The 115,343-nt window shown below is 69.7% G+C and carries 100 protein-coding genes, 1 tRNA gene and 3 pseudogenes (2 of these 104 running past the window's edge); 66 read left to right on the top strand and 38 right to left on the bottom strand.

Annotated features, from left to right (window positions below):
* A protein-coding gene (locus AB0C62_RS00955) for a helix-turn-helix transcriptional regulator (protein WP_081218466.1) crosses the window boundary here: on the bottom strand, positions 1-894 show its 5' portion. The gene continues 117 nt to the left of window position 1, outside the view; 894 of the gene's 1,011 nt are visible here — the first part of the coding sequence; it begins with the start codon at positions 892-894; the stop codon falls past the left edge of the window.
* Between the two features lie 178 nt (positions 895-1,072).
* Between AB0C62_RS00955 and AB0C62_RS00950 the strand changes: the two genes are divergently transcribed.
* The gene (locus AB0C62_RS00950) at positions 1,073-1,423 is read left to right on the top strand and encodes a hypothetical protein (RefSeq protein ID WP_362968968.1); all 351 of its coding nucleotides are present in this window, start codon (positions 1,073-1,075) and stop codon (positions 1,421-1,423) included.
* Positions 1,420-1,755 carry a hypothetical protein gene (locus tag AB0C62_RS00945; protein WP_362968967.1) on the top strand — a complete coding sequence of 112 codons (336 nt, stop codon included), beginning with the start codon at positions 1,420-1,422 and terminating at the stop codon, positions 1,753-1,755. The genes AB0C62_RS00950 and AB0C62_RS00945 overlap by 4 nt, the downstream gene beginning before the upstream one ends.
* A gap of 179 nt (positions 1,756-1,934) precedes the next feature.
* Here the strand turns inward: AB0C62_RS00945 and AB0C62_RS00940 are convergent, their stop codons facing one another.
* Positions 1,935-2,348: a TIGR03618 family F420-dependent PPOX class oxidoreductase gene (locus AB0C62_RS00940; protein ID WP_362968966.1), complete on the bottom strand. Its 414-nt coding sequence runs from the start codon at positions 2,346-2,348 to the stop codon at positions 1,935-1,937.
* A gap of 129 nt (positions 2,349-2,477) precedes the next feature.
* On the opposite strand from AB0C62_RS00940, the gene clpB reads away from it, so the two are divergent.
* Both clpB and AB0C62_RS00930 read left to right on the top strand, forming a co-directional pair.
* Complete coding sequence (gene clpB / locus AB0C62_RS00935) at positions 2,478-5,090, top strand: ATP-dependent chaperone ClpB (RefSeq protein WP_362969114.1); 2,613 nt, start codon at positions 2,478-2,480, stop codon at positions 5,088-5,090.
* A gap of 310 nt (positions 5,091-5,400) precedes the next feature.
* Positions 5,401-5,931, top strand: coding sequence for a YbjN domain-containing protein (locus tag AB0C62_RS00930; protein WP_355880211.1), 531 nt, complete (start codon positions 5,401-5,403; stop codon positions 5,929-5,931).
* A 40-nt stretch (positions 5,932-5,971) separates the two neighbouring features.
* On the opposite strand, the gene AB0C62_RS00925 is transcribed toward AB0C62_RS00930, so the two are convergent.
* The 3 genes from AB0C62_RS00925 to AB0C62_RS00915 form a co-directional block, all read right to left on the bottom strand.
* Positions 5,972-7,072: a mannosyltransferase family protein gene (locus AB0C62_RS00925; RefSeq protein WP_362969113.1), complete on the bottom strand. Its 1,101-nt coding sequence runs from the start codon at positions 7,070-7,072 to the stop codon at positions 5,972-5,974.
* Between the two features lie 251 nt (positions 7,073-7,323).
* Complete coding sequence (locus AB0C62_RS00920) at positions 7,324-8,547, bottom strand: pyridoxal phosphate-dependent aminotransferase (RefSeq protein ID WP_362968965.1); 1,224 nt, start codon at positions 8,545-8,547, stop codon at positions 7,324-7,326.
* Between the two features lie 111 nt (positions 8,548-8,658).
* Positions 8,659-9,087: a VOC family protein gene (locus AB0C62_RS00915; protein WP_362968964.1), complete on the bottom strand. Its 429-nt coding sequence runs from the start codon at positions 9,085-9,087 to the stop codon at positions 8,659-8,661.
* An 892-nt stretch (positions 9,088-9,979) separates the two neighbouring features.
* Here AB0C62_RS00915 and AB0C62_RS00910 point away from each other — a divergent pair.
* The 10 genes from AB0C62_RS00910 to kynU all read left to right on the top strand — a co-directional run bounded on the left by AB0C62_RS00910 (position 9,980) and on the right by kynU (position 20,575).
* Complete coding sequence (locus AB0C62_RS00910; RefSeq protein ID WP_362968963.1) at positions 9,980-10,510, top strand: DUF2617 family protein; 531 nt, start codon at positions 9,980-9,982, stop codon at positions 10,508-10,510.
* Positions 10,511-10,648: 138 nt separating this feature from the next.
* Positions 10,649-12,298 carry a polyamine aminopropyltransferase gene (locus tag AB0C62_RS00905; protein ID WP_362968962.1) on the top strand — a complete coding sequence of 550 codons (1,650 nt, stop codon included), beginning with the start codon at positions 10,649-10,651 and terminating at the stop codon, positions 12,296-12,298.
* A 67-nt stretch (positions 12,299-12,365) separates the two neighbouring features.
* The gene (locus AB0C62_RS00900) at positions 12,366-13,427 is read left to right on the top strand and encodes a carbon monoxide dehydrogenase (RefSeq protein WP_362968961.1); all 1,062 of its coding nucleotides are present in this window, start codon (positions 12,366-12,368) and stop codon (positions 13,425-13,427) included.
* Positions 13,428-13,529: 102 nt separating this feature from the next.
* Positions 13,530-14,324: an aldose 1-epimerase gene (locus AB0C62_RS00895; RefSeq protein ID WP_362968960.1), complete on the top strand. Its 795-nt coding sequence runs from the start codon at positions 13,530-13,532 to the stop codon at positions 14,322-14,324.
* Between the two features lie 9 nt (positions 14,325-14,333).
* Positions 14,334-14,906 carry an orotate phosphoribosyltransferase gene (gene pyrE / locus AB0C62_RS00890; protein ID WP_362968959.1) on the top strand — a complete coding sequence of 191 codons (573 nt, stop codon included), beginning with the start codon at positions 14,334-14,336 and terminating at the stop codon, positions 14,904-14,906.
* Between the two features lie 185 nt (positions 14,907-15,091).
* Positions 15,092-16,114: a class II fructose-bisphosphate aldolase gene (gene fbaA / locus AB0C62_RS00885; RefSeq protein WP_362968958.1), complete on the top strand. Its 1,023-nt coding sequence runs from the start codon at positions 15,092-15,094 to the stop codon at positions 16,112-16,114.
* Between the two features lie 113 nt (positions 16,115-16,227).
* Positions 16,228-17,820 carry an MFS transporter gene (locus AB0C62_RS00880; protein WP_362968957.1) on the top strand — a complete coding sequence of 531 codons (1,593 nt, stop codon included), beginning with the start codon at positions 16,228-16,230 and terminating at the stop codon, positions 17,818-17,820.
* A 108-nt stretch (positions 17,821-17,928) separates the two neighbouring features.
* Entirely contained in the window at positions 17,929-18,342 is a 414-nt protein-coding gene (locus AB0C62_RS00875) for a DUF3151 domain-containing protein (protein ID WP_164372831.1), read from the top strand.
* Positions 18,343-18,510: 168 nt separating this feature from the next.
* Positions 18,511-19,356: a tryptophan 2,3-dioxygenase family protein gene (locus tag AB0C62_RS00870; RefSeq protein WP_362968956.1), complete on the top strand. Its 846-nt coding sequence runs from the start codon at positions 18,511-18,513 to the stop codon at positions 19,354-19,356.
* Entirely contained in the window at positions 19,349-20,575 is a 1,227-nt protein-coding gene (kynU, locus tag AB0C62_RS00865; protein ID WP_362968955.1) for a kynureninase, read from the top strand. Before AB0C62_RS00870 ends, kynU begins: the two co-directional genes overlap by 8 nt.
* Positions 20,576-20,715: 140 nt before the next feature.
* Here kynU and AB0C62_RS00860 read toward each other — a convergent pair whose 3' ends face one another.
* Positions 20,716-21,333 (bottom strand): TetR/AcrR family transcriptional regulator, encoded by a 618-nt coding sequence (locus tag AB0C62_RS00860; RefSeq protein ID WP_362968954.1) that lies wholly within the window; start codon positions 21,331-21,333, stop codon positions 20,716-20,718.
* Between the two features lie 195 nt (positions 21,334-21,528).
* Here AB0C62_RS00860 and AB0C62_RS00855 point away from each other — a divergent pair, with 195 nt between their 5' ends.
* The 4 genes from AB0C62_RS00855 (at position 21,529) to AB0C62_RS00840 (ending at position 26,046) form a co-directional block, all read left to right on the top strand.
* Positions 21,529-22,446 carry an alpha/beta hydrolase gene (locus AB0C62_RS00855; RefSeq protein WP_362968953.1) on the top strand — a complete coding sequence of 306 codons (918 nt, stop codon included), beginning with the start codon at positions 21,529-21,531 and terminating at the stop codon, positions 22,444-22,446.
* A 308-nt stretch (positions 22,447-22,754) separates the two neighbouring features.
* Positions 22,755-23,993: a histidine kinase gene (locus AB0C62_RS00850; RefSeq protein ID WP_362969112.1), complete on the top strand. Its 1,239-nt coding sequence runs from the start codon at positions 22,755-22,757 to the stop codon at positions 23,991-23,993.
* 68 nt (positions 23,994-24,061) lie between these two features.
* The gene (locus AB0C62_RS00845; RefSeq protein WP_362969111.1) at positions 24,062-24,715 is read left to right on the top strand and encodes a response regulator transcription factor; all 654 of its coding nucleotides are present in this window, start codon (positions 24,062-24,064) and stop codon (positions 24,713-24,715) included.
* 92 nt (positions 24,716-24,807) lie between these two features.
* Positions 24,808-26,046: a cytochrome P450 gene (locus AB0C62_RS00840; protein WP_362968952.1), complete on the top strand. Its 1,239-nt coding sequence runs from the start codon at positions 24,808-24,810 to the stop codon at positions 26,044-26,046.
* A 95-nt stretch (positions 26,047-26,141) separates the two neighbouring features.
* On the opposite strand, the gene AB0C62_RS00835 is transcribed toward AB0C62_RS00840, so the two are convergent.
* Both AB0C62_RS00835 and AB0C62_RS00830 read right to left on the bottom strand, forming a co-directional pair.
* Entirely contained in the window at positions 26,142-27,755 is a 1,614-nt protein-coding gene (locus AB0C62_RS00835; protein WP_362968951.1) for an ABC transporter permease, read from the bottom strand.
* On the bottom strand, positions 27,752-28,747 hold the full coding sequence (locus AB0C62_RS00830; protein WP_362968950.1) for an ABC transporter ATP-binding protein: 996 nt from the start codon (positions 28,745-28,747) through the stop codon (positions 27,752-27,754). The genes AB0C62_RS00835 and AB0C62_RS00830 overlap by 4 nt, the downstream gene beginning before the upstream one ends.
* Positions 28,748-28,850: 103 nt before the next feature.
* On the opposite strand from AB0C62_RS00830, the gene AB0C62_RS00825 reads away from it, so the two are divergent.
* Positions 28,851-29,348, top strand: coding sequence for a helix-turn-helix domain-containing protein (locus tag AB0C62_RS00825; protein WP_362968949.1), 498 nt, complete (start codon positions 28,851-28,853; stop codon positions 29,346-29,348).
* 58 nt (positions 29,349-29,406) lie between these two features.
* On the opposite strand, the gene AB0C62_RS00820 is transcribed toward AB0C62_RS00825, so the two are convergent.
* Complete coding sequence (locus AB0C62_RS00820; RefSeq protein WP_362968948.1) at positions 29,407-30,267, bottom strand: diacylglycerol kinase family protein; 861 nt, start codon at positions 30,265-30,267, stop codon at positions 29,407-29,409.
* A 200-nt stretch (positions 30,268-30,467) separates the two neighbouring features.
* On the opposite strand from AB0C62_RS00820, the gene AB0C62_RS00815 reads away from it, so the two are divergent.
* The 5 genes from AB0C62_RS00815 to AB0C62_RS00795 all read left to right on the top strand — a co-directional run bounded on the left by AB0C62_RS00815 (position 30,468) and on the right by AB0C62_RS00795 (position 37,553).
* Complete coding sequence (locus tag AB0C62_RS00815) at positions 30,468-31,751, top strand: adenylosuccinate synthase (protein WP_164372841.1); 1,284 nt, start codon at positions 30,468-30,470, stop codon at positions 31,749-31,751.
* Between the two features lie 286 nt (positions 31,752-32,037).
* Entirely contained in the window at positions 32,038-33,855 is a 1,818-nt protein-coding gene (locus AB0C62_RS00810; RefSeq protein WP_362968946.1) for a 5'-nucleotidase C-terminal domain-containing protein, read from the top strand.
* Between the two features lie 245 nt (positions 33,856-34,100).
* Positions 34,101-36,320: a glycoside hydrolase domain-containing protein gene (locus AB0C62_RS00805; protein ID WP_362968944.1), complete on the top strand. Its 2,220-nt coding sequence runs from the start codon at positions 34,101-34,103 to the stop codon at positions 36,318-36,320.
* A 19-nt stretch (positions 36,321-36,339) separates the two neighbouring features.
* On the top strand, positions 36,340-36,798 hold the full coding sequence (locus AB0C62_RS00800) for a hypothetical protein (protein ID WP_362969110.1): 459 nt from the start codon (positions 36,340-36,342) through the stop codon (positions 36,796-36,798).
* Positions 36,795-37,553, top strand: coding sequence for a hypothetical protein (locus tag AB0C62_RS00795; RefSeq protein ID WP_362968942.1), 759 nt, complete (start codon positions 36,795-36,797; stop codon positions 37,551-37,553). The genes AB0C62_RS00800 and AB0C62_RS00795 overlap by 4 nt, the downstream gene beginning before the upstream one ends.
* Before the next feature lie 80 nt (positions 37,554-37,633).
* Here AB0C62_RS00795 and AB0C62_RS00790 read toward each other — a convergent pair whose 3' ends face one another.
* From AB0C62_RS00790 to AB0C62_RS00780, 3 genes are all read right to left on the bottom strand, one after another.
* Positions 37,634-38,284, bottom strand: a complete 651-nt coding sequence (locus AB0C62_RS00790) for a hypothetical protein (protein ID WP_355880277.1) — start codon at positions 38,282-38,284, stop codon at positions 37,634-37,636.
* 111 nt (positions 38,285-38,395) lie between these two features.
* Entirely contained in the window at positions 38,396-39,091 is a 696-nt protein-coding gene (locus tag AB0C62_RS00785; RefSeq protein WP_362968940.1) for a GntR family transcriptional regulator, read from the bottom strand.
* Positions 39,092-39,295: 204 nt separating this feature from the next.
* Positions 39,296-40,651: an aspartate aminotransferase family protein gene (locus AB0C62_RS00780; protein WP_362968938.1), complete on the bottom strand. Its 1,356-nt coding sequence runs from the start codon at positions 40,649-40,651 to the stop codon at positions 39,296-39,298.
* A gap of 198 nt (positions 40,652-40,849) precedes the next feature.
* Between AB0C62_RS00780 and AB0C62_RS00775 the strand changes: the two genes are divergently transcribed.
* The 4 genes from AB0C62_RS00775 (at position 40,850) to AB0C62_RS00760 (ending at position 45,810) form a co-directional block, all read left to right on the top strand.
* Entirely contained in the window at positions 40,850-41,485 is a 636-nt protein-coding gene (locus AB0C62_RS00775; RefSeq protein ID WP_362968936.1) for a DJ-1/PfpI family protein, read from the top strand.
* Positions 41,482-41,985 carry a MarR family transcriptional regulator gene (locus AB0C62_RS00770; protein ID WP_362968935.1) on the top strand — a complete coding sequence of 168 codons (504 nt, stop codon included), beginning with the start codon at positions 41,482-41,484 and terminating at the stop codon, positions 41,983-41,985. Before AB0C62_RS00775 ends, AB0C62_RS00770 begins: the two co-directional genes overlap by 4 nt.
* A 79-nt stretch (positions 41,986-42,064) precedes the next feature.
* Positions 42,065-44,125, top strand: coding sequence for a serine/threonine-protein kinase (locus AB0C62_RS00765; protein ID WP_362968933.1), 2,061 nt, complete (start codon positions 42,065-42,067; stop codon positions 44,123-44,125).
* A 152-nt stretch (positions 44,126-44,277) separates the two neighbouring features.
* On the top strand, positions 44,278-45,810 hold the full coding sequence (locus AB0C62_RS00760) for a substrate-binding domain-containing protein (protein ID WP_362968931.1): 1,533 nt from the start codon (positions 44,278-44,280) through the stop codon (positions 45,808-45,810).
* A gap of 46 nt (positions 45,811-45,856) precedes the next feature.
* Here the strand turns inward: AB0C62_RS00760 and AB0C62_RS00755 are convergent, their stop codons facing one another.
* Positions 45,857-46,597, bottom strand: a complete 741-nt coding sequence (locus tag AB0C62_RS00755; RefSeq protein ID WP_362968929.1) for an SLATT domain-containing protein — start codon at positions 46,595-46,597, stop codon at positions 45,857-45,859.
* A gap of 360 nt (positions 46,598-46,957) precedes the next feature.
* Here AB0C62_RS00755 and AB0C62_RS00750 point away from each other — a divergent pair, with 360 nt between their 5' ends.
* From AB0C62_RS00750 to AB0C62_RS00720, 7 genes are all read left to right on the top strand, one after another.
* On the top strand, positions 46,958-47,302 hold the full coding sequence (locus AB0C62_RS00750; protein ID WP_081218502.1) for a YbaB/EbfC family nucleoid-associated protein: 345 nt from the start codon (positions 46,958-46,960) through the stop codon (positions 47,300-47,302).
* A gap of 86 nt (positions 47,303-47,388) precedes the next feature.
* Positions 47,389-47,988: a recombination mediator RecR gene (recR, locus tag AB0C62_RS00745; protein WP_266400725.1), complete on the top strand. Its 600-nt coding sequence runs from the start codon at positions 47,389-47,391 to the stop codon at positions 47,986-47,988.
* Positions 47,981-48,640, top strand: a complete 660-nt coding sequence (locus AB0C62_RS00740) for a DUF5063 domain-containing protein (protein ID WP_362968927.1) — start codon at positions 47,981-47,983, stop codon at positions 48,638-48,640. Before recR ends, AB0C62_RS00740 begins: the two co-directional genes overlap by 8 nt.
* Before the next feature lie 248 nt (positions 48,641-48,888).
* Positions 48,889-50,166 (top strand): aspartate kinase, encoded by a 1,278-nt coding sequence (locus AB0C62_RS00735; protein ID WP_362968926.1) that lies wholly within the window; start codon positions 48,889-48,891, stop codon positions 50,164-50,166.
* Positions 50,163-51,221, top strand: a complete 1,059-nt coding sequence (locus AB0C62_RS00730) for an aspartate-semialdehyde dehydrogenase (protein WP_362968924.1) — start codon at positions 50,163-50,165, stop codon at positions 51,219-51,221. Before AB0C62_RS00735 ends, AB0C62_RS00730 begins: the two co-directional genes overlap by 4 nt.
* Positions 51,222-51,657: 436 nt before the next feature.
* Positions 51,658-52,326 (top strand): SigE family RNA polymerase sigma factor, encoded by a 669-nt coding sequence (locus AB0C62_RS00725; protein WP_362968923.1) that lies wholly within the window; start codon positions 51,658-51,660, stop codon positions 52,324-52,326.
* Between the two features lie 83 nt (positions 52,327-52,409).
* Complete coding sequence (locus AB0C62_RS00720; RefSeq protein WP_362968921.1) at positions 52,410-53,447, top strand: hypothetical protein; 1,038 nt, start codon at positions 52,410-52,412, stop codon at positions 53,445-53,447.
* Positions 53,448-53,635: 188 nt separating this feature from the next.
* Here the strand turns inward: AB0C62_RS00720 and AB0C62_RS00715 are convergent, their stop codons facing one another.
* A complete protein-coding gene (locus AB0C62_RS00715; RefSeq protein WP_362968920.1) occupies positions 53,636-54,514 on the bottom strand; it encodes an SURF1 family protein in 879 nt (292 codons plus the stop codon).
* A gap of 49 nt (positions 54,515-54,563) precedes the next feature.
* Complete coding sequence (locus AB0C62_RS00710; RefSeq protein ID WP_362968919.1) at positions 54,564-54,938, bottom strand: nuclear transport factor 2 family protein; 375 nt, start codon at positions 54,936-54,938, stop codon at positions 54,564-54,566.
* A gap of 172 nt (positions 54,939-55,110) precedes the next feature.
* Between AB0C62_RS00710 and AB0C62_RS00705 the strand changes: the two genes are divergently transcribed.
* On the top strand, positions 55,111-56,940 hold the full coding sequence (locus AB0C62_RS00705; RefSeq protein WP_362968917.1) for a prolyl oligopeptidase family serine peptidase: 1,830 nt from the start codon (positions 55,111-55,113) through the stop codon (positions 56,938-56,940).
* 225 nt (positions 56,941-57,165) lie between these two features.
* Here the strand turns inward: AB0C62_RS00705 and AB0C62_RS00700 are convergent, their stop codons facing one another.
* Positions 57,166-59,148, bottom strand: coding sequence for an NAD-binding protein (locus AB0C62_RS00700; RefSeq protein WP_362969109.1), 1,983 nt, complete (start codon positions 59,146-59,148; stop codon positions 57,166-57,168).
* 241 nt (positions 59,149-59,389) lie between these two features.
* Between AB0C62_RS00700 and AB0C62_RS00695 the strand changes: the two genes are divergently transcribed.
* From AB0C62_RS00695 to AB0C62_RS00680, 4 genes are all read left to right on the top strand, one after another.
* Positions 59,390-59,863: a carboxymuconolactone decarboxylase family protein gene (locus AB0C62_RS00695; RefSeq protein WP_362968916.1), complete on the top strand. Its 474-nt coding sequence runs from the start codon at positions 59,390-59,392 to the stop codon at positions 59,861-59,863.
* 183 nt (positions 59,864-60,046) lie between these two features.
* Positions 60,047-61,075 carry an NERD domain-containing protein gene (locus AB0C62_RS00690; RefSeq protein ID WP_362968915.1) on the top strand — a complete coding sequence of 343 codons (1,029 nt, stop codon included), beginning with the start codon at positions 60,047-60,049 and terminating at the stop codon, positions 61,073-61,075.
* Between the two features lie 1,353 nt (positions 61,076-62,428).
* Entirely contained in the window at positions 62,429-62,995 is a 567-nt protein-coding gene (locus AB0C62_RS00685) for a hypothetical protein (protein WP_362968914.1), read from the top strand.
* Positions 62,996-63,297: 302 nt separating this feature from the next.
* Positions 63,298-65,826, top strand: coding sequence for a VCBS repeat-containing protein (locus tag AB0C62_RS00680; RefSeq protein WP_362968912.1), 2,529 nt, complete (start codon positions 63,298-63,300; stop codon positions 65,824-65,826).
* A 432-nt stretch (positions 65,827-66,258) separates the two neighbouring features.
* On the opposite strand, the gene AB0C62_RS00675 is transcribed toward AB0C62_RS00680, so the two are convergent.
* The 9 genes from AB0C62_RS00675 to AB0C62_RS00635 all read right to left on the bottom strand — a co-directional run bounded on the left by AB0C62_RS00675 (position 66,259) and on the right by AB0C62_RS00635 (position 78,566).
* Positions 66,259-67,599: a sigma factor-like helix-turn-helix DNA-binding protein gene (locus AB0C62_RS00675; RefSeq protein WP_362968910.1), complete on the bottom strand. Its 1,341-nt coding sequence runs from the start codon at positions 67,597-67,599 to the stop codon at positions 66,259-66,261.
* Positions 67,600-67,612: 13 nt separating this feature from the next.
* Complete coding sequence (locus AB0C62_RS00670) at positions 67,613-68,212, bottom strand: hypothetical protein (protein WP_362968909.1); 600 nt, start codon at positions 68,210-68,212, stop codon at positions 67,613-67,615.
* The gene (locus AB0C62_RS00665) at positions 68,209-69,879 is read right to left on the bottom strand and encodes a DEAD/DEAH box helicase family protein (protein WP_362968908.1); all 1,671 of its coding nucleotides are present in this window, start codon (positions 69,877-69,879) and stop codon (positions 68,209-68,211) included. Before AB0C62_RS00665 ends, AB0C62_RS00670 begins: the two co-directional genes overlap by 4 nt.
* Positions 69,876-72,248, bottom strand: a complete 2,373-nt coding sequence (locus AB0C62_RS00660) for an ATP-binding protein (protein ID WP_362968907.1) — start codon at positions 72,246-72,248, stop codon at positions 69,876-69,878. Before AB0C62_RS00660 ends, AB0C62_RS00665 begins: the two co-directional genes overlap by 4 nt.
* Positions 72,249-72,695: 447 nt before the next feature.
* The gene (locus AB0C62_RS00655) at positions 72,696-73,493 is read right to left on the bottom strand and encodes a very short patch repair endonuclease (protein ID WP_362968906.1); all 798 of its coding nucleotides are present in this window, start codon (positions 73,491-73,493) and stop codon (positions 72,696-72,698) included.
* Positions 73,490-74,839, bottom strand: a complete 1,350-nt coding sequence (locus AB0C62_RS00650) for a DNA cytosine methyltransferase (protein WP_362968905.1) — start codon at positions 74,837-74,839, stop codon at positions 73,490-73,492. The genes AB0C62_RS00655 and AB0C62_RS00650 overlap by 4 nt, the downstream gene beginning before the upstream one ends.
* A 269-nt stretch (positions 74,840-75,108) precedes the next feature.
* Positions 75,109-75,834, bottom strand: a complete 726-nt coding sequence (locus AB0C62_RS00645; protein WP_362968904.1) for a DUF3883 domain-containing protein — start codon at positions 75,832-75,834, stop codon at positions 75,109-75,111.
* Positions 75,765-76,268: a DUF3578 domain-containing protein gene (locus AB0C62_RS00640; protein ID WP_362969108.1), complete on the bottom strand. Its 504-nt coding sequence runs from the start codon at positions 76,266-76,268 to the stop codon at positions 75,765-75,767. The genes AB0C62_RS00645 and AB0C62_RS00640 overlap by 70 nt, the downstream gene beginning before the upstream one ends.
* A gap of 369 nt (positions 76,269-76,637) precedes the next feature.
* A complete protein-coding gene (locus AB0C62_RS00635) occupies positions 76,638-78,566 on the bottom strand; it encodes a hypothetical protein (RefSeq protein ID WP_362968902.1) in 1,929 nt (642 codons plus the stop codon).
* Between the two features lie 267 nt (positions 78,567-78,833).
* On the opposite strand from AB0C62_RS00635, the gene AB0C62_RS00630 reads away from it, so the two are divergent.
* Both AB0C62_RS00630 and AB0C62_RS00625 read left to right on the top strand, forming a co-directional pair.
* Entirely contained in the window at positions 78,834-79,295 is a 462-nt protein-coding gene (locus AB0C62_RS00630; protein WP_362968901.1) for a GntR family transcriptional regulator, read from the top strand.
* 1 nt (position 79,296) lies between these two features.
* Complete coding sequence (locus AB0C62_RS00625) at positions 79,297-79,863, top strand: HD domain-containing protein (protein ID WP_362968900.1); 567 nt, start codon at positions 79,297-79,299, stop codon at positions 79,861-79,863.
* On the opposite strand, the gene AB0C62_RS00620 is transcribed toward AB0C62_RS00625, so the two are convergent.
* Both AB0C62_RS00620 and AB0C62_RS00615 read right to left on the bottom strand, forming a co-directional pair.
* A complete protein-coding gene (locus tag AB0C62_RS00620) occupies positions 79,851-80,324 on the bottom strand; it encodes an NUDIX domain-containing protein (protein ID WP_362968899.1) in 474 nt (157 codons plus the stop codon). The genes AB0C62_RS00625 and AB0C62_RS00620 overlap by 13 nt on opposite strands.
* Positions 80,325-80,326: 2 nt before the next feature.
* Positions 80,327-81,084: pseudogene (locus AB0C62_RS00615) on the bottom strand (helix-turn-helix transcriptional regulator).
* 477 nt (positions 81,085-81,561) lie between these two features.
* Here AB0C62_RS00615 and AB0C62_RS00610 point away from each other — a divergent pair.
* The 17 genes and pseudogenes from AB0C62_RS00610 to AB0C62_RS00530 all read left to right on the top strand — a co-directional run bounded on the left by AB0C62_RS00610 (position 81,562) and on the right by AB0C62_RS00530 (position 94,807).
* Complete coding sequence (locus AB0C62_RS00610; protein ID WP_362968898.1) at positions 81,562-81,744, top strand: hypothetical protein; 183 nt, start codon at positions 81,562-81,564, stop codon at positions 81,742-81,744.
* Positions 81,745-81,844: 100 nt separating this feature from the next.
* On the top strand, positions 81,845-82,108 hold the full coding sequence (locus AB0C62_RS00605; protein WP_362968897.1) for a DUF6284 family protein: 264 nt from the start codon (positions 81,845-81,847) through the stop codon (positions 82,106-82,108).
* Complete coding sequence (locus tag AB0C62_RS00600; protein WP_362968896.1) at positions 82,105-83,229, top strand: conjugal transfer protein; 1,125 nt, start codon at positions 82,105-82,107, stop codon at positions 83,227-83,229. Before AB0C62_RS00605 ends, AB0C62_RS00600 begins: the two co-directional genes overlap by 4 nt.
* Before the next feature lie 26 nt (positions 83,230-83,255).
* Positions 83,256-83,846, top strand: coding sequence for a GGDEF domain-containing protein (locus AB0C62_RS00595; protein WP_362968895.1), 591 nt, complete (start codon positions 83,256-83,258; stop codon positions 83,844-83,846).
* The gene (locus tag AB0C62_RS00590; RefSeq protein WP_362968894.1) at positions 83,843-84,184 is read left to right on the top strand and encodes an RRQRL motif-containing zinc-binding protein; all 342 of its coding nucleotides are present in this window, start codon (positions 83,843-83,845) and stop codon (positions 84,182-84,184) included. The genes AB0C62_RS00595 and AB0C62_RS00590 overlap by 4 nt, the downstream gene beginning before the upstream one ends.
* A gap of 29 nt (positions 84,185-84,213) precedes the next feature.
* Positions 84,214-84,429 (top strand): hypothetical protein, encoded by a 216-nt coding sequence (locus tag AB0C62_RS00585; protein ID WP_362968893.1) that lies wholly within the window; start codon positions 84,214-84,216, stop codon positions 84,427-84,429.
* A gap of 96 nt (positions 84,430-84,525) precedes the next feature.
* Positions 84,526-86,730 carry a cell division protein FtsK gene (locus AB0C62_RS00580; RefSeq protein ID WP_362968891.1) on the top strand — a complete coding sequence of 735 codons (2,205 nt, stop codon included), beginning with the start codon at positions 84,526-84,528 and terminating at the stop codon, positions 86,728-86,730.
* A 141-nt stretch (positions 86,731-86,871) separates the two neighbouring features.
* On the top strand, positions 86,872-87,126 hold the full coding sequence (locus AB0C62_RS00575) for a hypothetical protein (protein WP_362968889.1): 255 nt from the start codon (positions 86,872-86,874) through the stop codon (positions 87,124-87,126).
* 16 nt (positions 87,127-87,142) lie between these two features.
* A complete protein-coding gene (locus AB0C62_RS00570) occupies positions 87,143-87,331 on the top strand; it encodes a hypothetical protein (protein ID WP_362968888.1) in 189 nt (62 codons plus the stop codon).
* Positions 87,328-87,522 (top strand): hypothetical protein, encoded by a 195-nt coding sequence (locus AB0C62_RS00565; RefSeq protein WP_362968887.1) that lies wholly within the window; start codon positions 87,328-87,330, stop codon positions 87,520-87,522. The genes AB0C62_RS00570 and AB0C62_RS00565 overlap by 4 nt, the downstream gene beginning before the upstream one ends.
* 12 nt (positions 87,523-87,534) lie before the next feature.
* The gene (locus AB0C62_RS00560; RefSeq protein ID WP_362968886.1) at positions 87,535-88,008 is read left to right on the top strand and encodes a hypothetical protein; all 474 of its coding nucleotides are present in this window, start codon (positions 87,535-87,537) and stop codon (positions 88,006-88,008) included.
* 19 nt (positions 88,009-88,027) lie between these two features.
* The gene (locus AB0C62_RS00555) at positions 88,028-88,513 is read left to right on the top strand and encodes a hypothetical protein (protein WP_362968885.1); all 486 of its coding nucleotides are present in this window, start codon (positions 88,028-88,030) and stop codon (positions 88,511-88,513) included.
* A gap of 86 nt (positions 88,514-88,599) precedes the next feature.
* Positions 88,600-89,818 (top strand): annotated as a pseudogene (locus AB0C62_RS00550) (DNA cytosine methyltransferase).
* Positions 89,815-90,708: a bifunctional DNA primase/polymerase gene (locus AB0C62_RS00545; protein ID WP_362968884.1), complete on the top strand. Its 894-nt coding sequence runs from the start codon at positions 89,815-89,817 to the stop codon at positions 90,706-90,708. The pseudogene AB0C62_RS00550 and the gene AB0C62_RS00545 overlap by 4 nt, the downstream one beginning before the upstream one ends.
* Positions 90,709-90,776: 68 nt before the next feature.
* Positions 90,777-91,064, top strand: a complete 288-nt coding sequence (locus AB0C62_RS00540; RefSeq protein ID WP_362968883.1) for a hypothetical protein — start codon at positions 90,777-90,779, stop codon at positions 91,062-91,064.
* Positions 91,061-92,608 carry a YfjI family protein gene (locus AB0C62_RS00535; protein WP_362968882.1) on the top strand — a complete coding sequence of 516 codons (1,548 nt, stop codon included), beginning with the start codon at positions 91,061-91,063 and terminating at the stop codon, positions 92,606-92,608. Before AB0C62_RS00540 ends, AB0C62_RS00535 begins: the two co-directional genes overlap by 4 nt.
* Positions 92,609-93,300: 692 nt before the next feature.
* Positions 93,301-94,807, top strand: a pseudogene (locus AB0C62_RS00530) (LacI family DNA-binding transcriptional regulator).
* Between the two features lie 121 nt (positions 94,808-94,928).
* Here the strand turns inward: AB0C62_RS00530 and AB0C62_RS00525 are convergent.
* The 3 genes from AB0C62_RS00525 to AB0C62_RS00515 all read right to left on the bottom strand — a co-directional run bounded on the left by AB0C62_RS00525 (position 94,929) and on the right by AB0C62_RS00515 (position 96,949).
* A tRNA-Pro gene (locus AB0C62_RS00525) sits at positions 94,929-95,002 on the bottom strand.
* A gap of 28 nt (positions 95,003-95,030) precedes the next feature.
* Entirely contained in the window at positions 95,031-95,831 is an 801-nt protein-coding gene (locus AB0C62_RS00520) for a Pr6Pr family membrane protein (protein ID WP_362968880.1), read from the bottom strand.
* 191 nt (positions 95,832-96,022) lie between these two features.
* A complete protein-coding gene (locus tag AB0C62_RS00515; protein ID WP_362968879.1) occupies positions 96,023-96,949 on the bottom strand; it encodes a metallophosphoesterase in 927 nt (308 codons plus the stop codon).
* A 157-nt stretch (positions 96,950-97,106) separates the two neighbouring features.
* Here AB0C62_RS00515 and AB0C62_RS00510 point away from each other — a divergent pair, with 157 nt between their 5' ends.
* Positions 97,107-97,571: a GatB/YqeY domain-containing protein gene (locus AB0C62_RS00510; protein ID WP_362968877.1), complete on the top strand. Its 465-nt coding sequence runs from the start codon at positions 97,107-97,109 to the stop codon at positions 97,569-97,571.
* Positions 97,572-97,772: 201 nt separating this feature from the next.
* Here the strand turns inward: AB0C62_RS00510 and AB0C62_RS00505 are convergent, their stop codons facing one another.
* A complete protein-coding gene (locus AB0C62_RS00505) occupies positions 97,773-100,097 on the bottom strand; it encodes a transglycosylase domain-containing protein (RefSeq protein WP_362968876.1) in 2,325 nt (774 codons plus the stop codon).
* A 406-nt stretch (positions 100,098-100,503) separates the two neighbouring features.
* Between AB0C62_RS00505 and wblA the strand changes: the two genes are divergently transcribed.
* Positions 100,504-100,842, top strand: a complete 339-nt coding sequence (gene wblA, locus AB0C62_RS00500; RefSeq protein ID WP_028799159.1) for a transcriptional regulator WblA — start codon at positions 100,504-100,506, stop codon at positions 100,840-100,842.
* A 376-nt stretch (positions 100,843-101,218) separates the two neighbouring features.
* Here the strand turns inward: wblA and AB0C62_RS00495 are convergent, their stop codons facing one another.
* Together AB0C62_RS00495 and AB0C62_RS00490 are read right to left on the bottom strand one after the other, a co-directional pair.
* Positions 101,219-102,607, bottom strand: a complete 1,389-nt coding sequence (locus AB0C62_RS00495) for an ArsA-related P-loop ATPase (RefSeq protein WP_362968875.1) — start codon at positions 102,605-102,607, stop codon at positions 101,219-101,221.
* Positions 102,604-103,581 carry an ArsA-related P-loop ATPase gene (locus tag AB0C62_RS00490; RefSeq protein WP_362968874.1) on the bottom strand — a complete coding sequence of 326 codons (978 nt, stop codon included), beginning with the start codon at positions 103,579-103,581 and terminating at the stop codon, positions 102,604-102,606. Before AB0C62_RS00490 ends, AB0C62_RS00495 begins: the two co-directional genes overlap by 4 nt.
* Before the next feature lie 737 nt (positions 103,582-104,318).
* Between AB0C62_RS00490 and AB0C62_RS00485 the strand changes: the two genes are divergently transcribed.
* The gene (locus tag AB0C62_RS00485; protein WP_362968872.1) at positions 104,319-105,536 is read left to right on the top strand and encodes a helix-turn-helix transcriptional regulator; all 1,218 of its coding nucleotides are present in this window, start codon (positions 104,319-104,321) and stop codon (positions 105,534-105,536) included.
* 1,668 nt (positions 105,537-107,204) lie between these two features.
* Here AB0C62_RS00485 and AB0C62_RS00480 read toward each other — a convergent pair.
* From AB0C62_RS00480 to AB0C62_RS00460, 5 genes are all read right to left on the bottom strand, one after another.
* Complete coding sequence (locus tag AB0C62_RS00480; RefSeq protein WP_362968870.1) at positions 107,205-107,996, bottom strand: hypothetical protein; 792 nt, start codon at positions 107,994-107,996, stop codon at positions 107,205-107,207.
* A gap of 74 nt (positions 107,997-108,070) precedes the next feature.
* Positions 108,071-108,307, bottom strand: coding sequence for a hypothetical protein (locus AB0C62_RS00475; protein WP_362968868.1), 237 nt, complete (start codon positions 108,305-108,307; stop codon positions 108,071-108,073).
* On the bottom strand, positions 108,304-108,510 hold the full coding sequence (locus AB0C62_RS00470) for a hypothetical protein (protein WP_362968866.1): 207 nt from the start codon (positions 108,508-108,510) through the stop codon (positions 108,304-108,306). Before AB0C62_RS00470 ends, AB0C62_RS00475 begins: the two co-directional genes overlap by 4 nt.
* Positions 108,511-108,810: 300 nt before the next feature.
* Entirely contained in the window at positions 108,811-110,211 is a 1,401-nt protein-coding gene (locus tag AB0C62_RS00465; protein ID WP_362968864.1) for a phage/plasmid primase, P4 family, read from the bottom strand.
* A gap of 1,029 nt (positions 110,212-111,240) precedes the next feature.
* Positions 111,241-112,941 (bottom strand): recombinase family protein, encoded by a 1,701-nt coding sequence (locus AB0C62_RS00460; protein ID WP_362968862.1) that lies wholly within the window; start codon positions 112,939-112,941, stop codon positions 111,241-111,243.
* On the opposite strand from AB0C62_RS00460, the gene AB0C62_RS00455 reads away from it, so the two are divergent.
* The 4 genes from AB0C62_RS00455 to AB0C62_RS00440 all read left to right on the top strand — a co-directional run.
* Entirely contained in the window at positions 112,940-113,116 is a 177-nt protein-coding gene (locus AB0C62_RS00455) for a DUF4177 domain-containing protein (RefSeq protein ID WP_362968860.1), read from the top strand. The genes AB0C62_RS00460 and AB0C62_RS00455 overlap by 2 nt on opposite strands.
* Complete coding sequence (locus tag AB0C62_RS00450; RefSeq protein WP_081218518.1) at positions 113,113-113,583, top strand: RidA family protein; 471 nt, start codon at positions 113,113-113,115, stop codon at positions 113,581-113,583. The genes AB0C62_RS00455 and AB0C62_RS00450 overlap by 4 nt, the downstream gene beginning before the upstream one ends.
* 390 nt (positions 113,584-113,973) lie before the next feature.
* On the top strand, positions 113,974-114,843 hold the full coding sequence (locus AB0C62_RS00445; RefSeq protein WP_362968857.1) for an NUDIX hydrolase: 870 nt from the start codon (positions 113,974-113,976) through the stop codon (positions 114,841-114,843).
* A protein-coding gene (locus tag AB0C62_RS00440; RefSeq protein WP_362968855.1) for an MBL fold metallo-hydrolase crosses the window boundary here: on the top strand, positions 114,840-115,343 show its 5' portion. It continues 327 nt past the right edge of the window; the window shows 504 of its 831 coding nt (coding positions 1-504); the start codon lies at positions 114,840-114,842; the stop codon falls past the right edge of the window. Before AB0C62_RS00445 ends, AB0C62_RS00440 begins: the two co-directional genes overlap by 4 nt.

Here is a 115,343-nt window from a genome sequence, read left to right as displayed (position 1 = left end):
CATCCCGAGCCGGCGGGCGATGGCCTCGTCCACGTGCCCCTCGATGAGCAGCTTGGCTATGGAGCGCTGGACGCCCGTGATGCCGTCCGGGGTGGACTCGTAGGTGACTTCCTCGCGCAGCGGGGTGGCGCGCCGCCAGAGCTGTTCGAAGACCCTGGTCAGATAGCGGACGAGGCCGGGATGGCGCAGTTCGAGAGCGAACTGGTTGTCGTCGCTCGCCGGGATGAAGGCGACGGTGCCGTCGCAGATGATGAGCCGCTCGATCAGCTCCTCCAGCGTCCGGATCTCGATCTTTCCGCTGGCTATGCGGTCCATGTAGGCGGCGGTGCCCTGGCTGTAGCGGACCGTGTGCTGGTAGAGCGTGCGGATGCGGACGCCGCGGTCGGTGAGCGGGCGGTCCCGTTCGAGGGCCTGGTTCAGGATGTGCTCGCTGCGGCGGCCGCCGGGCTGGATGGTGAGCATCTCCGTGTGGCACTCGGAGGTGGCGATGTCGAGCGCGGCGTTGATCCGGTCGATGCCCTCCAGCACGGTGATGGCGTGGGTGGGGGCGGGCGCCATCGCGCTGACCATCATGAACGGCTCGAATGATTCGGTCAGTTCGATGGTGCGGCGCCTGCGCTCCTGGATCTCGCGCTCAATAGGGTGGAGGCGCTGGGTGAGCGCGACGGACGGCGGCACCGGGCGCAGCCAGTTGGAGTCGTCGGGATCCGGGCGCAGCAGGGCGAACTCCAGCAGGCATGGCGCTGCCGTCGCTTCGGCCCGGGCGATCCGTCCGGTGCTCAAAGCGCTCGTGTACAAGCGCGCCCCTTCGTCACAAAGTTCCGTGACGGGATGGGGATGTGTCTGGTTTGTGCGTTCTATGGGCAAATCGCCACCCCCCAGGGTCCTGAACATGCAGGAACATGATGCATCGTGTCGGTGGTGGTGACGTGCCTGAATGAGACATCGTCTTCATTACCGGGGGAGAGGATCCGATCAAGTGAGGACGAAGCCGACTATGTACAGGAGAATGCTTCGCTCGGTACTTGCCACCGCTTTCTCCGCGGTTGTGGCTGTCGGGGCCCTGAGTGGTGTGGGTCTCGCGGCGGGGGGTTCGTCGACCACCTCGGCGCCACCGGACAGCGGCTGGGGCAGTGCACCCGCGGTTCTCTCCCTGGACAGTGGCTGGGGCAACGGGCCTGCGGCCCTCGCTCTGGACAGTGGCTGGGGCAACGCGGCGAAGGCGCTGCCCGCGGACAGTGGCTGGGGCAACGCGGCGAAGGCGCTGCCCGGCGACAGCGGCTGGGGCAACGTACGGACGGACCTGGCCGACAGTGGCTGGGGCAACGTGAAGGCGATCGTGCTGGCTGACAGCGGCTGGGGTTTCGTGGCTCCGGCCGGCAGTGCTTCGAGTGACGTCACGAAGGCTTCAGTGGACTCATGACTACACCACCCGACGACCGTTCGTTCCGGCGCGAGATGGCCACCGCGTACCGCTCCGGCTGGCATTTCATCGACCTGGTCACCGCCATCCCCCACAGCGGTGACTCGCTGATGGTGACCGTCTTCGGTGAGCCCGTCGTCGTCACCCGCGACGACGACGAGGACGTACGGGCCTATCGGTGTCTGCGGCGGCCTCGGGGGGCGCCGCAGCCAGTACGGTGCGCCATCCGGTACGGAATGATCTTCGTGAACCTCGATCAGCGCGACCACCGCCTGACCGGACCCGACATCCCCGACATCGAGACCATCGCAGCCACCCCCCGCAGTGCCTGACGCGATTCCCCCGTCGTAGTAGATCGCGCAGGTACTTCCCCCCGCAGCGGCGTCACCGTGACCTGAACACGGTGACGCCGCTGCAGTTTTCCCGGAAATCTCCGGGTTTCCGCCGATCCTGGCAAGGGCTGAAACCAGCCGTAGGCGACGCGGTGCGCGGCCTTCCGTGCCGCCCGTTCTCAGCCGTGCCCCAGTGCCCTCGTCAGCTCGATCTCGATCACCACGCGGGCCGGGTTCGGGGACGGCACCCGCTCGTAGCGCTCCGTGTAGCGCCGGACCGCGTCCGCGACGCGCTCCGGGTCCGTGGACACCCGGGCCAGCCCCTCCAGCGTCGCCCAGCGCCGGCCGTCCACCTGGCAGACCGCCACCCGCGCCCCGTCCGGCCCCGCCGCCCGCACGTGGGCCGCCTTCGCGGTGGCCCCGCCGGTGATGATCCGGGCGAGACCGGCCTCGGGGTCGTAGGTGACGCCGACGGGCACCACGTGCGGGGTGCCGTCGCGGCGCAGGGTCGTCAGGGTGCAGAGGTGGCGCTCGCGCCAGAAGCGCAGGTAGGCGGCGTCGGGCCGCCGCGGGTCCACCGGAAGGGAAGCCATGAGGCCTGAATCTACGCCCCGCCCCGCCCGTTCCTGCCCCGCACCAGCCTTGAGTGGAATAGACTCAAGTTTGTGTACGTTGCCCGTGTCAGGCAACGGTCGGGACACCAGGAGGAGGAGAACGCGAACGTGGACGCCGAGCTGACCAACAGGAGCCGGGACGCGATCAACGCGGCCAGCAGCCGTGCCGTGACGGAGGGGCACCCGGACCTCACCCCCGCCCACCTGCTGCTCGCTCTGCTGGAGGGGCAGGACAACGAGAACATCATCGACCTGCTGGCCGCGGTGGAGGCCGACCAGGCCTCGGTACGGGCCGGCGCCGAGCGCGTGCTCGCCGACCTGCCCAGCGTGGCCGGTTCCACCGTCGCGCCCCCGCAGCCCAACCGCGAACTGCTCGCCGTCATCGCGGACGCCGCCGAGCGCGCCAAGGAGCTGGGTGACGAGTTCATCTCCACCGAGCACCTGCTCGTCGGGATCGCCGCGAAGGGCGGCCGGTGTGGCGACGTACTCTCCCAGCAGGGCGCCAGTGCGAAGAAGCTGCTGGAGGCGTTCCAGAAGACCAGGGGAGGGCGCAGGGTGACGACCCCGGATCCCGAGGGCCAGTACAAGGCACTCGAAAAGTTCGGTACGGACTTCACCGCCGCCGCGCGTGAGGGCAAGCTCGACCCGGTCATCGGCCGGGACCAGGAGATCCGCCGGGTGGTGCAGGTCCTGTCCCGCCGTACCAAGAACAACCCGGTCCTCATCGGCGAGCCCGGCGTCGGCAAGACCGCCGTCGTCGAGGGGCTGGCCCAGCGGATCGTGAAGGGCGACGTGCCCGAGTCGCTCAAGAACAAGCGCCTCGTCTCCCTCGACCTCGGCGCCATGGTCGCCGGCGCGAAGTACCGCGGCGAGTTCGAGGAGCGGCTGAAGACCGTGCTCGCGGAGATCAAGGACTCCGACGGGCAGGTCATCACCTTCATCGACGAGCTGCACACGGTCGTCGGGGCCGGCGCGGGCGGCGACTCCGCCATGGACGCCGGCAACATGCTGAAGCCCATGCTCGCCCGAGGTGAGCTGCGCATGGTCGGCGCCACCACCCTCGACGAGTACCGCGAGCGGATCGAGAAGGACCCGGCGCTGGAGCGGCGCTTCCAGCAGGTGCTGGTCGCCGAGCCGAGCGTCGAGGACACCATCGCGATCCTGCGCGGACTCAAGGGCCGCTACGAGGCCCACCACAAGGTCCAGATCGCCGACCGCGCGCTGGTGGCCGCCGCGACCCTCTCCGACCGCTACATCACCTCCCGCTTCCTGCCCGACAAGGCCATCGACCTCGTCGACGAGGCCGCCTCACGGCTGCGCATGGAGATCGACTCGTCGCCCGTCGAGATCGACGAGCTCCAGCGGGTCGTCGACCGGCTGAAGATGGAGGAGCTCGCGATCGGCAAGGAGACCGACGCGGCCAGCAGGGAGCGGCTGGACAAGCTGCGCCGCGACCTCGCCGACAAGGAGGAGGAGCTGCGCGGGCTCACCGCCCGCTGGGAGAAGGAGAAGCAGTCCCTCAACCGCGTCGGTGAGCTGAAGGAGAAGCTCGACGAGTTGCGCGGCCAGGCCGAACGCGCCCAGCGCGACGGCGACTTCGACACCGCCTCCAAACTGCTCTACGGCGAGATCCCCACCCTGGAAAGGGACTTGGAGGAGGCATCGGAGGCCGAGGAGGAGGCCGGCCGGGACACCATGGTCAAGGAGGAGGTCGGCCCCGACGACATCGCCGACGTCGTGGGCTCCTGGACCGGCATCCCCGCCGGACGCCTGCTGGAGGGCGAGACCCAGAAACTCCTGCGCATGGAGGAGGAGTTGGGCCGCCGGCTGATCGGCCAGGCCGAGGCGGTGGGCGCCGTCTCCGACGCCGTGCGCCGCACCCGCGCCGGCATCGCCGACCCGGACCGCCCCACCGGTTCCTTCCTGTTCCTCGGCCCGACGGGCGTCGGCAAGACCGAACTCGCCAAGGCCCTCGCCGACTTCCTCTTCGACGACGAGCGGGCGATGGTCCGCATCGACATGTCGGAGTACGGCGAGAAGCACAGCGTGGCCCGGTTGGTCGGAGCCCCGCCCGGCTACGTGGGGTACGAGGAGGGCGGCCAGCTCACCGAGGCGGTACGCCGCCGCCCGTACAGCGTGATCCTGCTCGACGAGGTGGAGAAGGCGCACCCCGAGGTCTTCGACGTGCTGCTCCAGGTGCTGGACGACGGGCGGCTGACGGACGGTCAGGGCCGGACGGTCGACTTCCGCAACACCATCCTGATCCTCACCTCGAACCTGGGGAGCCAGTTCCTCGGCGGGCAGAGTCTCGCCGATCCGACGAGCTCCGAGGAGGACAGGAAGCGTCAGGTCCTGGAGGTCGTCCGTGCCTCGTTCAAGCCGGAGTTCCTGAACCGGCTGGACGACCTGGTGGTCTTCTCCGCGCTCGACCGGGCGGAGCTGGAGCGCATCGCCCGCCTCCAGATCGACCGGCTGGCCAAGCGGCTCGCCGAGCGCCGGCTCACCCTGGAGGTCAGCGACGCGGCCCTGGCCTGGCTCGCCGAGGAGGGCAACGACCCGGCGTACGGGGCGCGCCCGCTGCGGCGCCTCGTCCAGACCGCCATCGGCGACCGGCTGGCCAAGGAGATCCTGGCCGGTGAGGTCAAGGACGGCGACACGGTCCGCGTGGACGCCTTCGGCGACGGCCTGATCGTGGGGCCGGCCACCGGCAAGACGCTGTAACCGGAGCACGTGTTCCGGCCAGGGCCCGCGGCTCCGTGCCGCGGGCCCTCGGCGTGTCCGGAACCGGCCGGCTCCTCGGCCGCCCGGAACGGAGCGGAGGCCTCGGCCCGCTCCGGGACCGACATGTGCATGTTCATCCCGCCGTCGCCGTCACGACGCCCCGCATACCCCCGTGGCCCATCCCCACCTGGCCCGATGTCCCCGGATGACCGGATCTTGTCAGCCCCCGGCGGACAGGCCCGGCCAGGGGTTGCCACCCCCCGCCCCGCATGGGGGAGGATGGCAGGATCCGTACGAAGGGAAATACACGGTGAGCATCGACCCGTCCTCGATTCCGAACTTCGGGGGCCAGCCCGAGCCGCAGCCCGGCGGCCCCGCGGGCCCCGTGGTCCCGGATCAGGACCTCGTGAAGCAGCTCCTGGAGCAGATGGAGCTGAAGTACGTCGTCGACGACGAGGGTGACCTCGCGGCGCCGTGGGAGGAGTTCCGTACGTACTTCATGTTCCGCGGCGAGGGTGACCAGCAGGTCTTCTCGGTGCGGACGTTCTACGACCGGCCGCACCAGCTCGAGGAGAAGCCCGCGCTCCTGGAGTCGATCGACGACTGGAACCGCCGCACCCTGTGGCCGAAGGTCTACAGCCACACGCACGACGACGGCACCGTCCGCCTGATCGGCGAGGCGCAGATGCTGATCGGCACCGGCGTCAGCCTGGAGCACTTCGTGTCCTCCACGGTCAGCTGGGTCCGCGCCGCCATCGAGTTCGACAAGTGGCTCGTCGAGCAGCTCGGCCTGGAGCAGGAGATCAACGAGGCGGAGAAGCCCGAGGACGACGAGGAGTAGGTCTCCTCCTCGCGGCGGCGCACCCCCTCGCGGACACGCTCTAGAGCGGGGTGTGCGCGACCACGACGAGATACGCGCCGTAGGCGAACGAGAGCCCGGCCAGGGCACCGACCACCAGGGTCGCGTGCCAGGGGCGGGCTCTCGCCGTCCTGACCAGGGCCGAGGCGAGCGGCAGCAGCAGCGGGAACGCGGGCAGCAGGAAGCGCGGCTTCGACGCGAAGAACCCCGAACCGCCCAGCGCGATCAGCAGCAGGACCCCGCTGTGCACCAGCAGCGGCAGCGGCGCCCGCTCCGCGATCAGCAGCGCGTACAGCAGCACGGCCGCCGCGACGATCACCATCGCCATGGGGAACACGAACCGGCCGCCGTGCAGCAGCAGGTGCCGGACGAAGTGAAGGGCCCCCGCGCCGAGGTCGAAGCGCGAGCCCCAGCTCCGCTGCACCGCGAAGTAGCCGTCGGGCAGGTCGCCCCTGCGGTGGCCGACCCACAGCACGTAGCCCGCCCAGCCGAGCGGCGCGAGCGCGGCGCCCGTCCACAGCCTGTGGGAAACCCTGCCGCGGCGGCGCACGAGCTCGCACACGGCCGCCGCGAGGACCGCCGCTGCCACCGCGAGGCCGTTCGGCCGGGTCAGCCCCGCGAGCGCGGCCAGCGCGCCCGCCCACACCCAGCGTCCGTCGAGCACCGCGTACAGCGACCAGGCGGCGAACGCGGTCAGCAGGGGTTCGGTGTACGCCATCGACAGCACCACCGAGTGCGGCAGCAGCCCCCACAGCAGCACCAGGGCCGTACCGACCGCCCGGCCGCGCAGCCGCGCGCCGACCGCGTAGACCCCGCACGCCGCGACCGCCGCCGCGAGCCAGGAGACCAGCAGGGCCGCGGTGCTCGCGTTCAGCGGCGTCAGCGTGGTCACGGCGCGCACGAGGCCCGGGTACAGCGGGAAGAACGCCAGGTCGCTGTAGACGACCCCGGGGCGCAGGTGCAGGGTGTGGCCGTAGCCGTGCGCCGCGATCCTCAGGTACCAGAGCGAGTCCCAGGACCGCGCGAGCAGCGTCGCCGGATGCCTGCCGGTGGCCCACGCGGTCGCGGCGAGCACGAGGACGCCCGTCACGCGCGCGGCGGTGAACAGCCCGAGCGCGGTCAGCAGGGGGGACCATCGTGCGCGCGCGCCGCTGGAGGGGCCGACGGCACGGCCGGCGGGCTGCGCAACGGCGGGGCGGGCGAGGGTGTCCGGGTGGGTCACACCCGAACTCTCCGATCCCTACGAGGTGTTCGCGAGCCGGGAGCACCCGTGCGGGTACGGATCCCCGCCCCCCGGCGTGCCGCGCGGACGGCGGCGTCCGCCGATGCTAGGGAGGACACGACCCAGGGGAGTGTCCTCCCGCCCGGGCCGGGCTACCAGGCCGCCTTCAGCCGTCGCGAGGCCTCCTCCAGGACGTCCGTCCGCTTGCAGAACGCGAACCGCACGAACGGCGCGCCCGCCTCCCGGTGGTCGTAGAAGACCGCGTTCGGGATGGCGACGACCCCGGCGCGTTCGGGCAGCGCGCGGCAGAACGCGAAGCCGTCGGACTCGCCGAGCGGCCGGATGTCGGTGGTGATGAAGTACGTGCCCTGCGGCCGGAAGACCGAGAAGCCCGCGTCGGTCAGACCCGCCGCCAGCACGTCCCGCTTGCGCAGCATGTCCGCGCGGAACCCGTCGAAGTAGTCGTCCGGCAGCGCGAGCGCCTCCGCGACGGCGTACTGGAAGGGCCCCGACGCCACATACGTCAGGAACTGCTTCGCCGACCGTACGGCGCCGACCAGGGCCGGCGGCGCGGTCACCCAGCCGACCTTCCAGCCGGTGAAGGAGAACGTCTTGCCCGCGCTGCCGATGGTGACCGTCCGCTCGCGCATGCCGGGCAGGGTGGCCAGCGGGATGTGCTCGGCGTCGTCGAATACCAGGTGTTCGTAGACCTCGTCGGTCACCACGAGCAGGTCCCGCTCGACGGCGAGCCGGGCGATCTCCGTCAGCTCCGCGCGGGTCAGGACGGTGCCCGTCGGGTTGTGCGGGGTGTTGAGCAGCAGCAGCCGGGTCCGGTCGGTGACCGCGTCGCGCAGCTCGTCGAGGTCGAGCCGGAAGCGGCGGTGCGAGGCCCCGGCCGCGGTGTCGGCGGACGCCGCGTCGTCAGGACGCAGTGTCACGGGCACGCGCGTGCCGCCCGCCATGGCGATGGAGGCCGCGTACGAGTCGTAATACGGCTCCAGGGCGATCACCTCGTCGCCCGGTTCCAGCAGCGCGAGCAGGGCGGCGGCGATGGCCTCGGTGGCGCCCGCCGTCACCAGCACCTCGGTGTCGGGGTCGTAGGACAGGCCGTAGCGGCGCTCCTGGTGAGCGGCGACGGCGGCGCGCAGTTCGGGGACGCCCGGCCCCGGCGGGTACTGGTTGCCGCGGCCGTCCCGCAGCGCGCGGACCGCCGCCTCCCGAATCTCCTCGGGACCGTCCGTGTCGGGGAAACCCTGGCCGAGGTTGATCGATCCGGTGCTCGTCGCGAGGGCGGACATCTCGGCGAAGATCGTCGTCCCGAACTCGGCGAGCCGGCGGTTCAACAGGGGTCGCGCGCTGGAGGTCATGCGCGCCATCCTCCGCCCAAGCCCCGGAGTCCTCAACTCACCTGCCCCGCCGGGCGCCCGCACCGGTCAGGACCCGCGTCCCCTTCAACCGATCCCCCGGTCGATCCCACAGCCGATCACTCAGTCGATACAGAACTCGTTGCCCTCGATGTCCAGCATCGGGATGCACGCGTCGTTGCCGTCGTACAGCGTGCGCACGTGAACGGCCCCGAGCGGTTCCAGCCGGGCGCGCTCGGCCTCCAGGGCGGCGAGGCGCTCCTCGCCCACGAGTCCGGTGCCGACCCGCACGTCGAGATGCACCCGGTTCTTGACGGCCTTCCCTTCGGGGACGCGCTGGAAGTACAGCCGGGGGCCGACACCCGACGGGTCGACGCAGGCGAACCACGCGTCCCGCTCCTCCGGGGACTGCGCGTCCTTGAAAGCGTCCCAGGTGGCGAACCCCTCCGGCGGCGGCGGGACGACGTATCCCAGCACCTCGCACCAGAAGCGGGCCAGCCGCTCGGGTTCCGCGCAGTCGAAGGTGACCTGGAACTTCTTGATCGACGTCATCGGGCAACCGTAGGGGCGAGCGGCGCCCGGAGGCATCCCGGTTTTCGGATGCTCAGGAGTTGCTCAACTCTGCTTTGGGGTGTGACGCGTGAGGGCATCCCCCTGTCACGCAAGACCGGAATCGAGAAGCACGCCCACGGGGGGCCGCTTCGGGGGAACGAAAGGAGGGTGGCGCCATGATCTTCGGCATCATCCTGGCGGTCGTCCTGCTCGTCGTGTTCGTGAAGGCAGTGAGCGGGGGCAGCAAGCGGAAGCGCCGGCCCGGGGGCCGGTCGGGAAGTGGCTCCGGGAGCAGCGACAGCAGTTGGTGGGCCGGCGGCGGGGCCGCGGCGGGCGGCAGCAGCGCGTCCTGTTCGTCGGGCGGTTCGTCCGGCGGTCACCACGGAGGCCACGGAGGCCACGGGGGTCACTCCTGCGGGGGTCACTCGTCGTGCGGAGGCTCGTCCTGCGGGGGCGGGTCCTCGTGCGGAGGCGGCGGCGGATGCGGCGGAGGCAGCTGACACGGGGCAGCTGAGCTCCCCGCGGGGAACGCGCGTCCGGCGCACGGAAGTGCCCGTCGGCAGTCCTCTGCCGGCGGGCACTTCCGTACCCCCGGGCGTACGCCGTAGTTGAACAGTTGAGCTGGGCAGCCCTCGGGGGGATGGAAACCCTACGAAGTTGGGTAAAAACGCTGTGGCGGCGCCACCGTTCATGATTCCCTCTAAACCACCACAGCAGCCCTGGTAAATCACCGAAGCAGCCCTGGGCCGACAGGCCTCGGAAGTCCATCGGATGGTCCTATCGGAACCGTCCTCCGGATGTCCTTCCGGCCGGGCTGACCGGGCCGTTCCCCCGGTGTTGACCGGCTGCGCCGGAACCCCACCTCACCTTTGCGTGCTAGCGGAGCCGACCCATGCTCACGACCCTGAACACCTCGTACACCGACACGCGCGCGGCCGATCTCGCCTGGGCACTGGGCCGCGAACCGCTGCCGGCCCTCGCCACTCTCGATCTCGAACTGAACGGGGCGAAACTGCAGTTGAGACTGCTCGGCGCGTCCCACCAGGTGCTCCTCGAAGAGGAGCGGGGCAGCTGTTCGGAGACCGTCGCGTGCATCCCGGGCAGCAGCACGCCCCTGCCGCTCGGCGTGGCCAAGCAGTTCGGCGACTGGGAGTACGAGTTCGCGGCCCGCGTCGAGGTCCTGTCGCCCGGCTCCTTCGCGGGCCGCGCCCAGGAGTTGCTCGCGCTGGTCTCGGACCACCCCCAGGGCCTCGCCGGCGTCTTCCCCGGCAGTCCGCACGCCTTCACCGCCATGCTCGCCCAGCGCCACGACGGCCAGGTCCATTGGCGTACGTGGCACGCGTACCCGCAGGACGGGCAGTTGGTCGCGACGCGTACGCGGGTCGGCGTGCGCGCGGACGCGCTCAGCGCGTCCGGGGTCTGAGGAAGCGGGCCGCGGGCCGCGCATGGGTGCCGGGTCCGGGGGGAAGATGCCCGCGCCGGCCCGTCTGCCATGAAGCGCAACGCTTTCCACACGTGTGGGTGACGAAGCGCAGTGGTGCCGTGACGTAGCGTTCGCAGCGTGATCGAACCGCACGCGCCTGCCCCACCCGGCGCGCCGCCGCCCTGGAGTGTCCAGGGCCAGGCGCGGCTGCCCGTCCGCCCGGGCGTCGGCCGGTTCCTCGTCCTGGCCGGCGTGTTCGTCTGCGCGGCCTGCGGACTGGTGTACGAACTGGAACTCGTCGCCCTCGCCTCCTACTTGATCGGCGACTCCGTCACCCAGGCCTCCGTGGTGCTGTCCGTCATGGTCTTCGCCATGGGGGTCGGCTCCCTCGCCGCGAAACGGCTGCGCCCGCGCGCCGCGGCCGGCTTCGGCGCGGTCGAGGCGGCTCTCGCGCTGGTCGGCGGATGCAGCGCGATGGCCCTGTACGCGGTGTTCGCCTGGACCGGCGGCTGGGGCGGCCTGTGGGCGGACGGGTCCCGCTGGCTGCTGGTGGCCTTCTCGCTCGCCATCGGCCTGCTCATCGGCGCCGAGGTCCCCCTCCTCATGGAGCTGATACAACGCATCCGCCGCCAGGACCCGGGCGGCGCGGTCGCCGACCTGTTCGCCGCCGACTACGTGGGCGCCCTCGTCGGCGGCCTCGCCTTCCCCTTCCTGCTGCTGCCCCTGCTCGGCCAGCTCACCGGCGCACTGCTCACCGGCACGGTCAACGCGGTCGCGGGCGGCGCCCTCGTGCTCGGCCTGTTCCGCAAGGACCTGACCCGCCGGGCGCGCTGGACCCTGCTCGTCGCCAACGTCGTCGTCCTCGGCCTCCTCGCCTCCGCCGCGGTACTGGTCGACGACTTCGAGCGGGCCGCGCGGCACGCCGTGTACGGAGGGGACGTCCGGGTGGCGCTGCGCAGCGGTGTCCAGGAGGTCGTCCTCGCGGGCGGCACCCGCGGGCGCCCGCTGCACCTCTTCCTCGACGGCCGCCTGCGGTTCAGCGGCCGCGACGAGCACCGTTACCACGAGGCCCTCGTACATCCGGCGATGAACGGACCGCACGCGCGCGTGCTCATCCTCGGCGGCGGTGACGGGCTCGCCGCCCGCGAGGTGCTGCGGCACCCCGGGGTGCGCCGGGTCGACGTCGTCGAGATCGACGCGGACGTCGTCCGGCTCGCCCGCCGCGACGCCGCGCTCACCGCCCTCAACCACCACGCGTACGACGACCCCCGCGTGCACGAGGTGACGGCGGACGCCTTCACCTGGCTGCGCGGGGCTGCCTCGACGTACGACGTGGTCGTCTCGGACCTCCCCGACCCGGGCATCACCGCGAGCACCAAGCTGTACTCGCAGGAGTTCTACGGCCTCGCCCGCCGTGTCCTCGCCCCCGGAGGGCGTCTCGTCGTCCACGCCGGGCCGCTCGCCGGGCGGCAGCGGGCGTTCTGGACGGTGGACGCGACGCTCCGCGCGGCGGGCCTGCGCACCACGCCCTACCGGGTCGCCGGACGGGACTCCGGGTTCGCCGCCGGACCCGACCGCACCATCGGCGGCTCCGTGGGCGCCCCGGGCGACTGGGGCTTCGTGCTCGCGGCCCGCTCGCCCGAGCCGCTGCGGCTGCCGGCCTCCGGACCGCGGCTGCGCACCCTCACCCGGGCGGCCCTGGCCGCCGACGCCCTGGCCGCCGATCGCAGCCGCCCGCACCGGCCCCTCGCGCCCTCCACGCTGGTGCACCCGCGGTACTCCGAGTGAGCAGGAGGTGCGGGAATCCCGGGATACCCGGGTGCGGTCCGGGGCGTGCTGGGTAGGCTCGGCTGACATGGAGCATGAGGTGTTCGTTCCGTTTCCGGCCGGGCCGCTCAGGGAGGCACTGGCCGACCCCGTCCGGGTCGCCCGCGCCGTCCCGGGGCTCCAACAGGACGCGTCGGCCGGCCCCGACGCCGAGCGGGACCCCGCCGGGACCGCGCACCCCCGGCCGGTACGGGTCGCCGGGCGCCTGAAGGTCCGCGTCGCCGGTCACACGATCACCTACCGCGGGGCCCTTCGGCTCACCGCCCGGGAGGACGGTTCCTACGCCGTCGAGGGCGACGGCACGGAGGTGCGCGGCAGGGGCGTGGTGAAACTGGCGCTCACCCTGCGTCTGGCGCCCGCCGAGGACGGTACGACGCTCACCTACGGCGGCACGGCGTCCGCCGACGGGCGCGTCACCGAACTCCCCGAGGACTCGGTCGGCGCGGCGGCCCGCCGCCTGCTGAGCCGCTTCACGGAGTCCCTGACGACGAGCCTCACGCCGGAGAACGGGGAGCCGGAGCCCCGGCCCCACAGCGGGACCGAGCCGCGCGCCGCCGCCGGGGAACCCGCGCACGAGCGCGAGCCCGGGGACTCCACGCCGACCGGGACGGACGCGGCGCCCGAGACGGCCGAGAGCGGACCCGAGGACGAGCACGCCGAGCCCGCCTCCGGCCCGGACGCCGGAACGGGACCCGCGGAGGGGGCGGAAGCGGCGGCCTCCGGCGACGGGACCGAGCCGGTGCCGGGTGCCGAGGCGTCCGGCCTCTTCGAGACCGACGTACCGCCTTCGTCCCTCGAACCGGGGGCCGAGGACGAGGACTTCGGGGACTTCGGGGGAGAGGCCTTCGTCGTGGAGGACGGGGAGCCGGGGGCCGAGGACGCGATGGCCGAGGCGGCCCACGCGCGGCGGACGATGATCGGACGCAGCGCCGAGGAGGTGGACCACGCCCCGCCGCGCGGCCGCTACGCCCCCGTCCCGCCCCCGGAGGCGACCGCCGCCCGTGCCACCCTGCGCTGGGCGGCCCCCGCCGCGGCCATCGCCGTGGCCTCGGCGATCGCCGTGACCCGCGCCCTGCGCAGGCGCAGGTAGCCACCGGAGGCCGACACCGGGCGCAGGGCGCCGGTGCGGGGCGGGTCCGCTGTGCGTGCGGGTGGGGCTCGGGAACGGGGAACGGACCAGTAGGGTCGCTGTGTGAGTGACGAAGACATCACGCTGACCGCGGGTGACGCGGAGGTGACCGTGACGCCGGGCAACGGCGGACGGATCGGGAGTCTGCGGGTCGGTGGCGTCGAACTGCTGCGGCAGGGCGCGAAGTTCGGGTGCTTCCCGATGGTCCCGTGGTGCGGGCGCACCCGGGACGGCCGGTTCCTCGACGGCGCGACCGTCCGGCAGATGCCGCTGAACTCCCCGCCGCACGCCATCCACGGCACCGCCCGCGACGGCGCCTGGAAGACGGCCCGCGCCACCGCCGACGAGGCCGTGATCACGTACGACCTGGTGGAGCCCTGGCCGCACCCCGGCCGCGTCACGCAGGCGTTCGCCCTCACCGGGGACGCGCTGACGGTCACCATGTCCGTGGAGACGTACGGGGACTCGTTCCCCGCCCAGATCGGCTGGCACCCCTGGTTCCACCGGAACCTCGGCGACGGCGGCGCGGACGTCCGGGTCGACTTCCTGCCCGCGTGGCAGGAGGAGCGCGGCGACGACCACCTGCCCACCGGCCGCCGCCTCGACCCGCAGCCCGGCCCCTGGGACGACTGCTTCGGCATGCCGGACGGCGTCGACGTCACCCTCACCTGGCCGGAGCGGCTGGAGCTGAAGGTCACCAGCCGCGAGGAGTGGGCCGTCGTCTACGACGAGCAGGAGGCAGCCGTGTGCGTGGAGCCGCAGACCGGTCCGCCGAACGGCCTCAACACCCACCCCCGCCTGGTCACCCCCATCGAGCCCCTCGAAGCCACCATGACCTGGAGCTGGCGGCGCCTCTAAGCTGGCGGCATGAGTGACGTCAACGCAGTAATGCCGGCAGGCACACGCGGCGAGCTGCTGCAGCAGATCAAGGACAAGGCCGTGGTGCACGGCAAGGTGACCCTCTCCTCGGGTCTGGAAGCCGACTACTACGTGGACCTGCGCCGCATCACGCTGGACGGCGAGGCCGCCCCGCTCGTCGGTCAGGTCCTGCTCGACCTGACCGAGGGGCTGGACTACGACGCGGTGGGCGGCCTGACCATGGGCGCCGACCCGGTCGGCACGGCCATGCTGCACGCCGCCGCGGCGCGCGGGCGCAAGCTCGACTCGTTCGTCGTCCGCAAGGCCGCGAAGGCGCACGGCCTCCAGCGTCGCGTCGAGGGTCCCGAGATCAAGGGCCGGCGCGTGCTCGTCGTCGAGGACACCTCGACCACGGGCGGCTCCCCGCTCGAAGCGGTCCAGGCGGTCCGGGAGGCGGGTGCCGAGGTCGTCGGCGTCGCCACGATCGTCGACCGGGCCACCGGAGCCGCCGAGAAGATCGAGGCGGGCACCGGCGTGCCGTACCTCTTCGCCTACTCCAAGGACGAGTTGGGCCTCGACTGACGACGCTCCCGCGGGACCCCGCCCGGCGCGGGGTCCCGTATGCCGGACACGGGGTGCGGACCATCCGGGCACGTCTGGAAAGATGGGGCCGACGATGACGTCGCCCCCCTAGGTCAGGGCCATAGCACCAGTCCCGTCGTACGGCAGCAGCAGTACGCAGACCCGCACATACAAGGAGCGGACAGATGCCCATCGCAACCCCCGAGGTCTACGCCGAGATGCTCGACCGGGCGAAGGCAGGCAAGTTCGCCTACCCGGCCATCAACGTGACCTCGTCCCAGACCCTGCACGCTGCGCTGCGCGGCTTCGCGGAGGCGGAGAGCGACGGCATCATCCAGATCTCCACCGGTGGTGCGGAGTTCCTGGGCGGCCAGCACAACAAGGACATGGTGACCGGCGCCGTCGCCCTCGCCGAGTTCGCGCACATCGTGGCCGCCAAGTACGACATCACGGTCGCGCTGCACACCGACCACTGCCCCAAGGACAAGCTGGACGCCTACGTGCGCCCGCTGATCGAGGTGTCCGCCGAGCGCGTCGCCCAGGGCCGGAACCCGCTGTTCCAGTCGCACATGTGGGACGGCTCCGCCGAGACCCTCGCCGACAACCTGGCCATCGGCCAGGAGCTGCTCGCGAAGGCCGTCGCCGCGAAGATCATCCTCGAGGTGGAGATCACCCCCACCGGCGGCGAGGAGGACGGCGTCAGCCACGAGATCAACGACTCGCTGTACACGACCGTCGACGACGCGCTGCGCACCGCCGAGGCCCTCGGCCTGGGCGAGAAGGGCCGCTACCTGCTGGCCGCGTCCTTCGGCAACGTCCACGGCGTGTACAAGCCGGGCAACGTCGTGCTCCGCCCCGAGCTCCTCAAGGACCTCCAGGAGGGTGTCGGCGCCAAGTACGGCAAGGCGAGCCCGTTCGACTTCGTCTTCCACGGCGGCTCCGGCTCCACCGCCGAGGAGATCGCCACCGCGCTGGAGAACGGCGTCGTGAAGATGAACCTCGACACCGACACCCAGTACGCCTTCACCCGCCCGGTCGTGGACCACATGTTCCGCAACTACGACGCCGTCCTGAAGGTCGACGGCGAGGTCGGCACCAAGTCGAAGTACGACCCGCGCACCTGGGGCAAGCTCGCCGAGGCCGGCATGGCCACGCGCGTGACCGAGGCCTGCGCCGCCCTGCGCTCCACGGGCACCCGCCTCAAGTAGGCGCGCACCCGCCCGCCCGGCCATGGCCGGGCCGACGCGGTCGCGCCCGCTCGTCACTTCCGGTAGGGCCCGGCACCCCACGCGGTGCCGGGCCCTTCCGTATGCTCCGGGGTATGGCTGTGCCCGAGCGGGACGCATCGGACGACGGACCCGACACCGCGGTCGGACCTGCCCTACGGATCGCCTCCCCGGCGGGGAAGTGGGTCCTGCTGACCACGGTCCTCGGCTCCAGCATGGCCCTGCTGGACTCGACGGTCGTCAACGTCGCCCTGCCGGCCATCGGCCGCGACCTGGACGCGAGCCTTGCCGCGCTCCAGTGGACCGTCAACGGCTACATGCTCTCGCTGGCCGGGCTGATCCTGCTCGGCGGCTCGCTCGGCGACCGCTTCGGGCGCCGGAGGATCTTCGTCGTCGGCGTGGTGTGGTTCGCCGCCGCGTCGCTGATGTGCGGGCTCGCGCCGAACGTCGGCATCCTCATCGCGGCCCGCGTGCTCCAGGGCGTCGGCGGGGCGCTGCTCACGCCCGGTTCGCTGGCGATCATCCAGGCCTCCTTCCACCCCGCCGACCGGGCCCGGGCCGTCGGCCTGTGGTCGGGCTTCGGCGGCGTCGGGGCCGCCGTCGGACCGTTCCTCGGCGGCTGGCTGGTGGACGGGCCGGGCTGGCGCTGGGTCTTCCTGCTGAACATTCCCGCCGCGCTGGTCTGCGTGCCCGTCGCCCTGCGGCACGTCCCGGAGTCCTCCGGCACCTTCGACGCGGGGAAGGCCGACAGCGGGGGAGCCGCGCCGCACCGCCGCTTCGACGTCCTCGGGGCGGTCCTCGGCGCGGCCGCCCTCGCCCTGGTGACGTACGCCCTGATCGAGGCCCGGAGCGGCTCCGTGCTCGTGCCGGTGACGGCCGTCGCGGGTGTGGCGGCGGCCGTGGCCTTCGTGCGGGTCGAACGGCGGCGGCCCGATCCGATGATGCCGCCGGACATCTTCGCGTCGCGCCAGTTCACGGCCGTGAACCTGGTGACGCTGTGCGTCTACGCGGCCTTCGGCGGCTTCTTCTTCCTGACCGCGCTCCAGCTCCAGGTGGTGGCGGGCTACTCCGCGCTCGAAGCCGGTACGGCCCTGCTGCCGACCACGGCCCTGATGCTGCTGTTCTCCGCCCGTTCCGGCGAACTCGCCCAGCGGATCGGGCCGCGCATCCCGCTCACGGTCGGCCCCCTGCTGTGCGCGACCGCCATGCTGCTCATGCTGCGGGTCGGCGAGGACGCCTCGTACGTCGCCGACGTGCTGCCCGCGCTGGTGGTGATGGGCCTCGGCATGGTCACCCTGGTCGCGCCGCTGACCGCGACCGTGCTGGCCTCGGTGGACACCGGGCGGGCGGGGCTGGCGAGCGGTATCAACAACGCGGCGGCCCGCGCCGCCGGTCTCGTCGCCGTGGCCGCGCTGCCCGTGCTCACCGGGATGGGTTCGGAGGCGTACCGCTCGGCGGACGCCTTCGACGCCGCGTTCCGGCGGGCGATGCCGCTGTGCGCGGGCGTGCTGGTGGTCGGCGCGGTGCTGGCCTTCACGATGGTGCGCCGTCCCGCCCCGGACTGCCGGCGCCCCGAGTGCCGCACCCACGGCTCGATCCTGGCGCCGCCGCTGGAGCCCCGCCGCACCGCCCACGGCACCCTGGGTCCCGCAGGCCCGGACACCCCCGGCCCGGGCCCGACACCCTGACCGCGCCCGGGCCCACGCGGGGCCCCTGACCGTGCCCCGCCCGGAAAGGTGCCGTCGCCGCTCCGCCGGGCGGTGGACCGAGTGCGGGCATGCGCCAGACTGGAACCCATGACGATTCACGAGAACCTCCTCGGGGGACCGCCCCCGACCCATCTCCCCGACGACCCGGAGCCGCGTGAGCTCCTCGCGAACGGCACGGCCCCCGCCGACGTCGCCGCCAAGTACCCCACCTCCTCACTCGCCTGGGCGCAGCTCGCCGACGAGGCGTTCGAGCGGGGCAGCGTCGTCGAGTCGTACGCCTACGCCCGTACGGGCTACCACCGCGGTCTGGACTCCCTGCGCCGCAGCGGCTGGAAGGGCCACGGCCCGGTGCCGTGGGACCACGAGCCGAACCGCGGCTTCCTGCGTGCCCTGCACGCCCTCGCCCGCGCCGCCGGAGCGATCGGCGAGCAGGAGGAGTACGAGCGCTGCAGCCAGTTCCTGAAGGACTCCTCGCCGACGGCGGCCCAGACGCTGGGCTAGTACCGGACCCCGTCCGCTCGGGGCCCTGATGCAGGTCCGCCTGGTGTGACCAGGCGGACCTTGCGGTTTCGGGGGACGATTGTGGAGGATGCCCGGTGGGGACCGGGGCCCCCGTGTCGGTAACGGCAGGGGCGGACCGCTACCCGGAGCACAACGCAGGAGACAGCGATGTCCCACCAGGCTCAGCCCACGCAGGCTCAGGAGCCCGAGACTCCGCATCTCGACTTCCAGGGCACGACGCCGTACGAGGACTACGTACAGGCCGACGTGCTCACCCACCTCCAGCACACCCTCTCCGACGACCCCGGAGAGATGGTCTTCCTGGTGACGACCCAGGTCATGGAGCTGTGGTTCACGGTCATCGTCCACGAGTGGGAGACGGCGGCGCGGGCCCTGCGCTCGGACGACATCCCCGTCGCGGTGGCCGCGCTGAAGCGTTCCGTACGCGAGCTGGAGGCGCTCAACGCCTCGTGGCGGCCGCTCGGACAGCTCACCCCCGCCCAGTTCAACTCCTACCGTTCGGCCCTCGGCGAGGGCTCGGGCTTCCAGTCCGCGATGTACCGGCGCATGGAGTTCCTGCTCGGCGAGAAGTCCGCGTCGATGCTCGTCCCGCACCGGGGCGCGCCGCGCGTGCACGCCGAGCTGGAGAAGGCCCTGCACGAGCCGAGCCTGTACGACGAGGTTCTGCGGCTCCTCGCGCGCCGCGGGCACGCGATCCCGGCCGCCGTGCTGGAGCGCGACGTGTCGAAGCGGTACGAGCCCGCCCGCGAGGTCGAGGCCGTCTGGACGGCGCTCTACGCCGGTGACGACAGCGACGAACTCGCCCGTCTGGGCGAGGCGTTGACCGACGTCGCCGAGCTGGTGTGGCGATGGCGCAACGACCATCTCGTCGCCACCCGAAGGGCGATGGGCTCGAAGACCGGCACGGGCGGCTCCGCCGGGGTGGCCTGGCTGGAGAAGCGCGCGCAGAAGAACGTGTTCCCCGAGCTGTGGACAGCGAGGTCCCATGTCTGAGCGAGCCCCCGAGTCCCTGGCCGAGCGGGCGGCGGAGCTGGACGCCGCCGACGAACTCGGCAAGCTGCGCGAGCGGTTCGTGCTCGACGACGTGGTGTACCTGGACGGGAACTCGCTCGGCGCGCTGCCGGTCGACGTCCCCGGCCGGGTCGAGGACGTCGTCCGCCGTCAGTGGGGCGAACTCCGCATCCGTTCCTGGGAGGAGAGCGGGTGGTGGACCGCGCCCGAGCGGATCGGCGACCTGATCGCCCCGCTCCTGGGCGCCGCCCCCGGCCAGATCGTGGTCGGCGACTCGACCAGCGTCAACGTCTTCAAGGCCCTGGTGGGAGCGGTACGGCTCGCCCCCGAGGGACGGGACGAGATCCTGGTCGACGCGACCACGTTTCCCACCGACGGCTACATCGCGGCGTCCGCCGCCCGCCTGACCGGGTGTGAACTGCGCCCGGTCGACCCGGCCGAGGTGCCCTCCGCGCTCGGTCCGCGCACGGCGGCCGTCCTGCTCAACCAGGTCGACTACCGCACGGGCCGGCAGTACGACCTGCCCGCCCTGACCGCCGCGATCCACGCGGCGGGCGCGCTCGCGGTGTGGGACCTGTGCCACAGCGCGGGCGCCCTGCCCGTCGGGCTCGACGAACACGGCGTGGACCTGGCGATCGGCTGCACCTACAAGTACCTGAACGGCGGCCCCGGTTCGCCCGCGTACCTGTATGTGCGCTCCGATCTCCAGGACCGCTTCGACTCCCCGCTGCCCGGTTGGAACTCGCACGCGGAACCCTTCGGCATGAGCCCGACGTACGCGCCCGCGCCGGGTGCGCTGCGCGGCCGGGTCGGCACGCCGGACATCCTCTCGATGCTGGCTCTCGAAGCGGCCCTGGAGGTCTGGGACGGTGTCTCGATCGACTCCGTCCGCGCGAAGTCCCTCGCCCTGACGGACTTCTTCCTGGAGTGCGTCGCCGCCTACGCCCCCGAGGGCCGCGTCGAGTCGGTGACTCCGGCCGCCCACGCGGAACGGGGCAGCCAGGTGGCGCTGCGCTGCGCGGACGCGGGCCCCGTCATGAAGCAGCTGATCGACCGGGGCGTCGTGGGCGACTTCCGCCACCCGGACATCCTTCGCTTCGGCTTCACCCCGCTGTACGTCGGCTTCAAGGAGACGGAACGAGCGGCACGCGTGCTGGCGGAGGTCCTGGGCCAGGAAAGTTTCAGCCCCTCCGGCGTTTGAGGAGCGGGGTCCGGGGCGGAGCCCCGGGGACGGGAAGGGCAGGGGCGGAGGGGGCGAAAACCCGTCCGCCCCACCGGCCCGCGGGACCGTTCGCGCCCACGGTCACCGGGGTCACCCCGGCCACCCAGGGGTCACCGGGGTCACCCGGCGACGACGAACACGCCCGCCACCGCGGCGGCCACCGCGGCGGAGGCGGCCAGCTCGGCATCGGCGGCACTCGGCACGGCACCGCCGGTGAGCAACCCGTAGTACAACGGCGCCGAAACAGCCCGCACGACCGCCCCCGCATCCGTCCCCACCGGCAACTCCCCCCGGGAGACGCCCTGTTCGACGCAGGGCGCCCACTCGGCGACCCGCACCTCGTAGAACCGGCGCAACGCCTCCGCCGTCCGCGCGTCACACGCCCCCGCGGCGATCACCGCCCGGAACAACGCCCCCTGCCGGGGATCGGCGAGCGTCCGCCGTACGAGCTCGGCGTTGGCGCGCAGGTCGCCGAGCACGCTGCCGGTGTCCGCGCGGGGGAGCGACTGCTCGGCCATGTCGCCGAGCAGGTCGGCGACCAGGGCCGTCACGGAGCCCCACCGGCGGTAGACGGTCGTCTTGCCGACCTCGGCCCGCCGGGCGACGTCGGCGAGGTCGAGGTGGGCGAAACCCTCCTCGGCGAGCACGTCGCCGGCGGCCCGCAGGACGGCGGCGCGGACACGTGCGGTGCGCCCGCCGGGACGTACGGTGCCGGGCTCGGCGGACTCGGCGGACATGTCGGTCTCCTTCGTGGATCACGTGCGGGCGGCGGGGGTGCCGACCGCCAGCGTAACGAAACAGCAGAACCGTTTAACCCTCACCGAGCGTGACAACCCCGTGTCGACGCACGTCACCGGCCTGATACCGTCCCGGCCAACGGCCGAATTCTTCCCTGGTCCGCCAAATCCGTTTCACCGCTGAGAGGTTGGAGCATGCAGGACGACGCCGCACCCCAGGACGGCTCCGACGCCGAAGAGGCGTCGGCCTTCTCCCACCCGGCCGTGGACCCCGACGTCACGGTGGCGTACGGCGACCACCCCGACCAGGTGATCGACTTCTACGCCCCGCGCGACCCCGACCCGGCGATCCCCACGCCCCTCGTGGTCCTCCTGCACGGCGGTGCGTGGCGGGCCCCGTACGACCGCCGGCACGTCACCCCGTTCGCGGACTTCCTGACCCGGCGGGGCTTCGCCGTGGCGAACGTCGAGTACCGCCGCGGGGAGGCTCCGGCGCCCGCGTCCGGCGGCCCGATCCCCGCGCAGGGCGGGCCGGTGAACCCCGGCCCGGTCGCCGGACGCTGGCCCGACACCTTCGACGACGTGGCAACAGCGCTCGACGCGCTGCCCACGCTGGTGCGCGAGGCGGTGCCGGGGGCCGATCCCCGCCGCATGGTGGTCGTCGGGCACTCGGCGGGCGGGCACCTCGCCCTGTGGGCCGCGGCGCGTCACCTGCTGCCCGCCGACGCCCCCTGGCGCACCGAGCGGTCCCCGCAGTTGCGCGGGGTCGTGGCGCTCGCTCCGATCGCGGATTTCGAGGTCGCGGAGAAGCTGGGTGTCTGTGGTGGGGCCGCCCGGCAGTTGCTGGGTGGGGAGGCCGGCTTCGACGAGCGTCTGCCGTACGCCGACCCCGTCCGGCTGCTGCCCACCGGGATCGCCACCACCCTGGTCCAGGGGCGGAACGACGTCGTGGTGCCGCAGGCTGTCGCCGAGGCGTATGCCGATGCGGCGGCGAAGGCGGGTGAGGTGGTCGGCCTGACGCTCCTGGAGGACGTCGGTCACTTCCCCCTCATCGACCCGGCGGCCGACGCCTGCGCGGTCGTGGCCGAGGAGATCGCCCAACTCGCCTGGTAGCCGGCCCGGTTGCCCGGCCCTCTCTGCCTCCACCGGGCCGGGCACACCCCTTCTTCGCCCCCTCCGCCCCTACCCGACCCGTACCCGGGGCTCCGCCCCGGACCCCGCTCCTCAAACGCCGGAGGGGCTGAAGAATCAGCCCGCACCCCGCCTCGACGCAACCACACCGGGTAGTACCTGAGACGGACCCCGAAGGACCCTCCTCGGAGGTGACGACCGCGGGGCGGGCGCGGCCTACCGTTTTGAGCGTGACCGACACCAGCCACCCCAGCCCGGAGTACCGCCTCGTCGCGGACCTGCGGCAGGACATGTTCCGCGACGTCTTCGCCTACCGCCCGCTGCCCCCCATGCGCACGGACGGCCCCCTCACCCGCCGTCTCTCCGGCACCCTGCGCGCATACGCCGCCTGGACCCCGCACGCGACGGTGGTGGCGGCCGGCCTGATCGCGATGGCCGCGGGCTACACCGCCGCCGACGGCGACGACGGCTTCGGGCCCCTGCTGTGCGGCCTCCTCGCCCTGCTCCCGGTGCTGGCCACGCTGATCCGCCCGATCGGCGCGTTCTGGTTCTCGATCGCGGCGGCCCCGGTCGTCGCCGTGTTCGGCGGCGCCTCGGGCGACTGGCCGTGGGCGCCGGGGAGCTTCATCGCGCAGGTGACGGTGATGACCGTCGTGGCGCTGCGCAGCCGCCCCCGCGTCGCGGCGTGGATGTGGCTGCTGACGGCGGCGTTCAGCATGTTCTCCGAGGCCCTGTTCGGTGGTGGCTACTACGGCTCCAACACGTTCCCGCTGCTGTTCGTCTCCGCGCTGGCCCTGCTGGTCGTCACGGTCCGCACCATCCGCCGGGCGGCGGAGCAGGAGGTGACCGCGCACCAGTCGGAGACGGCGCAGGAGCGTTCCCGGCGCACGCTGCTGGAGGAGCGCACGACGATCGCGCGCGAGCTGCACGACGTCGTCGCACACCACATGTCGGTCGTGGCCATCCAGGCGGAGGCGGCCCCTTACCGGGTGCAGAACCCGCCTCCGGAGCTGGAGCAGGCCTTCGTCACGATCCGCGAGAACGCGGTCGCCGCGCTCACCGAACTGCGCCGGGTGCTGGGCGTGGTGCGGGCCGAGGACTACGAGGCCCCGGACGCCCCGCAGCCCACGCTCGGCGACCTGGACGCGCTCCTCGCCAACGTCCGTGAGGCGGGCCTGACCGTGGAGAAGGTGGTCACCGGAGCGGTGCGCGAGCTGCCGCAGGGGGTCGAGTTGTCGGCGTACCGGATCGTCCAGGAGGCGCTGAGCAACGCCCTGCGGCACGCGCCGGGCGCGCCGGCCCGGGTGGAGATCGGTTACGTGCTCGGCGGGCTCGGCCTGCGGATAGTCAACGGCCCCGCGCCGGTGACGTCGCTGGAGAAGTCCTCGCACGGCGCGGGGCACGGCATCACCGGCATGCGCGAGCGGGTCACGATGCTGGACGGCGAGATGACGGCGGGGGTGACGGACGACGGGGGCTACGAGGTGGCGGTGTTCCTGCCGGTGCCGTCGGCGGAGGAGACGGGATGACACGGGACACGCTCGGCGGGGGCACGTACGGCGGCACGGACGGCGGGACGGAAGCCGGCAGGATCCGGGTGCTGATCGCCGACGACCAGATGATGGTCCGCGAGGGCTTCTCGGTGCTGCTCGGCGCGATGCCGGACATCGAGGTGGTCGGCGAGGCGGTCAACGGCCGCGAGGCGGTGGACCGGGTCCGCGAACTGGCCCCGGACGTCGTCCTGATGGACATCCGGATGCCGGAGATGAACGGCATCGAGGCGACCCGGGAGATCGTCGCGGCGGACGGCGCCGCGAAGGTGCTGGTGCTGACGACGTTCGACCTCGACGAGTACGTGTACCAGGCGCTGCGCGCGGGAGCGTCCGGCTTCCTGCTGAAGGACGCGTCGGCGCGCCAACTGGCGGACGGGGTAAGGGTGGTGGCGGCCGGTGAGGCGCTGCTCGCCCCCTCGGTCACCCGGCGCCTGATCACGGAGTTCTCCAAGCTCGCGGACACGCCCCGGATGACGGCGACGGCACACGCGGCGTACGGGGACCTGACCGACCGGGAGACGGAGGTCCTGGTGCTGATCGCGCAGGGCCTGTCGAACGCGGAGATCGCCGGGCGGCTCGTCGTGGCGGAGTCGACGATCAAGACCCATGTGAGCCGCATCCTGGTGAAGCTGGGCCTGCGGGACCGTACGCAGGCCGCGGTGTTCGCGTACGAGGCCCGCCTGGTCACCCCGCGCTGACGCCCTCCGGCCCGGCCCTGCCCCGCCCACCTCGGGCACCTCGCCCCGGTCACCCCTGTTCAGCGGGGGTCTCCTCGGGCTAGCGTCCGGTCATGGCAGCTTTGGAGACGTCCGCCCGGACACCGGCCCCGGGGGCCTTCGACCCGTGGGACCCGGCGTTCGTGGCGGATCCCTACCCGGCGTACGAGGAACTGCGGGCACGGGGCCGGGTGCACCACTACGAGCCGACGGACCAGTGGCTGGTGCCGCATCACGCGGACGTGTCGGCGCTCCTGCGGGACCGCAGGCTCGGCCGGACCTACCAGCACCGGTTCACGCACGAGGACTTCGGCCGGACGGCGCCGCCGCCGGAGCACGAGCCGTTCCATGTGCTCAACGACCACGGGATGCTGGACCTGGAGCCCCCGGACCACACGCGGATCCGCCGGCTGGTGTCCAAGGCGTTCACCCCGCGCACGGTGGAGCGGCTGAAGCCGTACGTGGAGGGGCTGGCCGGTGAGCTGGTCGGCCGGCTGGTGGAGGCGGGCGGCGGCGATCTGCTGACCGACGTGGCGGAGCCGCTGCCGGTGGCCGTGATCGCGGAGATGCTGGGCATCCCGGAGTCCGACCGCGCGCCGCTGCGGCCCTGGTCGGCGGACATCTGCGGGATGTACGAGCTGAACCCGTCCGAGGAGGTCGCGGCGCGGGCGGTCCGGGCGTCGGTGGAGTTCACCGAGTACCTGCGGGTGCTGATCGAGGCGCGGCGCAAGAAGCCGGCGGACGACCTGATCTCGGGGCTGATCGCGGCGCACGACGCGGGCGACCGGCTCACCGAGCAGGAGATGATCTCCACCTGCGTCCTGCTGCTGAACGCCGGGCACGAGGCGACGGTCAACTCCACGGTCACCGGCTGGTGGAACCTGTTCCGGCACCCCGCGCAGCTGGCCGATCTGCGGGCCGATCACACGCTGATCCCGTCGGCGGTCGAGGAGCTGCTGCGCTACGACACCCCGCTCCAGCTCTTCGAGCGCTGGGTGCTCGACGACATCGAGATCGACGGGACGACGGTGCCGCGGGGCGCGGAGATCGCGATGCTCTTCGGTTCGGCGAACCGTGACGCCGAGGTGTTCGCGTCCCCGGACGCCCTGGACCTGTCCAGGGCGGAGAACCCGCACATCTCCTTCAGCGCGGGCATCCACTACTGCATCGGCGCTCCACTGGCCCGCATCGAGTTGGCCGCGTCCATGAGCGCGCTGCTGACCAGGGCTCCCGGGCTCCGGCTCACCGAGGAGCCGGTCCGCAAGCCGGGCTTCGTGATCCGCGGCCTGGAGGGTCTGAAGGTCGAGGTCTGAGACGGGCCCGAGGTCGAGGTCCTGGCACGGTCGAGGTCCGGGCACGGTCGGGGGCCGCCCACGGTCGCGACCCGCGTCACCGCCTCACCGCGTCGTCACGTCGTCAGGTCCCTCCGCCGCAGGGCCACCAGTCCCGTAGCCGTGAGGGTCGCCGCGAGCCCGGTGAGGGCGAGGACCGGGGGCCAGGCCATGGCGTCGCCCGGCAGCTTCGGGAGGTGGCCGAAGGGGGAGACGTCCAGGACGGCCTGGGGCACGTTGAGGGCGGGGCCGATCCAGCCGAGCAGGAGGGCGAGGCCGGCCGCGGCCCAGGCGCCGGGCGCGAGCCGGGGGGAGAGGCCGTACAGGAGGACGGCGAGGCCGCCGAGCGTCCAGACGGCCGGGACCTGGACCAGGCAGGCACCGAGGACCGGGCCGAGCTCCGATCCGTGGCCGAGGCCCAGGCCGAGCCCCCCGAGCAGCATGACGAGGACCGTGCCGCCGAAGGCGAGGACCAGGTGGCCGGACGCCCAGCGCAGTCGGCCCACCGCGGCCGCGAGCAGGGGTTCGGCGCGCTGCGAGGTCTCCTCGCCGTGCAGCCGGAGCACGGAGGAGACGACGTACAGGGCGGCGACCATGCCCAGCAGGTTCACCATGGTGGCGAGGAAGGCGTCGGTGAGGCCGTTCCTGCCGCCCATCCGCTCGATGATGTCGCGGGTCGCGGCGTTGTCGCCTACCAGGTCGGCGGCGCCCCGGGTGATGGCTCCGAAGGCGGCGCCCGCGGCGAGGAAGCCGAGGCTCCAGCCGAGTACGGCGCCGCGTTGCAGCCGCCAGGCCAGTGCGCCGGCCGTGCCGAGGCGGCCGGTCGCGGGACCGGGCCGGCCGGGCAGGAAGCCCATGCCGAGGTCACGGCGTCCGGCGAGCGCGTAGGCGACGGCGCCCTGTGCGGCGACGGCGGCGGCGAACAGCACGAGCACCCACCACCGTTCGTCCGCGAAGGCGCGGATGTTCTCCAGCCAGCCGATGGGGGAGATCCAGGTCAGCACGGACGAGCCGTCGTCGCTCGCCGCGTCGCCCGCCGCCCTGAGGACGAACGCGGCGCCGAGCAGGGCGCCGGTCAGTCCCCTGGCGAGCCGGGCGCTCTCGGTGAACTGGGCGACGACGGCCGCCACGGTCGCGAAGACCATGCCGACCCCGCCGACGGCCAGTCCGAGCGCCAGGGCACCGGTGCCGCCCTGGCCGGCGAGGCCGGCGGCGACGAGCAGCGCGAGGGCACCGTTCGCGACGAGTGCCGCGAGCAGGGCCGCGGTCAGCGGGGCGCGCCGCCCGACCATCGCGGCCGAGACGAGTTCCTGCCGCCCGCTCTCCTCCTCGTCGCGGGTGTGCCGGACGACGATGATCAGGCTCATGACGGCGGCGAGCACGCCCGCGAAGCCGCCGACGCGCCAGGCGGTGAGCCCGCCGAGCGAGTCGGCGAACACCGGTCCGTAGGTGGCGCGCAGGGAACTGTTGGTGAGCATCTGCCGGGCCACGTCGGCCCGTTCGGCCGGCGTCGCGTAGACGCTCTTCAGCGAGCCCGGCAGCGAGAGAACCAACAGGCCGGTGACACCGACCCACAGGGGCATGGTCACGCGGTCGCGGCGCAGCGCGAGCCGCAGCAGCGTGCCGGTGGCGGCCAGCGGGCGCGCACCGCCGCCGCGGACGGCGAAGGCGTCGGCGGTCGTGGCGGTCATCGGGCCGCCCCTTCGGACGCGCCCCGGAACGCGGCCTGTCGGCGCCCGCCGTCCGAGCCGCCGTCCGATCCCTCGTCCTGGTAGTGCCGAAGGAACAGCTCCTCCAGGGTGGGCGGGGCGGAGGTCAGCGACCGGACGCCGGAGTCGGTGAGTGAGCGCAGGACGGCGTTCAGCCGCTGGGTGTCGACCTGGAGCCTGACCCGGCTGTGGACACCGTCGGGCAGGGGCCCGGTGTCCTGGACGTCGAGGCCGTGCACCCCGGACAGCTCGGCCAACGCGCCCGGTGGGCCGGTGAGTTCGGCGGTGACGCTGGTGCGGGTCAGGTGGCGCAGCTCCGCCAGGGAGCCGCTCTCCACGGTCCTGCCCGCCCGGATGATGCTGACGCGGTCGCAGAGTTCCTCCACCTCGCTGAGGATGTGCGAGGACAGCAGGACGGTGCGGCCCCGCGCGCGCTCCTCCTGGACGCACCGCCGGAAGACCTCCTCCATCAGCGGGTCGAGGCCCGAGGTGGGTTCGTCGAGGATCAGCACGTCGACGTCGGAGGCGAACGCGGCGACGAGCGCGACCTTCTGGCGGTTGCCCTTCGAGTAGGTGCGGCCCTTCTTGGTGGGGTCCAGCTCGAAGCGCTCGACGAGGTCGGCCCGCCGCGCCGGGTCGAGGCCGCCGCGCCGGCCCCCGTGCAGCCGTCCGTACAGGTCGATGACCTCGCCGCCGGACAGGTTGCGCCACAGCGTCACGTCGCCCGGGACGTAGGCGACCCGGCGGTGCAGCTCGACCGCGTCGGCCCAGGGGTCCATGCCGAGCATCTGGGCCGCCCCCGAGTCGGCGCGCAGCAGACCGAGCAGGACCCGGATGGTGGTGGACTTCCCGGAGCCGTTCGGACCGAGGAAGCCGTGCACCTCACCGGCCTCGACCTCCAGGTCGAGCCCCTCCAGCGCGTGTGTCCTGCCGAACGCCTTGTGGAGCCCGGAGACGCTGATTGCCTTCGTCATGTTTCAGAACGTACGCTTACTTCAGAAATTTGTGAAGTTAAGGAAACGTATGAACCCCGGATACACTCGACGATGACGCGCGAGCAGGGGAGATGATCGACCGATGGCGGAACCGACCACGGCGGACCGGGATCCGGAGGCGGTCTCGCAGTTCGTCGAGGGATTCGCGGCGCAGCTCGTCGAGGCCGGGATGCAGCGGATGCCCGCGCGGGTCTTCGCGGCCCTGCTGGCCTCCGACGCGGGCGCGATGACCTCCGCCGAGCTCGGTGATCAGCTCCAGGTCAGCCCGGCCGCCGTCTCCGGGGCGGTGCGCTACCTCGCCCAGCAGCACATGGTCTCGCGCGAGCGGGAACCCGGCTCACGCCGCGAGCGCTACCGCGTGCACAGCAACCAGTGGTACGAGGCGCTGACCAACCGGGACGCGGTGCTCAAGCGCTGGGAGCAGGCCCTGCGCTCCGGCGTCGACAGCCTCGGCCCGGCCACCCCCGCCGGGCACCGGCTCTCCGAGACCCTCGCGTTCTTCGAGTTCGTCGACGGTGAGATCGCCGCGATGATGGAACGCTGGCGCGCCCACCGCGAGAAGCTCTACGGCGACTCCTGACCCTTCCGGCCCCCGTCCGGCCCCGGTCCGGGAGGCCGGCCCGGAAGGCGTGGCCTTCTCACCGCACCGTGGGCAGCGTCAGCCCCCAGGCCGACTCCCGCACCGTCCACGTCCGGGTCCGCACCGGGCCGCTCACCACGGAGTCCGCGCGGTAGCGGAAGTCGGCGCCGGAGACCGTGACCCGGTGTCCGGTCAGCCGGAGCGGGGCGGCCTCGGCGCCCACGGACACCGGACGGACCTCGATCTCGGCGCCGGCCCCCGACATCCCGGGGGTCACCGACACCGTCTCCACGGGCTGGTCCAGGTCCACCACGCACACGCCGTCGACCTCGATCCGCAGCCGGGAGGGACCGTGCGCGGGGCCCGCGGCCGGTCGGGCGGGGCGGGAGGCGAGCGTGCGCACCAGGGACTGGCAGGTGCGCAGCCAGGGATGCGCGCCGTGTTCCCCCGCCTCTCCGGGGACCGTGCCCAGCGCGGCGGCCGGCCGGGCGGGCAGGGACGGGATGCGCAGCGCGCCGAGCACCACGCCGTCGCTGTCGTCCACGAGCAGGTCGAGGCGGCGCTCGGCGCCGTCGAGGACCGTCCGGGCCGCCGCCACGGCGCCCGTCGGCACCCCGAGCGCCCGGGACAGCGACAGAACGCCGCCCACGGGCACGAGGGACAGGCCGCATCCGGCCAGCTCCCGCTGCCGGTGGAGCAGGCCCACCGCCCGCAGCAGGGCGCCGTCGTCGCCGATGACGACGGGTCGCCGCGCACCCCGGCGGATCAGCGCCCGGGCGAATTCCTCGGGTCCCTCCGGAAGGCACACCTTGGTCGCCGCACCCGCGCTGAGCACGTCTTTCGCGATGCGCACGGACTCGCCGTCCGTCCGTCGGGCGACCGGGTCGATGACCACCAGAAGCTGGTCGGAAGCCGCCACCTCGGTCCTGCCTCGCTTCCTCGGGTAGCATCTTTGTGCAAGAGCCCCTTGCGCTATTGCGCCAGGGGCTTCGTCTATTCCGGGGCATCCGGTCCGACGGTCGCGGCCAAAGGTGGTCGCCGGCGTACTCAGCTGTCTCCAGAAGCAGCCGCGTACGTCCCCGACCTTGGACATGCCCCGCCCGGAAGGGGTGTACGCCTGTGCCCGCACTTGTGCTGCTCGGTGCTCAGTGGGGTGACGAAGGCAAGGGAAAGGCCACCGACCTGCTCGGTGGATCCGTGGACTATGTGGTGCGCTACCAGGGCGGCAACAACGCCGGCCATACGGTAGTCGTGGGCGATCAGAAGTACGCCCTCCACCTCCTCCCTTCCGGAATCCTCACGCCGGAGTGCACTCCGGTGATCGGCAACGGAGTCGTCGTCGACCCGTCGGTCCTGTTCTCCGAGCTGAACGGACTGAACGAGCGCGGTGTCGACACCTCCAAGCTCCTGATCAGCGGAAACGCTCACGTCATCACGCCGTACAACGTCACCGTGGACAAGGTGACGGAACGCTTCCTCGGTAAGCGGAAGATCGGCACCACCGGACGCGGCATCGGCCCGACCTACGCGGACAAGATCAACCGCGTCGGCATCCGCATCCAGGACCTCTACGACGAGTCGATCCTCATCCAGAAGGTCGAGGCGGCGCTGGAGGTCAAGAACCAGCTGCTCACCAAGCTCTACAACCGGCGCGCCATCGAGGTGAACCAGGTCGTCGAGGAGCTGCTGGCCTACGCGGACCGGCTCCAGCCGTACGTCGCGGACACTGTCCTGGTGCTGAACCAGGCGCTGGAACAGGACAAGGTCGTGCTCTTCGAGGGCGGCCAGGGCACGCTGCTGGACATCGACCACGGCACGTATCCGTTCGTGACGTCGTCGAACCCGACCGCGGGCGGCGCCTGCACGGGTGCCGGTGTCGGCCCGACCAAGATCAGCCGGGTCATCGGCATCCTCAAGGCGTACACGACCCGGGTCGGCTCGGGTCCGTTCCCGACCGAGCTGTTCGACGCGGACGGCGAGGCGCTGCGCCGCATCGGCGGCGAACGCGGTGTGACGACCGGCCGCGACCGGCGCTGCGGCTGGTTCGACGCGGTCATCGCCCGCTACGCGACCCGCGTGAACGGCCTGACCGACTTCTTCCTCACCAAGCTGGACGTCCTGACCGGCTGGGAGGAGATCCCGGTCTGCGTGGCGTACGAGATCGACGGCAAGCGCGTCGAGGAACTCCCGTACTCCCAGACCGACTTCCACCACGCGAAGCCGATCTACGAGACGCTCCCCGGCTGGTCCGAGGACATCACCAAGGCGAAGACGTTCGCGGACCTCCCGAAGAACGCCCAGGCGTACGTCAGGGCGCTGGAGGAGATGTCCGGTGCCCCGATCTCCGCGATCGGCGTCGGCCCGGGCCGTGACGAGACGATCGAGATCAACTCGTTCATCTAGTACGGGACTTCAGGCGGACCAACGCCCCCGGCCGGATCTCCGGCCGGGGGCGCTGTCGTGCCCGGGGACGGACGGGGGAGTGAACGCGTCCCGACGCCGGGGGCGGGGGAGTCCCCGGGCCGGCGCGAACTGACCGTTACTTGACCGGGAGATGGGGTGCTCCTGGTTCCGGAGGGGCCGGTGGGAGACCACGCTCTACGCGTGTAGTCCCGCACGGCTCGCAGACCTCGAAGACCCCCGCACGGTCCGTACGTCCGCCCCTCGCCCCGTCCCAGGAGTGTCCTCCATGCCCGTCCCTCCCCTGAACCGCCGGGAGTTCGTCAGGAAGTCGGCCGTCACCGGTGCGGCCGTGGCCGTCGCGGGCACGGTCGCGGCGACGCCCGCGCAGGCGGCCCACCGCAAGCCGCCGAAGCCGCCCCGCACCTGGTCGTTCTCGATCCTCGGCACCACCGACCTGCACAGCCACGTCTTCGACTGGGACTACTACACGGACGCGGCCTACCAGGACGGCAAGGGCAACTCGGTCGGCGTCGCCCGCGTCGCGACCCTCGTCAAGCAGCAGCGCGCCGCCAAGGGCGAGGACCGCGTCCTGCTCGTCGACGCCGGCGACATCATCCAGGGCACCTCGCTGGCGTACTACTACGCGCGCGTCGACCCCATCGTCGGCACCGGCGGCAAGCGGGGACCCAGGCATCCGATGGCGATCGCGATGAACGCCATGCGGTACGACGCCGCCGCGCTCGGCAACCACGAGTTCAACTACGGCATCGAGACGTTGCGCCGCTTCGAGGAGCAGTGTCACTTCCCGCTGCTCGGCGCCAACGCGCTGGACGCGAAGACCCTGCGCCCGGCCTTCCAGCCGTACACGGTGAAGCGGATCCGCGTCGCGGGCGCCCCGGACATCAAGGTCGGCATCCTCGGCCTGACCAACCCCGGGATCGCCCTGTGGGACAAGGACAACGTCGCCGGGAAGATGGCGTTCACCGGGCTCGTCGAGCAGGCGAGGAAGTACGTGCCGCGGATGCGGGCGCTCGGCTGCGACGTCGTGTTCCTCACCGACCACTCGGGCCTGGACGGCAGTTCGTCGTACGGCGACGAACTGCCCTACGTGGAGAACGCCTCCAACCTCGTCGCCCAGCAGGTCCCCGGCATCGACGCGATCCTCGTCGGTCACACCCACACCGAGGTCTCCTCCTACACGGTGACGAACACCGAGACCGGCAAGGACGTCGTCCTCTCCGAGCCGTACTGCTACGGCATGCGGCTGACCGTCTTCGACTTCGAGCTCGAACTCGTCCACGGGCAGTGGAGGGTCACGAGCACGAAGGCGCAGACCCTCAACAGCAACACCGTCGAGGAGGACGCCGAGATCACCGGGCTCCTCACGGCGGACCACGACCTGGTGGTCAAGTACGTCAACACCCCGGTCGGCACGTGCACCGCCGACCTCTCCGCGGCCGAGGCGTGCTGGAAGGACGTCCCCGTCATGGACTTCATCCACCAGGTCCAGACGGCCGCCGTCGCCACCGGGCTGTCCCCGGCCGACGCGGCGCTGCCGCTCATCTCCGTCGCCGCGCCCTTCAGCCGCACGGCCGACATCCCCCAGGGCGACGTCACCATCCGCGACGTGGCCGGGCTCTACATCTACGACAACACGCTGTACGGCAAGAAGCTCACGGGCGCGCAGCTCAAGGACTACCTGGAGTACGCGGCGAAGTACTACCACCAGGTCCCGGCCGGCACGAAGGTCGACACCGCGACCCTCACCAACGCCAACAGCTTCTGGGACTACATGTACGACACGGCGGCCGGCGTCTCGTACGACATCGACATCGCGCAGCCCGAGGGGTCCAGGATCAAGAACCTCTCCCACGCCGGCACCCCGGTCGCCGACGACCAGGTGTTCGTCGTCGCCGTGAACAACTACCGGGCCAACGGCGGCAGCGGCTACCCGCACATCGCGGCCGCCGACATCGCCTACAGCTCCACGAACGAGATCCGCCAGCTGATGATCGACTACGTGACGGCCAAGGGCTCCCTGGACCCGGCGGACTTCGCCTCCGCCAACTGGCGACTGACCCAGGACGACACCCCGGTCTTCTGACCACCCGGCGGACCCCCGCCCCGCACTCCGCCGCCGCCACCCTCCTCCTCCTCCTCCCCGGAGGGTGGCGGCGGCGGTGCTGTTTTACGCCAATGTCCATCAACTCGCCTGATTTCACTTGCAGTTGCCGATCACGCTCTGGCTATGGTGATCACACGCCCGGCGGCCACCAGACGTTGTTCGACTGCTCGACCGATCGACAGCTCGACCGAGTACGAGTCCTCCGCAACGGAACAGGAGCCCCCGTGGCCGACGAGATGGTGCGCAGAGCACAGGTGTTCATCAACGGCGCCTATGAAGGCAAGCTCGGTATCGACCGCATTCCCGAGACCGGGGTGACCGGTTGGCCGACGATGTTCGCCCTGACCCGTGCCCTCCAGTACGAGCTGGGCATCACGAGCCTGTCGGACACCTTCGGTCCGACAACGCTGTCAACGCTCGCCTCGAAGTACCCGACCCTCAACAGCGCCACCGTCCCCTCCGCGAACTTCGCGCGGATCATCCAGTCCGGCCTGTACTGCAAGGGCTACGACGGAGGTGACATCGACGGCCTCTACAACTCCCGTGTCCAGGCGTCGATGGCGAAGCTCAAGCAGGACATGGGCGTCGACTTCACCTACCCCGGCGGCGACCTGGTGCCGAAGGTGTTCAAGGGCCTGCTGAACATGGACGCCTACGCCACCGTCAACGGCGGCTCGGAGAGCATCAGAGCCGTGCAGAGATGGCTCAACGGCACCTATGTGTCCCGCCGCGACTTCAACATCATCCCTGCCGACGGCCACCACTCGCGCGATGTCGCCAAGTCGGTGCTCTTCGCCGTCCAGTACGAGATAGGGATGGCCGACGGCACGGCCAACGGTGTCTTCGGCCCCGGCACCCAGAGCGGCCTGAAGAGCCACACCGTCGCCACCGGCGACTCCGGACCCTGGGTGCAGCTGTTCTCCGGCGCGATGATCCTCAACCAGCGTCCGGTCACGTTCACTTCGAGCTTCACCAGCGCCCTGTCCTCGGCGGTCTCCTCGTTCCAGTCGTTCGCGGCCCTCCCCGTCACCGGCAAGGGCGACTTCTCCACCTGGGCGTCGCTGCTCGTCTCCTACGGCGACCAGGCCCGCAAGGGCGAGGCCTGTGACGGGGTCACCCGCGTCACGCCGGCCCGGGCCGCCGCACTCAAGGCGGACGGCATCAAGTACCTCGGGCGGTACCTCACCAACCCGACCGGCGGCAAGCCCTACGAGAAGGCCATCCAGGACGGTGAGTTGGCCAGCATCGCCGCCGCGGGGCTGCGCTGTTTCCCGATCTACCAGACGTACGGCCGCGACGCCTCCGACTTCAACTACATCGCGGGCCGCACCGCCGGACAGGCCGCGGTGAACGCCGCACTGGACCACGGCTTCAAGTCGGGCACGCGGATCTTCTTCGCCGTCGACTTCGACGCCCTCGACCAGGACGTCACCGACAGCGTCCTGCCGCACTTCAAGGGCATCGAGGACGCGATCGCCGACGACGGCAACCGCTTCGCGATCGGCGTGTACGGGCCGCGCAACGTGTGCACCCGGGTCTCCGAGGCCGGCCACGCGGGCGCCTCGTTCGTCTCCGACCTGTCCTCCGGCTTCTCCGGGAACTTCGGCTATCCGCTGCCCGGGAACTGGGCCTACGACCAGGTCGTCACCCGGACCGTCGGCTCCGGCGACGGCGCGATCGAGATCGACAACAACATCGCCTCGGGGCGCGACACCGGACAGGGCTCCTTCGACGCCCCGCGGGCGCTCAAGGCCGACACCCGTCTCGACGACTCCGTTCTCACCGCCATGCAGACGGACGTCGGCAAGTACATGGAGTCCCTCGGCTATCCGCTCGACGGCGGCACCCGGAGCTACCAGCACTGGAAGTGTTTCCAGTCCACCGTCGTCGATCACGACGAGCTCATCACGAGCCTGTCGAACAAGTACAACCTGCGCAAGGCGCTCATCCAGACCTCGGCGTACTGGGAGATGCGGCACATCGAGCCGCTCGACGAGGCGGCCTGGGAAGCCACGATCCTGGCCTACAACACCACGGGACAGTTCATCAAGGACTCGTCCACAGGGATCGCGAAGCAGCGCGCCCTCACCCTCGTCGGTGCCTGGAACTACTGCCTCAACGCCGGTTACGTGACCGGCCGCCCGATCCTCGACGCGTCCAGCGACGACGACAAGTACTCGATCTGGAAGAAGGCGCACGACGACGAGGAGTTCGCGTTGACCAGCGTCTTCGTGATCGACATGTGGGACATCGACGGGAAGATCGGCGGCGACGACGACTCGCCCGCGATGCGTTCACCGCGCCTGGACTACAACGACTCCGAGATCTACGACGTCCTGCGGCGCTACCAGGGTCCGGCCGAGCCGGCGTTCACCGAGGCCAAGAAGCGGCTGGGGCTGTACTACGTGATGGAGAAGTACAACTCGATCTCCCGGAACCTGTGACAGGAAGCGAAAGCCCGTGATGTCTGGAGACCAGCCGTACGCCGGCCACAACTCCGTGGCCGTCCTCCTGCTGAGCCTGGCCGGACTGGTCGCCACCCCGTGGCTCCTCGTCCACGGACTCCGGTTGCTCCTCCCCGCCAGGAGGGCCCGGACGTTCGCGGCGCCCCTCAAGGCCACGAGGTCCCTGGTCTGGGCCGCCGCAGTCGGCACGTACACCTGGGGCCTGCTGCACCTCTTCTTCTTCGACGACGCGGACCGGTCCCAGGCGTGCGCCACGGCGGTCGGCACCCACCGGCTCACCGGCTACGAACCGTCGTTCGTCCCACTGCACTTCGGCTGTCGAACCAGCGACGGGCACACCTTCGAAGCGGTCGTGCCGTCGTACATCAACCCGGCGGTGGCCGTGCTGGGGGTGGGCGCCCTGGCGCTCACCCTCGCCGGAATCGCCTTCGCCCGACGCAAGGAGGAAGTCTCATGACGGCGAACATCCCGCGCCGCACCGTGCTGCGCCGTGCCGCTTTCCTGGCCGCAGGCGCCACTCTCGCCTCCCCACTGCTCACGACAACCAGCTACGCGGCGGACACCCGCCCGGACCCGGCCGCGCTCCGTGCCTCCCTCAAGAAGGCCCAGGCACGGGCCGCGGCACGCAAGGCCCGCGTGGAGAGCGGTATCAAGTCCACGAACGGCTGGACGATGGAGAAGGTCGTCGACGACCGCGGCAACGTCTACACGAGACCCGTGCCCGGCACGCCCGTCGACGTCCAGGTCCGCATGGGCGACGTCGAGACCGTGCTCGTCCACGTCGTCCACCGGTTCCACTACGAGATCGGTGCGCTGCGCAAGGGCGAGGTCGTCGGCTGGCGCACCCCGAACGCGGTGCGCCGCGGTCTGTCCGAGTCCAACCAGGCGTCCGGCACCGCCCTCCAGATCCGCCCCGGTTCCTACCCCTCCGGGGTGCGCGGCGGTTTCTACCCCCTGGAGGAGCTGGTGATCCGGGACATCCTCGCCGACTGCGAGGGCGTGGTCCGCTGGGGCGGCGACGACCGGCGCACGCCCGACGAGTCCCTCTTCTCCATCGACGTGGCACCGTCCGACCCGCGTCTCACCGAGGTGGCCGACAAGATCCGGCACTGGACGCAGACGCCCGGCCTCGGGTCCGGCGTCCTGGTCGATCCGCTCCGGCCCGGCCGTCGTGCGTCCGCCAAGAAGCTCGCCGCGCTCCAGCGCGCCTGAACCCACGAGAAAGGCGGCCCGGGCCTCGCCCGACGGGGCGAGGGCCGGGCCGCCGCGTTCCTCGGCGCCGGAGACCCCGGTCAGCTGAAGATGATCATCGAGCCCTGGGCGAGGCTGCGGGTCGCCGCCGCGTGGAGCCCCAGCCAGACGTGGCGTTCGCGGGCGAAGGGGCTGGCGTCGTAGGGGGCGGGGGCGGCCGGCTCCTCCAGCTCGGTGGGAGCGCTGGGGGGCTGCGGCGGGGCCGGCGGGTTCGCCGGGTCGATGCCGATGGCGGGGGCCACGAACTCCAGCTCGCGCAGCAGGGCGTGGGAGGAGCCCAGGGGACCGCCGCCCGCGAGGAGTTCGTCGTTGGCCAGCGGGTGCGGGAAGTCGACCGGGACGTAGGCGCCCGCGTGGTCGTAGTGCCAGACCAGATGGGACTGCTGGGCGTTCGTCTCGAACATCTCCAGCAACTGCTCGTAGTCGCCGCCCAGTTCGTCGACCGGGGTGACGGCGAGGCCGCACATCTGGAGGAGGTAGGCGCGGCGCAGGAAGTGCAGCGCGTCGTAGTCGAATCCGGCGACCGGGGCGACGTCACCGGAGAGGCCGGGCATGTACGCGTACACCGGGACGGGTGGGAGTCCGGCCTCGGCGAGCACCTTGTCGTAGAGCGCGAGTTCCTCGGCGAAGGGGTTGTCGGGGGTGTGGCACAGCACGTCGACGAGCGGGACCAACCACAGGTCACAGGCCAACAGACGGCTCCTCTTGCTCCTTGGGGTGCACGGTGGTCAGGGCAGCGTAGTGCGCGTGGCGGTCCTGTGAAGGGGGCCGTACGCAAGTCCGTACCCGGCGGACCGGTGGGTTCATTCCGCGTCGAGGCGTTCGATGAGGCCGAGCGCGTGCTCGTTGTACGCCGTCACGATCGCCCGCGCCGTCCCGGGGTCGCGGCGGGCGAGGGCGTCCACCAGTTCCGTGTGGGCCGACCACAGGTGGCCCTTGAGGTCCGCGACGTGGCGCAGGTGCTGGACCGTGCAGACCCAGGACTGGACGCGCAGCCGGTGCAGGAAGTCACCGAGGTAGGGGTTGCCGTAGAGGCTGCTGAGCTCGCGCCAGAACCGCAGGTCGTACCCGATGAGGATGTTCAGGTCGCCGGCCGAGGCCGCGCGCTGGGCCTCCTCGCCGCGGCGACGGACACCGGCGAGCAGGGCGACCGCGCGCGGATCGTCGAACTGCCGCATGCCGCCGGCCACGAGGGCCTGGAACATGCCCTCCGTGACCAGGCCACGTGCCTCGATCATGCCGCGGTAGTCGGCGGCGGAGTACTCGTGCACCCGGAAGCCGCGGTGCTGGTCCGCGTCCAGCAGACCCTGGGCCGACAGGTCGACCAGGGCCTCGCGGACGGGGGTGGCGGAGACGCCGTACTGCTCGGCGATCTCCTTGACCGTGAACTCCTGGCCCGGCTGGAGCCGGCCCCCGAGCACCTCGTCGCGGAGCGCGTCCGCGATCTGCTGGCGCAGGGTGCTGCGGGTTACGCCGCCCGCGCGGCCGGTGCCGGCCATGGTGGTGGTCTCACTCCCCGTCGCGTGTCTCCCCGAGCAGGACACCATACGCGGTGGGATTCGGCGGGCGGTTCCCCCGCCGCCGTAGCGGCGCGGGGAGCCGCGCGCCCGGCCCCCACCCGCCCGCGCCCGCGTCACCTGGGGCGTCCCTGGGGAGGGCAGGGGCAGGGGCAGGGGCGGTGGGGGGTGGGAGCCGCTCCGGCCTCAGACCGTGTGCTCGTCCGCGACCGACAGTGCCTCGTCCAGCACCGCGAGCCCTTCCTTGGCCTCGGCCTCGGTGACGTTGCACGGCGGCACGACGTGCGTGCGGTTCATGTTGATGAAGGGCCACAGACCGCGGGCCTTGGCCGCCGCCCCGAACGCGGCCATCGGCGCGTTCGCCTCGCCGGCCGCGTTGTACGGGACCAGCGGCTCCCGGGTCTCCCGGTCCTTCACCAGCTCCAGCGCCCAGAAGACGCCCGTGCCGCGCACCTCGCCGATGCTCGGGTGCCGTTGCGCCAGCTCGCGCAGGCCCGGTCCGATGACGGTCTCGCCGATGGTGGCGGCCTGGTCGACGATCCCCTCCTCCTCCATGACGTTGATCGTCGCGACGGCGGCGGCGCAGGCCAGCGGGTGCCCGGAGTAGGTGAGCCCGCCGGGGTAGGGCCGCTTGGCGAAGGTCTCGGCGATCTCGGCGGAGATCGCCACGCCGCCCAGCGGGACGTAGCCGGAGTTCACACCCTTGGCGAAGGTCATCAGGTCCGGCGTCACGTCGAAGTGGTCGGCGGCGAACCACTTGCCGGTGCGCCCGAAGCCGGCCATGACCTCGTCCAGGATGAAGACGATCCCGTAGCGGTCGCAGATCTCCCGCACCCCGGCGAGGTAGCCGGGCGGCGGCGTCATGATGCCCGCCGTGCCCGGGATCGTCTCCAGGATGAGGGCCGCTATCGTCCCCGGCCCCTCGAAGGCGATCGTGTCCTCCAGGTGTGTGAGGGCACGCTCGCACTCCTGCCGCTCGCTGTCCGAGTGGAAGGGGCTGCGGTACAGGAACGGCGCCCAGAAGCGGACGACACCGGCCGCGCCGCTGTCGTTCGGCCAGCGCCGGGGGTCGCCGGTGAGGTTGATCGCGGTGGAGGTGGCGCCGTGGTACGAGCGGTAGGCGGAGAGCACCTTCGGGCGGCCGGTGTGCAGCCGGGCCATCCGGGTGGCGTTCTCGACGGCCTCCGCGCCGCCGTTGGTGAAGAAGATCTTGTCCAGGTCGCCGGGGGTCCGCTCGGCGATCAGCCGGGCGGCCTCCGAGCGGGACTCGACGGCGAAGGCGGGCGCGAACGTGGACAGGGTCGCGGCCTGTTCCTGGATCGCGGCGACGACCTTCGGGTGCTGGTAGCCGATGTTGGTGAAGACGAGCCCGCTGGTGAAGTCCAGATACCGCTTGCCTTCGTAGTCCCAGAAGTACGACCCCTCGGCGCCTGCGACGGCGAGCGGGTCGATGAGCTCCTGCGCTGACCAGGAGTGGAACACGTGCGCGCGGTCCGCGGCCTTCACTGCGGCGCCGGCCTGGGGGTTGGGCTGAGGGGTCATGCGCGCAGCGTAAATGTCCACGGACCGGACGCGATATCGGCGTCCTGTCTGTGGACGGGGGCTTTCCGCGACAGTCTGTCGGGCTTCACGGACATCCGTGGGTCGTGTCCGGCCGACACCTTCCTCCTGTTGACAGCATCCTGTCTAATTGACAGCATGCTCACATGGACTTCCGTCCGCCGAGGAGGAGTGACCGGTATGAACGCCACCACGGACACCGACGCAGGCAGCACAGCACGCAAGCCCGTCCACCTCGCCGTCTACGACACCTTCGCCGACTGGGAGACGGGCCACACGACGGCCCACCTCGCCCGCGCCGGGTACGCGGTCCGCACCGTCGGTCCCGGCCGCGAGCCCGTCACCACCATGGGCGGCCTGCGCGTGCTGCCCGACCTCGCGCTCGACGAGCTGCGCCCCGAGGACAGCTCGCTCCTCGTCCTCACCGGCGCCTCCCTCTGGGACACCTCCGGGGACCTGGCCCCCTTCGCCCGCACCGCCCGCGCGTTCCTCGACGCCGGGGTGCCCGTCGCCGCGATCTGCGGGGCGACCGCGGGCCTCGCCCGCGAGGGCCTGCTCGACGACCGGGCCCACACCAGCGCGGTCTCCTTCTACCTGGCCGCCACCGGATACGCGGGCGGCGAGCGGTACGTCGACGCGGACGCCGTCACCGACGGGCTCCTGATCACCGCGGGACCCACCGAACCCGTCGCCCTCGCCCGCGAGGTCTTCGGCCTCCTCGGGGTCTACGAGGGAGAGGTACTGGACGCCTGGTACCGGCTGTTCCACGACTCCGACGCCGCCGCCTACGCCGTGCTGGAGAAGGCGGGCCGGTGAGCGGGCGGCGCCAGGACCTGTTCAGCCGCAGCGCCCTCGCGGTGTTCCGCCTCAACGGGCAGTACCTCTCCGTGGCCGAGGACCTGGCCCGGCCCGCCGGCATCACCGCCGCCTGGTGGCAGGTCCTCGGCGCCGTCCTCGGCGAACCCCTGCCGGTCTCCGGAATCGCCCGCGTCATGGGCATCACCCGGCAGAGCGTGCAGCGCGTCGCGGACCTGCTCGTCGACAAGGGCCTCGCGGCGTACCGGCCCAACCCCGCCCACCGGCGCGCCAAGTTGCTCGCCCCGACCGAACAGGGCCGCGCGGCCATCGCCGGGATCGGCCCCGGTCACGCCGCCTACGCCGACCGCATCGCCGAGGCACTCGGCCCCGAAGCGCTCGCCGAGACCGTCCGGGTCCTGGAGCGCCTCTCCGTCGTCCTCGACACCCTCGCCGCGGAGGACCTCGCGGAACCCGCGCTTCCTGTTACCGAACCGGCACGATCCGTGACGGAACCGTAGACGGGTGCCCGCCCGCGGGCCCGCGGGGCCGCACTATCCTCGGGCTGTTGCACACACACGGGGGAGGGTGGGCGCTGCCATGGAGAAACTGGGGGCGGGGGATCCGCGGCAGATCGGGGCGTACCGGCTGCTGGCACGGCTCGGCGCCGGCGGCATGGGGCACGTCTATCTCGCCCGGTCCGACCGGGGACGTACCGTCGCCGTCAAGCTCGTCCGTGAGGAGCTCGCCGAACAGGAGGAGTTCCGGGCCCGGTTCCGCCAGGAGGTGCAGGCCGCGCGGCGCGTCGGCGGGTACTGGACCGCGCCCGTCCTGGACGCCGACACCGAGGCCGTGATCCCGTGGGTGGCGACCGGTTACGTCGCCGGGCCGTCGCTGCAGACCGTCGTCGGGCACGACCACGGCGCGCTGCCCGAGCGGTCCGTGCGCATCCTCGCCGCCGGACTCGCGCACGCGCTCCAGGACATCCACGCCGCGGGCCTCATCCACCGCGACCTCAAGCCCTCGAACGTCCTGGTCACCATCGACGGCCCGCGCGTCATCGACTTCGGTATCGCCCGCGCCCTGGAGACGGTGACCGACGGCGGCCTCACCCGCACCGGCGCGCTCGTCGGTTCGCCCGGCTTCATGGCCCCCGAGCAGGTGCGCGGCGACCGCGTCACCCCCGCCTGCGACATCTTCTGCCTCGGCTCGGTCCTGTCGTACGCCGCCACCGGCGCCCTGCCGTTCGGCGCGTCCAACAGCGGTGTGCACGCGATGATGTTCCGCATCGCGCAGGAGGAACCGGATCTGTCGGGTGTCCCCGAGAGCCTGGCCGACCTCGTGCGCGCCTGCCTGCGCAAGGACCCCGCGGCCCGGCCCGGCCTCGACGAGATCCTGGCCCGCACCGGCGCGGAGGACACCGTCGCCGACGGCCGGACCCGCGACCCCTGGCTGCCCAGCGCGCTGGTCGCCCAACTCGGGCGGCACGCAGTGCAGTTGCTGGACACCGAGGACCCCGACGAGCGGCAGGTGCCCGCCGTCGCGGCCGCCCCGGTCCGCCCGGCCCTGCCGCCCGCGTCCGAACGGCCGCTCCCCGCACCGGACATGAGCAAGCCGCCGGCCGCCCCGCCGGCCCCCGCGGGCCCGCCTTCCTCCTCTTCGCCCGCGTCCCCCTCCTCCTCCTCCGCGACGCCCGGCGCGTCCGCCGAAGCGTCCCCGGAGCATGCGCCCGCCCCGCCCGAGGACGGGACGGCCCCGCCCGCGCCGACCGGTCCCGGACCGGTGAACCACCTCCCCACCGTCGTCGCGGGCGCGGGAACCACGCCGCCGCCGGCGCCCGCGGGGCCGCACCCCGCGTACGGCTATCCGCAACAGCACCCGCAGCCCACCGGCCAGGGCCCGGCCCATCCCGCGTACGGCTATCCGCAGGCCGGCTGGGGCGGCCCGCAGACGCCGTACGGCTCGACGCCCCCGTACGGCCCGGGCGCCGCCACCCCGTACGGTCCCGGCGGCTCCACCCCGCCCTACGGCCCGACCCCGCCGTACGGTCCCGCGGCCGTCCCGGCCGGACCCGAACCCGCGCGCCGCAGCGGCCGGTCCACCGCCTTCCTCGTCGTGGTGGCCCTGGTCGTCGCGCTCGGCGCGGGCGGCAGCGTGTACGCGCTGATGAAGGGCGGCAGCAGCGGCGGAGACGACGACTCCAAGGCGTCCCCCGCGGCCTCCGCCGGGCCCGCGTCACCGGACGGGAGCGCCTCGCAGGCGCCGTCCGCCGCGTCCGCCTCCCCGAGCGCCGAGGACTCGGCCGCGGGCACCGTCCCTGAGGCCTTCCTCGGCACCTGGGACACCAGCATCGACAACGCCACCGGCCACAACACCCGCCGGCTGACCATCCGGCAGGGCGAGGTCGGGGACCCCGTGCTCACCCTCACCGCCGACGGCCCGGCCGGCAGCGGCACCTACCACTGCGTCTTCCAGGCCACCCTCACGAACGCGCCGGCCGGCGGAACACTGGAGATCGGCCCCTCCCAGGTCACCTCCGGCGAACCGCTGTCCTCCTGCTCCCCGGGTGCCGCGTCCGAGATCACCCTCCTGTCCGACGGCGGCCTGCGCCGGGTGAACACGACCTCGGGCGAGGCGCTGACCTACGAGAAGAGCGGCTGAGCACACCCGCGGACGGCATCCCGCGAACCCCCGGCGGCCCACGCCAACGCCCCTTTCTCACAAGGGCGTTGAAGTTCACCCCTCGTATGTCGGCTGTTTCCGGCCGACGCCGTACGGTGACCGCACCGCAGTGCCCGGGGGAGTGACGCGCAGTGGAGTGGCTGAGCGCAGAGAACGTCGTGGCCGTCGCAACCGCCGTCATCGGTGTCGTCGCCTCCGCCGTGATGGTCTGGTACGAACGCAGGGTGCCCCGCCGTAAACGGCTGGGCTACCGCGTGCAGATGGACAACCCCATCGGCGACGACGCCCGCTCGGGGCGCGCGAACGTACGACTCGGCCTGTTCGACGAGACCCCCGGCATGTCCGACGCCACCCTCGTCCTGCTGAGGATCGAGAACGACGGCGCGCAGAGCATCGCCGGGGACGACTACACGAGCCGCGAACGGCACGGCCTGACCGCGGTGTTCACCGACCGGACCATCCGCGGTGTGTCCGTGACCCAGCCGCCCGGCACCGACCACCTGATGGACCACTTCACCGCGGCGGCCGGCCTCGGCTACGCGGACGGCACCCTGCTCATCCCGCGGGTCCCGCTCAACCGGGGCGAGCACGTCAAACTGCTCGTCCTGCTGTCCGGCGGCGACGTGGGATGCCCGATCCGGATCATCGGCGGCATCCGCGACGGCGAGGTCCGGCCCAACCGCAGTACGACACCGGACGACCAGCCGCCGTTGTTCAGCCGCGCCGCCCGGCTCATCACCGTGCTGCTCACGGTGTGCGTCGTCACCCTCGCGCTGATCGTCGTGCTGCGCGACGACTCGCCGCCCCCGATCGGCTGCGCGCAGGGCACCCTGACGGTCACCGGGTCCACCGCCTTCGAGCCCGTGATGCGCGAACTCGCCGAGAAGTACGAGGAGGACTGCGCGGGCGCGACGATCACCGTCGACGCCCATGGCAGCACCGCCGGGGTGCGCGAACTCGACGCGGCGGGGCAGGAGTCGAAGAACGGATCACCGGCCGTCGTCGCCCTCTCCGACGGCCCCAAGCCGGGAGACTTCCCCCGGCTGCGGGAGAACCGGGTCGCGGTCTCGGTCTTCGCGCTGGTCGTCAACGACGACATCCCGCTCGGGAACCTGGCGCTGACGGACGTACGGCGGCTGTACCGGGGCGAGATCAGGAACTGGAAGCAGCTCGGCGGACCCGACCGGCCCGTCCTGCTCGTCAGCCGGGACGCCAACTCCGGTACCCGGCAGGTGTTCCAGCGGCGAGTGCTCGGACGCGGCGAGATCGCCAACTCCTCACTGGACTGCGTCCACAAGGACGACGCGACGGCGCCGCTGGTGCGCTGCGAACTCGACTCCACCGACCAGGTGCTGAACACCGTCGCCGGACTGCCCGGCGCGATCGGCTACAGCGAACTCAACAACGCCACCGGGCACCAGGGCCTGCACCGGCTGGGTCTCGACGGCCACACCGCCTCCGTGGAGGACCTGGAACGCGGCACCTCGGACTACCCGTACCGCGAGATCGAGTACGCCTACACCTACGGGCAGCCGCCCGCCGACTCGCTCGCCTCCAGCTTCCTGTCCTACGTCGGCCGGGGCAGCGGCCAGGACGTCGTCCGCACCCACGGCCACCTGCCGTGCGGGACGCCGGTCGGGCTGAGGATCTGCGGCGCGGGCTGACCCGCTCGCGCCGCCCCCGAACCTCACCGAGCCCGGCGGGCCCTCCTCAGCGGGGCTCCGGCGGGCGCTGGCGGGGCATGTTCGGGCGGGTGCCCGGCGGCAGCGGGACGCGCCCGTTCAGGTGGGCCCCGTCGACCCGGGGCGCGCCGACCGTCGACGACTGGATGCCGAGTGGCGCCGGACCCGTACGGAACTCCACCATCCAGTCCGCCGTCTCGGTGCGCACCAGCTCCGTGACGTCCTCCGAGAACCTCCGCAGCACCCCGAGACACCGCTCGGCCGCCTCGCCCGCGGTCCCGTCGGTGGGGCCGAGCACCTCCCGCACGCTCTCCGACGCCCAGTCGAACTGGAGCACCTGAAGGCGGCGCTGCACGGCCTGCGCGGTGGCCACGTCCCTTATCCACCCGGAGGTCACCCCGAAGAACCGGTCGACGGCGACACAGGCGACGGCGAGCAGCAGCGCCAGATACCCCCAGGGCGCCACCCCGCCCACCGACCCGGTCAGATCGAGCAGCGGCAGCGCGGCCCCGGAGACGGCCCCGACCGCGGCCCCGCACCGCAGCAGCCGCGCGCCCCACCGCTTCCACATCCGGTCGCCGAGGTACCAGGACGCCGTGTCCAGGGCGCCCTGTTCCACCCAGCGATACAGCTCGTGGAGCCGGTCGGCGGGCTCCCCCCAGTCGCCGAGCGGAAACGGCCGGCCCGTCAGATCGCCCGGCCGCAGCCCCGCCCCCTCGCTCCGCCCCTCCTGGGGCGGACCCTCGGGCTGCATCTCCGGCTGACTCACCCGGCACTCCCTCACTGACGGCGGTGACGACGCCTGACGACGACGGCGCCGGCACCCGAAGACGGCGGACGCCGGCGCACGACGGCACCGGCGGAGCGCGCAGGCGCGGCCGAAGACGCTGACCGTGCGTGACGCCATGTGACGCGTGGTACGAATGCGCCGCCCCCTTCCTACCGCCCAATGGGTGGCGATGGACCGGGTTTCACCGCTTTTCCGCCCGGAAGAGGGCCTTGATCAGGTATAGGCGTCAAGACGGTCTCACTCGAAAGAGTGCTTGGGCGACGGGCCGGTCGACCACGTAGGCTCGTGCTGGACAGGAAAAACGGTCCGTACAGCCGTACTCGAAACCAGGAGCTGATCGTGATTCCCGGTGGTGGCCAGCCCAATATGCAGCAGTTGCTGCAGCAGGCCCAGAAGATGCAGCAGGACCTGGCGAACGCCCAGGAGGAACTGGCGCGGACGGAGGTCGAAGGCCAGGCCGGAGGCGGTCTGGTCCGGGCGACCGTGACGGGTTCCGGAGAGCTCCGCGGCCTGGTGATCGACCCGAAGGCGGTCGACCCCGAGGACACCGAGACGCTCGCCGACCTCGTCGTCGCGGCCGTCCAGGCGGCCAACGAGAACGCTCAGGCGCTCCAGCAGCAGAAGCTCGGCCCGCTCACCCAGGGGCTCGGCGGCGGCAGCGGCATTCCCGGTCTGCCTTTCTAAGACCGGCGGCGGCCAACTACCGTACGCACAAGGAAAAGACGTAAGACGGAACCAGGCGGTACCGAAGCACTCGGAAAGGCAGTCCGTTGTACGAAGGCGTGGTCCAGGACCTCATCGACGAACTGGGGCGGCTCCCCGGCGTCGGTCCCAAGAGCGCGCAGCGGATCGCCTTCCACATCCTCCAGGCCGAGCCGACGGACGTCCGTCGGCTCGCGCAGTGCCTCATGGAGGTCAAGGCGAAGGTCCGCTTCTGCGCGACCTGCGGCAACGTCGCGCAGGAGGAGCTGTGCAACATCTGCCGCGACCCGCGCCGCGACCTCACGGTGATCTGTGTGGTGGAGGAGCCGAAGGACGTCGTCGCGGTCGAGCGGACACGTGAGTTCCGGGGCAAGTACCACGTCCTCGGCGGCGCGATCAGCCCGATCGAGGGCGTCGGTCCGGACGACCTGCGGATAAGGGAACTCCTGGCCCGTCTCGCCGACGGCACGGTCACGGAGCTGATCCTGGCGACGGACCCGAACCTGGAGGGCGAGGCCACGGCCACGTACCTCGCCCGCATGATCAAGCCCATGGGCCTCAAGGTCACCCGCCTGGCCAGCGGCCTCCCGGTGGGCGGCGACCTGGAATACGCGGACGAGGTCACGCTCGGCCGTGCCTTCGAGGGGAGACGACTCCTAGATGTCTGACGCCACGCTGCATGCGACGAGCCCCGACCCCGACGACTTCTCGGTCCAGATCGCGGACCAGGTGGAGAGCTTCCTGGTCGCCGTCACCGAGGTGGCCAAGGGCGACGAGCCGGATTCGGCCGTGCCCTTCCTCCTCCTGGAGGTGTCCCAGCTCCTCCTCGCGGGCGGCCGTCTCGGCGCGCACGAGGACATCGTCCCCGACGAGCGCTACGAGCCCGACCTGGGTCCCGAGGCGGACGTCGACATCCTGCGCGAGCGGCTCGCGGTGATGCTCGAGCCGATCGACGTCTACTCCGAGGTCTTCGACCCCTACGAGCCCCGTAAGGCGCCGGTCGCCTGCCGTATCTCCGACGACCTCGCCGACGTCATCGCCGACCTGCGCCACGGCATGGCCCACTACCGGGCCGGCCGCACCACGGAAGCCATGTGGTGGTGGCAGTTCTCCTACTTCTCGAACTGGGGCTCCACCGCCTCCGGGGCCCTGCGCGCCCTCCAGTCGCTGGTGGCGCACGTCCGTCTGAACCAGCCCCTCGACGACCTGAACGGTCTCGACACCGACCAGGACCTCGGCGAGGACGCCCTCGCGGAGGAGGCGGGTCAGGTGATGGCCCAGGAGATCGCCGGCCCGCTCGGCCTGCGCACCGTCACGTAGCCCGCTCGTCCGCCCGCACCCGGTGCCGCGGGATGTGACACCGGGCACTTTCGGAGTGGCCGGGCCGAAGGACGGGCAGGTGCCGTCTCGGAGCGGCCGGATGTCCCTTGCTGACCTGACATCCCGAGTGATCACGTCGTGAGCGGGACATCTCACGATGCGATACCTCGGAAGGGAAATCCGGCCGCTCGTTAGACTGAGCCGACCGCAGTTGTGCGGTGCAGAGACGGATTGAGCGAGGAGCGCACGTGGGCCTTGTCGTGCAGAAGTACGGAGGTTCCTCCGTAGCCGATGCCGAGGGCATCAAGCGCGTCGCCAAGCGAATCGTGGAAGCGAAGAAGAACGGCCACCAGGTGGTCGTGGTCGTTTCCGCGATGGGCGACACGACGGACGAGCTGATCGATCTCGCCGAGCAGGTATCTCCGATGCCCAGCGGACGAGAGTTCGACATGCTGCTGACCGCCGGCGAGCGGATCTCCATGGCGCTGCTGGCGATGGCGATCAAGAACCTGGGCCACAGCGCCCAGAGCTTCACCGGGAGCCAGGCAGGCGTCATCACCGACTCGGTCCACAACAAAGCCCGGATCATCGACGTCACCCCCGGCCGTATCCGTACGGCGCTCGACGAGGGCAACATCGCCATCGTCGCCGGGTTCCAGGGCGTCTCGCAGGACAAGAAGGACATCACCACGCTGGGCCGCGGCGGGTCCGACACCACGGCCGTCGCGCTGGCCGCGGCGCTCGACGCCGAGGTGTGCGAGATCTACACCGACGTGGACGGCGTGTTCACCGCCGACCCGCGCGTGGTGAAGAAGGCGAAGAAGATCGACCGGATCGCCTTCGAGGACATGCTGGAGCTCGCCGCCTCCGGCTCCAAGGTGCTCCTCCACCGCTGTGTGGAGTACGCCCGCCGCTACAACATCCCGATCCACGTGCGCTCGTCCTTCAGCGGGCTCCAGGGCACCTGGGTCAGCAGCGCACAGAACCAGCAAGGGGACCAGAAGGTGGAGCAGGCCATCATCTCCGGTGTCGCTCACGACACCTCCGAGGCCAAGGTCACGGTCGTCGGCGTCCCGGACAAGCCGGGCGAGGCCGCCGCGATCTTCCGCGCCATCGCCAACGCCGAGATCAACATCGACATGATCGTGCAGAACGTGTCGGCGGCCACCACGGGCCTGACGGACATCTCCTTCACCCTCCCCAAGACCGAGGGCCGCAAGGCCATCGACGCCCTGGAGAAGGCGAAGGCCGTGATCGGCTTCGAGTCGCTGCGCTACGACGACCAGATCGGCAAGATCTCCCTCGTCGGCGCCGGCATGAAGACGAACCCGGGCGTCACGGCGGGCTTCTTCGAGGCCCTCACCGACGCCGGCGTCAACATCGAGCTGATCTCGACCTCCGAGATCCGCATCTCGGTGGTCACCCGCGCCGACGACGTCAACGAAGCCGTCCGCGCCGTGCACAGCGCCTTCGGACTCGACTCCGACAGCGACGAGGCCGTCGTCTACGGAGGCACCGGGCGATGACCGGACGACCGACGCTCGCGGTCGTGGGTGCGACCGGAGCCGTCGGCTCGGTCATGCTCCAGATCCTGTCCCAGCACGCGGACATCTGGGGCGAGATCCGTCTGATCGCCTCGCCGCGCTCCGCCGGCCGCAAGCTGGCCGTGCGCGGCGAGGAGGTCGAGGTGGTGGCCCTGTCGGAGGAGTCCTTCGACGGGGTCGACGTCGCCATGTTCGACGTCCCGGACGAGGTGGCCGCCCAGTGGGCGCCGATCGCCGCCGCCAAGGGCGCGGTCGTCGTCGACAACTCGGGCGCCTTCCGGATGGACCCGGAAGTGCCCCTCGTCGTCCCCGAGGTGAATCCGCACGCCGCGCGCGTGCGCCCCCGCGGGATCGTCGCGAACCCGAACTGCACCACCCTCTCGATGATCGTGGCGCTCGGCGCCCTGCACGCCGAGTTCGGGCTGCGCGAACTCGTCGTCTCCTCGTACCAGGCGGTCAGCGGCGCCGGCCGCGCGGGCATCGACACCCTGCGCCAGCAGATGTCCCTGGTCGCCGGCACGGAACTGGGCACCAGCCCCGGCGACGTACGCCGGGCCGTCGGCGACAACACGGGCCCCTTCCCGGAGCCGGTCGCGCTGAACGTGGTGCCGTGGGCCGGGTCGCTCGCCGAGGACGGCTGGTCCTCGGAGGAGATGAAGGTCCGCAACGAGACGCGCAAGATCCTCGCGCTGCCGCAGCTGAAGGTCGCGGTGACCTGCGTGCGCGTCCCGGTCGTCACCACGCACTCCCTGACCGTGCACGCCCGCTTCGAGGGCGAGGTCACCGTCGACAAGGCACGGGAGATCCTGGCCACCGCGCCCGGTGTCGTGCTGTTCGACAACCCCGCCGCCGGTGAGTTCCCCACTCCCGCCGACGTGGTGGGCACCGACCCGACGTGGGTCGGGCGGGTCCGCCGGGCCCTGGACGATTCGACTGCCCTCGAACTGTTTGTGTGCGGCGACAACCTGCGCAAGGGTGCTGCGTTGAACACCGCTCAGATCGCGGAGCTGGTGGCGGCGGAGATCGTCGGCGCGTAGCCCGCGGAGGTCCGGACCCCGGTCGTTCCGCAGGTTCTGCGCTCCCGGCGTCCACCAGCCGGAATCTTGGTGGCCGTTCGGGGAGACCTTTGTAGGATCTGTGTTGGTTCAGTGATCAATTTAATGGTCCGGACCTCTTGAACCGACCCGGGTCGGCGTCCGAAGATTTCCCTCCCCGCTCTCCGCAACCGCGCGGAGGGCGGGGAGCGTCTTTGCGGTCGCCGTTCAGGGGCGACGGGGCAGCAGACACATGGGGCACAGGGGAAGAGCTGGTACGCATGAGGGCATCTAGTGCATCGTCGCGCGCGCCGTACGGCGTTCCGGCGGGCGGTCCAACGGGCGTACCGGAGGGTGGTGTTCAGACGAATGTGGCGTCCCGCGCGAATGTGACGCCTGTCGCGTACAACCCTCCCGGGGGGACGTGTGTCCAACTGGCGTGGCAGAGGTACTCGAATTCACCGCGGTACAGACGAGGGGCACCGCCCTGCGTCCACCCCGCCGACTCCGCAGCCCCGGCGCGCCCGGCGGCATGCCGGTGATCGCGCCCATGCCTGCGACGCGGCCTACCCGCATTCCGGACCAGCGTGACGGCGCCGAGGACATCGCGGCGGCGGGCACGACCGTCGACCATCTCACCGAGACGTACCGGGCGCACTACCGCTCGCTCCTCGGTCTGGCGGCACTCCTGCTGGACGACACCGCCTCCTGCGAGGACGTCGTCCAGGAGGCCTTCATCCGGGTGCACTCGGCGCGCAAGCGCGTGCGGGACCCGGAGAAGACGCTCGCCTACCTGAGGCAGACCGTCGTCAACCTTTCGCGCTCGGCCCTGCGCCGTCGCATCCTCGGCCTCAAGCTCCTCTCGAAGCCGATGCCCGACATGGCGAGCGCCGAGGAAGGCGCCTACGACCAGTTGGAGCGCGACGCGCTGATCAAGGCGATGAAGGGACTCCAGCGCCGCCAGCGCGAGGTCCTCGTCCTGCGCTACTTCGCGGACATGACGGAAGCCCAGGTCGCCGAGACGCTCGGCATCTCCCTGGGCTCGGTCAAGGCGTACGGCTCGCGCGGGATCGCCGCGCTCCGCGTCGCCATGGAGGCGTCGGCATGAGCGCGTCCGACGATCGGTGGCGTCCCGGCGACCCGGGGCGCCCGGAACCTGAGCACAAGCAATCGCACGCTGGGAACGGAACTGTGAACCACGGCCCAGACGAACAGCCCGACCCGCACGGGCAGGACGGACCGGGAGCCGAGGGGTTCGGCTCGGACGAGCTGGCGCTGCGCCGACTGCTGCACCAGGCCGTCGACACGATCGAACCCACCGACGGCACCCTGGCCCACCTGCGGCGTGCCGTACCGGCCCGGCGGGCCCGCAAGCGCCAGGCCGTGGTGGGTATGGCGGCCGCCGCGCTCTTCATGGGCACGGCGATCCCGGCGGCGGTGCACGTCTCCAACTCCTCCGGGTCGAACGTCAACCCGTCCAACGCGGCCAACAGCTCCGCCGCCCAGGGCGGCGCGAACCAGGACAAGGGCACGGGCACCGGCGACGGGAAGCAGGCCGGCGGCTCGGGCGGCACGTCCAAGGGCAAGGACACCGGCGGCCGGACCGAGAAGCCGGGCAAGGACAAGGGCGCGGGCAGCGGTGCCGCCACGGGTGGTGCCGACCCGTCGGCGTCGGCCCTGAGCGCGGCCGCGTGCACGACGGAGCAGCTCGGCGGAGCCACCGGCACCGCCGCGGGCCCGGACTCCACGGGCGCCGTCTACGGCTCCTTCACCGTCTCGAACGTCTCCACCACCGCCTGCACCGTCACCGGCGCGGGCAGCTTCAACGCCACCGCCCAGGGCGCGGCGGAGCAGGGCAAGATCGGCGTGGCGACGCATGTCACGGGCGACGCGGCCGGCGGGCTGCCCGACCCCTCGGCGGAGGTGACCTCCCTGGTCCTGCAGCCGGGTGGGTCGTACGTGGTGAAGTTCGCCTGGGTGCCCTCGGAGACGTGCCCGACCATTCCGCCGTCTCCGGACCCGACGCCCACCGAGGGCGCCACCGACACCGGCGGCACGTCGTCGGAGGGGGCCGGTGCCGCGCCGCAGCTCTACGTCGAGGACGGTGTGCAGGACGGCAGTGTCCTCGTGTCCAGCACGGCGGCCACGGGGGGCGCGGGAGCCTCGGTGAACGTGGCCAACGCCTGCGCCGGCACGGTCATCCACACCGGAATCCTGGCGTCCGCCTGACCGGTCGCCGCCATCGGCGGCACGGACGACACAGACGGCCCTTCGCGCTCGCCCAGCGGCGGATGCGCGAAGGGCCTTCGCGTTCACCGGCCGCCGCGGCGGCGGGCTCAGCGTCCTGCTGGGCCTGATGACGCTGACGGACGGTGTGCTCGCCGGCGGGCGGGACGGCCGGTGGGCCTTCGTGCTCGCTAGGCGGTGGTGGAGGGTGCCGGCTCGGCTTCGGCCGCGTCGCCGTCGTCCTTGGTGGCGCCGTCGCCCGTCCCGGGGGCGGACGCGGATCCGGAACGGGTGCCCTCTTCAGGGCCGGCGTCCGGGAACAGGCCCAGCTCGGCGTCGCGGGCGAACTCCACCTCGCGGCGCAGCAGCCGGAACCACATGAAGACGACGAAGCCAGCGAAGACGAACCACTCGCCGGTGTATCCGAGGTTCTGGAACGCCTTGAGGTCGAGCCCCGTGTTCTGCGGGGCGGCCGGCGGCACGGCCTTCATGCCGGCGTCGGCCTTGTCGAGGGTGATCCACGCGTCGTACGGGGTGTACGGCACCAGGTTCACCAGGGACGCGGCGCTGATCGCGGCGGTCTGCCCCGAGGGAAGTCCGCCGGCCGTGCTGACACCGTTCGACCCGGGGCTCTCGGAGGCCTGCAGCGCGCCCGTGACGGTGACCTCGCCGCCGGGGGCGGCCGGGGACTTCGCCGGGTCGGCGGCACCGGGCAGCCAGCCCCGGACCACGGGCAGCGCCTTGCCGCCGTCGACGCGCAGCAGCGTCAGGACGTAGAAGCCCTGCCTGCCGTCCAGTTCGCGGTCGGGCACGAGGAGTTGCTCGCCGTACCGGCCCGTCGCGATGGTCTGCTTGCCGGACGTCTGCGTGGTCACGGGCAGCATGCCGGCCAGTGGCCTGGCGGGGTCCGTCTTGGCCGCCGAGGCCGCCTTGTCCGCCGTCCGGTGGTCCTGCACCCGGTCCTCGAAGCGCCCCAACTGCCATGACCCCATGAAGATGCAGAAGGGGATGGCCAACAGCACGAAGACGTTGATCCCCCACCAGCGGGGCGTCAGCAGGAACCGGTACACATCGTCCACGGTACGGTGCCGCCCCGCGCGGCTCGGCCGTGGGGCCCGCTCAGTAGCGCTCCACGAGCCGCTCCCGGCCCGCCGGCGGCTCGTACGGCTCGGGCCAGAAGTCCGTGACGCTGGTGATCCTGCCGTCCTCGCCTGCCGTGAAGAACGTGATCGCGTGCATCTCCTCCAGGCCCTCGGTGAGAAGGATCCACGAGACGGCGTGACCGGGCTCGGCCACGATCCGCTCGATCCGCGCGCGCCAGTCGCCCGGGTACTCACGGTTGAACGCGACATACCGCTCTCTGCCGCTGATGCGCTCCCGCGTCTGCGGCAGGGTGTAGACGACGTCCTCGGCGAGCAGGCCCGCGAAGGCATCCCAGTCCCGGGCGTCGGCGGCGGCCCAGTAGCTCTCGACGGTGGTGCGCAGATCGGTCATGCGAGAAGTCTGCAGCCCGCCACTGACACAAGACCTGACCTGCGCCGACGGAGTGTCGGTCGGGTGCGCTCGGGTCCGTCGCCGGGCGGCGTGACGCTCGGGGCCGGGGGAGTTTTCCACAGGCTGGGGATCCCGTCGGCACGCCCCGGCCCGGGCCAGGCACTATGGGGCCATGACTGAGAGCAGCAGGTCCATCGAGCAGCAGCAGGCAGACATGCCCGACTGGGAGAAGCGCTTCCGGGCACCCCGGGTGTCGCTGCCGGACTGGGCGGAGGACGCCCCGCACCGCTCCCTGTTCGTCTCGAACGCGACAGGGACGTACGAGCTGTACGCGTGGGACCGTGCGACGGGGGAGCAGCGCCAGGTCACCCACCGGGCGAACGGCACGACGGACGGCGTGCTCTCGCCCGACGGCGCGTGGATCTGGTGGTTCGACGACAAGGACGGCGACGAGTTCGGCATCTGGCGCCGCCGCCCCTTCGAGGCCGCCCTGGTCGACGGCGAGACCGACGAACCGGCCGTCCCGGACCTCGACCCCTCGTACCCCGCGGGTCTGGCCATCGGCCGTGACGGACGGACGGCCGTGGTCGGGCGCTCGACGGACGACGACGGTTCGACGATCCACCTGGCGCGGGCAGGCGAGTCCCCGGTGGAGATCTACCGGCACCGCGAGTCGGCCGGCGTCGGCGACCTCGCGCACGACGGCTCGCTCATCGCGATCGAGCACACCGAGCACGGCGACGCGATGCACTCCGCGCTGCGGGTGCTGCGCCCGGACGGTTCCGCGGTCGCCGAGCTCGACGACACCGAGGGCGGCACCGTCGAGCTGGGCCTCGAAGTACTGGGCTTCGCACCGGTGGACGGGGACAGCCGGCTGCTCATCGGGCATCAGCGGCGGGGCCGCTGGGAGCCCCTGGTGTGGGACGTGTCGACCGGCGAGCAGACCGACCTGGCGCTCGACCTCCCGGGTGACGTGGCCGCCGAGTGGTATCCGGACGGCTCGGCCCTCCTCGTGGCCCACAGCTTCGAGGCCCGCAGCGACCTCTGGCGCTACGACCTCGCCTCCGGCGAGCTGACCGAGGTCCCGACCCCGCCGGGCACCGTCTCCGGAGCGACGGCGCGTCCGGACGGCACCGTGGAGTACCTGTGGTCCTCCGCCGCCGAGCCGTCGGTGGTCCGCTCCACGACAGGCGCGGTCGTCCTGGACCCGCCCGGCCTGAAGTCCCCGGGGTCGGTCCCCGTGGAGGACGTCTGGGTCGAGGGGCCCGGCGGCCGTATCCACGCCCTGATCCAGAAGCCGGCCGGCACCACCGGTCCGCTCCCCACCGTGTTCGACATCCACGGCGGCCCGACCTGGCACGACAGCGACTCGTTCGCCGCGGGCCCGGCGGCCTGGGTCGACCACGGGTACGCGGTGGTCCGGGTCAACTACCGCGGTTCCACGGGCTACGGCCGTGCGTGGACGGACGCGCTCAAGCACCGCGTCGGCCTCATCGAGCTGGAGGATATCGAGGCGGTCCGCGCCTGGGCGGTGGACTCCGGTCTGGCCGACCCCGAGCGGCTGATCCTCACCGGCGGGTCCTGGGGCGGCTACCTCACCCTCCTCGGCCTCGGTACCCGGCCCGACGCGTGGACGCTCGGCATCGCCGCCGTGCCGGTCGCCGACTACGTCACGGCGTACCACGACGAGATGGAGGCCCTGAAGGCGATGGACCGCACGCTGCTCGGCGGCACACCGGAAGAGGTCCCCGAGCGCTTCGAGGCGTCCTCCCCGCTCACCTACGTCGACGCGGTGAAGGCTCCCGTCTACATCTCGGCCGGGGTGAACGACCCTCGCTGCCCCATCCGCCAGATCGACAACTACGTCACCCGCCTCGCCGCCCGCGAGGCGCCGCACGAGGTCTACCGCTACGACGCGGGCCACGGCTCCCTGGTCGTCGACGAACGCATCAAGCAGGTCCGCCTGGAACTGGACTTCGCAGAGAGGTACTTGGGGAAGTAGGCCGGGTTACAGCCACAGCCACAGCCACAGCCACAGCCACAGCCACGGGCACGGCGACGGCGTAAGCGACAGCTACGGCTATCGCTTACGGGCCTACGGCCTCGGTTCGCGCCTTGCGGGGCGGTGCCCGGGGAGGCGGTGTCCGGGGAGGCGGTCCTGCTTCCCGGCCCGCCCTCGCGCGCCGCAGGGCCCGGCGGAGCCGCCTCCTCCGCCCGGCCCGCTCGGCTACACCCCGGCCCGCCGCTGGGGTCGCCGTCCGAGCAGTTCCGCGAGCCCGCGCCGGGTCGCCGCGAGCACCACGCGGTCCTCGGGCTTCAGGACGTAGGTGGCGGGCAGGTCCCACACCAGGCTGGGTCCGCGGGAGGAAGCCGCCGAGGCCGCCCGGCGCTGTCCCCGGGGCGCGGTGTCGAGGGCGAGCACCCGCCACGACCCGGCCCGGAACGCCTCACCCACCGTGCGGCCCTCCAGCTGCGGATGGCCGCCCACGTCGACCGCGGCGAACAGCAGCACCCGCCGCTCGACCGGAATCGCCCCGAGGATCTGCCGCCCCATCATCGCCCCGGCGAACGCCGGCGCGGCCAGGTGGGACACGCTGCGGCTCCGGGTGAGCGCGCCGGGATGCGCGGACCGCAGGGTGCGGTACACGGCGGTCGCGAAGTCGTCGTCGTACAGCCGCAGGACGACGCGCAGATCGGGCTGCACGCTGCGGGCGTACAGCACGGCCTCCAGGTTCGTGGTGTCCGCGCTGGTCAGCGCGAGCAGCGCGTGGGCCCGGCGGATCTTGGCCGCCTCCAGTACACCTTCCTGCGTCACGTCGCCCAGCACGACCGGCACGCGCAGGCGCCGGGCGAGCGCCAGCCCACGTGCCTCCGGATCGGCCTCGACGCACACCACGGGGATGTGCAGCTCCCGCAGCCGGGCCAGCACCCGGGTACCGATCTTGCCGACGCCGAGCAGCACCACGTGCCCGGACAGACCGCGCGGCGGCTTGCGCAACGCGGACCCGCTGCGGAACGTACCGAGCGCCTCCAGTACGGCGGCCAGCAGCACCGGCAGGAGCAGCAACCCGACCATGCCAGAACAGAGTTGGAGGATCTGGCGGCCCAGCGGCTGACCTATGGCCGGGTCGTTGATGGCGAACAGATCGAGCAGTGTCAGATAGGTCGCCTGGAGCGGTTTCTCCCCGGTGACCAGCATCGACGCCACGGCGAGCCCGACCACGCAGGCGACGAGCCCGGCGAACGACCAGCGCAGCCGCCGCGAGAGCAGCGAACCGAAGGACGGGACGACGCCGCGCCCGGAGGACAGTTCGGGACCGGCGTACGAGACGTTCTCCAGGACGACGGTGCCGCGCCCGGTGGCGCCGGCCACCGCCCCTTCGTCGGGCAGGAGTTGGGGGCCCTGGGAGCCACTGCCCTCCGAACCGTCCGCACCCGCCGGGTCGTTGGCCGTGGCGGACAGCAACGCGAGGGTGCACAGGCCGGGATCGGCGACCTCGCCGGGGGCCGGAGGCGGCCGTTCGACCGCGCGGAGCATCAGCCCGTCGGTCTGGACGACCTTGCTGGTACCGGCCACGGCGGTGGCGGCCAGCGCGGGCGCGGCGGTGTCGGCGTCGGACAGGACGGTGGTGGACGCGTCGTAGACGTCACGGCCGGGAGCGGTGGGATCGGCGGGGTCTCCCGAGGTGCCGGACCCGAGCGTCCCGGCGTGGAGCGGGGCGCCGGCGAGGGCGGAGGCCTGGTCGAGGAGAGCTTCGATGTGCTGTCCGAGGCGCCGGTTGTAGAGCCGCAGGACGAGCCGGATCCGCGGGTTAAGCCGCCGGGCGGTGAGAGCGGCACGGATGTTGGTCTCGTCGTCGTCGTACACGAGCGCCAGCGCGGCGGCCCGCTCGACCCCGGCGTCGCCGAGCACCTCCTCGGTCAGCTCGGCGGCCTCCACGACGCGCTCGGAACCGGGCGGCTCCCCGACCCGCCCGCCGGCGGGGACGGTGCCGTCCCCGCCGGCGTTCCCGCTGTTCCCGTTCCCGGAGGCCCGGTTGACGGCTGCGGAGACACGGTCGAACAGGGCCGTGGCCCGTGTCCGCCCGACCACCGGCGGTCGCACGCTCCGCTGCGCGGGCGGTACGACGAGGGTGACCTGTTCGCCGTAGACGCCGCGCAACTCGGCGGCCAGCCGGTGCGCCAGGGCGTCGTCGCCGGCCACCACCATGTGAGCGGCCGCGTCGGGTGATGCGCTCTGAGACGGAAGGTTCACCACGGGAGAGAAGACTGCCCCACGGGCCCGGGCGGTTCCAGTGCCGGATGAGCCCCGGCCGTCGCCGCGTGGTCCACCGGGGCGAGACGCGGGTCACGGACGGCGATGTCACAACGGACGGGGTCCGTCCCGTCCAAGGGGTTGAAGCACCACGGCAAGCCACCGCATGTGCGGCACACGTGACCTAGGAGAAGCCATGGAAGCCCGTCTGAACCTCTTCGCCAGCCCGATCGCCGCGAAGTTCGGAAAGCATCTCGCCGCGGCGGGGAAGGCGCTCGCGGACTCGACGGTGCCGGCCGCGACGCAGGAACTGGTGAAACTCCGCGCCAGCCAGATCAACGGCTGCGGTTTCTGCACCGACATGCACACCAAGGACGCCGAGCACGCCGGGGAGACGTCGGTGCGCCTCAACCTGGTCGCGGCCTGGCGGGAGGCCACGGTGTTCACCGACGCCGAGCGCGCCGCCCTGGAGTTGACGGAACAGGCCACCCGCATCGCGGACGCGGCGGGCGGCGTCACGGACGAGTGCTGGGCGAACGCCGCCAAGTACTACGACGAGGAGCAACTCGCCACCCTGGTCTGCGTCATCTCCCTCATCAACGCCTTCAACCGGGGCAACGTCATGGTCCAGCAGCCGGCGGGCAGTTACCGCCCGGGGCAGTTCGCCTGAGGGGGCACGGCAGGGGCCCGGTCGCCATCGTGCGACGGGGCCTCTGCCCAGCACCTTCTCGTCCCGCCGGCACGACGCGTTCCGCAGTCGGGGAACCGCCCGCCCCCAGCGCGCCCTTGTGCGCCCGGTCCTCGCGCTGCTGCCATGTCGACATCGGCACCGACGAGGTCGGAGGGGGCAACCATGCTTCAGCTCACGGTCGTTCGATGGAAACGGTTCGGGCACGACCGTCTCTACGCCCATCTTCCCGACGGCACGGCGGCAGGCTGGGCCGACTGCACGACGGGCACGATCACCGTCCTGCTCCAGGAGTACGGGGACCCGGTGACGTCCGTACTCGCACCGCACTTACCGGGGACGCCGAAGTCACCGGCAACGGGAGCACCGTGGCACGCGGTCGCACCGTCCCATGCGGGCGCACCGTCTCGGGAGGGGGCGACGTCCCGTCGGGCGGCGCCGGACATGCGCCGGCGCCAGGGCGGACTGCGCAGCGCTCCGGCACCGGACGCAACGCCGACAGCGGCGCAGACGCCCCACCCCACGACGCCCCACCCCACGACGCCCGACCCCGTGACGCCCCTCCTCCCACCCCTGACCCCACCCGACGACCTGGCGGAGAACGCTCCCGGCACGGCACTTCGGCCGAGTTTCGACGAGTCCTCGGCCGGTCCCGTGGCACGGGCTCTGGCCCGAATACTCGGGCACCCGGCCGACGGGGACCCGTGGCGCAAGGGCGCGGGTGGCGAACGCCGCGTCGGCGCCGAACTCGACCGGCTGCGACGCCACGGATGGCACGTCCTGCACTCCATCCCGTTGCCGGGGGACGTGGACCTCGACCACCTCCTGATCGGGCCCGGCGGGGTCTTCAGCATCAACACCAAGAACCACCCGGGGAAGCCGGTCTGGGTCGGCGACGACGCCGTGAAGGTCGACAACGGTGACCCCCGGCCGTACGCCCGCAGGAGCCGCTCCGAAGCGGAGCGCGTCCAACGCGTCCTCGGCCACTTCTGCGGATTCGGTGTCCCCGTCGAGCCGGTGCTGGTCTTCGTCGGCGTCACCGACCTGAAGGTCGAAGCGACTCAACACAGGGTGAGGGTCTACCGAGAACGCGAAGTCTCCGCCCTGGCCCCCCTGACCGGCGTCTGGACGCCCTCCCAAGTCACCCGGATCCACAGCGTCGCCCGCCACCGGAGGGCCTGGCTGGAGGCGTGAGGGATGGGGGGCCGGCTGAGGCAGGCCCGATGCCCGACCCCAGGCGCCTGATCCGACAGCTGCGCTGAGCCGAGTCTCCAGCAACGCCAGAGGGCCCCCACCTCTCCGGTAAGGGCCCTCTGACCTGCTACTCGTGGCATCGCGAGGTTCACGCGAGAGGAGCGCCCGCCGGCGGTGGAGCCATGATGCCGCCGAGCATGCGCGCCATCTCGCCGTACATGCGAACAGCTTCGGCGCCCCCGCCGGACGTCCGGGGCGTTCGCCCTTGTGGTCGACGACTCCCGTGGCCAGGAGCGCGTTCTGGAAGAAGAGGTCGCCCGCCTTCCAGGGCCGGTCGGGGGTGTCGTCGGCGCCCGGGAACGTCTCCTTGTAGTCCTTGACGACGATCCATTGGTCGCCGAGGTACTGGTAGGTGTGCGGGTCGATCAGTAGCCCCTGCGAGAGGAATCCCAAGATCTTCTCCCAAATTTCTCCCAGGAGTGCCCGCAGAATCAGAAAGACCCCCTGCACTCACTGAGTGCAGGGGGTCTTTCTGATGTTTCAGCTGTCGGGGTGGCGGGATTTGAACCCACGACCCTCTTCGTCCCGAATACTGTGCGGAAAGATCGCTGACCAGGTGTACTTGACTCCTGCGCAGGCCAGGGCGTTGGTATGAGTTGGTTCCCGTGGGTGGCGATGCCCGCGGCTTTCTTGATCCACTCCCCGGCGGCGCGGCTGGCGGCCAGGCCCCCCGATCGACCTCCCGGTACGGGCGCACGATTGGCGGCGCCGGCTCGGCGCGCAGCAGGCGGTGAGTGATACAGGCTGGTAACACTGCGACTCAACATCCGGCAGTCGCTCGCCACGGGACACAGGATGCGGGGGTGCAGATAGCAGAACTCGTCCTCAAGTACCTTCAGGCGCTTGCGTGGCCAGGCGTAGTGATCACGCTCGCCGTGATCTTCCGGCGTCAGCTAGCAGACGTGTTCAAGCGTCTTAAGGCACTCTCACAAGACGGTCATGGAGGAACTCGGAATCCCGCCCAAGCTCATGGATGAGCGACTCGGGGACCAGGACGGTTCGGTACAGGCGCGCTACTCGCACATCACCGCGAGGATGAGGAAACGGCTCATGGACGAACTGACAGAGCAGTGGGAGGAGTCGTTGGCGGCACGGTCTGCCATGCACCCGCGGTCACCGGTGCGCTCACTCGATGCCTTGCTGAGAGCTCACCGGGGGTGAAGCCCGGGGGAGCGGAATCGCTGGCTCTGTCGGGGATCTTGTGATGTCGTAGGACGTGGAGGGCGGGATCACCCACCCCTTACTCGGCTGGGCGGGTCCGTTCATGCCGTGGTGACCTCTCACCTTGGTTCCATGAGAGAGACGGACGCGAGAGGTCGGGCCGAGTTGCCACACGAGGATGTCTGCGCCGGTGAGCACGGTACCCGCGCGCGGTGCCTGCCCGAGTCGTGGATGTGGGATGTCTTCCATCCCGACGGCAGCCTGAGGGACATTCGGGTCCTCGACACGACCCGCGGCGAGTGGATCGCTGTCCTCGATCGCCTACGTGCTGTGGCTGATGAGACCGAGGTCGAGCACCCCTACCCCCAGCTCGATCCCGCTCATCCCGCTTTCACCGACCTCTTCCGCCTCTGGGTAGATGACCCCGAGGGCGAGGCATCGGCTTTCTCTTTCCGGGCCCGTTTCGGCGCCGTGTGGTTCTTCGCCCTGCCTTGTTTCGAGGAGGAGATCGAGTTCTCGGTCTGGCCCGAGGACGTCCTCAACGGGGCGGGGGTGGCCGCCGTGCTGCGATTCCTGGTCGAGATCGCGACTGCCAGTGAACGACGGGCTCTGCTGACCGGTGAGATAGTCCGGTACGACCCGGAGATGCCGACGCTGATCTCTTATGACCCCGTCACCGGCCTTACTTCCCACATCTGAAGGGGTGAGGTGGAGGTGCCCATAGTAGGGCTGCATCCCCGCACCCGCGGTCACCGGTGCGCTCACTCGATGCCTTGCTGAGAGTCCGAGAGCGCGCCAGGGGTGAAGCCTGGAGAGCGGAAATTCCTTTTGTTGAGCGCCGCCTTCCGCTCTCTTGCCGCGGTGAGTGACCGCCGCAACGCCCCTGATGCGCAAACCGAGCATCGAAATCCGCCCTGGCCTGCGGCGATGTCGGCAGCCGCTGATAACATCCGCGCACTTGTACGAGGGGCGCATGTTCCTTCGTCGGGAGGGGAAAATACGTGGGCTCTCATGCCTTCAGACGCGGCCGCCTGGTCACGGCAGTCGCCGTCGCGGCGCTCGCCATCGGCGGAGTCACCGCCTATCCGCTGATCACGGCAGCACCGAGCAGCGCCGCGACGCTCGCCCCCTGGGGTACTGCGACTCCGATCACCGGCACCCAGGTCAGCGCCTCGGTAAAGGACCTCGTCACCGCGGCCGACGGCTCGGCCGTGGCCGTCTGGAATCAGTTCGCCGGCCGCAACAGCAACGAGCGGAAGCTGTACGCCGCCGTGCGCCCGGCGGGCAGCGACACCTGGGGAACCCCGGCACTGCTGGCGACGACTCCGACCGAAGGCGGAAGCGTCAAACTGCACGCCTCCGCGGACGGCACGGTCACCGCCCTGTGGGTGGAGTTTCCCAACGAGACCTCGCCCGGGGCAGGTGAGTTGAATGTCCGGCTCGTCAGCTCCGTGCTGCCGGCTGACCGGTCCGCCTGGTCCGCCCCCGTCGAGCTCGTGGGCACCGACGCGGCCTGGACCGATGGCGGCATTGACCTCGCTGAGGCGTCCGACGGCTCACTCACCGCGGTCTGGGGGACCAGGGCGACAGCCACCAGCAAGCTGGAGGTCAGCACCGCAACCCGAGGCTCGGACAGCACCTGGTCCGAGCCCAAGCAGATCAGTACCGCCGTGGCGGACGGGGCCGACATGGCCGCGGAGCCGAGCGTGGCTGTCGCCGCTGACGGCACAACCGTCGTCGTCTACGAGCAGCGTGCTGGCGAGACTGCCTCGTTGCGCGCGGTTACCAGGGCGGCAGGGGCAAACGCGTGGACGGCTCCGTCCGCGGTGGCCGGCACGTATCAGTCGGTTTCCCAGCCCGAACTGGCGGCTGCGGACGACGGCTCGCTGACCCTTGCCTGGGAGGGGCACACCGACGAGTCGGAGCCGGAGACCATCTATACCGCCACCCGCGCCGTCTCGGGCGGCACTTGGTCGGCCGCCCAAGCGGTGGCCAACACGGATGACCTGGTCGACACGCCTGAGCCGCTGATCGCTCCGAACGGCGAAGTGACCCTCGTCTGGGTCGACTACACCACCACCTTCGGCACTCGCACCACCACCCGCGCCACCAACGGAACCTGGTCGGCCGTACGGACCCTGTCGACCGGTTACGTACCCGAGCAATACGACGTCGCCATCGGCGGCGATGGCACCGTCCACGCCCTGTGGACCCAGATGGGTGGCGGCGGGCGCGTCTTGATGGAGTCCGCCCGCAGCGAAGGTGCATGGACCAGCGCCACCCAACTCCCGGGCTCCGCCAACGCCTACGTCCGCGGCCAGGTCTCCGTTGGCGGAGACGGCGGCGCAACCGCCGTCTGGTCCGGCGCCACCAGCAGCAGCGTCGACCGGCTCTACGAGTCCCGGACCGCCTGGCCCGCGCTCGCCGTCAGCGGATCCAACGCCCCAGCGACCGCCGACCTCAGGGGCACCACCGCCTCCAGCAATGCCTGGGCTCCGGTCTGGCAGCTCAGCAGACCCACATCGTCGTGGTCGCTGACCCTGACCGACACGGCGGGCAGGACTGTGCGGACCCTCACGGGCACCGCCGCCGGGCTGAAGGCAGCGCCGAGCTGGAATGGCCGCACCAGCAGCGGAGGCTACGCCCCCAATGGATCGCTGACCTGGACACTGCGCGCAACCCAGGTGGGCGCGACCACTGCGGCGAAGCTGGCCTCCGGCACGGTCGCTGTCTCCGGCGGCGCTGCCGTGGCCCATGACTTCGGTGGCACCTCAGCCGCCCCCGACGGCACCGGTGATCTACTCACCCTCAATTCCTCGGGCGCTCTGACGTATCAGCTGGGCAAGCGCACAACTGGAACGTTCTCCGGGAAGGTCAGCGGCACCGGTTGGGCCACCTCCGTCAAGACTGTGCCCATCGGAGACCTCAGCGGTGACCGCTGCAACGACGTTCTCGTGCGTCTGAGCAGCGGCTCGCTCCGCCTCTACAAGCCGGGCTGTGGCAAGGCCGTCACCCCGACGACGTCGTACACCTCGCTTGGCACGGGCTGGGACCAGTACAACGTCCTCACCTCGCCCGGGGACATGTCCGGCGACGGCCGTCCCGACCTGATCGCCCGCAGTTCCTCCACGGGAGCCGTCTACCTCTACAAGGGGACGAGCTCCGGCACCCTGTCCGCGCGAGTCAAGCTCTCGGCGGACTGGTCCGGCTACAAGAAGGTCGTCGGTGTCGGAGACCTGAATGGCGACGGGATCGGCGACCTCCTCGCCCAGACGAGCTCCAACGACCTGTACCGCTACAACGGCACAGGCACCGGCACGTTCAAGACCCGTGTGAAGGTGTTCAGCGCCTGGGGCGGCTCGTACAACGCGGTCGTCGGCGTCGGCGACATAACCGGCGACGGCAAGGTCGACCTCGTCTCCCGCGACAGCGCCGGCAACGTCTACCGAAACAACGGCGACGGCAAGGGATCGTTCGGATCCCGTACGCAGATCGCCACGGGCTGGTCCGGCTACAAGTCCCTCTCCTGACGGCCTTGGAACCACGGGGCGCCCGGGACTCAGCGGTTCCGGGCGCCCTGGCATGTTCGTTCAGGCGGTCCGCCATGCACCCGCGGCCACCAGTGCGCGCTTCGACGCCCTGCTGAGAGCGCGCCAGGAGTAAAGCGCAGGGGAGTGGAATTCCTTGATCCACTCCCCGTTCACTCCCCAGAGGTCCTGAGAAACGAGTCAGGGCCGGTTCCCCGTGAAGGGAAACCGGCCCTGAACTGGTGTTTCAGCTGTCGGGGTGGCGGGATTTGAACCCACGACCTCTTCGTCCCGAATTAGGCCCTGGAAGATCGCGTACGTGCAGGCCAGGCCGAAATTGCAGGTCAGGGCTTTGGGGAGTGTTGGTCTCCGTGGGCGCTTCGGGGGCCTTGACGCAAGATCATCTCCAGGATTTCTCCAAGCTCCTGCGCTCGCTCACTCCGCGCGATGCAGGAGTAGGGAAGGCTCGCTCACCGCAGGGCAGGTGTGTCGGGCACAAGCATGCTCTATGCGCGCCGTCGAGTCGTCCGTGCGGAGGAAGAGGACGAATTCGCAGCCGCCCACCATTCCGTTCTCCTTCACCAGCACCCGCAGGCTGGAGATCTGGGCCGCGCTCGTCGCCCGCTTGAGGACGATCGGTGTGGGGTGACCGGCGATGGAGAAGGTCCTGACCATAGGGGCCTGTCGCATTCCGAGCCGCCATGTGAGCCAGCTGCTGACGACGACGCCGCTACCCCTAATGATGTCCTTGTCCACCGTGAGCCGGACGCCAAAGACGTTTCCCGCGGGATCGACGGCCATACTCGCCGGCCGCGCCGGCTCGGTTTCCTCGATCGGGGTAGCGCCTCGCGCGACCAGCTCGATCAAACCGTCTTCCGTGATGCCCACCCTGTCATCCAGCAGGCATTGATGCAGGCGCCAGGGGGTCACCGGGTAGCGCTCGCCGACCTTCACGAAGAGAGCGTCCTTGGGTAGCGGCCCCAGTTCGGTCAGCACAGCGACGAGGGCCTCCATGGCGTTCGGGTACGGAGTGACGTTCAGGTGAGGCCATTCGGCCAGTGCCCACTTTCCCTCCAGACGGAGTTGCACGAACCTCTCGTCCCGCCTGAGCGCCTCAGCGACGGCGGGCTTTCGCCTGATCCCGGTCGGTGCCAGCAACTCCTCCGCGCGGCAGGGTTCGCCATTCGCCAGGAGGAAGAGGTACGCCGCGTCCCTTCCGCGGGCGCGACGGCGTAGCCAAGTTCCCTCGAAGCCAGGTACTAGAGGGCTTTTCGGATGTCCGAGCAGATCCAGCAGGGGAACCTCGTCCGGTACTCCGGCAGCCGCGAAGGTCACCGCTACGTCCTCCCCACGCAGCGGCGCCTCCTCCACTCCTCGCCGAAGCAGCATTTCCAGGGCGTCGGGGCTGCGGGTCCACCAGCCGCGCAGAGGACCAGCCCACGTCAATGGATGCTCGGCCCCGACAGCTTCGACAAGGGGCCCCAGGCCCACCTGGTCACGTACGCTCAACACGGCCGCCACCTCGGACTGGGGTACGGCCGAGCGCTCGGTGAGGGTGGTGAGCCGATCACGCCAGTCACCCACGAAGGCGTCGGCGAAGGCGCAGAGATGCTTCTGCGCCTTCAGGAGCAACTGGCGGACCCGTTCGCGGCTCACCTCATGCTCCTGCCCGATACTTCCGAGGGTCTTCCCGTCGGCGCGATCCTCGATCATGCGACGTGAGCGGGCAGGAAGCGCATCGAAAGCGGCTTGAAGCCAGTCGTCATCCCTCATCATGGCGGAGCCCCGTTCAGCCATCGGTGACGTGCGCACTGATCAGACCAAGCCGCTTCGCGATCCGGTCGTTGGTCGCCTTTTGCTCCGGGGTGATCTTCCGAACGAACGAGTCCACTGTGCAGATGACCCACGGCAGGGCGTCGCCGCCGGCCTGCGCCGCGATGGCCGCCCACGCGAGATGCTTGAAGTCGCGCATGGGCGCCCAGGCGAAGCGCTGCTCCATCTCCTCGTCGTCCTCGTGGCGAATCGTCACGCAGAGCGGCTTGATGTCGAGCGTCTCAAGGTCGACGTTCCAGCCGTGACCGAGGGCCTTGTCGACGAGAGTGCTGACCGGAGTGGCCGGCTTGACCACGAGCGGAGCCCACTTGCCCACCCCGTAGGTCGCCCGGATGTACTCCTTCATGGGCCTGTCCTTGAGCCACGGCCGGACGTTCTCCGGCTTCCCGATGAACGGGAGGAGCCGTCCTCCCACCTCGGGGTCGGAGGTCCACGCCTGATAGTGACGGGTGCGGTCGGTGTCCGTGAGATAGGTCCAGTTGAGGTCGGCGGCCCGCTTGTAGAGGAGACGCACGACTTCTTCTTCCAGGTCCGAAGGGATCGCGTACTTGGTCATTCGATTCCAGTCGTCAGAGGGAACTGAAGGCGAACCTCGTCCGCCTTGGTCTCAAGGTCCGCCGCGTCCTGGATCCAGTGGTCCATCAGCGACCCGACGGTCTCGTCGCTGAATTGGATACGAGAGGCATGCGGCATTCGGACGCGCAGGTGCTCGCTCTCCTGGGCCTCCAGCGATCGCCGGAGCTCCAATGTCGCCGCCACCCTGCGGATGTCGGTCACGAAGTCGAGGACCCTCAAGGCCTCCTTGCCGGGGCTGAGTCGGAGTCCGCGCCCGAGTTGCTGGACGAAGATCCGCCGACTGTGCGTGACCCGCAGGAACGCGATGAGGTTCACGTCCGGGACGTCGACACCCTCGTTGAAAACGTCGACACACGTGATCACCGGCACCCGGCCGAGCCTGAACTCGTTCAGCAGGATCTGGCGTCGCTGCCGCGGGAGTGCGCTGTGCAGAAACGACGCCTTGGCCCACGCCGCGTCGGACGAGGCGAACAGTCGGGCCATGTGCTCGGCGTGCTCGATGGTCTGACAGAAGACGATGGCCCTCGGTTCCGTCGTAGTCCGCCACGCCTCACGAAAGTGCTCGATGATCTCCTCGTCGCGCTGCGGCAGGAACAGGGACTTGTTGAGGTCCTTGATCGACTGCCCATGCACGCTGGCGTCCCGGACGGCGTTCCAATCGACGTTGTCGACGTACAGCCGGTAGTCGACGGCGGAGAGGAAGCCAGCTGCCATGCCCTCCGCGATGCCCATCTTGAAGCTCGGGTATCCGAAGCGAGAGGTGATGTCGAACTTGTCACCACGCCAGGGTGTCGCCGTCACACCGAACTGCTCGGCATTCCCGCACAGTTCGAGCAATTCCGCAAACCTGCCGGTCTCGGCCACGTGATGCGTCTCGTCGATCATGATGAGGTCAGGTCGGTAGCCCACGCGTACAGCACTGAGGACGGATTCGACCGTTCCGACCACGACTCCGTCGAGGCTTTCGGGCCGACTTTCTCCCGTGAGCAGGCGCGTGGGGACGTACTTGGGGATGTGCCGCCACATCGCCTTCTCGAGCTGCGCGACGAGGTCCTTCATGTGCGCGACGACGAGAATCCTGGCGTCCGGATTGGTCTTGAGGTGACGGCTGATGATCTCCCCGCCCACCACGGTCTTGCCGAGACCCGTCGCGAGGACGAGCAGCGCGGTGCGGTTCGCGTCGAGGTCCCGGATCACGGCGTCCGCCGCCTCGGCCTGGTACGGGCGCAGAGCGTACTTCGCGGGAACGGTCTCGGGCATGCGGTCCCCGATCGACCGCAAGGTCGCGCCGTGCCAGACAGTGATCGGCACGCCGACTCCGTTGAGTGCCACGCGGCGGGCCTCAGCCGCCGCGTTGATGTCGGTGTTGGTGACCAGGATGGCCTTGTCCGCGCGGTAGCGCGTACGCGCGCGCTCAAGGTCGTCGACTCCGCTCCGGTCAACTTTCCCTCCGGCCTTCCACTTGCATTGGAAGACCCACTGCTCCCGACCGCGTACCGCCAAGAGATCCGCGCCCTGGTCGCCGGCGCCGTCGATAACACGCACGTCGTTGAAGCCGAGGTACCAAAGGGCCCGTTCGACGGCATGCGTGAGACCTGCGGGTCCTCCCCTCAGCAACTCGTCCGCCGAGAGGAAGACGGCGCTCACTTCTCCTCCGCGAGGTCGTCGGCCAGCAGGCGAATGCTCAGCCTCGTCCGCAGCAGCTGGTCCGGAAGGCTAGCCCCGGCGTAGGTCGCCTGCGTTGCGACATCGGAGAGGTAGCCGACCGTACGCGCGAGGCTGAGCCGCCGCGCGGACGCGGAGGCGACCCTCTCGTAGACACCCTGGAAGACGCGGTTGTCCATGAACAGTGACGGCAGCGACTCGACGAGACGGACCAGGAAAAGGGCGGGCACGTACAGCAGGAACTCACCGCTCGCACCGAGGTCGGTCGTGCGGGTGACCTTGCCGTTGGCGATCATGGTGTGCTCGGTGTGGGTGAGTTCATCGGGCGAGAGGAACTGAAACGCCTTCGCCGGTTCGCCGGTTCGGTCCAGCTCGGACGCCATGCGGCGACGGACCTCAGCCAGCAGTTCCTTAGCCTCGGCGCCGATCATCTCGGCGTCCAGAGCGCTGGCGGGCAGCGACTCCGCCCGGATCGCCGCGATGAGCTCCGAGTGGCTCCACTCCGAACTTGTCTGCACCCTGAGCAGCACGGCGATCTCCGCGAGCAGCAGATCCGCCGGGTCCGCTCCGAACCTCTGGAAGATCGGATGATCGAGGTCGAGGAACGCCACGAGGGCGTTGCCGCCGCGCTGGTCCAGCAGGACGGGAGTGGGGTGGAGGTTCTCGTCGGTCAGGCCTCCCACCGTGAGCCGACGCGCCTCGACCTCGACGAAGCCAACGCGCGGGTGGCCGAAGGGGCGGCTCAGAGCCGGGTAGGTGGTCGAGTTCTCCGTGTAGCGCGTGACCCGTTCCTGACGCGTCTCCCTACGCTCCTCCGGGGCCGGCGTGGCGGTAGCGCCGCTGTCCTTCGAGGGCTGCGCCTGGGCACTGGGCTTCGCCTCGTCCCGACCGGCCTCGGGATAACTCGGACTGCCGATTTCCGCGCCATCGAACCCGAGCGCTTCCATAACGGCCGCCTCGTCGGGCTTTCCCGGGGTGACGGCGGCCGCCTTCGCGTTCTTGCCCCTGCTCTTGGTCGCCTCGTGGTCCTCGACCGCCTGCCACCAGCGCTCATCGGTCTGGTAGTCGGGGTTGCCCCGGTGGAATTCATGCCCCCATCGACGGGTGTCGTCGTGGATCGGCTTGCGGCCGTCTCCCGGGACCAGGTACCGCAGACCGGCGTCGTTACGACGGTAGCCTTTGAAGAGGAGCGCGAGCGGGCTGGTGTTCTCCTCGTACTCAAGGTTTGCCGCGCGCTGGGGCAGCAGCGGCGCGACCCCCCTCACGATCTCGACCGCCGAGCGCCAGCTGCGGTCGCCGTACTCGAAGGCGTCCTTCTGGTACGTGACCGGGACGTGGTCGAGGTGGATCTCCCCGATGATGCGGCCGCCCTGGTGGGCGAGGTCCACCGGATACTCAGGCTCCTCGTTGCCCACCGCTCCGTCAGGGTTGCGCCAGGTGAACAGCTGCTTGTCCCAGCGGAGGATCTTGCGGCCGTTGCGCAGGAAGTCGATTCCGTAATCGTGCTTGTGCATGTAACGCTGGATGCCGAGCCACCCGTGCACCCGGCGCTCACGAACGGTGAGTCGATCGCTCCCACAGTCTTCGCAGGCGTCGCGATCAGTGGGCTGCCACTGTCCGCAGTCACCACAGGCGAGACCGTTCTCCAGCTTCTGGTCGATCTCGATGTAGGCGGGGATGCGCTCCTTGTTGTTGTAGAGGACCGAGCGGTCGTCTCCCCAACGGCAGTGCTGGACAGGCTTCACCTGGAAGCCGCCAACCCACAGCTCGAACGGACGGTTCAGGAACATCCAGGAGTAGACCTGTCCCAGGATGTTGCGCAGGGCCGCGCCGTTCTTCTGCAGCCACCGGGCGCGCACGGGATGCAGGCGGCTGATGACGATACGCGTGCCGTGCTCGTTGGGATCGGCCTTCGGCTCAGTGATGTCCTCGGCTTCGAAGTCGTCTCCGATGCGGTCGAGGTCGATCTCCACACCGATCCACTCGGTGTCGCCCTGGCGGGTGGTCAGGACGCGCGTACGCTTGCCCAGCCGCGCCGTCGAGACGTTGAACCCCATGCCGAAGAGGCCGAGCTTGTCGTGCATGTCGTTGCCCGACCAGCCGGCCCGTACGGCCCGCTCCAACCGGTCGTACGTCATGCCGCGACCGGTGTCGGTGATCACGAGCTGACCCTGCGCGGAGTCGGGGAGCTCGACGCTCACGCGATACCCGCCCGCCCAGGGGGTCCCGGACCGATGGATCTCCGTGAAGTCGTCGAAGGCGTTGTCGATCAGCTCGGCGATGCACTGCCACTCGTCGAACTCAATCTCACCGAGCATGCGCAGCACACGCGCGGAAGGAGTGATCTTCATAGGTGGACGGACCCCCTGTCCTCGTCTCGCGTGGGCGCGGCGAAGCAAGCCCTACCGCGGGCAGTGCTTCGGCGCGCGGCTCGGGGAGAGCCATACGCGTGATGAAGAGAGTAGAGGGCACCACTGACAATCGGCGGCAAGTTCCCTGCCGTTCCATCCAGTTGAGTGGTTTACGGCGGTGGCGAGAACCGGTCGCCAACCGTCGCAATCGCAACGTCCCCGACGATCCACTGTGCTGGTGGTAGACGTCGGCGGTCGCTGGGGGACTCCTTCCGTGATCTGTGAACCCGCCGAGGGTGCCCCTAAAGCTCGATGGATGCGTCGAACCACCGTTGGGGTTGTTGGCCGAGGCCAGCGTCAACGGTGGGGACGACCTGCTCGCGTTCAGCGAGGGCGACGGGCCCACCATTCTGCGCCGGACCTCCGACGCCATCAACGATTTCTCGATTACGGAACGTTGTGATCATCCCGTGCCGCAAAGTCGCGAACGGCGGCGGCGACCCGGCCCGCCGCTTGTACGGGATCTTCGTGCTCCCAGATTCTGATGGCGCGCCATCCCGCCTCCGCCAAGAACTGGTCGGTCTGGGAGTCCCTGGCTCGATTTCCATCGATCTTGGTGCGCCAGAAGTCACTGTTCGTGCGTGCTGGGCGGCAGTGATCGGGGCACCCATGCCAGAAGCACCCGTCTACGAAGACGGCGACACGAGCACGGGTGAAGACGAGGTCGGCGGTTCGCCGTACTCCGGGAAGCGGACGTGCCGATACGCGGTAGCGCAGACCTTCGCGATGCAGCAGTGAGCGGATTCGGAGTTCCGGTGCCGTGTCGCGGCCTCGGTTCCCGCGCATCGATGACCGCGTGGCAAGGGACGACGCCCACGACCCCTCCGGAAGAGGACGCTCTCCGACCATCCCCCGGTCCTTGGCGATCTGCCAAGCCTGTTCAAGATTCGCCGCACGCGTCGGGTGCTCCACTTCTCCGACATACAGGGCGGGCGAACGCCCGTTCTCCGACCAGCGGAGATAGGCCCTGATACGACGAGTCCTGGGCAACAACTTCAGCGTGATCGAGGCCAGCGCGTAGTCGCCGTCTTTCCGCTTGACATAGCGGCCCTCGCGACCACCTGCGGCACGATCCTGCTCGGCGACGATCGCCTTCCTGGTCCGCCCCTGCCGTCCCCGCCATGCCCTCTCGGGCGGCGGCTTGTCCTTCCAGCCCACTTGCCGGGACTCGGCGGCGTCATTCACGAGCGTCGTTCCGCGTCGTCGAGGGCTTTCGCGACGGCGCTGGTGAACACCTCGCCCAGCTTCACGGGAACCGCGTTGCCCAGCTGCCGCATGCGTTCACCCCGCGGGCCCGCCATGTTCCATCCATCGCCGAAGGTCATGACCCTGGCGGCCTCGCGCACGGTCATGTACCGGTGCTCGGGGCGCAGCAGGCCGGTCTTCTCGTCGCGCACCAGGTTGTCGAGCTGCATGACCGACTCGCCACCGGGCACACCGTGCACCCCGGCCTTGACGGTCTTGGCCGGCCGGTCAAGTTCGTTGGGCGTGTGCCCGTCGTAGATCCTGGCTCCGGGCCACCCGATGTGGTCGGGGAATCCGCCCTGTTCCGTCGTCTTGTCCAACACGTTGGTGTTGATCTCGGGGAGCCCCATTACCGCGTCTCGAAGGGTGAGCCAAGGCTGAAGCTCCTCATCCCCGCTTTCGAACGACAGCTGCTCATTCGCGTAGCGCGAGGTCACCAGATCGATGACGCGCTTCGGAATCTTGGCGCCCGCCTGCTCGTGGCGCTTCCAGTAGGAGCCTTCGAGGATCGTCCGCGCGAGGGCCGCGTGGGAGTGGGTGCGCGCGACAGCGCGCTCGACCAACTTCGGGTCCACGCCCAGGTCGGCGCGGAACGCCAGGAGGATCACGCGGTTGCGGATCTGTGGCACCCCGTAGTTGGCGGCGTTCACGGCGTGTTGCGTGACCTCGTAGGTCTCCGCCGGATCGGTGTCCTTCGCGTCGAGCCGCTCCCGCAACGCGTGGTCGTGCTGCTGCCACGTGGCACCCTTACGGCGCTTCACGAACGGCAGGGAAAGCTCGCGCTTGATGTACTCGAAGTAGGGATTGAAGGACGGGCGAAGGAGTCCTCGGACGTTCTCACAGATGACGGCCTTGGGACGGATCTCACGAACCGCCCGGAACATCTCCGGGAACATGTTCCGCTCGTCCTCGTCGCCCTTCGCGACTCCACCAAGGCTGAACGGCTGGCATGGTGGCCCGCCGGCCAGAAGGTCAACATTGCGATCCCTGAGGAAGCGCATGTCCAACTCTCGGACGTCGCCGGTGACCAGGGGAGGGTAGTGGGGCCGCTCAACGGCGCCCGCAGCTTCGAAGCCCTCCGCGCGTTGCTTATCGATCTGGTCCAGCCACTTCGCCAGCACATCGGAATCGACGTCCGCAGGAAACGCGTCGAAGCGATTGCCCTCAAGGGTCTCGCACGCCCTCTTCGCGAACTCGTTCAGCAGCAGGTGTCGGAAGCCGGTGTTCGTGCTGGCTTGGACCAGCCCGCCCCCGCCCGCGAAGAGCTCTACCGACGTCCGTTGCATTTTCCACTCCTAGCAGTTCAGTGCAGCCAGAACCATACCGCGGAGCAGTGCTAATTATGACCCATGCGCCGCAGAAACTCGGGTGCTGTCCTACGTTCCACAGCGGCAGAACCACGAAGAGAGCGACGGGGGCCATTACGGCGACAACAGGGGTCCGGAGGAGTCGGCATTCCCCTGATGCTTCACCCTCAGCATCACGAAGGCACTCGGAGATCAGCTCGCGGCGGATCTCGCCAAGCTGACCAGGACCCCCTTGAGCGACGTGAACATCAACCAGCTGCTGCAGCGTCCGGGTCTGCCGCACGATCGGGAGACATCTTGGCCTGCCGTTGCTGGGGGACACCTGGGGGAAACGGCGTCTGCTTGCTGAGGTGCTGCGCGCCAACCTGCGTTCGGTAGGCGTACGAGATCACCGTGAGATCTTCGTCTTCCACGACCCATGGCGAGGTGCAGTGGAGGACACCCCCGGACGTCACCGGCTCCTCCCCCATACGGTCCAGCTCGATCGAGTGCACGACGACCAGAGCGTTGTCCGGGTGGTACTTCCGCTGCTTCTCGACCTCGGCGCGCGTGAGGATGACCTCCAGGCCCGCGGAGGTAGTTCCCTTGACCTCGACGTGCAGCTCTTGCCCGTCCCTGGTGAGCAGGAGGTCGAAGGACTCCTTGTCGCCGACGTCCTTGACCGTCCATCCCTGCGCCTCGAAGTGCTCGGTGGCCATGCGGACGCTGTGCCGCTCAATGGCACGCCGCTCTGCGGCAGTTAGCAGAAAACCCTGCCCCGCCCTACGCGGTCGCACGCCGCCGGGGGTGCGCCGGCCGGCGGTCTTCGCCGCATGCTGCTCCGCCTCCAGTACCTCCGGGGTCGGATCCCCGGGGACGTATGGAGCCAGCCGTTCCCCCTGGTACAGCGTGCCGAGCAGCCCCGTCATGAAATGCAGGTCGTCCAGCAGGGTCCCCTGCGCGGGCAGCCGTTCCCGGTCATACGCGATGGCCAAGACATTCCCGGGTCCGTAGCCGCGGCCCAGAGGGGTCCTGCCGTCCAGTTCGATCGTCTCGTGCAGGTCTGGCCTCGCGGCCGTGGCTTCTGCCAGGAGCGGCCGTGCCCAACCGCGCGCGCCTGGAGGTCTTCGAGTCTGCGCGGCTTGAACACGCCTCCCGTCCAGATCGTCGTCCCTTGGTTCAACGACAGGTAGACCCGCTGGCCAGAAGCACTGAACAGGTAGACCACGTACCACCCGATCGTCGAACTCGGCGACTGCTCGCGCCCGAACACGCGGACCCACGGGACCTCCGACTTCAGCCCCGTACCGTCGCGACCTTCGACCCCGAGTTCATCGAGTGAGACACCGAGGGCGTCCGACAGACGAGCCCCGTCCGCCCGCAACAGATCGGGCAGTTGCTGCCGGATGACGACGCCTCGTTCCTGCATCTGCTCCGTGTTCGTCGCCGTCCAAGACGGCTGAAGCTCAAGGACCTTGCTCAAGAGATCGTCCACGCGCGGCAGCGTAGCCCCGAGCACTGACAACGCCTCGCGGCGCTCTAACGGAGCAGGTCACACCTTCCGGCAAGCTCGTTGCCCGCGGTGGAGGTCAGTTGAGGGCCGCAACCTTGCACAACCGAGACCAAGACCTAAGCATTACGCGTTGTCCGATCTTGGTTCGGGGGCGTCCGTGAGCATCAACGAATCCGGCTTCCTTCCTGTTCGCATGCCCTGTGAGACCTACGCGGAAGTGCCCGGACGACCGTGGAATAAGCGGCCGTTGAGACCATGATTGAGACCGCTCGAAGCCCAGCACGCCTACCTAAGGAGCTCGTTCCGGGCCGCTCGCACAGCACGCCCGATGCGTCGCCACCACGCACGTGGCGGCACTCCGAGCGGGTTAGCCAAGCTGGCCTTGACGAGCCCCGCGTCCCTCTCGGTGGACTCGCAGGAGGTGATGAGGACCAGCAGCGAGTACGCCCGGAGGGCCAGAGCGGCGTTCTCACGGCTCACAGTGTCCATAAATCCGTGAGCAACAAGGTTGCGGACACCCATACCGTCTCCGAGGAGAAATGTCCTTAGGAAGCGCTCCCAGTCAGGGTCAAACCCATTGTCCATCAGGTACGGGAGGAGCGCACCGAGACCCGGAAATTGCCCCGCTCCATCACCGACCTGCGTTTTGTACACAGGTTCATTCAGTTCCAACAGGAGCGCCCGAACCGATGCTTCAACTTTAGGGACGACGAGATGCACACAAGCATCAAATTCGCCAACCCAATACAGCATCAATCCTTTCGCGAGAGCCCTAGCCGACACAGGATGGGTCCCCGACGTCGAAATGGACTCTTCAAGATCCCCGAAAACAGGAATACCAAATCGATCCTTGATGATATCCAGAGCGTCAGCAAGAAGCATCCCGTGAAGGTTGATCCCCCGGGTTTCTGCACCGACTAGCTCATACTGGAACGATGCGTCGCCTTCCGCGATAACGCGCTTTGGGAGATCGCCTGGCCCGAACACAACTGTCGTTCCGAGCCTAGCGAACACGGAACGATTCAGCACACTGCGTGCCACAGCCTCATTGGTAGCCAAGCTACCGCTGGGCGAATCGCTATTGAACCAGACGCCCAGGGCTTTACGCCACGTGTCGACCCGCCCGTATGGTCGCAGGTAGTTGCGAATATAAGCATTCGGGATATTGAAATCAGTCGTTATGGTCTTCCACTCGACAGGAGGAGCAGACTGCAAACGAGAGACTGCCAGACTTTCGAGTTCCGGGACATTGAGTCGTCGAGCGAGCGATGCCGCGTCATTCAGGTGGGTCTTAATAACCAGACCATCAACGGCCCTATCGGCATCACTCAGATGCGCTCTTACCTCTACCTCACTGGCACGACGAACGCGAATATCATCGCCACTGGCAGCAGCTCTACGCCGGACAAGCGGAGCTATTTGACTAATGACAAGCGTGCCCGAATAGGAGAGAAGTGCCCTGTCGAGCAGATCGTCAACCCTAGGGTCTATCGGCTCTGCATTCTTTTTGCGCTGCGGCGCACTCAGGGCATCGAGCAAGTGGACGAAAGTGTATCCATCTTCCCCATCGTCCAGTAGGCCCTCCGCCATATCCAGCATCGCCGTCTTAACCTGCTGCATCATTGAGGAGAGATTCACTGAACGTGTAAGCTCCCATGCGCGCAACAGGCCAGCGCCCAGCTCGGTGACGGAAAGACTGCCTCCGATTGCATGAAGGTATGCTCGGACCGCTTCTTTCGCAGCCTCACGGCCATTTACCAGGCGAAGAGTGAAGACGATATCTGCGCAACGAGCCTTTGCTACAGGATGCGCGACCGATGAATAGAGAGATAGCCAAAGTTCTCGTACGTCACTATCGGCATCATGCAGCGCCACCGGGAAAAGCGACGGCCCCTCAAGTGGAACCAAGAATACGCCTGGCTGAGCAGACATGAATGGGCGCATCGCAAGATGATATGTAAAGGTCATAGCCAATACCCGCAGGGCGGCCACATCGAACGAATCATCAGCTTCCTGCGCGAGTCGCCGAATACGCAGACTCGCACTCAACAGGTCCTCCGCCCCTTCGCATGCCGCATCCGCAAGTTCAGCCAGGGCAGGAACCGTAGACGAATCATGCCGATACACGGGAACTTCTGGACCAGGAGGGTCAACGGTGGCCTGCGGCTCATCAGAAATACCCGAGTCGCTCACTACGGAATCACCTTCACTCACGGCGCCCTCCCGACACGATGTCCCATTCCGTGAATCATGGATTCCTTGACATCAAGCCAATTCGGGCACGGCGACGCGAACGGTAGCCAGGGATTCGATCATTCGATCCAGATTCTACGCTGAGATCACGCTGCGTCCTGGAGATTTAGCGCACGCGGAGAGCATCAAGCAAGTAAGGGTAACCTTCGTTGCTGGCCGTCTTCATTGCCCCGAGCGAGCATGGGAAGCTTGGGTTAGGCGACAAGCTGAGATTGGGAGGGACAGTACGTGGCGCAGCAAGCCAGCCCTCGGGGGACCTTCCTTAAGGTCGCGGACGCAGTGAAGGCCCGGATCATGGCCGACCCAGACATGACGGAGCTTCCGTCCCTAGCTGAGGTCATGCGCGACCACAACGTCTCGCGGGGAGTAGCACTTCGCGCCTTCGGCGTGCTCCGGCAGGAAGGCGTAGCCGAACCTGCGCCCGGCGAGCGGTGGCGCGTCGTGCGCTCGGGTGCGCGAGTCGATCGGCGCCCGCTCGATCAGCGGGTCGCGGACGTCATCGCGGCTGACGGGCTCGAAGTAGGGGAAGCGTTCCCGAGTGCTTCCGCACTTGCCGAACGGTTCGGGGTCTCACGTCCCACTGTGGCCAAGGCACTGGAGAAGTTGGAGACCGCCGGCGTGCTGGCAGGGGGAGGACAAGGCAAGGTGCGGACGGTCCGCAACCTGCCGATACGAGAGGAGCGTTTCTAGCTTGCCGAAGTTGACTGAGTGGGCCTATCCCCTGGCTGAGTCCTTGCTCGCCGAGCTGCTGCCGCGGCGCTGGAAGCACTGTCTCGGGGTCGCCGAGAGAGCCCGCACGATCGCGCTCGTTCTTGACCAAGACGCGGACCTGTTGGAGGCCGCGGCGGTCCTGCACGACATCGGCTACGCACCGGACCTGGCCAAGACGGGCTTTCACCCGCTGGACGGCGCGCGCTACCTCCGGGACGTGGCCGACGCCGACGAGCGGGTTATCAACCTGGTGGCTCATCACTCCTGTGCCTGGATGGAGGCGGATGCGCGCGGGATGCGCGAGGCGCTGGAGGGCGAGTTCCCCCGCGAGAGCGCGCACCTCAATGACGCTCTCTGCTACTGCGACATGAGCACCACGCCGGACGGCACGCCCACGAATCCTGTGGACCGGATCAACGAAATCACCGGACGCTACGGACCGGACAGCCTGATCGGTACGTTCATCCGCCGCGCCGAACCCGAGATCCTCGCGAGCACGGCCCGCGTCCTCGAACGGGTCGCTGCCGCCAAGCGTCAGCCGATGTAGGGAGCCGTCCGCGTACGGTCCATCGCGTGCTCGATCCGGAGCCGCATGGTGGGGTGCACGTCCAGAGTCGACAGGTCCGCGGGGGCAACCCAGCGGACCTGTGTCGTCTCGTTGCTCGTACGCACCTCGCCACCAACCGGCCGCGCTCGGAAGCAGATGCTGAACTGCTGGCGAACCTCTCCGTCGTCGTACCGCATCACGTGCCCCGGGTCGGTGTAGATCCCGGACATGTCGACGACTTCCGCCTTGATACCCGTCTCTTCCCAAACCTCGCGCACGACGGTGTCACTGATGGACTCCCCCACATCGTGGCCGCCGCCGGGGAGTGCCCAACGGCCGTTGTCGGACCGCTGGATCACCAGTACTTCCCCCGCATCGTTCTGGACGAACGCCACCACCGACGGCACGACCGAATTGGCCGGCGGAGCGTCGGGGTCGTGCAGGTAGTCGATGCGTCCCATTTTTAAGCTCCCGTGATGTCGCGGTCCGTGATGTGGCGAGCGCCGCCCCAAGTCTGTTCGATGCTATTCGCATACGTGTCGAACAGTCCGCCGCCCGGCATGCGGCGCAGATGGAGAACAGGGGCCAGATAGGCACCGATGCCGTAGACGTGCGGGTTCACGAGCATCTCGTCATCGGACCGGTAGATGGAGTTGTAGAGCGTCGAATCGTGCAGGCGGAAGCCGATGTCTGGGTGGCTCTCGAAGAGCGGGCGATAATTCAGTAAGGCATTGCGGATCTTGCCATCCATGATCCGGTGCCCTTCGTCTATGCCGCGTTGCCGGACCGCTTCACAGCCGGGATCCCCAAGCAGGATTCGCACCTGCGTAGCCCAGCGACCTTCGCCTTCAAGAGGTCGTGAAACACGGGATCTTCCGACAGGAACAACCCGGAGTAGACGAGCACGTCAAGGTGCTGGTCCGCCCGCGCGTAGATCTCACGCCAGAGTCCAGCGGGCACCGTGTGCCTATGCGGGTAGACCGCGACGATCTCAGCCTTGCTCAGATCCATGGCGCTGTCGACGGTGCGGCTGTCGTCCCACAACGTGGTCACGTCGACCTTGAGCACTGAGGCTGTCGCGTACTGATGGCGCCGGTACGGCGCTTTCCCCTGAGTGATCCAGCGCTCGACAGTCTTCGGGTTGACCTCGATCGCTTCCGCCAAGCCCTGGACGCTCATGCCTCGCGCCAGGAGAGCGGACCGCAAACGCTCATTGGACATCTGCACCCCCGATGGGACTTCTAGGGAGCTCTTGACGGTAGCCAGATCTACCTGAGCTGTCTACGCGCGGGGTCACCAACTCCCCTGGCCTGCAGCGATTCTGATGGTGCGCCAAGGAGTCCCCGGCGCGAAGCCAAGAGGTTCCGTCGATGTACTTGACGGACCCCTATGCGATACCTGTAAAACAGGTATCGCATTACCGCACGACCAGGAGCCCCGCATCGGACGGGGGGAGGGCACCGGACAGTCGCCTGTTGTGGGCGATCCCTTGGCAGTCCGGATGGCAGACCGAGAGGTCAGGTCTCTGCCTGCAACGGGGCCCTAGCGAGCTGTTCCTTGAACCGGCAGCCGCGTCCCCGAAAGAGATCACTCATCCACCGAAGTTACTCGCGGCTCCCCGCACTGGCTTTCGTCTCGTACGAGCTGCGGTGCAGGGAGTCGCGAGAGTGCTTCACCCATCAGTCGAGAGGACTGTTCATGGACCGTCTGAAGAAGGCCGCTGCCGAGCACCTTCGCGCTGCCGCTGTCCAGCGTGAGCGCGGTCGAGACGCTGCGGCGGACCGGCACGAGGCCCGTGCGGATGCTCTGGAGTCCGGCCGAGTCACCGACCGCACCGACGACGCGATCGGCATCTTCCGCGCGGCATTCCGCCGCCGCTGACCTCACAACAACCCACCACCCGCTACGGCGCGCGGCCCCGGTGCTGGAACACCGGGGCCGCTGTTCGGGCCGTTCACCCTGTGAGAGGAACCACGACCCAATGAACGAGATTACTGTTCTGGACGCCGTCACGGCGTTCGCCGACTTCATGGAGCCGACGGACGCGGAACTGACCGCGATCGAGCGGGAGATGCCGCTGATCCTGGCGGACGTCGACCTGGTCGACGCGCAGATCGCGGCCATGGACCACGCCCCGAACGACATCGACGCCCGCCGGATCCGCCGGGCCCTGGCCCGCGTGCTCGCCGAACGGGCCAGGCTGACCAACCGCACGGCCGCGGTCCCGGCGGGCGGTGCGGCATGAGCGCCGCCGTCTCCCGCCGTCCGCTGAGCCGGGCACAGAAGGTCGTTCTCGCGGCCGCGTTCGTCCCGATGGTCGCGACCGGCGTTGCTGGCGGCGCGGGGACGTTCAGCAATATCAGCACCGCCTACGGGAGCGGGACCGCGCTTGGTGCGGTCGCCGCTGGCGAGGGTGCCACGGCCGTGCTCGCCCTGGTCCTGCTGGGTCTGACGATGCTGGGGCAGTCCTCGCCTCACACGATCCGTCTCGGCTTGTGGGCGCTGCCCGCGGCAGCGTCGGTGATGGCCGCGACCGCCGGTACCGATGCCGGGCACGCCGTCATCTACGCCGTGACCCCGATGGGCATGTGCGTCTCCGCCGAGGGCGCGGCGTTCCTCGCCCGCCGCATCGTCGTCCACACCAGCGGACACGACGCCGAATCGGAACGCCGGTCGGCGGCCGTCGTGCAGTCCCTCGCCTACCACCGGGCTCGCGCCGCCAACCACCCCAGCAAGGGAGCCCGGAAGCGCTCGGACCGGGCGTCATGGCGTCTCGCCCGGCGGGTCGGCACCGGGGACGCGTCGCTCGGATCGAGGCTGCTGGACGTTCAGCGTGAACGCGTCACGTCCGGTGCGGACGCCGCGCTGGCCGCGATGTTCACCCCCGTCGCCCTCGACTCCACCCCGATCGTAAATGCGGAGGAATCGACTGGAACCAGTCGAGGAGGGTCTACCTCTGATCTGCCGGTATCGAGCGTGCCCACGGTCGTACTGACCCGCATGGTGGTGCCCGATCCGGCACCGGTCGACCTGGGCAAGTCGGGCACCGGCACGAAGCCGGTGCCCGCCGTTGTCCCGGCCGTGAAGCCGATCCCGATCGCGTCGACCTCTACGCTCCCCGCGGTATCGAGTCGGCGCCACCGGGCGACCGGACGGGTCCCGGATGCCGCGAAGTCGACCCGCACCCGGCGCACCTTCGAGCAATTGATGGCCGAGGCGCGCAAGGCGACCGCTGCTCTGCCGGACGGCCAGATCACCGGCGAGGGCATCCGCCGGACCCTGCGTACCTCGCCCGCGAACGCCCGCCGCCTGCGTGACGCCGTGCTCGCCGAACGCGCCACGGCCACCCCGGCGGTGACGCCGTGAACGCTCTCGCCGCACTGTTACCGGCCGTGCCGCCCGTCTTGGGCTGGGCGGTCCATGCCCGGTGGCTGCGCGGCCGGCTGACCGCGGCCCGCCGTGACCCGCTCACAGGGTTGTGGACACGGGAGGCGTTCACCCGCCGGGCCCGCCGTCTGCTGCGCGACCCGCGCGCGGTCGTGATCCTCGCGGACGTCGACCACTTCAAACAGGTCAACGACGTGCATGGTCACGCGGCCGGTGACGCACTGCTGGCCGAGGTCGCCGCCCGCCTCGCTCACGGCACCGCCCCCGGCGGGGTCACGGGCCGGCTCGGTGGGGATGAGTTCGCGGCCGTGCTCGTCGACCGCGACGGTATGGCCGCCGACCGGCTGCATACCCTCGCCCGCGTCCTGGCCCGGCCGCTCGACTCCGCCCCCGATGTCCACACCACGGTGTCGTTGGGGTGGGTGCGGGCCGTCGACCATCCGGGCGAGGATCTGTCCGCGCTGCTGCGCCGCGCGGATGAGGCGATGTATGCGGTGAAGCGCTCGGGACGCTCCGGGCCTCTGCGGGCGGTGCGGCTGGGGCGGTTGCTCGGGTCGGTCGCCGGACGCCGGGCCGGACGTCGCGGCGCGGCATGAGCGCGCTGCCCGTCTTCGGGTGGCACCTCGCACCGGACGGCTACGCGACCCGCCGCCAACTGCGGGCCCGCGGACTGCGACCCGGTGGCCAGAGCGTGGCCGCGCAGCTCGAACGCCCGCGCCGGAGTCGTCCGCCGCTGGTCGCCCATCTCTACCGCGTTGACCTCGCCAAACCGATCCGGCCGATGACCCCGGGTCGGTGGCGGGCGCACGCCGCGATGATGCGCGCTCGCCGTACCTGCCCTGCCTGCCGGCGTGATGCCGGGTACGTCATCCCGCCGACGCTCGGCATGTGCGTGACCTGCGCCTACCCGGCCACCGCACCGTGCGCCGCCTGAACACCCCATCGACCGCGAGGAGTTCCGCCATGCCCGACCCGACCCCGGCACCCGCGCACACCGTCGCGTTCCACTGGTCCGCACTGGTCCTGGTCGCCGGTCTGTGGCGCCCGGTGTCCGGGATCGTCACCGGCCCGGACGGCTACGAGAAGGCCGACGCCTACTTCGAGGCCACCGACCAGCTCACCATGCAGGGCCTGCGCGGCGCCGTGGCGCACTTCCGGGCCACCCGCATCCAGCTCTGACCCCCTGCTCACCGTTTGTTCGCGGGGTCCGTCCGCCCACCTTCCACAGCGTCGGCCGGACCCCGCTCACCCCTCCGTATCCGGAAGGAACCTTCAGTGAATCAGCCCGACGACAACGAACTGTTCCACCGGCTCGAAGCCGAGATGACCGCCGCCCCTGGAGCGGACGTGGTCGACCTCGACAAGGCCCGATCCGTCCGTGACGGGTCGGCCGCCCCGACGGCCGACCCGCTGCCCGACTCCCGCCCCACCGAGTCGGCCGACCCGGACGACGAGGAGTCGGCCGACTCGATCGCGCGTCCGGTCGACCGTCCCGACCTTCCCGCGCCGGGCATCACCACCTACAAGCGTCGGCCGATCCTGCCGACGTGGCTCACCTCGAAGCCCGGCTTTGTTGCGACCGCAGAGCGCGCGGCCGGCAACGCCTTCTACGCCACGGCCTTCCACGGCATCCGCACCCCCTGGTACGCCCTTCAGCTCACGTTGCACGCGCCGCGTGGTGCGGCCCGTTTCGTGCGGGACAGCAACCGGTGGGTGTGGGACGCGGAGGGTGCGCCGCTGCGCGAGTACGAGGTACGGCGGGAGAACACCGCTGAGTACCTGAAGCTGTCCCGGCAGCGCGACGGACGGGTCCGGCTGCGGGTCCTGGTCAGCACGGTTGCCCTGGTCTTCGGCGCCGCGTTCGCCCTGACTCTGTACGTGCTGGCCCCCGCCTGGTTAGGCGTGCTCGCTTCGGCGGCGGTGCTGGTCGCCGGTTTCTGGGGCTCTCCGCAGGACCACCCGGTCATCGGGCCCGCGGTGCTCAAGACGGAGATTCAGAAGCTGACCGGTCCGATCGTGCTGCGCGCTTTGGACAACATCGGCAACGCGAAGCTGTCGGCCGCCATCAAGAAGGGCGGCGACATGAACGGGATGCGCTTCACCTCCGAGATCACCCGGGATGGCCCCGGCTACCGCGCCGACCTCGACCTCCCCTGGGGTGTGACCCCGGGGGACATCATGGAGGCCCGCAAGCCGCTCGCGTCCGGGCTGCGCCGCAAGGTCGGCTGTGTGTGGCCGTCGGCCGACCCGACCGAGCACGAGGGCCGGCTGATCCTGTGGGTGGGCGACAAGCCCATGAACGAGACCACCAAGCCCGCCTGGCCGCTGCTGAAGTCGGGCAGCGTCGACCTGTTCCGGCCGGTCGTGTTCGGCAACGACCAGCGCATGGGCGACGTCGCCGTCACTCTGATGTTCGCGAGCGTGGTCGTCGGGTCCATCCCGCGGATGGGCAAGACGTTCCTGATGCGGCTGTTCCTGCTCATCGCCGCGCTGGACCCGCGGGCGGAGCTGTACGCGTTCGACTTCAAGGGCACCGGCGACTTCGGCGCCCTGGAACCGGTCTGTCACCGCTACCGGGCCGGAGACGAGGACGAAGACATCCTCTACGTCCTCGAATCGCTGCGCGAGCTGCGGGCGGAGCTGCGCCGCAGGGCGAAGGTCATCAAGTCCCTGCCGCGCTCACGCTGCCCGGAATCGAAGGTCACCCCCGAGCTGGCGAACGACAAGTCGCTCGGTCTGCACCCGATCGTGGCCGGGTTCGACGAGTGCCAGGTGCCGTTCGAGCACGAGAAGTACGGGGCGGAGATCGAGGAGATCGCGACCGACCTGGGCAAGCGTGGTCCGGCGCTGGGCATGGTGACCCTGTTCGGTACCCAGCGGCCGGACGCGAAGTCGCTGCCCACCGGCATCTCCGCCAACGCGGTGCTGCGTTTCTGCCTGAAGGTGATGGGCCAGCCCGCCAACGACATGGTGCTCGGCACCTCGATGTACAAGGCCGGATACCGGGCGACGATGTTCTCCCGCACCGACCGCGGCATCTGCTGGATGGCCGGCGAGGGCGACGACCCCCGCATCGTCGCCTCCGCGTTCATCGACGCCCTCGGCGCCGAACAGGTCGTCGTGCGGGCCCGGAAGATGCGCGAGGCGTACGGCAACATCACCGGCCACGCCATCGGCGAGACGCCGGAGAGCGGCGAGCCCGCGTTCGACCTGCTCGCCGACGTCCTCAACGTCGTTCCGGCCGACGAGGACAAGGTGTGGAACGAGAAGATCGCCGCCCGCCTCGCCGCCCTGCGCCCGGAGATCTACGGCGGGTGGAAGGCCGAGACGGTGACCACGAACCTGCGCCCGCACGGCATCACGGCGCAGGACGTCTGGGGCACCACCGACAAGGGCAAGGGCACCACCCGCCGCGGCATCGCCCGCCTCGCCATCACCATCGCCATCACCCAGCGTGACGGAAAGCCGTCCGGAGACTGACGCGCACCGCTGCTAGGTCTAGCACTCACCGTCGCTAGACCTAGCAGCCCCGCTAGCACCCCAAACCGGCTCTGATCAGCAACCTCGCACCTAGCACCCGACCTGCGAGAACACCCGGAAACCCGCCTGGAAGGGCACCCCATGACCCTCCTCCTCCTTGCTGGAGCCTGCCTACTTGCCATCACTCTCGGTTACTGGAGTCTGTGTGCGGCGAGCCCGTACGGCGACTGCCGCAAGTGCCGCGGCTTCGGCTTCGCCATGAAGAGCGACCGCAAGGGCCGCCTCAAGCGCGGCAAGCCCTGCCGCCGCTGCAAGGGCCACGGCAAACGCATACGCGTCGGCCGCCACCTCTACAACCTGTGGCTGCGCGTGGCCCGCGCCGGCACCGCCGACTGACCCCGGGAGAGCAGCCATGACCCACAACCCCGCGCACCGCCGGCCGCCCGTCATCGTCTGCCACGACGAGACGAGCGATTTCCTGGCCGCCGACGTTCAGGACCGGTTCCGCACTGATCCGGTGAGCCTCGCCGGCCTGCACCGCGTGCTCGCCGACATGCGCGCCGGGTTCACCAACCCCGACAGCCCGGAGGGCTTCCGATGATCCTGAACATCTCCGCCGTGCTGCTGTTCGGCGCCGCATCCGCCCTCGCCGTCAAGACCCGGTCCGCCGGCGGCGGCTCCGCACTGGTCCTGTTCCTGTTCGGGTTCTTCGTCGCCGGGACCGGCGCCTACGGACCCATCCACAACCTCGTGCAGGCATCCGCCGACGCCCTGTCCGCCCTCGGCAACTGAAGGAGACCCGCCGTGAACGAACACACGCCCGCCCTGCGGCCGGACCTCCCGGCCGCCCTGGCATACGACCCGGCATCCCTGACCCCGTACGCGCCCACTCCCGCGGCCGTGGAACTGGCCGCCGAACGGGGCCCGGTGGTGTGGGTGCCCGACGCCTACGGGCGCCTGGTCCCCATGGCCAAGCACCTCGCCCCCGCCCCGATGATCCGCCCCGAACCGCGCGACCTGACCCCGCTGCCCCTGCTGGACCCCGTCGCCCAGCGCTTCATGGGCGCCGGGCTCGGGGGTGGCGCCCTCGCGGCCGGCGTCGGTTACGGCGTGGGCGAGGTCGTCAACGCCGCCGCCGGACTCGGCACCGGGACCGTCATGTGGATCGCGCTCGCGGTCCTCGCCTGGCGCACCCCGATCCGCTCCATCAGCGGCGGGCGCGGCAGCACGGTCAACATCCGCAAGGCCGTCATCAAGCGCAACCACTTCCACGGCTGAACCCCCGGAGAGGACACCCGTGTTCGAGATCCGCGTCATCTGCGCCCCGCAGGACACCGAACGTGTCGTCGCCGCACTCGACGGCACGTTCACCACCGGCACCGCGACCGTCTACCCCACCCGTGACGGCCACCGGAACCGCCTCTACATCAGGGCCGACCTGCCCACCCAGGACGCACCGGCCGACACGGCGCACTGGCCCACGCCGGAAGCCGCGTACGACACCGCACCCAGCATGGTCCGCGAGATCGGATGGACCGCACGCGCGGCCCGCGAAGTGGCGTCCGGCACCTTCCCGGAGCGCGAGTTCTGGCTCCGCAAGGCCGCCTTGCTCGACCGCATCGCCCTGCACGACATGAGTGACGGGGGCGACATCCCCACCGCCGCCGCGGACCTCGCCGTACAAGCCGCCCGCGAACTCATGGACCTGGACGACGAGCCGGTGCTCTGCGACCCGCGCGCCTACGTCCGTCAGCAGTACGCCCTCTGGGCCAAGAGCCAGTAGCGACGCCAAGGGCGGCCCCCGTCTCGCCAAAGTCCGGGGCCGCCCTTGTCAGCCAGTACCCACCTAAGGAACTGGAGACATCCAGCATGACGCAACCCATCGACATTCGGCGAGCCCCCGGCTCGCCACCGACGATCGTCGCCCTGTGCGCCGGCTACGGCGGACTCGAAACGGCGATCCGCGCGGGCATCGGCGGCCGTGTCGCCGCGTTCGCCGAGAACGACCCGCACGCCGCGGCCGTGTTCGCCACGCATCACCCCGGGGTGCCGAACCTCGGGGACATCACCGCCGTCGACTGGAATGAGGTGCGTGACCTGCACGCGCCGGACGTGGTCGGCGCCGGCTTCCCCTGCCGCAACATCTCCAACGCTGGACGAAGGGACGGAATCGATGGGCAGTGGTCGCGGGTCTGGAAAAACGTCGCTCAGGCTGTGGGCGTCCTTCGACCGCGTCTCGTGTTCCTGGAAAATGTGGCGGCGATCCGCTCGCGGGGGCGGGGCCTGGACGTCGTCGCCGCAGACCTGGCCGCGCTCGGGTATGACGCGCGCTGGACATGTCTACGAGCTGGCGACGCCGAAGTCGGCGCCCCGCACCCGCGGGACCGCTGGTTCGCAGTTGCTCATCCCGCTGATGCCGACCCCGACCACGGCGGACGGTACCGGTGGGCCCGGCACCTCCCCCAACCGCAAGGGCGGGATGAACCTGCGGACCGCCGTCACGAAGTTGCCCCCCACCGACGGCCTGACCTTGCTTCCCACGCCGAAGGCGTCGGACGGACCGCACGGCGGACCCAACCAGCGCGACGCGAAGGGCAACTACTACCTGCCCGGTGCCGTCGTCCACCTTCTGCCCACGCCTCGCGCCGCCGCCGACCGCACGAGTCGTCGAGCGGCAACGGCACAGCGCTCCGCACCGTCGCTGGAGCAGGCCATCGAGATCGCCGACGGTCGTCTCCCGCGCGAGCTGCGTGCCTGGCGCGAGGCTCCCCGGTCCTGGCAGCCCGAACACCTCGACCAGGAATGGGGCAAGTACGAGGCGGCCGTTCGTCGATGGGAACGGATCCTGGGGCGCCCGGCGCCCCTGCCCACCGAACCCGGCACCCGCGGCGCTCGACGACTGTCCCCCCGGTTCGTCGAGTGGATGATGGGCCTCCCGGACGGATGGGTCACCGACGTACCCGACATCCCCCGCCGGGAACAACTGCGCATCCTCGGCAACGGCGTCGTACCCCGCCAAGCCCACCACGCCTACGGCTGGCTGCTCGAACCCACCGCCGCGCGGCTCGAACGGGAGGCCGCGGCATGAGCGCGCACCTGCTGAACGCGGCCCTGACGGCCGCTCAGCGCGGCTGGTACGTCTTCCCCCTCCGTCCGGGCGTCAAGTTACCGGCGCTGCACGGGGAGCGGACGTGCACCGGCACGGGGCCGTGCGAGAGGGGGCACCGGAAGTGGGAGCAGCGTGCCACGACGGACCCCGACCGCATCCGCGCCGCGTGGACCCGGGCGCCGTTCAACGTCGGTATCGCCACCGGCCCTTCCGGGCTGCTGGTCGTCGACCTGGACACGCCGGAGCACAAGGGCAGTTCGGACGCGCCTGACGGCGCGGCAACCTTCGGGGCGCTCTGCGAGCGCGCCGGGCACACCGTCCCCGACACCTACCGGGTACGGACCGCGAGTGGTGGAACGCACCTGTACTTCACCACCCCGCCCGACCTCCGGATCACCAACACTCAAGGCACCATTGCCGATTCCGTTGACACCCGAGCGTGGGGCGGATACGTGGTCGCCGCCGGCAGCATCACTCCGGCGGGAGCGTACGAACCGCTGTGTGGCCCTGAGGCGGTCCCTCTGCCCTCGTGGCTCCAAAGCGTCCTGCGACCCGCACTCAAACGCTCTCAGGCTCCTTCGGTGACCGTAGCGGGGCAATCGCGCCGATATGCGGATGTAGCGCTTACCGCTGAGGCGCGGAACGTCGCGTCGGCTCAAGTCGGTGAGCGGGAGGCCAAGTTGTTCAGGGCCGCACGCGCGTTGGGGCGGTTCGTCGCGTGGGGCGACCTCCCCCGGCACGTGGTTGAACAGGCTCTTCAGACGGGGGGCGAGGCGGCCGGACTGTCCGCGTCCGAGTGCCGCTCCACCCTGCGCAGCGCTCTCGACTGGTCCATCGCCCACAACCAGACCCGCCGGGCGACGGCATGAGCACCCGCCCGCACCCCCCTCTGAAGAGCATCACCACCCCGAACGATCCACAGGGCACTCCACAGCCTGTGGACACGACGACCGTGGGCGCCCCGAAGGACGCCGCCGAAGGCGTCCCCAATGCTGGTCGCCCTGACCCGAGCAAGGACGACGGGCGCCGCCCCGTGGCCTGGCTCCACATCGTCGCGCCGCCGTCCTGGAGCGTCACCCCGTCCGCCCGGTCCTGGTGCACCTGCGGCTACGAACGCCACGCCATCGGCCGCGCCGCCGTCCTGCAACTGGTCGCCGCTCACGACGAACACCGCACCGCATGCACGCTGTTGAACTCAACCTCGGAAGGCAGGGCCGCCGCATGACGACCAACGACGCGAACGCGGATCTGTGGGAAGGGTTCGAACACATCGAACCCGAGCAGATCACCGGCCCCGCCTGGGACGAACCCGTTCCCCTCCGGGTCCGGCCGCCCCTGCCGGACTTCCCCGTGGATGTCCTGCCCGCCTGGTTGGGCGGCATGGTGCGCGGGGTGGCCGAGGAGACCCAGACCCCGGCGGACCTCGCCGGGTGCCTGGCCCTGGCGGTCCTGGCCACCGCCGCCGGCGGGCGGGTCAAGGTGTGCGTACGCGGGCACTGGCGTGAGCCCGTGAACATCTACACCGCCATCGCCCTGCCGCCCGGCAACCGCAAGTCCGCTGTATTCGACCTCATGGTGCAACCGCTGCTCGATGCAGAGAAGGCCCTGATCGAACTCTCCGGACCCGTCAGGGCCGAGGCGGAGACCCTGGCGAGGCTGGCCAAGTCCGCAGCTGAGAAGGCCGCGGGCAAGGCCGCCAGCGCGGAGCCCGAGCACCGCGACGCCCTGACCGCCGAAGCCGTCCAACTGGCCCAGGACGCCGACAAGATGAGGGTTCCCGCCGAACCGCAGCTCGTCGCGGACGACGTGACCCCGGAGAACGTCGGAACGCTCCTGGACGAGCAGGGCGGGCGCATTTCCTGTCTGAGTGCCGAGGGGGAGCTGTTCGACATCATCGCCGGCCGCTACACCGGCAAGCCCAACATGGGGATGTTCCTCAAGGGCCACGCCGGGGACATGCTCCGGGTCAACCGGCAGGGCCGCAGTGCCCAGCACGTCGACTCACCGGCGGTCACCGTCGGCTTGGCCGTACAGCCGGAAGTCCTGGACGCCCTCAGCCGCATCGACGGAGCCGACGGGCGCGGCCTGCTCGCCCGGTTCCTCTACTCCAAGCCCCTGTCCCTGGTCGGCTACGGCAACCTGACCCCCGCCCTGCTGGACGAGCAGGTGGCCGCCACCTACGCCAAGCATCTGGCGGGTCTGACGCTCGCCTTGGCGGACTGGACCGATCCCGCCCTGATTCAGCTCACCCCGGAGGCCGACGCGGTCCTGCTGGCCTTTCAGAAGGTCACCGAGTCGCGGCTCGGTCCCGACGGGACTTTCGCACCGATCGTGAAATGGGCGTCCAAGCGGGACGGAGCCGTGGCACGCATCGCCGGACTCCTGCACCTCGCCACTCACCCCGACGACGGATGGCACAAGCCCATCGAGGCGTCCACCATGGCCGCCGCCACCGAACTGGGCGACTACTTCACCGCGCACGCCCTGGACGTGTTCAGCGTCATGAGCGCCGACCCCGCCCACGAGTCCGCGGTGACCGTCCTCGCGCAGCTCGTCTCCAGCAACCCCGCACAGTTCACCAAGCGCGACCTGTTCCGCACGCTGCGCCCGGCCGACTTCCCCGCCATCAGCGACCTGGATCCCGCGCTGGCACTGCTCGAAGAACACGGATGGATCCGCCAGCTCCCGCCCCCGCCCCGCTCCGGCAAGGGCGGCCGGCCGCCCTCGCCCCGCTACGAGACCCACCCGCGCATCGCGCGCGGCGCCTGACAGAACCCCCAGACCGCCGACAGAACCGACACAACCCCCCGAGCAAACCGCTGACCTGCATAAACGACCATGATCGCAGTTCTGACAGAACTCAATTAAAACCTGACAGAACTCCCGGCAGCACCGCTGGGCGTCCTGTGACAGAACCTCTCCCGACGAGGTTCTGTCAGGTTTTAATTCAGTTCTGTCAGAGATCCAGAATCCGTCGAAGCCGCAGGTCAACGGCTTGCCGGGGAGGTTCTGTCAGTTCTGTCAGCGGATCCCGCTTCCTCGTGAGGAGTCACCGCTACATGAGCACCGCTCCGCGACCGGAACCCCCGCCCCTTCCCCCTGTCTACCTCCCGAGCGACATCGCCAAGGCCCTCCACTGCTCGGAGTGGTGGGTGAAGGAACAAGCTCGCCGGGGACGCATCCCCTTCACCAAGCCCGCAGGGAGTTACCGGTTCACAGCCGAGCACTTCGCCGAGATCATGCGCATCTTCGAGAGCCGCCCAGCCGAAAGCCGTTACGCTCCTGCGCCGGCAAAACAAGCGCCACGGCGCAGGGCGACCACAGCAACGGCGTCCGTCACCTCCCTGAAGGCAAGGACTCCACGCAGGGCGCAAGGTGGCCAACCACAGTCCAGCGCAGCCTGATTCCGCGTGCCGCCCGGCCCTTCAGCCGGGCGGCACGCCTGTTCATAGGAGAACAAGGTGGGTTATGCCGAGAGTCTCGGCAGCTACTGGCGCGGCCGGTACAAGCTCGCGCTGGGCAAGTACGCCACTGTCCGCGACGCCGATGGCGATGCCATCCGCTTCCGGACCAAGGCTGCGGCAAAGAAGGCGGCTGACGCCGAAGAAGCGAAGTTGCTGGCCGGAACGAAGAAGGCACCCCGGGAGCGCATCACCTTCGGTGCCTACGTCAACCGCTGGTATGCCGCACAGGACTTGGCGGCATCCACCATGCAGAACTACCGGCGGCACATCGAAGAGCATTTACTCCCCGCATTCGAAGACTCCGCCGTCGCCGACATCCTGAGCACCGACATTGCCGTTTGGGAGAAGCGCGAACGCGCCGTGCCCTATGCGGCATCCAGCGTCAAGACATGGCGGGCGACACTGCACCTGATCCTTGCCGACGCTGTTGACGAAGGGTTGCGCGACTCCAACCCGGCAACCAAGCGCCGCGGACGAGGGAAGCGCGCCGGCCGCTCACGTAACCGTGGCCCGGAGAAGGCCGTCACGACCGCACTCGGCATCCTGCTCCTCGCCGAGAGAATGGCCCTGCTGTCCGGCCGCGACGACGAGTTCATGGCCGGCATCATCAAGGGCTACACCGGCATGCGCTGGGGCGAGATCGTTGGCCTTGAGCCCGAGTTCGTCCGGCCGAAGAGCATTCGCGTGGAGTGGCAGCTCTACGAACTGGACACCGGCGAACTGCACCGCTGCCCGCCCAAGGACGACTCCTACCGCGACATCGACACTCCGGATTTCCTCGCCGCGCTGCTTGCCAGCCACATCGCCCGGACGAGACCAAAGCCTTGCGAGTGCCACGGACTGGCCTACGTCTTCCGCGGCCACGGAACCGCCAATGGGTCCGTAAGCCGCCCTGGGGCGAAGCTGGGTCGACGTGGCGCGCCGCTCCGGCGTATCGACCGGCACCGTCTCCAACGCGCTCAACCGCCCGGATGCCGTGGCGGAGTCGACTCGCCTGAAGGTGCTGGAAGCTGTCAGCGATCTCGGATACATCCGCAACGCTGCATCGGGGGAGTTGGCTGCTCACTGGCGGCGCTCCGGTTTCGCCACGTGGCTCTTTCGACCGGCGGTCACAGGGTGGTACCCGGGGCGGGGCAGTCAGGAAGAGCGGCCGGTGCCCGTCGTTGCCGAGCCGTGGCCTGGCATCCCGGCGCGTGGGCGAGGGGCCGCCAAGCGGGCTGAGGCGTGCTGGGTGCCGATCGCCCCGGGGCTCACTCCGCACGGGTTGCGCCACACTCACAAGACCCTGATGAGGGAGGTGGGGACCCCGCCGAAGCTCATGGACGAACGCATGGGTCATGAGGACGGCTCCGTCCAGTCGCGCTATGACCACATCACGCCGGGGATGCGGCAGGCGCTGATGACCGCGCTCACCGGGATGTGGGAGGAAGCGTTGGACGCGCGCCGGACGATGAGTCTCGGCTCGCCCGTGGCTGCTCTGGATGCGTTGCTGAAAGCTCGCTAGCGGGCGCCGATCTGGAGATGGATTCCAAGATCTTCTCCAGGATTTCTCCAGAGAGCCCCTGGAGAACGAGGCAGGCCCGGTGCTGATTACTCAGCACCGGGCCTGACCTGCGATTTGGCTGTCGGGGTGGCGGGATTTGAACCCACGACCTCTTCGTCCCGAACGAAGCGCGCTGCCAAGCTGCGCTACACCCCGATCGTCGCTGCTCTCGCGGCGACGTCGTTTACTTTAGCCCACTGGTGCCCGGAGACGAAATCCGGTTTTCGAGGCCTCGTACGCGGCGTCGGACCGGGTCCGGGCGGACGTGGTCGACCGCGACGATGAGCAGAGCCAGGGCGTAGAAGGCGACGCCGAGGATGGCGGTATTGCCGAGGACGCCCGTGTAACCGTGGCGGTCCACGTCGACGAACGGGTACAGATAGCGCGCCGCGCTCCCCGGCGACATCGCCGCCCCGCGGACCAGGCAGAAGACCAGGTAGGCGAGCGGGTAGAGCAGCCAGGTCACCGCGTTCCGGAACGCCAGCGGGGCCGGCCGGGTCAGCAGCAGCCAGTCGATCACCACGGCGATCGGTGTCACCGTGTGGAGGAGATGGTTCGCCACCGCGTGCCAGCCGGAGAGGGTGTCCACGCCTCCGGTCATGGAGAAAGGGCTGGACTCGTTCGCCAGGAGCAGGTGGTACACCAGGCCCGTGATCGAGATGTAGATCAGCGTGCCGCCCGTCAGCACCCCGGGCAGCGGGCGGCGAGCCGACCAGGCGCGGCGGGCGGATGCCGCGAACACCACCGCGACCAGCAGGTTCGTCTGGATCGTGAAGTAGCTCAGCACCCGCACCGGGCTGCCCAGCTTCACGTCGATGGCCACGCCCGCCGCCGCCGCGAGCGCCACGAGAAGGCGGAAGACCGCAGTGAACGGGCGGCGCGTGGGCGTGACGACCGCCGTCGCCGGGACGAAGGAGACGATCGGCGGTGAGATACCCGGTATCGCGGGGAGGTCGGGTATGTCCCGGGGCATGGGGGTGATCATGGCCCCACGCTAAGCGGATCGGTCGAATCGGGCGATATGGGATGCGGCGAGTGGGTGTCATGAGGGTGGAGCGGAGGGGGCTCCGGTAGGAGAGGGCCGGGCCACCCCTACTCCGGTACGCGCTCGCCGGGGCGCCCTCTCGGGGATGCCCCCGCCGTACCTCGAAGTGCCCCCCGGTGCTCCCGCGCTCCCTACTTCCGCGCCACCAACGTCAGCAGCGACGCCTCCGGCGGGCACGCGAAGCGGACCGGGGTGTAGCGGTTCGTGCCGCAACCTGCTGAGACGTGCATGTACGAGGTGCGGCCCTCTGCCGTGTGGGTGGAGAGGCCCTTGACGCGGTCCGTGTCCAGGTCGCAGTTGGTCACGAAGGCGCCGTAGAAGGGGAGGCAGAGCTGGCCGCCGTGGGTGTGGCCGGCCAGGACCAGGGGGTAGCCGTCGGCGGTGAACGCGTCCAGGGTGCGCAGGTACGGGGCGTGCACGACGCCCATCGAGAAGTCGGCGGACTCGGACGGGCCGCCGGCCACGCGTGCGTACCGGTCGCGCTTGATGTGCGGGTCGTCGAGTCCCGTCAGCTCGATCTCCGAGCCCTCTATCTTCAGCGTGCCCCGGGTGTTCGTCAGGTTCAGCCAGCCCGCGGTGTCGAAGCCGTCCCGCAGGTCCTCCCACGGGTTGTGGATGGCGCTCACCGCGGGCTTGTTGCCGTTCAGCCCGTGACGGCCCTGGGCCTTCTCGAACAAGTACCGGGCGGGGTTGCGGAGTTTGGGGCCGTAGTAGTCGTTCGAACCGAAGACGTACGCCCCGGGGAACTCCATCAGGGGGCCCAGCGCGTCCAGGACCTCGGGCACGCCCTCCGGGTCCGACAGGTTGTCCCCGGTGTTGATCACGAAGTCGGGCCGCAGACCGGCCAGGGAACGCAGCCAGCGCTGCTTCTTGCGCTGCCCGCGCACCATGTGGATGTCGGAGACCTGCAGGATCCGCAGCGGTCGCATCCCCGGCGGCAGGACCGGGACCGTCACCCGCCGGAGGCGGAATGAACGGGCCTCGAACCCTGCCGAGTAGAGCAGACCGGCGGCGCCCACCGCCGTGATTCCCAGGGGTACTCCGTATCGCGCGCGCATACGTCCATCGTGTCAGACCCCGCCAAGTCCGCGTGCCCCCCTGTGGACAACCCCGTACGAAACCCTGCGTCTTCTGTCTGGTGGCCGTTGAGTGCCCGGCGGGCGCGCTGCGAAATCAACGGGCGGCCACCTCACCGCACCTGCGACACTTGGCGGCATGACCACGCTCAAGTCGAAGTTGCAGGAAGACCTCAACGCCGCGATCAAGGGGCGCGACGAGCTCCGCTCCTCGACGCTCCGGCTCACCCTCTCCGCGATCACCAACGAGGAGGTCGCGGGCAAGACCAAGCGCGAGCTCTCCGACGACGAGGTGCAGAAGGTGATCACGCGCGAGGCGAAGAAGCGCCGTGAGGCCGCCGAGGCCTTCGCGCAGGGCGGGCGTGCCGAGTCGGCCGAGCGGGAGCGGGCGGAGGGCGAGGTCCTCGCCGCGTACCTGCCCAAGCAGCTGTCCGACGAGGAGCTCCGGCAGATCGTCGCCCAGGCGGTCGAGGAGGCGAAGGCGGCGGGCGCCGAGGGGCCGCGTGCCATGGGCCAGGTCATGAAGATCGTGAACCCGAAGGTGGCCGGTCAGGCCGAGGGCGGCCGCGTCGCCGCCATCGTGAAGCAGCTGCTCGCGGGCTGATCCGTCGCTGGTCCGCACCGTCGCGGGGCCTTCCTCGTCCCGCTGGAGCGGTGAGTGACGAGCGGCGAGCGAGAGCGCCGGCACGGCAGCGGAAAGGGCACCTTCGAGGCGAAGCGGTGAGCGCGACTGCCGCTTCCTCCGCCGCGAAGGTGCCCTTTCCCATGACCGACGTCGGGACGCCGGAACGTCCGGGCGTACGGATCAGCGTTGGCCGCCGTCTCCGTTGCCGCCGTTGCCGTTCCCGCCGTTCCCGGTACCGCTGTTGCTGTTCCCCTGGATGAATCCCTCGGGGATGGAGAAGGACGGCGTCGGGATCGTCCCGCCGGCGTCGCCCTGGCCGCTGATGGTGTTCCCGAGGGTGGTCTCGCCGTTGGCGTTGCCGCCCGGATTGCCGTTCGGGTCGCCGTTGCCGCCGTCGTCGCGGCCCTTGTCGCGGTCCCTGTTCTTGTCCTTGTCGAGGTCGGGGATGTCGACCTTGTTGAAGGACGGGGCGTCCTTGCCGACGAGCGCGCCCGTCATCAGGTCCCGCCAGATCGGTCCGGGGACCTCACCGCCGTAGACCTTGTCGTGGTAGACGCCGCCGATCGAGATGCCCACCATGTGGACCCGCTGGGAGGCGCTGCCGACCCAGACGGCGCCCGACAGGTTCGGCGTGTAGCCCACGAACCAGGCGTTCTTGCGCTCGTCAGTGGTGCCCGTCTTGCCGGCGTTGGCGCGGTCCGTGAGGCCGGCCTGCTGGCCCGTACCGGAGTCGATCACGCCGCTCAGCAGGGTGCTGACGGTGTCCGCGGTCTTCTCCGACATGGCCCGCGAGCACGTCGACTTGGGCACTTCGAGGGACTTCTCGCGCTCACCGATCTGCTGGCTGATCGACTCGATGGCGATCGGCGTGCAGTACATGCCGCGGGACGCGAAGGCGGCGTACGCCGTGGCCATCGTGAGCGGCGAGATGCCCTTGGCGCCCAGGGCGATGGACGGCACCTGGGGGAGCTTGTCGCCGTTGCCCTGCACGACGCCGAGCTTGTCGATCTGGTTGATCACCGGGCAGAGGCCGATGTCGGAGATCATCTGCACGAAGTAGGTGTTGACCGACTTCGCCATGGCCTCCTTCAGCCGGTAGGGACCGACCTCGGAGGCGCTCTCGTTCGGGACGACCTCGCTCGCCTGGTTCGTCCACGGCTTGCTGCCGCAGGTCTGCACGGGGCTGGGGTACGGCATCTTGTTCGGCGACGAGTACTGCTGCGTCGCCGGCTTGCCCTGCTCCAGCGCCGCCGCGGCCACGAACGGCTTGAACGTCGAACCCGTCGGGAAGCCGTAGTTCGAGCCGCCCATGCCGTAGTTCACCGAGTAGTTGTACTCGGTCTCGTTCTTCCCGTAGCCGTACGGCTTCGACTGGCCCATTCCAAGGATCTTGCCGGTGCCGGGCTCGACCAGGGTGCCCGCCGCCGCGACCTTGTCGGACTTGTTGACGTGATCCTTTATCGAGGTCTGGATCGACTCCTGGGCCTGCGGGTCGAGCGTCGTACGGATCGTCAGGCCGCCCTGGTTCCAGACCTTGGCGCGGGCCTCCCGCGTCTTGCCGAAGACCGGGTCGCTCTTGAAGACGTTCTCCACGTACTTGCAGAAGAAGCTGGCGCCCGCGACCGCCGTGATGCAGCCGTTCTTCGGCTGGCTGACGTGCAGTCCGAGCTTGGCCGCCTTGGCCTTGTCGGCCTCCTGCTGGGAGATGTCGTGCACCTCGGCCATACGCTGCAGGACGGTGTTGCGGCGCTTGGTGGCCTCCTCCTCGTCGTTCACCGGGTCGTACCGGCTGGGCGACTGGACGATGCCCGCGAGGAGCGCCGACTCCTGGAGGTTCAGGTCCTTGGCGTGCTTGGAGAAGTAGCGCTGGGCGGCGGCCTCGACCCCGTAGGCCTGCTCCCCGAAGAACGTGATGTTCAGGTAGTTCTCGAGGATCTTCTTCTTGCCCAGCTTCTCTTCCAGCTGGATCGCGTACTTCAGCTCGCGGATCTTGCGGCCGATGGTCTGCTGGGTGGCCTGCGCGACCTTCGTCGGGTCGTCGCCGGCCTCCTCCACGAAGTAGTTCTTCACCAGCTGCTGGGTCAGGGTGGAAGCGCCCTGGGCCACTCCGCCGTTCTGCGCGTTCTGGTTGACCGCGCGCAGGATGCCCTTCAGGTCGACCGCGCCGTGCTGGTAGAAGCGCGAGTCCTCGATCGCGACGATCGCCTTCTGCATGTACGGCGACATGTCCTTGAGGTCGACCACCGTGCGGTCACGCGAGTAGACCGTCGCGATCTGACCGCCCTTGCTGTCCAGGATCGTCGTCCGCTGGCTCAGCGCGGGACTCTTCAGGTTGTCCGGAATGTCGTCGAATCCCTGGACCGAACCCTTGGCCGCGAGACCGAGCGCGCCGGCGGCGGGCAGGGCGATTCCGGCCATGACGGCGCCCGCTAGCACGCTGACACCGAGGAACTTGGCGGCCTGCTGCGTAGGGGACAGACCACCGCCCGAGCGCTTCTTTGGCATGAGGGCAGCCTACGTTCTCATTCGCCGGACACGCGTATATGCCTTGGCCTAAGCTGCTCTCAACTGTCACAGCAGTGCGGCCACGTATCAATACGTCCGGCGACCCCGAATCGTTCCGGAGGTTCCACGATTTTTGTGGAGGGCGTGTCCGAATCAGCCTTGTGTGTCACCCGGCGTCCGTTGTGACTCAACTGAACTGTCCCGGTTTGCCGGGATCGTCACGCATGCCCTCGGCTCACTCCCCCGGGTGATCTGCCGCTTACGCATAGTCCGTTCGGGCCATTCAAGATTGGGCCCGAAGGGGGTGTTGCGCTGTGCCCACCTTCCGTAACGTCCTCAACTGGCGGCGGTGAATATGCCGCTGCCGCCGTGGGGGAGCCTCGATTCGGGAGAGGACGGCGCCGGTATGGGCTGGGTAACCGACTGGAGTGCGCAGGCGGCCTGCCGCACTACCGATCCGGATGAACTGTTCGTTCAAGGAGCAGCGCAGAACAGGGCCAAGGCAGTGTGCACCGGATGTCCGGTTCGCACGGAGTGCCTCGCCGATGCGCTCGACAACCGCGTCGAATTCGGCGTGTGGGGTGGCATGACCGAGCGGGAGCGCCGCGCGTTGCTGCGCCGCCGGCCGACGGTCACCTCGTGGCGTCGCCTGCTGGAGACCGCGCGTACCGAGTACGAGCGCGGCGCGGGCCTGCTCCCTCTGGACGAGGAAGAGGTGTACGAGCGCTACGCGGCGGTGGGCTGAGGGCCGTTCACGGTCGCCCACCCGGCGACCGGACCCGAGGTGCCCCGCAGGAGACGTCGAGACGGCTGAGACGCCGAGGTGTCCGCGGTGCCCAGGTGGCCGCGGAGTGTTCGCGGTGCCGGGCCCAGACGGTGCGTGTCCGGGCGAGAAGGTCCGGGCGCGCATGGTGCGATGCCACCCGCCGCGCCTCGTGCCGCTGAGGCACGCCGACGGGCGGTGACGACGGGGGCTGCGCGGTGCGGATCGGGCTGCGCGGGATCCGTCCGGGTGTGCGCGTCGTGCGCGTCGCCCTCCGAGTGTTCGCAGCGCCGTGGGGGCCGAGGGCGTCGCGCGTAGTACTCCGAGCGCCCTGAAGGCGATCGGTGGTCGCGCCCGCTCAGCTCTCGGGCAGCTCCGGCCTGTGGGCCGCGAGCCGGTTTCCGATGTCCCGCAGTCCCGCCAGATCGTGTACATCGCCGGGCAGCGCCGCCACTTCCGCCACCGCCACCTCGGGATGGCGCGCGGCGAAGCGGTCACGCGTGCGCTGCTCGCGGGAGAGCAGCTGCATACGCTCGGCGTGCAGCCTCAGCAGGCCTGCGGTGAGCTGGTCGACGGAGCGCTCGGGGTCCGTGGCGGCGGTCCCGTCCGTGTCGGGGGTGCTGTCCGGGGTGGCCGTCCTGGGCGGGGCGTCGGGGGAGCCTTCGTCAGGAGCTGCTGTCTCGGAAGCCGTGGAATCTGAACTGCCGTACGTGTCGGGAGAGTTACGAAGACCAGCTTTCCCGCCCCCCTGATCGACAATGCGGGCCTCGTCAAGATTTTCTACGGTGGCGGATTCCTCGTCCTCCGCCGCTGCGGAATCAAGATCCTCCGCGGCGGAGAGCGCCCGCTCCGCGGACAACCGGGCCGCCCCGCTCCCGTGCACGCGGTTGAGCACCAGCCCCGCGAACGGCATGTCCTCGGCGGCCAGCCGCTGGACGAAGTACGCCGCCTCCCGCAGCGCGTCCCGCTCCGGAGCCGCCACCACGAGGAAGGCCGTGCCGGGGGCCTGGAGCAGCTTGTACGTGGCGTCCGCGCGCGTGCGGAAACCGCCGAAGGTGGTGTCCATCGCGGACACGAACGTCTGGACGTCCTTCAGGAGTTGGCCCCCGAGGACCTTGCCCAGGGTGCCGGTCATCATCGACATCCCGACGTTCAGGAACTTCATGCCGGCCCGGCCGCCCAGCTTCGCCGGCGCCGTCAGCAGTCGGATCAGCCGCCCGTCCAGGAAGGAACCGAGCCGCTTCGGGGCGTCCAGGAAGTCCAGCGCGGAGCGGGACGGCGGCGTGTCGACCACGATCAGGTCCCACTCGTCCCGGGCCCGCAACTGGCCGAGCTTCTCCATCGCCATGTACTCCTGCGTGCCCGCGAAGCCCGCCGAAAGCGACTGGTAGAAGGGGTTGTTGAGGATGGCGGTCGCCCGCTCGCCGTCCGCGTGCGCCTCGACGATCTCGTCGAACGTCCGCTTCATGTCGAGCATCATCGCGTGCAGCTCGCCGCTGCCCTCGACGCCCTTCACCCGGCGGGGGGTGTTGTCGAGCGAGTCGATGCCCATGGACTGCGCCAGCCTGCGCGCGGGGTCGATGGTGAGGACGACGACCTTGCGGCCGCGCTCCGCCGCGCGCAGCCCGAGAGCCGCCGCCGTGGTCGTCTTGCCGACGCCGCCCGAGCCGCAGCACACCACGATGCGGGTCTTCGGGTCGTCGAGCAGCGGGTCGAGGTCGAGGACACGAGCGGGGTCCAGACTCATGACATCCCTTGCTTCCGCAGCTGTTTGGCCAGTTCGTACAGGCCTGCCAGGTCCATGCCCTCGGCGAGCAGCGGGAGTTCGTGCAGGGGCAGTCCCTGCTCGGCCAGGACGCTGCGCTGCTCGGTCTCCAGGGCGTGCCGCTCGGCGTACTCCTCGGCCTGCTGGAGCAGCGGGTCCACCAGCCGCTCGGCCAGTCCGCCGCGGCGCGCGCCGCCGAGACCGGCCGACGAGAGCGACTTGGCGATCGCCGTCCGCGGCGCGGTGTCCACGAGGGCCAGGTCGGTGTCGTCGAGGAGCGCCGGGCGCACCATGTTCATGACGATGCGGCCCACGGGGAGCTTCGCGGCGCGCAGCTCCGCGATCCCGTCCGCGGTCTCCTGGACGGGCATCTCCTCCAGCAGCGTCACCAGGTGGACGGCCGTCTCCGGAGACTTGAGGACCCGCATGACGGCCTGGGCCTGGTTGTGTATCGGGCCGATCTTCGCGAGGCCGGCGACCTCGTCGTTCACGTTCAGGAAGCGGGTGATGCGGCCCGTCGGGGGCGCGTCCATCACCACGTAGTCGTACGTGAAGCGGCCGTTCTTCTCCTTGCGCCGCACCGCCTCGCAGGCCTTGCCGGTGAGGAGGACGTCGCGCACACCGGGCGCGATGGTGGTCGCGAAGTCGATCGCGCCGAGCTTCTTGAGGGCCCGGCCGGCGCCGCCCAGTTTGTAGAACATCTGGAGGTAGTCCAGCAGCGCCAGTTCCGCGTCGATGGCGAGGGCGTACACCTCCCCGCCGCCCGGAGCGACGGCGATCTTCCGCTCCTCGTAGGGCAGCGCCTCCGTCTCGAAGAGCTGCGCGATGCCCTGCCTGCCCTCGACCTCGACGACGAGGGTGCGCTTGCCCTCTGTCGCGAGGGCGAGCGCTAGGGCTGCGGCCACCGTGGTCTTACCGGTACCGCCCTTGCCGCTGACGACCTGGAGCCTGCTCACGTATTCGAGCCTAACCAGTCCGCGGCCGGAGTAAGCAGGAGGCTGTGGACAAGCTGCGTGCGGAACGGGGTGATGTGGCCGGATGCGGTGGGTCGCCTGGGGCGGTGGGTGGTCCTCGGCAGCGGCTACAGTCGGCCATATGACCAAGTGGGAATACGCAAAGGTTACGCCACGCACGATGGCATTCATAGATGGGGCTCTGACCTGCGGTTTTGCTACCTGAGACTGTCACCAGCGGACCGGTTCGGCGCTGCCTCCCTGACACTCCGGGCACGGACGGCGCTCGGTCCAGCCGCAGACCTGACAGCCCCCGAATCCGCAGCAGCCGTCACACCAGATATCCCCTGAGCCAGCGCAGCAGCCGCAGAGATTGCCCCACCCCCAAAGCGACCAGGGAGCCACACCCCCGGTACGTCCGGCGCGCGGAATGGAATGCGTCACCGGTTGCCGCTCCGCCGTCCGAATGGTCATGAGGCGTGCGCGTGCCTGCGGATCTCCACATTCACGTCAGAGACGCGAGACAGGTCCCCCCGCATCCTGGCTTCCGTGCGCTGCGAATCCAGCGCCAAACAGATGTCACACCCCGCCGTCGGCTCAGGATCAGAGTCCAGCGACAAGGGCAGCTCAACCGGCTCAGTGGGGTAGCTCCTCGGCTCTGTCATACGGCCCAGCGTCCGGCCGGAAGTGATCACCCACTAGTGGCCTCCTATCGGCCGGGTGTGGGCCAGAATCGAGACATGACCAATGCCATCGGGGCCCACATGCGCTCGCTGCGGGAATCGCGCGGGTGGAGTCAGGCTCGGGTCGCGAGTGAGGTCTGCCGGGCGGCCGGGGTGATTGGTGATCCGGTCGGGCGGCAAGAGGTCAGCAGATGGGAGCGGGGGGCCCGTACGCCCCGTGAATGGCTGCCGTTCATCGCCGCCGCATTAGGCGTGACCATGGAAGTGCTCCGCGCGCCCCTGGTGCCCCCTGAACCACCCTTGCCGACCCTCGCCGACTTCCTGCCCGAGGGTGACCCGCTGAGCCCGCTACAGGGCCACTCAGGGCGCCGGATCGGAATGGGCACCGTGGACGACCTACAGCAGCGGGTGCACGGCCTGCGGCTCGCCGACGACGTTCTAGCCGGGGGAGACCTGATCCGTCCCGCCCTGCGTGAACTCCGCTCCGCCGTAAAGCTCTATCGGGAAGGCAGTCACACGGATGAGGTGGGCCGCCAACTACTCAGGCAGATAGGCGAGTTGGCGCAGATTGCCGGATGGATTGCCAGTGACGCCGGACAGCACAGCGAGGCAGAACGGATCTACCGGCTAGGGATCAGCGCAGCGAGGCAGGCGGAGGACCACACCCTTGCTGGCAATATCGCGGGATCGCTGGCCTATCAACTCAGCAATACCGGGCGGGAATTCGAGGGGCTCACGCTGGCCCATGCGGCGCTGAATGACGCTGGCCCCGATGCTCCGCCAAAGGCTCGCGCGCTGTATCTCGACCGGGTCGCATGGGCGCATGTTCAAGCTGGGGGAGTCGAGAACGGGCGACAGGCAATGCGGGCCCTAGGGGAAGCTGGGCAGGCACTCAGCGAGGACAGCGCCGGAACGGAATCACCGGCGTACCTGTATTGGGTGGACGCTGGCGAACTCCGAGTTATGGAGTCCCGCGTATACACAGAGCTGCGTCGACCATTGCGCGCCGTGCCATTGCTCCGGGATGTCCTCGGCAGATACGACGCAACGCACACGCGAGAAGTCGCCCTGTACTCCTCCTGGTTGGCCGTTGCTCTCGCGGACGCCAATGAGCCTGAGGAAGCGGCAGCAGTAGCCGAACGGGTTATCTCGCTGGCTTCTGACATTCCCTCGGAACGGACAGCGGAACGGGTGCGGGTGATACTCGCTCGCTTGCAGGAATTCGCCGACGTCCCGGAAGTCGCAACACTCCTCGCCGAACACCAGGCAGCTTAGCTCCCGCGCATCACGCAGCAACCACGGGCCAGCGTAAAAGTGCAGGTCACAACCCCTGTGAGGCACAGCCGGCTCAGCCCAAGATTCACGCACGCGAACGCAAGAATGCCCCGACCCCGGAATTTCCAGGATCGGGGCTCTTGCTATTCGGTCTCGGCCAACTCGGTTACGCGGTCGTCAGACTCAGCGAGTAGGGCGTGCGGGTACGACTCAGGATCGGCGCTCAGAACGCGACGGCGCGCACGCTGGACCAATGGCACATCGAGCGCCGGAAAGGTCCACAGGGGCGCGCTCAATTCCTCGGCGGACAGGGTCAAGTAATGGCGCAGGTTGCTCACGCTGTCCCACCGGTCAGGGCCAAGTCTCGGTACCTGCGTCCGGTCCGGTCAGAGACGCCGTAATGGGTGGCCAGCATGCGGCCGGTAACCGGTCGGCCATTGTCCGCAGCAAGTGAAGCCATGACCGTGCGCACCTCCTCGGCGCTCGGCGGAGTGACCGGCTCAATGTCCGGCGCGCTGGCTTCAAAGTCCTGCCATAGGTCACCGCTTGGCCAACTGTCCGGCGAGGGCTCAGCGGGCTCAGGAGCGGCTACCAGGGGCGCAGGGTCCACGGATACCGGCTCGGCCACGGCAGGCGCCTCAATGGCCACCCGTGGCCGGTGCATGCGGAAAGCGGCCACAGGAAAGACAGCATGCAAGCCAGCGGAAACCCAAGTGTCAACGCTGGAAAGGGACTCGGTGGTAAGGACTCCGGCGACATTGGCGGACACGGCAACGGCCACGGCGAACAGGACGTCACGGCGTGACCGGACAGCCCAGATTAGGAACAGGTCGACGGCCACCGGCACGGCATAGGACGGCCAGCCCGGAACCCCGTGCGTTTCGGCGAGGTGCTGCTGTGTAGTAAACGATATGGTCATGGACGCCAACAGGGCTGCATACCGGGCCCAGTTGGCTACTGAATGGCGGGTCAATAGAGGCTCCAGGGCATAGCAAGACCCCCCGGCTCAGCGTGGAACCAGGGGGTCACGTACGGATATTCGTAAGTGGTGTTACAGGTGCTCGGGCCTTAGGCGCTGACGCTCGCGACGTTCTCGGGCGTATTCGGTCTTGCACCCTCGGCACCAGCGCTGCAATCCCCGGTGCGCACAGAATGTGAACTGATCCGCTGGCTTGTCTTTGTCGCAGCGCAGGCAGTGAGCCAAGTATCCGGCGGGCATAGCTAAGTCACTCTCGGTTAGGCCGTTTATGGCGATCGGAGGTAGAACCACTGTTTTGAACCGGGCGGACCGGACAGCGCCCTCCCCCGCGTCTGGCGTCCCCAAGATCACATTTAAAGACCCCCCACCCCGGGTCACTCAATGTGACTGAATCCAGTGATCAAAGGTGTTTTCCCTCGTGCGCTGGATATTGCCGCGTATTGGCTCAGGCTGCTCAGGTGCAGACTGCTCAGGCGCACGCAGGACCATGCCGCTAGCCAGCCACCTATCCGCGCTCTCGTCAGGCACATCGAATTCGTCACCGGCCGTGTGATAGCGACCCTTGTATTCCAGGCGAGAGCCGAAAGCAACGCGAAGTCTCATGCGGTATGGCCTCTCTGAAAGGGGCCCAGCGTTGAATGCCGGGCCCCAAAACCAGTGCATGTCTCAGCGCTCAGAAAGGGCGCCCATCACTTCGCGCTCAGCGTGTGCCGGGTGTACGCCGCAGCAGCCGCACGGGCCTTACGCAGCTCCACTAGGGCCATGCTGGTCTTACCGGCCGCAGCACGCTTTGAATCGGCGCTCAGCGCAGCAACCTTGAACACCTCTCCCCGAACGCTCGTCAGGATCGAGTCACGTAGTTCCCGCTCAATTCCATGAGCGTCCAGGAAGTCACGGAGGTAAGCGCCGTCGGCCACCAGGGCGCCCACAGCGTCATCCCGCTGAGCAAGGGTCTTGAGGGTGCCAGCAAGGGCCCCAGGGTTGTCTATGTGGCGCGCAGTCATCATCTGGAGATCAGCCCGAGCAGGCATGGCAGCGTCCGGCGAAATGCGCGGGCGGGCAACCTCGTACAGGTCAGCCTCGGCAACCTTTAGGCGGAAGTCGGCGTTCGCGAACGACTCAGAAACCTTGTCAGCGGCCACCTTGAGCACCTCAGTGGCCATGAATTCCCGTCCCTCAGGGTTCGCAAGGACATTGGCCCGGAAGTCAGCAGCCTTTGTACGAGCCGCAGTGGCAGTCGCGAGGGGCGTTGTGATGGCAGTAGCGGCCTCGCTGACAAGCTGGCGCACATCCGCCGGGAGGTTGGCCGAGAGATCAGCGGCAGAGCGGAAAGCCGCCTCATAGTTCCGGGCGTCCGTCGACAGCGAAGCGATAGAAGCCGCCGCCTGATCGGGTGCAGTCTGACGCATTGCATTGAAGGTGAGCGGGTCGGCCTCAGTGCCCGTTCCGGTGAACTCGGTCCGCGTGGTGTTCTCGGTCATGAGTGATATCCAATCAATTTGGCAATGAGAGACCCCGGGATCATTCCCAGGGCTCATATTCGGTGTTTCGGTTGTCAGAACTTAAGGCGAACGTCGTATGCCTGCTGACAATCGCTGTCGTCTTCCTTGAGAATCCGCATTCCAGCCCGCCGGGCAACCGCCTTGACCTCTCCCAGCGGGACGTCAAAGCCGTACTCCTCGCGCATGTACCTGCGAACGGCGCGGAATAGGTCGATGAAAGGCACCCGCGCGCCGGGAGTCGGGTCAATAACAGCGGACAGCGCATGCGCAATGGCAATATCGTCGTTCACGCGGAAGCCTTTCGAGTGGGCTGGACATTCAGCAGGGCCACATACGCGCCGAGCAGGCCCGTAAGAGCCTCAACGGCGTCAAGGTCGATATCCTCGGCCGCATCCAGCGCCTCGGCCAGACTCACAATCAGCGCAGATAGGGCGGAGCGCTCAAGGGCTGCGGCGCTTAGCTTTGCGCCCGGCATGTTCACAGGAGTTGGCACGTCGGCCACCTTTCGGGTTTGCAGAGTGGGAACGAGGTTGGGAAGTACGTGCACGGCGCTGACCTGCGGATGTGCCCGAGCCGGCTGCGGGTGCCCGTTTGCGAAGGAGACGGCGGGGAGGGGCGAACGCTTTGAACGCTCCGAACTGTTCATTCGGAAGTTCTCTATGCCACTAAGGGTGGCTTCTAGGGGTTTCTGTTTTCAGTGTTCAATGTGTTCAATGTGTTCAACCGCAGGTCAGAGGGCCTAAATCGGTGAACACATCGGTGAACGCTTGAACACGTCCCCTCCCGCGCTGTCCTACTCGGCTACGGCTAGACCAACTCGGCCACGCTCGGCGGCTAGCCGGACGCCCCGGAATCCCCGTCCGCCAGAGTTGTACGGGTGCATGTCAGGGCACCGTTCCCGCATCGCTGTCGTGAGTGACTTCTGAGTGCGGAATGCGTCCATGCCCTCGGCTACGGCCCAGACCTGATAAGCGGCCCAAAGCTCGGGGCCCGTAATGCGTCCAGCGGGGTCCGGTATGACGACACCGGGGAAGAATCCGGCGAGGGTGTCTGACTCGTCCCTGTACGCCTCTACGGCCGTTCTGACGCTGGCCGGATCGCTGAGCCCCTCGGCGTACCAGGTAGCGGCTCCTCGGACCAACCAGGCGAGAATGCCGGGCAGTTCGGCGCTCAGCTTTTCGTCTAGGGACAGGTCCTTACGGGCGCCCTCGAATTTCTGAGTGAAGGGGATCAGCTTGACTCGGCGCCATGTGCCGTGATCCTGCTCGCGGACGCTCGGCTTGTAATTGGTGGCCAGCAGGATCAGCGCTTGCGGCTTGAACGCGTACGGCTTCCGGTACTTGGGATTGACCGTGATTTCCTCGCCGCCCGTAGCGTTCTTGATTGCGGCGCTGTCGAGTACGGCGGATCGGTTGGTCTCGCTGGCCAGTGCTAGGCGTGCACCGACCAACATTTCTGCCTCGGGTCCGCCCCGCGCTTTCCCGCTGGTGGTGAACATGTCGAATGGCACTGTGACAGCGTGCTGCCCCATGATCTTGTGCAACGAATTGAGGAACACAGATTTCCCGTTCGAGCCGGAACCCCACAGCACAGCGAAACATTGTTCAGCGTTCGAACCGGTGATTCCGTACCCGAGCAGACTTTGCAGATACGCGGGCATGTTGGGGTCGTCGGCGAATACCTCGGCGAGGAACTGTTCCCAGCGCGGGCATTCCGCCTCAGGGTCGTAGGGCACGGTCACAGCGCGCGTGATTCGCTGGTTGGGCTCGCCGTCGGTTAGCTCACCGGTGCGCAGGTTGATGACCCCGTTGGGTGCCGCTAGTAGGTGTTCCTGGGAATCCCACGGTCCGCCGTAACGCACCTCGGGAAGACCCTTGAGCATCTCAACTACATTGTCTCGACGCTGCTTTGAACCGAGGTACTGCGAACGGCGCTGGTCCTTCTCGGACTTGCGCAGATCACGGAGCATGGTTTGCACGCTGGCTATGACGTCGTCGCCCTCGCCGTCGTATGCCCAGTGGTGTTCGCCGAATGTGGCCCACCCCAGGGAACGGCTGTAGGCAAGGTGGCCGCCAAAGCGGTTGTCCAGCGCGTGAATGGCCAGGTCGTCATCAGACATGGTGCCGAGACTTTCGGCGCTGGATTCGCCCTGTAGCGCTTGGATGGCAGCGAGGATTTCGTGCACGTCGGTCATAGGGTCACACCGGCCTTTCGGAGCACCGTTGCGATGCCGTCAATCTCGTGTCTCAAGGTCTGCTTGACCCTCTTTTCCCGCGCTGTCCACGGGCTCATCCGCTGCCACTCGGCCCCTAGTCGCCGGTGCTTGTTGCGCAGGACGTAGAGCTGTCCGTAGACGCGTTCTAGGTCCCAGTCGACGGGGTCGGCCGGATCGCACAGCACATAGCCGGGGGTGTCTCTGGTGTCGCGCGGGTCGACCTTTCGGCGCCGTGGGCTCACGTAGTCCGTGCAGTGCGCTGCCCGGCTTCCCAGGGGCGCCCCGTGGCTATGTGCCAGCAGGCAGAACGGGCAGGTGATCGCGCGGGATTCGCCAGCCTTGACGCCGTTGGGGTAGAAGTCCTCAACTAGGAGCGCTGATACGCGCGGTTGGTAGCTATCTAGGTCAATCAATGGGTGTTCCCTTTGCCGGTGGGAGTGCTGCTATGGGCGGGTCCAAAGTCGGATGGTCGGTATTGATAGGCCCGTTGCGCTGCGCACTTCTTCCTGAGTCATGAGCGTCTTTGCCGTGGGCATCATCGTGCGCAACTCGTGGTCAGTTGAGGTCAGTTCGGCACGGAGCCTTTTGCGGCGTGCCCCTACTTCCCGCATGCGCTGGGGGGTGTCATCCATGGGGTACCTCCTATCGGGTGCTGTTTCAGTCGGCAGGCCATAAAAGAGACCCCGGGCGCAATGCCCGAGGTCTCTCGCATGCCCCCACCGGCGAGGGGAGTTTGTGTGGCGCTATTCGCTGCCCTAATAGGAGTCTGTCGAGTCGATTGCCTGTCCGGCGTCCGGCCCGTTCGCTGCCCTACGCCCTGTATGGAGGTCGTGGGTTAACTGAGTGGCCCGAACACCTACGGATGTACCGGGTGACCGGCCTCAGCGCCCTTGCTGTCTCTGCTCTAGGTCGTCAGTTACCGGCGGCGCCTGCGCCTGTCTGCGGGCATGAGAAAGCCCCGGCCGACCACTGGGGCCAACCGGGGCTGTAAGGCTGTCAGAGGGGCGGCTAGACCCACTCGATAGTCACGCGGGGTTCAACGACGGCGCGAGCATTCCGGCCCCTGCTCTTCTCGCTGGGGAGTGCCTTTCGGACCGTGACCCGCTTGCAGAACAGGGCCACGAACTCTCGCCGTTGGGCCAGCGAGGCACTCTCCCACCACGTACCGGGGCCCAGCGGGTCACCAGCATTATCCGGATCGTCGGATGCGCTCCACTCGTGCAACGGCAGCGTCAGTGAGCCGGACTGTCCCAGCTCTTCCAGTCGGCTGTCAGCGGCCCTCAGGCGGTCTTGCTGAGTCCGGAGGTCGTCTCCCCACCTTGCGTGGCTGATTGGGTCGCCTGCGTACAACTCCCTGTCCTCGTGTAGTTGGTTAATGGCTCGCCGGATGTCCGCCCGGTCATGCATGACGGACTGCCGTTCCTGCACCGCTTCCGGGGTCTCGTTCACCTCGGCGTAGTGAGTGGCCACCCGGTCCAGAAGCTCGCGCGATTCGTCATCGAATTCGGCTGCCGCAATCACAGCGAAGATGGCGCGCGCAACATGGTCGTCAAGGGCGGCGCGAGAAATGTAGTTCCGGCCCTCATGGTCACCCGGTGCAGCGCTGACAGGCTTGCCCGACGGACGGTTGCAAAAGTAGCTCGGCCGGTCCGAGTTGTTCGCACTCATCGAGCAGCCGCACGCGCATGCCAGCACACCCATGGACGTGAGTAGCGCCGTGGTTCGGTGTTCGTTCATGCGGACCGGTCGACCGTCCAACCATTCCTGAATGGCGAACCAGTCCGTTGCGGGGAGAATCGGTTCCCAGGTCTGCACTGGCTTGCCCTCGGCATCCCGCCGTATCCGGTGGCCGGTTGCTCGGCCCGTGGGCCCATAAACGGTGTCGGCATCAAAGCCAGCGATGTGCGGATGACGGAGTTGCCGGATGAGTGTCTTGGGGTGCCATGCAGAGTCAGCCGTACGCTTCCCGCGAGACGCTCCCAGGGTGGGAACCCCTTCACTGTTCAGGGTCGTGCAGATCGAACCAACCGAGTCAGCGCCAGCGAGCAGAGTTTTAGCAATGCGCCGGATCACCTCAGCTTCGTCCGGCTGGATCACGAGCGTCTGCACGGCAACAGGCTTTCCGCCGGGCGTAGTTCGGATCTCTTGCTTAAGCCTGCGCCCGTAGGGAGCCTTTCCACCTACGTAGCCACCCAGGGCGCGAGCCTGAGCGGCAGCGTCACGAACGGCAGTGCTCTTGTTCTTCGACTCCTGGTGTGCGGCGTCTAGCCGGAAAAGCAGGTGAACTAGGTCCATCATGTCGTCGGGCCGGAATACGCCTTCCGCCGTGGAGATAATCGTCACGCCGAGGGTTTGTAGCAGCTCAGTGACGACGGGGATTGCGTCGCGCGGTGCAAGGCGAGAGAAGCGCGAAACGTTGTAGACCACGATGACGTTGATTCGGCCCAAGCGGCAGTCACGCAGAAGGCGTTCAAAGTCCGGGCGCTCGGCCCCGCTGTACGCGCTTATGCCGACGTCCTCGTAATGACCACACCAGGCGGACTCGCGGCCCTGACGTTCCATCTCAGCGGCGAAGGATTCGAACCTTGCTTGGTTCGCTTCCCGCTGGCTGGCCGGGCTTGCCTCGCTGCCGTTGACGCGGCCGTAAGACTGCCGCGTATAGCCTGCGACGTGAAGGTTCATACCGCTGACCACCTGGAGTGTCGTCATGGCTGAAGTTAGCCATCGTTCGTGGGAATACGCAACCGTGCCGCTGCTCGTCCATGCCACGAAGCAGATTCTGGACACCTGGGGCGAGGACGGCTGGGAGCTCGTCCAGGTCGTGCCCGGGCCGAACAACCCCGAGCAGCTCGTGGCCTACCTGAAGCGCGAGAGGTCCGCATGAGCGGGGCGGTCGAGGCGAAGCTCGCCGAGCTCGGCCTGACGCTGCCCGGGGTGGTCCCGCCGTTGGCGGCCTACCAGCCCGCCGTGCAGTCGGGCGTGTACGTGTACACCGCCGGCCAGCTTCCGATGGTGGACGGGAAGCTCCCGGTCACCGGGAAGGTGGGCGCCGAGGTCACGGCCGAGGAGGCCAAGGAGCTGGCCCGGACGTGCGCGCTGAACGCCCTGGCGGCCGTGAAGTCGGTCGCCGGCGACCTGGACCGCATCGCGCGGGTCGTGAAGGTCGTGGGCTTCGTCGCCTCCGCGGCGGACTTCACCGGGCAGCCGGGTGTGCTGAACGGTGCGAGTGAGCTGTTGGGTGCGGTGCTCGGTGACAAGGGCGTCCACGCCCGGAGCGCGGTCGGCGTGGCCGTGCTGCCGCTGGACGCGCCGGTCGAGGTCGAGATCCAGGTGGAGCTCACGCACGCGTAGCCCTCCGGGTGTTGTGCGGGTGCGGGTGCCCTTGCGGCTCCGGTCCGGTGGGTGGGTGGGTCGGGGCCGTGCCGGTCCTTCCGCCCGTCGCCGTTGGATCAGACGTGGGTCGAGCAGCGGGAGCTGCTCGATCCGGACGTGAGCGACGGTCATGTGATGTACCGGCACGGCCCCTCCCGCCGGACGCCGACTGCGGGCCGTAGGGGGCCGAGATTCCGGCGGGGGAACTTCAGCCCTCCCGCAGGACGCCGGGTGCGGGCTGATTTTTCAGCCCCTCCGGCGTTTGAGGAGCGGGGTCCGGGGTGGGGCCCGGGTAGGGGCGGAGGGCGAAAGGCGCTTGTGGGGCGGTGGGGTCTCGAACATCCGCCCGGCTCGGGATAGCCTCCGGCCATGGGGAATGGGCAGTGGTTTCCGGCGGAGTGGCCGGATCGGATCCGGGCTCTCACCGAGGGCACGCTGACGCCGGTCACACCCCGGCGCGCGGCCACCGTGATCCTGGTCAAGGACAGCCAGAGCGGCCCTGTGGTGCACATGCTGCGCAGACGCGCCTCCATGGCCTTCGCCGGAGGCGCGTACGCGTATCCGGGCGGTGGAGTGGACCCCCGCGACGACGAGCAGCAGATCCGCTGGGCGGGCCCCACGCGCGCGTGGTGGGCACAGCGCCTCGGCGTGGACGAGACCTCGGCTCAGGCCATCGTCTGCGCGGCCGTACGGGAGACGTACGAGGAGGCGGGTGTCCTGCTCGCAGGACCCAGCCCGGACACCGTGGTCGGGGACACGACAGGTGACGACTGGGAGGCGGACCGGGCCGCCCTGGTCGCCAGGGACCTGTCCTTCGCCGAGTTCCTCGACCGCAGGGGCCTCGTGCTCCGCTCGGACCTGCTCGGGGCCTGGGCCCGATGGATCACCCCGGAGTTCGAGTCCCGCCGATACGACACGTGGTTCTTCGTGGCCGTCCTCCCGGAGGGCCAGCGCACGCGCAACGCCTCCACGGAGGCCGACCGGACCGTGTGGATCCGCCCCGCCGACGCGGCCGCCGGCTACGACAAGGGCGAGCTGCTGATGATGCCGCCCACCATCGCGACACTGCGGGGCGTCGTCGACCACGAGAGTGCCGCCGACGCCCTCGCCGCGGCGGCGGCACGCGACATGACCCCCGTGCTGGCCGAGGCGCGCCTGGAGGACGGTGAGGTGGTCCTCTCGTGGCCCGGACACGACGAGTTCACCAAGCACATCCCGACGGGCGGAGCCTCCGCATGACCGACGCAGCCGCCCTTCCCGGACAGCCGCGAGGCGGCGTCCTCTCGGGCTCCGCCACCGCGCGCGCCGTGAACGTCCTCGCCCCCAACGCCTCCGCGATGACCCTGGACGGCACGAACACCTGGATCGTGTCCGAGCCGGACTCCGAGCTCGCGGTGGTCATCGACCCCGGGCCCTTGGACGACGTCCACCTGCGGAACGTGCTGGACACGGCCGAGAAGGCCGGCAAACGCGTCGCGCTGACCCTCCTGACGCACGGACACCCCGACCACGCCGAGGGCGCGGGGCGGTTCGCCGAGCTGACCGGCACGAAGGTGCGGGCGCTGGATCCGGCGCTGCGGCTGGGCGACGAGGGGCTCGCTTCGGGCGAGGTGATCAGCCTCGGCGGGCTCGAACTCGTCGTCGTCGCCACCCCGGGGCACACCGCCGACTCGCTGTGCTTCCATCTCCCGGCCGATCAGGCCGTGCTGACCGGGGACACCGTCCTGGGGCGCGGCACG

This window comes from Streptomyces sp. NPDC048643 (assembly GCF_040650615.1).
Lineage (GTDB): Bacteria > Actinomycetota > Actinomycetes > Streptomycetales > Streptomycetaceae > Streptomyces.
This window is presented reverse-complemented; position numbering and strand designations above follow the sequence as displayed.

Coding starts and splice junctions, on each gene's coding strand:
- AB0C62_RS00785 (WP_362968940.1), bottom strand. CDS start 39,091: ATGGCCGGCACCGGCCGCGCGGGCGGCGTAACCCGCAGCACCCTGCGC.
- AB0C62_RS00710 (WP_362968919.1), bottom strand. CDS start 54,938: ATGACCGATCTGCGCACCACCGTCGAGAGCTACTGGGCCGCCGCCGAC.
- AB0C62_RS00945 (WP_362968967.1), top strand. CDS start 1,420: ATGACTACACCACCCGACGACCGTTCGTTCCGGCGCGAGATGGCCACC.
- AB0C62_RS00445 (WP_362968857.1), top strand. CDS start 113,974: ATGGGGAATGGGCAGTGGTTTCCGGCGGAGTGGCCGGATCGGATCCGG.
- AB0C62_RS00660 (WP_362968907.1), bottom strand. CDS start 72,248: ATGAAGATCACTCCTTCCGCGCGTGTGCTGCGCATGCTCGGTGAGATT.
- AB0C62_RS00455 (WP_362968860.1), top strand. CDS start 112,940: ATGGCTGAAGTTAGCCATCGTTCGTGGGAATACGCAACCGTGCCGCTG.
- AB0C62_RS00690 (WP_362968915.1), top strand. CDS start 60,047: ATGCTTCAGCTCACGGTCGTTCGATGGAAACGGTTCGGGCACGACCGT.
- AB0C62_RS00800 (WP_362969110.1), top strand. CDS start 36,340: ATGTCTGGAGACCAGCCGTACGCCGGCCACAACTCCGTGGCCGTCCTC.
- AB0C62_RS00825 (WP_362968949.1), top strand. CDS start 28,851: ATGGCGGAACCGACCACGGCGGACCGGGATCCGGAGGCGGTCTCGCAG.
- AB0C62_RS00450 (WP_081218518.1), top strand. CDS start 113,113: ATGAGCGGGGCGGTCGAGGCGAAGCTCGCCGAGCTCGGCCTGACGCTG.
- AB0C62_RS00600 (WP_362968896.1), top strand. CDS start 82,105: ATGAGCGCCGCCGTCTCCCGCCGTCCGCTGAGCCGGGCACAGAAGGTC.
- AB0C62_RS00870 (WP_362968956.1), top strand. CDS start 18,511: ATGTCCCACCAGGCTCAGCCCACGCAGGCTCAGGAGCCCGAGACTCCG.
- AB0C62_RS00835 (WP_362968951.1), bottom strand. CDS start 27,755: ATGACCGCCACGACCGCCGACGCCTTCGCCGTCCGCGGCGGCGGTGCG.
- AB0C62_RS00840 (WP_362968952.1), top strand. CDS start 24,808: ATGGCAGCTTTGGAGACGTCCGCCCGGACACCGGCCCCGGGGGCCTTC.
- AB0C62_RS00605 (WP_362968897.1), top strand. CDS start 81,845: ATGAACGAGATTACTGTTCTGGACGCCGTCACGGCGTTCGCCGACTTC.
- AB0C62_RS00570 (WP_362968888.1), top strand. CDS start 87,143: ATGACCCACAACCCCGCGCACCGCCGGCCGCCCGTCATCGTCTGCCAC.
- AB0C62_RS00860 (WP_362968954.1), bottom strand. CDS start 21,333: ATGTCCGCCGAGTCCGCCGAGCCCGGCACCGTACGTCCCGGCGGGCGC.
- AB0C62_RS00910 (WP_362968963.1), top strand. CDS start 9,980: ATGCTCACGACCCTGAACACCTCGTACACCGACACGCGCGCGGCCGAT.
- AB0C62_RS00520 (WP_362968880.1), bottom strand. CDS start 95,831: ATGATCACCCCCATGCCCCGGGACATACCCGACCTCCCCGCGATACCG.
- AB0C62_RS00675 (WP_362968910.1), bottom strand. CDS start 67,599: ATGATGAGGGATGACGACTGGCTTCAAGCCGCTTTCGATGCGCTTCCT.
- AB0C62_RS00535 (WP_362968882.1), top strand. CDS start 91,061: ATGACGACCAACGACGCGAACGCGGATCTGTGGGAAGGGTTCGAACAC.
- AB0C62_RS00590 (WP_362968894.1), top strand. CDS start 83,843: ATGAGCGCGCTGCCCGTCTTCGGGTGGCACCTCGCACCGGACGGCTAC.
- AB0C62_RS00640 (WP_362969108.1), bottom strand. CDS start 76,268: ATGCAGGAACGAGGCGTCGTCATCCGGCAGCAACTGCCCGATCTGTTG.
- fbaA (WP_362968958.1), top strand. CDS start 15,092: ATGCCCATCGCAACCCCCGAGGTCTACGCCGAGATGCTCGACCGGGCG.
- AB0C62_RS00515 (WP_362968879.1), bottom strand. CDS start 96,949: ATGCGCGCGCGATACGGAGTACCCCTGGGAATCACGGCGGTGGGCGCC.
- AB0C62_RS00545 (WP_362968884.1), top strand. CDS start 89,815: ATGAGCGCGCACCTGCTGAACGCGGCCCTGACGGCCGCTCAGCGCGGC.
- AB0C62_RS00575 (WP_362968889.1), top strand. CDS start 86,872: ATGACCCTCCTCCTCCTTGCTGGAGCCTGCCTACTTGCCATCACTCTC.
- AB0C62_RS00880 (WP_362968957.1), top strand. CDS start 16,228: ATGGCTGTGCCCGAGCGGGACGCATCGGACGACGGACCCGACACCGCG.
- AB0C62_RS00900 (WP_362968961.1), top strand. CDS start 12,366: ATGGAGCATGAGGTGTTCGTTCCGTTTCCGGCCGGGCCGCTCAGGGAG.
- AB0C62_RS00810 (WP_362968946.1), top strand. CDS start 32,038: ATGCCCGTCCCTCCCCTGAACCGCCGGGAGTTCGTCAGGAAGTCGGCC.
- AB0C62_RS00685 (WP_362968914.1), top strand. CDS start 62,429: ATGAGAGAGACGGACGCGAGAGGTCGGGCCGAGTTGCCACACGAGGAT.
- AB0C62_RS00795 (WP_362968942.1), top strand. CDS start 36,795: ATGACGGCGAACATCCCGCGCCGCACCGTGCTGCGCCGTGCCGCTTTC.
- kynU (WP_362968955.1), top strand. CDS start 19,349: ATGTCTGAGCGAGCCCCCGAGTCCCTGGCCGAGCGGGCGGCGGAGCTG.
- pyrE (WP_362968959.1), top strand. CDS start 14,334: ATGAGTGACGTCAACGCAGTAATGCCGGCAGGCACACGCGGCGAGCTG.
- AB0C62_RS00705 (WP_362968917.1), top strand. CDS start 55,111: ATGACTGAGAGCAGCAGGTCCATCGAGCAGCAGCAGGCAGACATGCCC.
- AB0C62_RS00510 (WP_362968877.1), top strand. CDS start 97,107: ATGACCACGCTCAAGTCGAAGTTGCAGGAAGACCTCAACGCCGCGATC.
- wblA (WP_028799159.1), top strand. CDS start 100,504: ATGGGCTGGGTAACCGACTGGAGTGCGCAGGCGGCCTGCCGCACTACC.
- AB0C62_RS00775 (WP_362968936.1), top strand. CDS start 40,850: ATGAACGCCACCACGGACACCGACGCAGGCAGCACAGCACGCAAGCCC.
- AB0C62_RS00920 (WP_362968965.1), bottom strand. CDS start 8,547: ATGGCGCGCATGACCTCCAGCGCGCGACCCCTGTTGAACCGCCGGCTC.
- AB0C62_RS00915 (WP_362968964.1), bottom strand. CDS start 9,087: ATGACGTCGATCAAGAAGTTCCAGGTCACCTTCGACTGCGCGGAACCC.
- AB0C62_RS00730 (WP_362968924.1), top strand. CDS start 50,163: ATGACCGGACGACCGACGCTCGCGGTCGTGGGTGCGACCGGAGCCGTC.
- AB0C62_RS00830 (WP_362968950.1), bottom strand. CDS start 28,747: ATGACGAAGGCAATCAGCGTCTCCGGGCTCCACAAGGCGTTCGGCAGG.
- AB0C62_RS00505 (WP_362968876.1), bottom strand. CDS start 100,097: ATGCCAAAGAAGCGCTCGGGCGGTGGTCTGTCCCCTACGCAGCAGGCC.
- AB0C62_RS00460 (WP_362968862.1), bottom strand. CDS start 112,941: ATGACGACACTCCAGGTGGTCAGCGGTATGAACCTTCACGTCGCAGGC.
- AB0C62_RS00700 (WP_362969109.1), bottom strand. CDS start 59,148: ATGGTGGTGGCCGGCGACGACGCCCTGGCGCACCGGCTGGCCGCCGAG.
- AB0C62_RS00875 (WP_164372831.1), top strand. CDS start 17,929: ATGACGATTCACGAGAACCTCCTCGGGGGACCGCCCCCGACCCATCTC.
- AB0C62_RS00485 (WP_362968872.1), top strand. CDS start 104,319: ATGACCAATGCCATCGGGGCCCACATGCGCTCGCTGCGGGAATCGCGC.
- AB0C62_RS00480 (WP_362968870.1), bottom strand. CDS start 107,996: ATGACCGAGAACACCACGCGGACCGAGTTCACCGGAACGGGCACTGAG.
- AB0C62_RS00855 (WP_362968953.1), top strand. CDS start 21,529: ATGCAGGACGACGCCGCACCCCAGGACGGCTCCGACGCCGAAGAGGCG.
- AB0C62_RS00565 (WP_362968887.1), top strand. CDS start 87,328: ATGATCCTGAACATCTCCGCCGTGCTGCTGTTCGGCGCCGCATCCGCC.
- AB0C62_RS00670 (WP_362968909.1), bottom strand. CDS start 68,212: ATGACCAAGTACGCGATCCCTTCGGACCTGGAAGAAGAAGTCGTGCGT.
- AB0C62_RS00940 (WP_362968966.1), bottom strand. CDS start 2,348: ATGGCTTCCCTTCCGGTGGACCCGCGGCGGCCCGACGCCGCCTACCTG.
- AB0C62_RS00495 (WP_362968875.1), bottom strand. CDS start 102,607: ATGAGTCTGGACCCCGCTCGTGTCCTCGACCTCGACCCGCTGCTCGAC.
- AB0C62_RS00585 (WP_362968893.1), top strand. CDS start 84,214: ATGCCCGACCCGACCCCGGCACCCGCGCACACCGTCGCGTTCCACTGG.
- AB0C62_RS00465 (WP_362968864.1), bottom strand. CDS start 110,211: ATGACCGACGTGCACGAAATCCTCGCTGCCATCCAAGCGCTACAGGGC.
- AB0C62_RS00650 (WP_362968905.1), bottom strand. CDS start 74,839: ATGCAACGGACGTCGGTAGAGCTCTTCGCGGGCGGGGGCGGGCTGGTC.
- AB0C62_RS00740 (WP_362968927.1), top strand. CDS start 47,981: ATGTCTGACGCCACGCTGCATGCGACGAGCCCCGACCCCGACGACTTC.
- AB0C62_RS00610 (WP_362968898.1), top strand. CDS start 81,562: ATGGACCGTCTGAAGAAGGCCGCTGCCGAGCACCTTCGCGCTGCCGCT.
- AB0C62_RS00850 (WP_362969112.1), top strand. CDS start 22,755: ATGTTCCGCGACGTCTTCGCCTACCGCCCGCTGCCCCCCATGCGCACG.
- AB0C62_RS00765 (WP_362968933.1), top strand. CDS start 42,065: ATGGAGAAACTGGGGGCGGGGGATCCGCGGCAGATCGGGGCGTACCGG.
- AB0C62_RS00695 (WP_362968916.1), top strand. CDS start 59,390: ATGGAAGCCCGTCTGAACCTCTTCGCCAGCCCGATCGCCGCGAAGTTC.
- AB0C62_RS00620 (WP_362968899.1), bottom strand. CDS start 80,324: ATGGGACGCATCGACTACCTGCACGACCCCGACGCTCCGCCGGCCAAT.
- AB0C62_RS00780 (WP_362968938.1), bottom strand. CDS start 40,651: ATGACCCCTCAGCCCAACCCCCAGGCCGGCGCCGCAGTGAAGGCCGCG.